Source organism: Alkalihalobacillus trypoxylicola, assembly GCF_001590785.1.
GTDB lineage: Bacteria > Bacillota > Bacilli > Bacillales > Bacillaceae_D > Alkalihalobacillus > Alkalihalobacillus trypoxylicola.
On the sequence record NZ_LTAO01000023.1, the window covers coordinates 265,013 to 380,355 of the forward strand.

The window sequence follows — 115,343 nt, forward strand, 5'->3', positions numbered from 1 at the left end:
CGATTTAAAGTCACGTACGATTTAAAGTCACGTAAAAACAGCAAAATAATTAAAATCGCAATCAAACCACCAAAGAGAGCCTTTTCTACCATGGTAAAAATAGATTCTTCGATAGGGGTYGCTTGGTCTAAGGAAATATCAAYGATAAGCCCTTCCTTTGCTTCAAGCTCCTCATTTACAAGCTCCTTTACTCGATTTACGACATCTACCGTATTATCCTGTGGCCCCTTTACGATTTGAATGGCAATAGCCTCTTCGCCATTTGTTCTCGAAAGCGATTCTACATAACCAATCACTTCTATATCTGCCACACCTGCTAATGTTACAAAAGGAATAGGGTTTTCTTCCGAAGGTGTAACTGGAATAAGCATCTCTTCCAGCTCAGTCAAAGTCATAAACTTCCCATCAACTGCAACTGCCTGCTCACCTTCTTCAAATTCATACAAACCTAGATCTATCTGGAATAAGCATCTCTTCCAGCTCAGTCAAAGTCATAAACTTCCCATCAACTGCAACTGCCTGCTCACCTTCTTCAAATTCATACAAACCTAGAGAAATCGCAAGGTCACTCGCCTCTATCATCTGCTTAACTTCTTCTTCTGTTAATTCGTAGCTSGCTAACGCTTCTGCATCATACCTCAACTCTATCTCTTCTACATGCTGCCCYGAAATCGTCGCAGAGRCAACACCAGGTATCTTTTCAATCTTAGGTAAAAGATCTTCTTCTACCGTATTCGTTAAATCTACAATATCCTCTGCAGTGCTACTAATGCTCAATGCAACGACTGGCATCATATTCATACTAATGGCCGTAATTTGTGGCTCTTGAGCTCCTTCTGGCAAATGAACATTAGATAGAGCTGATTCCAATTGCCTCTTCTTTTCATCCATATCGACCCCATAATCATATTCGACTTGGATACTCGCCATGTTTGAATACGAATTAGAGTAGACCGATTTTACATCCTCTAAGTTCTCTATCGTTTGCTCAAGAGGTATCGAAACGCCCTTCATAACCTCTTCTGGAGTTGCGCCCGGATAAACATCCATGACCATTAAATAGGGAAGCGAAATATCTGGAAGTGTYTCCATTTTCATTCTTGTACTTGAATAAATCCCTGTAACAATGATAATGATAGTTAGTAACCAAACTGCGAGCTTGTTTTTTAGAACAAAATTGACTAAACTTTGCATATTACACCTACCCCTTGTAATCTATATCTAAATCTAATTCCATTACTTCTTGATTTTTTTTACAACTATTAATCAAATCTTCTTCTTTTAAAAATAATTACACATAATATGATGCTAACGAATGCCCACAAACCTAGTATTAATAAATGCTCTATAACCGAAGTACCTTCATTTAAAGCCGTTATTAGTAAGGCAAACCTTGGCTCTGGCAAAAAGTCAAGGATACGATTCAGATTTCCTATCGGAAATAATTGAGTGAAAAAAGAACTCGTTCCAAGTAGCAGCATGACCGGCGATCCTAGTACAGAGGTTTCCATAACTGTTCTAGACAAAAGTCCTAAAATGGTTCCAATACTAATAAAGAAAATCAGGTTGATCCCAGTTCCTAAAACGAAGAACCACCATTGCTCCGGAATCTTGAATCCACTTACAAAAATACAAATCATCACTACTAAAATTGACACGATTACGGATACTAGACTTTTCCCTATAAATATCTCAGAAGTATTAAGAGGTGAAAGCAAAAGACCTCTTAATGTGTTTTTCTCTTTTTCTTCTGCAATCATACCCGCTTGTATAAGCGAACCAACAACCACTAAGCTTAACGTTATCGGAAGAGCAAGCAAGGCGGCATCCTCAATTTCTCCTCTACTAAACATGTAAGCGAAAAAAATGGGTATAATGACAGTTGTCAGCATATAGGAATTTTTCATTAAATCTTTATAGTCTTTTACAAAAATGGTTTGAATTCTTTTCAATGAAATCATTGTACGAGCTCCTTTCCTGTTACCTGTACGAAGAGGTCACCTAAATTAGGTTCATTTGAATGAATCGATAATAACTGACCTTTTTTGATCGCTTCTCCAATCTCATGTAGACCTTCTTCATCTTTATCGACTACTTTTACAATTCCACCCTTTAGCTCTAGCGTAATCGAGCTATCTACCTGTTGTAGCTTTAATTCCTTTGGAGCTCCTAATAATTTAATTTGTCCTTGGTCTAGAAACGCAACCGTATCACATATCTTTTCTGCTTCCTCCATATTATGGGTCGTTAAAAAAATAGTGGTACCTTCATTATTAAGCTTTTTTAGTATTCGATGAATTTGAGTCGTATTAACTGGATCTAATGCTGAAGTAGGTTCATCTAAAAAAAGGAGCTCAGGCTTATGCAAAATAGTTCTTGCTAGTGTAATACGTTGCTTCATTCCTTTCGATAACTTCTTTATTACTTTTTGCTTTTGATCAAGCAATCCAACATCTGTTAAAACCTCATCGATTCTATCAATAGAGACATCATATAACTCACAATATAATTTTAGATTTTCTAAGACGGTCAATCTGTCATATAATCCTGTATTGTCTGTTAACACACCGATTTTTTTCATTTGCGCTGGCTTTTTTAATTCCTCTAATGTTTTACCTAAAATCGTTACATTCCCCGAATAACCAGAAAGCTGAGAAGTTAAAATTTTAATAGTAGTTGTTTTTCCTGAACCACTTGGTCCTAAAAATCCAAAAGTCTTCCCTTTTTCAATCTCAAAGGATACGTCCTTTAATGCCACTTTCCCATCAAACATTTTTTTTAACTGCTCCACTTGAACAGCATAATTCATGTAATCCCCTCCGAATTTTTTTGAATGAATTGGTATTTGTTGACTTCATTCTACCCCGTCATTATTCGGAAAACCTTACTTTACTGTTAAGTGGCTTCAATTTTAACTTAAATGGAGAAATAAGGAGCATCATTTATTTATGATTGTAGCGAATGGCATCTATATTAAGGTGAGAGGAGTATGTTCATTAGACCGAAACTGACAATTTCCGGGGAAATATTAAAATAGTACCATAGTACCCTTACATTCTTAATATTCTTTTTAAATCTGGCAAATTCCCTTTAGATAAAGGAATCGTGCTTCTTTTTTTATCATCTAAGTTTAAGCTATAACTATTTCTCGTCCAGGAAATGACTTCGCGAACCTTTTGTAAGTTGACAATATAAGAACGATGACATCTAAAAAAGCCAAAGGGCTCTAATCTTTCCATTAATTGATTAAGTGTGAGCGTGCATGGAAAGGATTCTCCCTTTACATGAATCTGCGCCATTCCATCTAGACTTTCTATGTAATCAATTTCAGTCGGATCAAACAATATCACCTTATCTTCTACTTTAGCTGGAATTCTTTCAATTTGATGCTGCAAAGAGGATGCTTCTTCAGCCTCCAAACTCTCTTTTGTCTTCTGTGCTTCGTCATTTGCAGATCCTTTATTTTCATCTATTAAGTTCATTTCTTTAAGCCCATCCGAACTAAGTCTGTAAACCACATTCGATAAAATGACGGCACTTTCCATATTACTTGTAACCATTAAAATAGCCATACCAGCTTGACTCATTTCGGTTAACACTCTCTGTAATATTAATTTACTTTCCAAATCAATATTTTGATCAGGCTCTTCTAAAATGACAAGCTTTGGATTATGCACAAAAGCTTTAGCCCAAAGAAGTCTTTTTCTCTCAGATAAATTTAAACTTTTTATTATTTTCTTCTTTACATAAAGAAGATTGAATTTTGTTAAAATAGAATCTATATTAGTGGTAGCTCCATAAACACCTTCAAAGAATTTTAAATAATCATAAGGAGTTAATTTATCATATAATCCCTCAAGTAATAATGAGTATCCAATATCTTTACTCAAGTTTTTTGTGTTAGCTTGGGGCTGCTCAAAATAAATTACCTGTCCTGCTGATGGCGTACCTTCTCTCGTCATCATTTCTATTAAGATACGTCCAAGCTCTCTTTCACATTGAATCGCGACAATCTGCCCCTTTTTTATTTGTAAATCGATGGGAGAAAACCATACTTTATTTCCCTCAATTTTCTCTACACCTTTTAGTTCTAAATAAAGTTCATCCAATTCCATTTTTTACCTCCGACTATTCCATACTAATCATTTCTAGGTTCCATCATATCCTATTTTCTACCACTTCAACTAGCGTTAATTTTTAAGATTACCACAATTGTTCACAAGGTCTTAAAGGTTCGTAATTATTTAATAAGAAAAAGAGGTGTATACTATTAAAAACGAATGATCATACTCATTAAAATTGGAATGTTAATTGGAGTGAACTAGATTGGAAGCGAAAAAAGTATTGCCTATTTTATTTTCAGTTATGTTTCTCGTGATGGTAGGTTTCGGTATTATAATTCCTGTCATCCCTTTTTATGCAGAGCAGCTAGGTGCAACTCCTACTCAGCTAGGATTATTAATGGCGGTCTATTCATTTATGCAGCTTATTTTCGCTCCGATGTGGGGGAAGATATCTGATTCTATTGGTCGAAAACCTATTTTATTAGTAGGTATAAGTGGTCTAGCACTTTCCTTTTTTATGATGGCTTTTGCAACGGAGCTTTGGGTATTATTTGTCGCTCGAATTATCGGGGGATTTTTATCAGCTGCCAATATGCCTACTGTAATGGCTTATGTGGCCGATATTACTTCTGAAGAGAACCGCAGTAAAGGAATGGGGTTAATAGGAGCAGCTGTTGGTCTCGGATTTATTTTTGGCCCTGCAATTGGAGGCATTTTTTCTGAGAACAGCTTGGCTACTCCATTCTTATTAGCTGGATTTTCTTCACTCGTTACTCTAGTTTTAGTAGCAACCGTTTTAAAAGAATCGTTACCAGCCGACAATAAAGAAACAAATACCACCCTTCATAAACGCTCATGGCTTCAACAACTAAAAAGTCCTTTAGGTTATCTATTTCTTCTTCAATGGTTTGTTTCATTATCTTTAGCAGCATTAGAAGCTACATTTGCTTACTATGCTTATGAAACAGCTGGTCTTGAATCAAAGCAGCTTGGATATATCTTTATGATCATGGGCTTTGCAGGAGCATTAGTTCAAGGTGGACTCGTTGGCCAGCTTTGCAAAAAATGGGGGGAAGGAAGAGTCATCCAAATTGGTATCCTAATATCGGCACTAGGTTTTGGGTTAATTTTATTCGTGGATAGCTTTTGGACTGCCGCTTTATTTTTATCCATATTTGGGATAGGAAATGGATTTATTCGCCCTAGTATTTCCTCATTGTTAACAAAAAGGGTGACCTCTGGCTATGGACAAATTACGGGCATGTTATCCTCATTTGATTCATTGGGGAGAATTATCGGTCCACCTTTAGGAGGATTCCTTTTCACCATATTTATACCCCTTCCTTACATTTCAGGGGTTTTCCTATCGTTAATTGCCTTCCTTTTTTATTACCTCTATACTAAGCAGGATAAAAAGATTAATGAAGTGAATGCATCGATTTCTAACTAACCTAAAAAAGAGAGCAAAACTTGCTCTCTTTTCTTGCGTTTTATCGCCCCATTGAAATTAATGTAATAGCATTTTCGTTCTTCTATATTCTTTAGGGTTAACTCCATATTTTTCTTTAAACATATTATTAAAAAATCCGTGATTTTGATATCCTACTTCTGTCATAATCTCAGCTATACTTTTATCACTATGCTTTATAAGATACTCTGCTTGATTAAGACGTTGTTCTTGGACAATTTTTTTGAAACTTTTACCTGTTTTTTGTTTTATCAGTCTACTTAAATAATTAGGATGGAAGGAAAAATATTTGGCCACACTTTCAAGTGAACAGACTTTATACTGTTCTTCTATATATTTCAAAATTTCCATCACTTGATTTTTCCCCTGATAGGCTTGTAAGCCATCCTCATTTCGATAATTGGTCAAAAGTTCAGAGAAGATAATAATCACATACGCATTTATAATTTCATTAGCTGAAACGCTTGGGTCATAGAATTCACAAAGTAAATATTCTACAAGGGTTTTGAGTTTATCCATTTGTAGAGATCTAAATAAAAGGTAACGATTATGTTTACGGTCCTTCGCCATTGCTTGAAGAATGAAATCTGACATTATGTCATTACTTGAAAGCTGACTTAACATAGATGTTGTAAAATAACGTTTATTCATTAGAAAATTGATGACAATATCATCATCATGAACCTCTTTAATGGTATGAGGAACACCTGTATCTAATATACAAACATCTCCCATTTTTAATGGAACCCTCTTATTTTGAATGACGGCTACGCATGAGCCAGAATATACATAGTTCATTTCAATATAATCATGAACATGAATTGGGATATTAGAATATCTAGAATGCTTGACTATTTCTAATTTAGGCTCATGTAAATAAGGAGAATTGACAAAGGGAGGTTTCTTTTCCTTATCAAAGCTAAAATTAACGACTTCTTGTCCCTCAACCTCTGTTTTATCAAACTGACCATATATTGGATTGATATAGTCTGGGTTCTTTTTATACATCCATTCACTGTTTGACATCGTAAACAAACGGCGTTTGAGCTCCTCTATATTCATCTATAATCACCTTCTCTAAAAGTTAAGTTTCGTACATTATAAGTAATAAATCGAAATGTTGATATGGATATAAATCTACTATAATCAAGAAAGATAGCGATTTCAATCTAAAAAATTCACTTATCTAAATATGATAAGTTCCGATGAAGAGGAGTGTGAAGAATGGATTATCAAAAGCTGGCAAAAGAGATAATCATGCATGTTGGAGGAAGTCAGAACATTGAACATGTTACTCATTGCATGACAAGACTTAGATTTGTATTAGACGATGATACGAAAGCAAACACAGAAAAAGTTAAAAATATCTCAGGTGTACTTGGAGTTACTTCTTCTGGTGGCCAATATCAAGTCATTATTGGAACCGCTGTTTCTAAGGCATTCGAGCAAGTCGTCAAGCTTATTGACATTAAAGAAGAGGAAACACAAAAGAGTCATGGACCAGAGACACACAAAAAGTCAAAAGAGCAAACTAGCCTGTTTAATCGCTTCTTTAAATTTATTTCTGGTATTATCTTTCCTGTAATCGGTGTCATGGCAGCAGCAGGTATAACGAAAGGTCTACTTGCAGGATTAAGTTCATTTGGATTAATTTCCACAGAAAGCGGTACATATCAAGTGTTATTTGCAATGGCGGACGGATTCTTTTATTTCCTACCGATTATATTAGGGGTAGCCACTGCTAATAAATTTGGTTCAAATATTTATATAGGCGCAACAATTGGTGCTACCCTTGTCTATCCTGAATTGCTTACTCTTTTTAATGAAGGAGTCAATCTTACTTTCATAGGTATCCCATTAGTTTTAGCAAATTATGCTAATTCTGTTTTTCCAATAATTGCAGCGGTTTCACTAGCTGCTTTGATTGAAAAAAGAATAAAAGATAAAATACCTAGCTCTGTTCAGCTTTTCCTAACACCCTTAGTTACTTTATTACTCACCGTACCCGTAACATTTTTGGTAATTGGACCTGCCATGTTATTTATCAGTGATTTTCTTGCAACGTCTACTCAATACATCTATAATTTAAGCCCAATTATAACAGGTATATTACTTGGTGCGTTCTGGCAACTTATTGTCATATTTGGGTTACACTACGCCTTTATACCGGTACTAATTAATAATATCGCTACTATGGGACAAGACCCTGTAAATGCGATTTTAAATGTGACTGTATTTGCATTAGCAGGTGCTGCATTAGGCTTCGCTTTAAAACAAAAAGATAAAACAAAGCGCTCACTTGGATTCTCGACAGGATTAACGGGATTATTTGGTATTACGGAGCCGATTATTTACGGAATTGCCGTACCTTATCGAAAACCTTTTATTGCCGCATTTATTGGTGGAGGGATCGCCGGAGGAATAACAGCTGCAATGGGCGCCAAAATGTTTGGTTTTGGAGGTAATGCTTTATTTGCGGCTCCATTATTTATTAACCCAGAAGGAATCGATATAAGCTTCACAGCATATATCATTGCATCAAGTATTGCCTTTTTTATACCACTTGTCATCAGTTACCTCATTATGGATCGAAACGCTAAAGTTTAAATAGAGAAAACATTAGAAGGAGTGGACGACCATATGAAAAAAATAAATGAATTGCTGCAACACAAACAAAACAATTATATTTATCCATTTTTATGGATGCATGGAGAATCAAAAGAGAGAATTGAAACGTATGTAAATAAAATAAACGAAAGTGGGATTAAGGCCCTATGTATAGAACCTAGACCTCATCCTGACTTTTTAGGGGAACAATGGTGGCATGATGTGAAAGTAGTATTAAATGCAGCTAAAAAATTGGACATGAAAGTTTGGCTTTTTGATGATGCTCACTTTCCGACTGGCTATGCCAATGGAGCTATTGTGAATGATTTTCCTGATTTACGAAAGAAATTTTTAAAAATAGCTCAAATTGATTATCATGGCCCAAAAAAGAACACAGGGATATTAGTGAAATGGCATGCAGGTGGAGATCGCAATTCTATTATGGCTGTCGGTACCAGTCCACAAAAACAATCCATACAACTTCAACAATCTTCTGACAAAATCATAGGTGTTGTTGCTGCTAAGGTCGTTGATTTTAACAGCATTGACACAAATTCATTAGTCGATATAACCGATCGTTTAGTAGATGGTGTAGTATATTGGGATCTTCCAGAAGGTAGCTGGAGAATTTTCACTCTCATTGAAACGTTTCATGGTGGAGAGGCAGCAACTGAGGGTTACTTAAATCCGATAGACCCCCGCGCAACTCAAGTATTAATTGACACGGTTTATGAATCACATTATGAGCAATTAAAAGAATATTTTGGTACAACCATTGCTGGTTTTTTCACCGATGAACCTAGATTTGGAAATGTGAAAGGACCCCATGCTAAGCTAGGCGAAACGGACATGGTGCTTCCATGGTCAAAAGAGGTATTAAGACAATTAGAAAATTCCCTTGGTCAGAAGGCTATTAAGTGGCTGCCACTGCTAGTATCCAATGGCTCAGAGCGCCAAAGTGAAATCCGCTATACTTATATGAATATTGTTTCTACCTTATACGGGAAAAACTTTACCGATCAATTATCTAATTGGTGCGTAGAGCACGGTGTAGAATATGTCGGACATCTGATAGAGGATAATAATGCTCACGCGCGGTTAGGCTATGGAGCCGGTCACTTCTTCCGTGCTTTAAACGGACAAACGATGTCTGGTATTGATGTAGTCCTACATCAATTACTCCCAGGACTTGATTCTGGCTATTTTAAAACGTTCACATCAACCGGTTGGGATGGGGAATTTTTCCATTATGGTTTAGCAAAAATGGGTGCTTCACTAGGTCATCTTGATCAAAAGAAAAAAGGAAGAACGATGGTGGAGCTTTACGGTGCTTATGGCTGGTCTGAAGGATTGAACCTGATGAAATGGATGACTGATCATATGCTTGTAAGAGGAGTCAATCATTTTGTACCACATTCCTTTAATTTGTCGACCTTTCCGGACATTGACTGCCCTCCTCACTTTTATGCTAATGGAGAGGACCCTCAGTTTCCTTACTTAAAAAAGTTAATGAATTATACTAATCGGGTCGCTCATCTCTTAAGTGATGGAACTCATATAGCGAGTTCTCTCCTTCTTTATCATGCAGAAGCAGAATGGTCCGGGGAGTCTATGCTTTTTCAGAAACCTGCAAAGATGTTAATGACGAATCAGCTCGATTTTGATGTAATATCGATTGACCTTCTAGAGGGCAGTTCCATTCAGGATGAGCAAATCATCATTCATAATGAAACATTTAATCAAATTATTATTCCGTATGCATCGACTCTTCCTTTAAGAGCATTTCATGTATTGACAGCTTTAATGAAAAAAAACATAAACATCATCTTTATTGATGGATTACCGGAGTATTCTAGTGAAGGAGTATCCATCGAAACTTATATTGAAGAGTGGTCTAACTGTAATAATTGTCATGTGACGAACTTAAATCAGCTAGCGACGCTCGTTCGTAGCTTTAAATCACATGAAATCATACTTGATACAGCGGAGCCTTCACTTAGGTATTATCAATACCGCCACGATGATGAGGATGTATTTATGTTTTTTAATGAATCAGCTAATCATACAGTGAAAAATGTCGTGGAATTTAGACGGAAGCGTTACCTGTACCAATACGATGCTTATTGTAATAAAGTCTATCAATTAAATAAAGGTAAACCGACTTCAAAGCTCTCATTAGAATTACAACCGCAAGAATCCACTATCTTTTTATCATCTGATCAACCCATTCATGTTACCTCTTCGATTAAGAAAGATTGGATTGAAATAAATCAGAGAGAAATAGAAGGAACTTGGAATGTTGAATTATTTAAAAACGTAAAAGATAGTCAGCCTGACCAAACGGTCGCATTAGATAAACTCGAGAATATGTCTCATTACTCTAGATTCCCTCGTTTTAGCGGTACATTTAAATACAAATTAGATTTTCATATAGACAAATTAGAAGCTGATCATGCATATTACCTTGATTTAGGAGAAGTATATGAAGTAGCAACGGTTACTATAAATGGACAAGTACTGAATACGAAAATAGCTAAGCCATATACCTTTGATTTAACAAAGCCTTTAAGGTCTGGAAGTAATCATTTAGAGGTTTCAGTGATTAATACTCTAGGAAATCAAGAGCAGGATTTTCTTTCTCAATATAGACTCCTAGAGCCTAGTGGCTTAATAGGTCCAGTAAAATTACGTAGCTATAAAGAAAAGAACCTGATTGAAAATTAATGAAAGGTGGTTGGAGAAATGTCTAAAACAATTAACGGTTTTAATGAACATTTTTTATGGGGAGGTGCAACGGCTGCTAACCAAGTAGAAGGAGCATTCGACGAGGATGGAAAAGGACTATCTACAGCTGATATGGTTCCTTTTATCCCAAAGGAAAAACGTGGTTTAGGCTTTGCAATTGATGTAAACTCTCAATATATCCAAGATGTTTTAGCAGAAAAAACTAACGATATTTATCCAAAACGTTTTGGTATTAATTTTTATCATACTTATAAAGAAGACATTGCATTATTTGCCGAGCTTGGATTCAAGGTGTTTCGTTTATCCATTAACTGGTCGCGTATTTTTCCTAACGGCGATGATGAGCAACCGAATGAAGCAGGCTTACAATTTTATGAAAATGTTTTTAAGGAGCTTAAAAAGTATAATATTGAGCCACTTGTTACATTGTCCCATTATGAAACTCCACTTGGTCTCACATTGAAATACAATGGTTGGTATAACCGGAAAGTCATTCAATACTTTACACGCTATGCCGAAACAGTATTTAATCGTTACAAGGATTACGTGAAATATTGGCTAACTTTTAATGAAATAAATGTGATCACTCATAGCCCTTATACAGGAGGAGGCATTTTAATCGATCAAATCCCAGAAAAAAACAGCGATCAAATTGCCTACCAAGCTGTCCATCATCAATTTGTAGCAAGTGCACTCGCTACTAAGCTAGCTCACGAAATTATTCCTGATGCTAAGGTAGGCTGTATGCTAGCACGCATGCAAACATACCCTGTTACGAATCACCCTGATGATATCATTAAGGCACAAGAACAAAATGATTTAAATCTATTTTTTACTGATGTACATGCTAAAGGGCAATATCCTGATTATATGAATCGTTATTTTGCTGAGAATGACATTATCGTCGAAAAAGCCGATGGTGATGATGAAATCTTAAAAAACCATCCTGTTGATTTCATATCTTTCAGCTACTATATGTCTATTTCAGTTACCACTCATGGTGAAAATGATGAAACAGCGGGTAACCTTGTAAAAGGAGCGGTTAAAAATCAATACCTTGAGTCGTCAGATTGGGGCTGGCAAATTGATCCAAAAGGGTTAAGAGTAACTTTAAGGGATTTTTATAATAGATATGGTAAACCTCTATTTATCGTGGAAAATGGGCTAGGTGCTTATGATCATGTTGAAGAAGATGGATCGATTCATGACCACTATCGAATTGACTATTTAAAAAAGCACATTGAACAAATGAAAGAAGCGGTTAAGGATGGCGTTGATCTTATGGGATACACCGCTTGGGGACCAATCGACCTTGTTAGCTTCTCGACTTCAGAAATGTCAAAACGATACGGCTTCATTTATGTAGATCAGGATGATTACGGAAATGGGACACTTAAGCGCTCTAAGAAGGATTCCTTTTCGTGGTATCAAAACGTCATCGCAACAAATGGAGAAGATTTGTAATAATCATTCTGTTGCCTATCACAATAAACATGTTGGGACAACCCACATGTAATGAGGCATGACGTGGAAAGAATCCATACACAAATACGAACAATGAACCCTCCTTCAAGAAGGAGGGTTCTGTTGCACAGACGAGATTTAGGAGACACAAGGCACGAAGACTCCAATGTTAGTTCGGCAGCACCCCATCGGACGCGGGTCTTGTGGGAGCGAACAGCCAAGTACCTAACATGTTCATACCTATTGTCCTACCCCCTGGTGATATTTAAAGCTTCCTAATAAAGACCACCTTTAGGTAATTTCCTTCTTTGAACGAACGAGTAGTTTTAAAATCGCTAGGAAGAGTATATTCTTCTTCGATTTTATACTGCCCGTTCATTTCTTTAAAGGCACTGTCAATATATCCTTTAAAGACCTTCATATTAAAGGACGCACTATTTGTGGAAGCTACAATGACACCCTGATTTTCCGTAATTTCAATGGCCTCTTTTAAGAGATTTTTATAATCCTTTGATGCGCTGAACGTCATTTTTTTTGAGCGTGCAAAGCTCGGGGGATCAAGGATTACTAAATCAAAAGTCTTTCCTTTTTTTCTTGCATACTTAAAGTACTTAAAAACATCCTCTACAATAATATCCTGAGATTCATAATCTATTTCATTCAAACTAAATTGCTCGATCGTTTTAGCATAACTACGGTTTGCTAAATCGACACTAGTCGTCTTAGAAGCGCCACCCAATGCAGCATAGACAGAAAAAGCTCCAGTATAGGAAAAAGTATTTAATACGTTCTTATCTTTCGAATAGTGCTCACGAATTTTTTGCCGTACCTCTCTTTGATCTAAGAAAATCCCAACCATTGCTCCTTCATTTAAATAGACTGCAAATTGTACGCCGTTTTCTTTGATAAGGAGAGGAAAATTCGCTTTTTCTCCTTTCACAAAGTCATCATCTTCTACGTATTTACCACCGTGCTCAAAACGCTTTTTCTCATAAATTCCTTTATAATCACTGACTGATTCAAGCGCTTCTATAATAGCGTCCTTAAACTGATAAATGCCTTTACTATACCAATTTAGCAAATAATATCCGTCGAAATAATCAATTGTCACTCCTCCGATACCATCTCCCTCGGCATTAAATACACGAAAAGCATTTGTCACTTCACTTTGAAACAGGCTCGCTCTAGCTTCTATTGCTGCTTTCAATTTCCTTTGGAAAAAATCCGTATTGATTTGTTCATTTTCTTTGTCGCTAAGTACCCAGCCATACCCTTTATTTTGCTTCCCATAATAAGCTTTTGCGATAAATTGATGCCGTTCATCTACTAACCTTATAATACTTCCTTCCTCTTTTAGATCATTTAACTGTTCAAATTGTTCTTTATTCAAAAGAGGGTAACCAGCCTTAAGTGGCTTCACGGCTTTGGCTTTTACTTTTAACGTTACTTCATTCGGCATAAACTCTACATCCTCATCATTCATATTCTCAATATTTTTTATTGTACCTTTTTTGAGCTAGAATAACTAGTTTGCCCAATTTGTCGAATCAAGTCTCTATCACTATATTTTTTTAAGTAAGCTCAACAACAGAATTTTTTTTAGTAGTATGGCTCACTTCGGCTCGCTCCTAACAAATTATGTAATCCATAATTATACATAAATAAATTCAGGAGCCCATTTATGCTCTTATAAAGAACAAAAAAAATAAAAGGGGGCAAATCCCCTCTCACTTTTTCAGCCAACAGAAGCTAGTCACGTTTCAGCCCCTTTGAAACTTATCTATTTTTTCTAAAACTATAATTCTTTGGTCATATAAATGCTATTAGCATCCTCTTTATAGTTAGAGAAAGGCTTACAGCTAGAGAAACCAAAGCTTTCATACAGTTTTACGGCTGGTTTAAAAACTTCCATAGAGCCTGTTTCTAAGCTTAATCTTTGATAGCCTCTCTTAGTTGCTTCATCAATGATATGCTGTAGCATCTCTCTAGCTACACCTTTCCTTAAATGATTAGGTGCCGTTTTCATCGACTTCACCTCACCATGAGCTGGTTCAATTTCTTGAAGAGCACCACAGCCCACAATCACTTGATCTTCCCAGGCACTCCAAAAGGTTATTTCTGGCTTCTTTAAAGCTTCTAGGTCAAGTGCGTGCTTACTCTCAGGCGGGGAATGTTTCCTCATACTTTTAATATGATCAAAAATTAATTCTGCTACTTCGTCACTCGATAAATCGTCTACTTTTATAAACATATCGCGATCTCCTCTTTCAAATGATTACTACTTGAATCAATTTCATAATTCTTACCTTATAATGAGAACCGAACGATTAGGTTTTTGATTTTCACTTTAGGTAGATGCTTTCCCAAGGGCTGTCTTCAGCTAACTCCGACTACGCAGAGCTTCGTCAGAGTGGATTTTCAAATGACGCTGATCCTTTGGGAGTCACTACCTACCGTTTCAATCATGAAGTTAATTCGGTTTAAAACATATTTTATAAGAAACGTTCGGTTTTAGAGCAATTATGAAATTCACTCACTTATTATATTCCTATATTTATTTGAAGAGAAAATTTTGTTAGATAACCTTACGATTCATTTTAAAGGTTAGTGACTTCTATTATTTAATGTTTGTCCTATGCTCATGATTTCTTAATATACTGAAGCCTTTTCGGATTATGTTTCACCAACCATAATTCTGCTTCTGGTATGAACCAACTACCGAACTGCTTTAAGAACATGATGATTTTATGAGGATCGTTAATGGGTTCAATCGCATATTCTAAGGCCATTCTCATCTCTTTTTCTCGTTCTGGATTATATTGAGAGAATCGTTTATAAGCAGGATAAAGATCGCGAGTATAACGATTATTTTCTCCTATGAAAAGCGCTGCTCCAGCACGAATCAGTATTTTCATAATCCATTGACAGCAATCTAAAATATCCGCTTCTCCCTCATTGTTTTGTAAATCATCTATAGCTACTTGAATTTGATTTTCTAAAGGAAGCAGGTGTTGGTTAGCTAGATTTTGATCAGCCTTAAATCTCGGAAGTCTAGGTTGTATGTTTTCCCCATAAACACAAAGACTGTACGTTTGAATCATAAAAGAAAGCATATAAGAGCTATGCAGGTCAAACAAAGCTTCTTTTTCTACAATATTACTCTCTATATCTACTATAACAGGATAGTCTTTCATTAATTCTTTCTTAGATAAAGTAAATGGAGTTAAATCCTTTTGTACGTTTTTAGATAAAACAATAATTGTATCTAAATCTGATATACCATCTATACTATTTCCGTTAGCTATTGAGCCCCTAATATAGATACTATGCAGTTCTGAACCGAAGAAGCTTTTGGCTATCTTCACATAATCACGAATCAATGCTTTTTTTCCTATACTTACTTTATTTACACTTGCCTCATTAATTAAATAACCTGAAGAATCTACTCTACAAAATTGACCGAGTTCTTTTATAATGTTAAATCAACGTCCTTTTATATAATTTTCGTATAAAACCATACTTTAACGATTTATAAGTCTAGTCTAACTGGAGTACTTATGTATTCCAAATATTTTTCCTCAAATATTCTAAAATATAAAATTGTAGGCATAAAAAGATTGGGATAAAAAAAGGAAAAACGAATATTCCTAAACTCGCAAACAAACCTTCAGCTGGTTTTAAAAAAGTTTGAGGAGCAACTTTAGCAAATATAACAGCGGCCGAGCATAAGAGCAAAGATTGAATGAACGTTCCAATCCCTAAACCAAGCCATTTATTCTCTTTCCATTTAGCGACCATTAAGCAAACAATCGTCGAAATTAGAAAAGATACGAAAAAGACTGACATTCCTAAAATCTTCAACTCTCTCTACTCCTTCACGAAAATAATACCATTTTAGTTTAGCTCTAACATTGACAAGCAAAGACTTTTCTCCATTAATGCTCTGCGTTTATTAAATGTTGCTCTAAAAAGTGTAAAACCGTTTCATTTATCTGTGCATGTTGTTCCTTTGCAGCTACCTTGCCAGTCATCCCTATCCAAGAAGTAATCGGTGATAATAAAGGAAAATCGGTGAAATCCATATGAAGGGCTCCATCTATAGAAATCATATATTCTTTACCACTAATTTCTTCAATTCTTTCATAAAACTCATCTAAATATTGAGCATCATCTATAAGTATTGGTAATAATTCTTCATCGCTTGTCATGGTTAAAAACGGCTGGTCAACCCCAAGCTGATATGCTTCACCATATGGAAATCCATCCATATTAATCCCTACTTTAAAGCGACTATCGACAGCTAGCGTATGGCTGGCAGCTGCTCCACCGAATGAATGTCCCAAATATCCAAGACGATTCAAATCTAGCTTACCTTCTAATTGCTCCAACCAGCTATGGTCTGCAATACTGCCAGCATTAACTTCTTCTACCCAGTTGGCAACACTTTGTGCATCTTCACTCCACTCTATTACATAAGGATCCATGATCTCTGGTTCTTGACTGAAAGGAGCATCATTTAACCCTGGTATCGAGCCATCAGGAAAAACGGTTCCTAACGAATAATAGGTATGGTCGATACTAATCACGATATATCCATGACTAGCTAACTCATTCATTTGGAATTGACTTTGACTTCTGTTACTACCATAACCGTGTGAAAACAATAAAACAGGAAAGTTTTTGTTTGATTTTAATAAAGGTGCCTTTTCCCATGCAAATGTTTCTTGCTTCACAAAGGACTGTAATAAAAAGCCTGGAATTCCGTTTTCTTTTGAAAAATCCTTCATATATAGCGCTGGATGAGAATGGTAAGGAGCTTTTTGACCATCTTTAACTTCATTAGTTGGATACCACATTTGAACCATTAACCGTCTAGGCGCTTTCTCTGTTACCCATTTTTCCTCTCTATTATGATCTGTTATCTCGAAAGACTGAGTTCCTACTTTATAACTACCTGTAGGCTCATGGAAAGTAGACCAAGGAAATAAATAGCTTGGTAGTAGAAATGCCAATAATAAAAAGCCCGTAAAGGTTATTTTCTGTTTGAGGGTAAATGTACTTTCCCTCCGGTAAAGCCTCCAGCATAGAAGAATTGGTAGTATATAGAGAGGAATCATCGGCCAGCGCCAATCCCCCATAATAAAAATAGCCATAAGTAATACGAATAGAATGATTTGAAAAGAAAAGTGTAACCCCCTCCTTTTCAATGTTAATAATGAACATAATAAAACCAAAAAGAAGGTAATCTCTATTAAATTCATTTTGCAGCACCTCTTCTCTTTGATTATTGTATAAAATTCCCTTTATTTACTCTTTACGTAATGGTTTCTGTAAAGTTTCAAAATGTCTATAAAACTTATGCAAAATAAAAAAATACGTTTATTCTGATTGTGAAAGGGAACAGAAAAATATATTCATTTCATATTTGAGGAGGCAATAATATGACAACCGTATTAGCTGGAATTCAATTGTTACCAAATCAAAAGGAAGATCATACAGGAGGAACCATTAAGCAAGTCTTAGAAATGATTGAAAGCGCTGGTGTCCGTTATGAAGTCGGTGCTCTTGAAACCGTTGTTGAGGGAGATTATGAAACTATCCTAAGCTTAATCAAAGATATTCATGAAAAAGTAGTCGATCTAGGTGTAAATGAATATTCAACCAATATAAAAATTCATTATCGTTCAGAAGGTGTTTCTTTTGAAGATAAATTTTAATCATCGCCAGACATAACAAATCAAGGATTTCACTATAAAAGCTGCTGACTTTATTAAAAGTTAGACAGCTTTTATTTTTCTTTCTCTAAAGTTAGAATATGGCTACTTCCAACCTCTTTCCGTTTTCAATGAGAATCTTACCTCATTATAAAAAATCACAAAAAACTTCGTCGTAAAACCTAACAAAGTAACACCGTTCTTCCTTTGGTCATTTTATACTTACAATCATATCTACCTTACCTTTTTCTTATCACTTTTGATGATGCTTTATATGTTATAGCAGATTATCTTACGTTCATTTTTAGAGACTTTGACCAATTATTCTCGTCTGCTTTAGATATAGTATCTATGCTCAAAAAGTAATCTGGATGATAGTATAACTTTAACCATTTCATTAGGCAGGGGGAAATGAAGCATGAGTTTAAAACAGTTAAACGAGCAAGTAAAAAGAGATTTAGACTATTTAAATTATGATGATCCTACTTGGGTGAAACCCCGACAAAGTGAACAGGGCCATATTTTTGATGTCGTCATTGTTGGTGGGGGGCAAAGTGGTCTTGCGATCGCTTTTGGTCTTTTAAAAGAGCGTATTTCAAACATCCTCATTATAGATGAGAATGATAAGGGACAAGAAGGTCCATGGGAAACCTACGCGAGAATGGTTACATTAAGAACGCCCAAACATATAACCTCTGTTGATCTTGGCATCCCCTCACTTACCTTCCGTGCTTATTGGGAATCACAGTTCGGAGAGAAAAGCTGGAGTGAACTAGATAAGATTTCTCGTGGAGATTGGATGAATTATTTAAAATGGTATCGAGATATTTTATCGCTTCCTGTCCAAAACCAAACAAAGCTTGAATTAATAGAGCCTGTAGGGGACCATTATTTTGCCCTACACACGAAAAATGCTTACAGTAAAGAAACGTTACTTACTAGAAAAGTGGTTCTTGCCACTGGTATCCAAGGTGGTGGAGAATGGCATACACCTCATTTCATCTCAAAATCCCTTCCTAAGCACCTGTATGCTCATACGTCAGAACCTATAGACTTTATGAATCTAAAAAATAAAAAAGTTGCCATTCTTGGAGGCGGTGCTTCTGCTTTTGATAATGCTAACTTTGCTCTTGAACAAGGCGTATCAGAGGCTCACGTTTTTGTACGTAGAGAACAAATGCCAAGGATTAATCCTATTAGAAAAATGGAGAGCTCTGGAATGATTGAACGATTTCAAGCCCTAGCGGATGAAAAAAAATATGAAGCCATTTCCCATTTTTTTAAGCATAATCAGCCGCCTACTAACGATACATTTAACCGAGCAAAAAGCAATAATGGGTTTAAGCTTCACCTCGGCTCACCATGGAAGAAAGTCGAAGAAAGACCGGATGGAATCCATATCAAAACACCAAAAGGAGAGCATCTTTTTGATTTCCTCATCATTAGTACCGGACTCATAACAGACCCTGCTCTTCGACCAGAACTAGCTTTATTAGAACACAATATTAAACGGTGGGGAGATGTGTATGATCCCCCAAATTCCTTGAAGAACCCTATCCTTGATTCTCATCCTTACTTAGATAAAGGTTTTTCTTTCCAGGCGAGAAATAAACATGAACAATTATCAGGATTGTATGCCTTTAATTACTCCGCCCTCATTAGCTGCGGTATTACAGCCTCTGCTTTGTCTGGAATGAGATATGGTGTCCCACGACTAGTATCAGCTATTGCTGATGAATTGTTTTTAGATGATGAAGAAGAAATTCTAACTGAATTTTATCAATATGATGAAGAGGAATTTATAGGACAGTGGAAAGCTGAAGAACTGCAATCATAAAAGCCCTGAAGAGAATCATATACTCTTCAGGGAATTTTTTTAGGTTAAATGGCTAGGCAACCTCGAAACCCTCTAGCCGCATAATAGGAAGAGGCACCATTATGATAAACAAAAACCTGCTCATATCGATTATCACAGAAGAGAGCACCACCTAGCTTTCGAATATTACTTGGAGTTTGAATCCAGCTAGATGTTTTCTGATCAAAGTCACCTAAATTCTGTAACCCTCGATATTGTTCCTCTGTTAGAAGCTTAATACCCATCTCTTTTGCCATATCAACCGCATTATAATCCGGTTTATGATTTTTTCTAGATTCTAATGCTTCATAATCATAACAAACACTTCGCCTTCCCTTAGGACTTTCTGGTGAGCAGTCATAGAACACATATTGATCCTTTTCATGTTCATAATCAATCACATCCGGCTCACCACCTGTCCGCTCCATTTCATGAAGAGACCAAAGCTTTTCAGGGCTCGCTTCAAGTTTTTCTTGTATTGGCTTCCATTTCAATTCGTGATGACGACGACTATTTTTCTCAAAACGCTTCTCTAACACCTTTATGAACTCTTCTTTCTGCTCAACAGTAAGTTGCTTTTCGCCCATTGTTATCTTCCTCCACAATCTTGATGACAACATTTTTTTATTATTGTACAGCACTCTCTAATATGGAAAAGGTAGCGTGCTCACAATCTAACTCTGCTAATATCCCGTATGGTAAAATACATTTTGGTTCAGTATGTCCAAAGTTTACATTAAATAAAATAGGTAAATCAGTTAAACCATATTCTTTCATGACCTTAATAATTTCACTTTTATATTCTTCTGCATATTTATCATCATAAGGTTTGGCAAAAATCATTCCATTAAGCTTTTGGAGAATGCCTTGTGTAGCATAATTTCTTAACCAATACCTGATCATATCAGGTTCAGATTTTACTTCTGCTGTTTCTAAAAAGAGGATACTATTATGCCAATATTCTCCCTTTGGCCATAATTCTGTTCCTTTTGCAAATTCTAGTACTTCAATGCATCCACCTATCAACCGACCTCTCGCTTTCCCAGAGCCTTGCAAAATATGATAACCTGAATTTTGATACATGCGACGCTTTTTTAATTTATTTTTTTCTTCCCAAGCCAAAAATTCGCTCGTCCATTCCTTCGCTGGAGCAATTTCCCCTATCACTTCATTAGTAAATAAAGTACGATTCACCATTTCAATCGTATATGGGTCCATGGCAACATTCTCTGCAAAATCCGTTAAAACCGCAGGACCATAAAAAGAGGATAGACCCGCTTTATGACAAATCAAATGAGAAATCGTCACATCTGAATAGCCCATAAATATTTTCGGATGATTTTCTATTACTTTATAATCGATATAAGGAAGCAATCTTACGCTATCTTCACCACCAATATTCGCAAAAATCCCTTTTATGCTAGAGTCACTAAAGGCTAACATTAAATCCTCTGCTCGTGCTTCGGGATGCTGATATAAATATTCAGAGCCTTTTAAGCTATTCGGCATTGGTACAACCTCTAATTCAAAAATAGATTCTAATCGCTCAACCCCTTGATGATATCTCCAAATAAGGTCTGAATCACCAGCTCCACCCCATGAAGTACTGACAGTTGCTATTTTATCTCCACGATTCAATTTATTAGGTTTAGTCAGCAAAAGCTCTCACTCCATTCTGTTTTAAAATGGTTAGTAAATTAAAACTTGTTAGAACTTGCGTATGCCCTTGCCATTGTTGATGGTGAGAAGGTGATCTGGTAGCGACCAGCTAATTCTTTTTTTAGCTTTTCTGTCATAAATTTACCTTGTCTATTATGTTTGTCCTCCATTTCAACTCCATTTGGAAGTAAAGTATCACGATTCCAATCTATCCATTCACCATATTCTTGGGCCCAGCACATTAATTCTCTTTTTAATGGAGAAGAAATGGTGATATCATCTAGATCGAGATTGCAGCCACATTGCTGGCACCAAATAGGTTCAGCTCCAACGTCTGCTTCTATTTTTAGTAAATAAGTTATTTCCGTATCACAAAAACAATTCACCTATATTCACCTACTCTGCCTTTATTTATTTCGTAACTAAAATCATTCTTAATAGAAATATTTTACACTTAATTAGAAAAAACCTGTAGATAAAAACAGGTTTTTTAGTGGATGATGGTTATTTACTTTCTATTGGAATTTGATTTCCCCAAATAGATACACCTTGATCTGAGGAGGCTGTAAACGTAATATTCCATTCTCTTAGCTCTTGATCCCATTGTTTAAGAACAAAGCCATCATAGATTATTCCATTCATTTCTATTTCGACTATGTTTGGTTTTTTAAAGACCCAAGTACCATTTACGTCCCCTGAGACGAGACCGTTTTTTTCTAATATCATTTCTTTTGATCTCTTAATCTCCGTTGAATTGTCCATTCCGTGATGAATTAGTTGAAAGGAGCCTCTCACATCCCTTTCCTCGAGGGTCTCAAGCGTTTCTCCTGCATAACGAAATGGTGCAATAACAGGCCATCCTGCCGAATTCATCATTAGCCTGTGCACCCTTAATTCATGTCTTTCGCCTTTATTAGGAAATCGTGTATGAAACACAATCCACTTATCTCCTGTAGTTTCATCAAAAAAGACAGAATTATGTCCTGGTGATGCATAACCCCATCCTTGACCTGTTTCCCGATCTCCTGCTTTTTTTTCAAATTTGAAATTTCCCATTAACTTATTTCCAATAGAAGAATTCTCGATATTGCCTAAAAGAACGGCATTTTGCCCTTTTACGTCTAGATAAGGACCTTCTGGATTAGTGGAGCGAAAGACTCTCATATTATAGCCACCATCTACTCCTAACCACCCATAGGTCATGAACAGATAATAGTAGCCATGATCACGGTCATATTTTACGTAAGGACCTTCCCCAGACTTTCCAAAACCTCCTGCAATTTTTGTACCGAAATAGCGATCGATTAAACGACCATCTTCTGTTTCACCATCTTCCCTTGGATAAATCATTTCTCCTGTTTCTTTATCTAGCTCTACAATAAAAATCCCACCTGACCATGAGCCATAAGTCATCCAAAGACGTTCATCTTCGTCATAGAATACATTAGCATCAATGGCATTCGGATATTGTTGGTTATTATAAGAACCATCTCCATTGAACCATTTTTGATTTTCTTCATCTATAAGGTCTTCATCAATCAAAGATTGAATATTTGTATTCGTCCACTTCTTATTGACCTCACTATTTTGGTCAAACGCTTCTTTCTTTGTAAATCCTGAATAAACGATAGTCTGGACATATCGATAAGGTCCTTCTATTTCCTTTGATACGGCATATCCAATAGCCGAACGCATATAAGTTGAAGATGCACTATAATAGAGCATAAAAGCCCCCTTGGTACCATCGTCATTTCGATAATCCTTATTCCAAAAAACTTCAGGAGCCCATACCGCATACCCGCCTTTACTATCTGCATCATTTTCGCCAGCCCATTTAAAAGATTCAGCCAAATTTTCAGATAAATCACCGTAAAGGATATTATCAGGAGTTTTATAGCCATTAGAAAAACGAGACCAGCTTATTAAATCAGGTGAGCGTGCTGCTTCTACATGTGTTCCAAAAACATAATACATGGAATCAACTTTGATGATAGAAGGATCGTGCACAGAAACCTCATTAAATAAAGGCGGATCAATAGGTGCTTCTAACCCTTTTTTTCCATGTAGAGATGATACATTAAGCTTTGCCCATATTAAAGCTGACACGGTTACTCCTGTTACAACGACTCCAATGAGCATTTTTGTCCTTTTTTTCTTCTTCATATATTCCCCCCTCAATGTTAAACGCTTTCACAAAGAGTTATAATTTATTAACAAATTTATTATTAGGTTAATATTACTACGAATAAAAAAGAGAAACAATCTTTCTTTTATACTGGAATCAATTTCATAATGCATATCTTATAATGAGAACCGAATAGTTTGGCTTTTGATTTTCACTTTAGGTAGATGCTTTCCCAAGGGCTTGTCTTCAGCTAACTCTGACTACGCAGAGCTTCGTCAGAGTGGATTTTCAGACTGCGCAGATCCTTTGGGAGTCACTACCTGCCGTTTCAATCATGAAGTTAATTTGCAAAAGTTTAGAACATATTTTATAAGAAACGTTCGGTTTTATTCGTTTATAAAGCAATTATGAAATTCACTCATTGAAAACAAAAAATCTGAACGATTCAATTTCATCGTTCAGATTTACTTCAGTAAGTATGCTATTCGGTTATGCCTTCTCCCCAAGTTGAAGTATGGCCGCCTTTTTCTAATGGACCATTCTTCATGAGTAGATAGGAAATCACTAAAAAAGTAAGAGCAATAGCTAATAAAATGTGAATAAATAGTAATGGATTCTCCACTATATAGGTTAAAAGTGACGCAACATTGCCACCTACCATATACCAAGTTAATAATCCTAACCCAAATATTGTCGCAATCATTAAAGACTTTATAGCTCCAAAATAATGCCATAACGCATTAATAATAAAGCCAATCGAAAAAGCTAGGATAGCCCATATAAAGTCACTCCAAAAGTATAGAAGAATTGATTCATTAGGTAGAAAACTACCCGTATGTATCAAGTTAAGGTAGGTTAAGTCCCTTACATACAAATATTGATTCAAAAAGTGAAGACTATTTAAAAGAATCATCGCTATCGCTATGAATAAAAAGGCATTAATAAAAACACTTAATAAAAACTGTTTTCTTGTACCACCTAAAGCCATAAGATTTTTATACCCCTTAGTAAAAGCTATAAAAGGGTAAATAAAAAGCAATCCATAAACAGGTCCGAAAATAGCATGATTAATTTGAACCGCAACCACATAGCCAATAACTGACGCAACAGCAAAAATAAAAGCTGTAATAATAGCAATTATTGTCATCTGCATCCGAAAGTCTTCAAAAAACAATTGAAATGGCCCCTTAAACGTATTCATTTAGTGAACCTCCTTTTTAACCATTGTTTTTTCAACTAAATAATCTTGTAGTGGTGCTTTCTCAATAGAAACTCCTACATCTCTTGCTCTTTCTAGCCATTCATCACTTAACCTTTCACCTACCATGACCTTTAACTGCTTGCCGAATGGCTGCTTAGAGAGAATGTGCTTATTATCAAGAAATTCCTCGACTTTTCCCTTTTCACCTGTTACAAAGAAGCCCTGTTGCTTTATCTCCTCCATCTCAACATAGTGTTCAATCGTTTGATTATGGACTATGGCAAGCTTTTCACACATCGGTTCTATTTCATCGATGTGATGCGAGGATATTAAAATAAAACGAGGATCCTCTTCATAGGTTTCGAGCAAGGCAGCGTAAAACTGTTTGCGCATATGAGCATCTAATCCATTTGTTGGTTCATCTAATATCGTTACAGGCGCTTTACTAGCTAAACCTAGAACAATTTTTATCATCGTTTGCATTCCTTTGGAAAATTTACGAATTTTCTTTTTTCGAGGAAGGTTAAAAATTTCCACTAATGAATTAGCTAATTCCTGATCCCAATTGGCATTAAAATAGCTTCCAAACCTCAAGGCATCATCGACACTCCATATATCTGAAAAGGGATGATTTTCTTGCATATAGGTGATATACTTCATTCCTTCACTATTGTTATAAGGGTTTAATCCATGGATTTTTAGTTGTCCTGCTGAAATTCTCTCTTGCCCCGATAATAGCTTCATTAAAGTCGTTTTTCCTGATCCATTACGCCCCCATAATCCTATAATAACGGGTTCGTCCTCAAATAAATTTATATTTTGTAGGGCCAAATGTTTTCCATAATAGAATGATACATTCTCAATAGCAATCATTTACTCTTGCTCCTTTCTTATGAATTCTATGATTTCATCTTCACTTAAATGGATTCTCTCCGCTTCCTCTTTTAGAGGTCGAATGAATTGCTTATAAAATAGCTTCTTTCTCTCTTTTAGAAGTACTTCCTTAGCTCCCTTTGCAACGAACATTCCAACCCCTCGTTGCTTATAGACTAGCCCCTCTTGAACCAAGGTAGACAATCCCTTTTGAGCCGTAGCACGATTAATCTGATAAAACTGTGAAATTTCTGTCGTAGAAGGAATTTGATCTCCCTCTTTCAGTTCCTCTGTGACTATATCATCTGCTATCATATCGGCAATTTGTTGAAATATCGGTTTAGTATGATCAAAAACGGCTTTCACTACATACTCCTTCCTCCAGGTTGATAGGTTGATTACTTGTGTAATCAACTATACAATAATCATTCAAATTAGTAAAGAGTTTAATTTGGCTTAAAGTACGATTATATAAGCGAATTCTAAAAATACATAAAATTCCCTCAATAAATCTCCACTATTTCTTTGACATCTCTATAAAAATAAGGTACAGTACCAAATGGGCGAACAATTTTTATCTAATTAATATAAAATATTCGTATTTAGAGGTGTTTAACATGGATAATGTTTTTGATTATGAAGATATACAATTAATTCCTGCTAAATGTATTGTTAACAGTCGGTCAGAATGTGATACGACAATTAAATTAGGCGGGCATTCTTTCAAGCTTCCAGTTGTACCGGCAAATATGCAAACGATTATTGACGAAAAAATTGCGAAATACTTGGCTGAAAATGGCTATTTCTATATAATGCACCGATTTGAACCTGAAACGCGCGCTACCTTTATTCAAGACATGCAATCAAAGGGCTTCATTGCTTCTATTAGTGTGGGGGTAAAGGAAGAAGAATATGATTTTATCGTGAATCTTGCCGAACAAAATTTGGTTCCAGAATTTATTACGATTGACATAGCTCATGGCCACTCTAATGCTGTTATCGATATGATTAAACACATTAAAAGACACTTACCTAAAAGCTTTGTTATCGCGGGTAACGTCGGAACGCCAGAAGCGGTTCGTGAACTTGAAAATGCAGGAGCGGATGCTACTAAGGTTGGAATCGGCCCTGGAAAAGTTTGTATAACAAAAATAAAAACGGGCTTTGGAACGGGAGGTTGGCAGCTAGCTGCTTTACGTTGGTGCGCAAAGGCTGCTAGTAAACCGATCATTGCAGACGGAGGAATTCGCACTCATGGTGATATCGCTAAATCGATTCGATTTGGTGCTTCTATGGTCATGATTGGCTCTCTATTTGCTGGACATGAAGAATCACCAGGTGAGACCATCGAAATGAATGGAAAATTATTTAAGGAATATTTCGGTTCTGCCTCTGAATTCCAAAAAGGCGAAAAGAAGAATGTTGAAGGGAAAAAGATGCTTGTTGACCATAAAGGTTCTCTTCAAGATACCCTTAAGGAAATGGAGCAAGATCTTCAGTCTTCTATCTCCTATGCTGGGGGAAATAAACTAGAATCTATTCGTAATGTAGATTATGTGGTTGTAAAAAATTCAATCTTCAATGGAGATAAAGTATATTAATCATGAGTCCCTCTTTTCATATCGGAAAGAGGGTTTATTCTTTTGGGGAACCCCTACAAATCCGAACAAAAATCATCGGATCTCGTAGCTTCAAATCATTTATCCTACATATAGAAGGGAGGTTCATTCCGTGGATATTTTAAAGAAATTAAACGAGGCGATTCATTATATTGAGGAGCATTTAACAGACGAGATTGATCCACAAGAATTAGTTAAGATATTCTGCTTTTCCGAGCACCATTATAAAAGAATGTTTTCTTTTATCACTGGTTTAACGATAGCAGATTATGTTCGTAAACGCCGTTTAACTTTAGCTGCTTTTGATCTAATAGAAACAGATATGCGAGTATTGGATGTAGCTATCAAATATGGCTATGGCTCAGCTGATTCTTTTTCAAGAGCCTTTCAATCCTTACACAATGTTCCACCTAGTAAGGTTAGAGAGAACACGGTTCCATTAAAAGCCTACCCACGAATGACCTTTCAAATATCTATAAAAGGAGATGTTGAAATGGATTATAAAATCATTAAAAAAGGGAGCTTTACCGTTGTAGGGAAAAGGGAGTATGTTGCTGACAGTGGAGGGGCGTTTGAGCCTAACCTGTGGGAGAGCCTTGAGCAAATTGAGCTTGAACTAAAAAAATTAACCCCAACCGCATTTCCAGGCATTTTGCATGTATCCATATCTTTAGAAAATGGTGGCACAGACTATTATATTGCAGCTGCAACCTCTGATCCTTGTCCAGAAGGAATGTCTGAGCTTCGCATTCCCGCTCAAACTTGGGCTGTCTTTTCAGTAACAGGTCCATTACCTGAAGCTCTTCTCGAAACGTGGGAAAAGGTGTACACCGATTGGTTTCCTACTTCTGATTATGAGCTAGCTAATGCTCCGGAGATGATTGATTCAGAACAAACAGAGATTTGGATACCTATTAAGAAAAATTAACTTCATCGTCAAATTAATCATAAAGAGTTTGGGAAAAGCCAGCAGGCACTGCCCCAAACTCTTTTTCATTTCCAATCAATATTAATGATTAGGAGTAAACCATTCATTCATTCTTCGCTCATCAGGCACTCCCCACTTCTTTAGTAGCTCATTAATCGCTTCCATAAAAGGTTGTGGTCCACAAATATAAAAATCATGGTCATAATGAGCTAATAATGATTGCATCCATTCTAAGTCAATATAGCCTTCTTTATCGTATTGATTGTTTTGTCTATCCTGTTCAGTAGGATTAGAATAACAAACATAGCTACGAATATTAGACGATAATTCTGCCCAAGACTGGATTTCCTCTTTCATTCCATGCACATCTCCATTTTGGGCTGCATGTATAAAGGTGATTTCTGTATTAGTTGAACCTTGTAATAAGCTCTTAACCATACTAATCATAGGAGTTATTCCTACTCCACCACTAATAAACACGGTTGGACGAGAAGGTTCTTTTAGTATAAAATCACCTGCTGGTGCTGTAAGCAATAATGTATCTCCAACGGATGTTTTATTATGTAGATAGGTTGATACAACTCCATTCGGGTTGCCGTCATGAGCATCTTCACGCTTCACACTGATTCGATAGTAATCTTTATCGGGTGCATCAGAAAGGCTGTAATGTCTCATATGTGTATATATTTCTCCATCTATTTCTGCCTTTATAGTAATATATTGACCTGGTTTAAAGGTTGGTAAAGGCTGGCCGTCTTGTGGAGTTAAATAAAAGGATGTAATAACAGAGCTCTCTTTTACTTTTTTTGCTACAACAAAGGGACGAGTATCAATCCATCCACCTACTTGCTGTTCAACCCCCTTGTAAAGCTCTTTCTCCATCTCAATAAATAAATGAGCGATTTCGTTATAAGCAGCACCCCAAGCCTCTATAATTTCTTCTGTAGCTACATCTCCTAAGACATCTTTTACAGCTTCAAGCAATGTTTGTCCTACAATTAGATACTGGTCCGCCTCTACCCCTAATGCTCGATGCTTTTGAGCAATTTTCTTTAACATCGGCCGTATACTTTCTAACTGATCAACATGTGCTCCGATGACATATACGCTTTTTGCTAACGCGCCCTGTTGTATCCCTCTTTTTTGATTACTTTGATTAAATATATTTCCTAAACTAGGTACCTTTAAAAAAAGAAGTGAATAAAAACGCTCTCCTATTTCTTGGCTATAATTTTCTAATACAGGTGCAGTCGTTTTGACAATATTGATCGTCTTCTCAGTTAGCATATAATCACCTTTTCCATTTTATTGGGCTAAATTTTAAAGAAGTATTTAAAATACATCTTTAAAATAGTCGATAAATATGTTAAAAGCAATATATATAATACTACTTTTAAAATTTAGACACATTTAAGTTAACGAGGTGTTCACATGCAATTAACTTCATATACCGACTATTCGCTAAGAGCTTTAATCTATATAGGTGCACTTGAACAGGGAAAAAGAACGTCCATTAAGGAGATTTCCAGATTTTATCAATTGTCCAATAATCATTTGCAGAAAATCATTCATGAGCTAGGGAAAAGAGGTTATATTGAAACAATCCGTGGAAGAAATGGCGGAATCCAAATGAAGATGGATCCAAACGATATTAATGTAGGTCAACTAGTACGAGAAACGGAGGATTTGAATATTGTCGAATGCTTTAATCAAAATCATAACTGTGTCATTAGTTCAGTCTGCAAGCTAAAGAGTGTCCTCTATCAAGCAAACGAAGCTTTTTTACAGGTTCTCGATCAATATACGTTAGCTGATTTAATGATGAACAAAGAGGAGCTTTCTAGACTGTTATTTTCTGAGCGATCATAAAAAAAAACCAAATATACAGGCCTTTTATACCTGTAATCTGGGTTTAATGAACATCCACTTAAGAATTCAATTTTTTCCATAGTATAAAATCTATCCAGCTTGAGGGGAGCCATCTTTTAGCTAAATAAATGAATTTAATATTTTTTCCGATTGGATATCGCAGCTTTGGATTTGATTTTTTACAAATAGTTAGGACTAAGCTTGCCACTTCTTCTGGGTTTGCAGCATTTTCAGAAGAAGCTCTTGCTTGCTCCATCACTTTTTTCTCAAAATCATTAAAGGACTCTGATTGGTTTTCCACTTGCTGCAAGGATTTGTTCCATATTTTCGTTTGATAGGAACCAGGTTCAACTAATGAAACGGCAATTCCCTCTTTTTTCAGTTCCCATCTCATACTCTCACTTAATCCTTCTAATGCAAATTTCGATGAACAATAAGAGGATAAACCAGGTAATCCAATCAAGCCACTCACGCTACTTATATTAATAACTTTAGCTCTCTCAGATTTTTTCAGCAGCTCCAAGAACAGGTTTGTTACAATAAACACCCCTGTTACATTTACATCTAGCTGCGATTTCCACTGTGTTAATGTTAAATCCTTTAGAAACCCCGCCTGGCAATAACCAGCATTATTGATGAGTACATCTACTTTTCCATACTTCTCTTCAACTACTTGAACAGCCTCTTTAATTTGCGTTTCATCCGTTACATCCATTTGCCAGACAAACAAATTAGGTGCTTTATGGTTTTTTTCTGCGTAATGCATTAACTCACTTTGATTCCTAACATCTCTCATTGTCGCGACAACTATATAATTAGCTGCTAAAAGCTTTTGAGCTATCAGTAAACCAAAACCACTATTAGCTCCTGTAACGACGGCAACCTTCATGCTACACTTCCTTAGACCATTTTTTTAAACAGCTTCTTTATCGACTTTTGTAACTGATTTCATTAAATGACGTTCATCAAAATAATAACGAAGTTTTTTTATAAAGTAGCCGACTAAAAAGGCTGATAAAACCGTTCCTTCCCTTATCCCAACTATCTCTCCTAAAAGCATTAACGACGAGAGAAAAGCTATAACTACTAAACTCCAATCAAACATAATTTTCATATTGCCAAACTGGATATTCCATTTCATTGCTAACACTTTGACTATTCCTTCACCTGGATTCATAATAACATCGGCTCCTACCTGCAAATAAATGCCCAATGCCAATATAAAGGAGCCAAAAATAACTGCACCAAGCTGTAATACGTATAAATCTATCGTTATAAAGGAAAAAAGAAACATTCCGAAATCAATAAAAAAACCAAAAATAGGCCCAACTAATAACTGTAGATATTGAACCTTCGGAAACTCTTTACCAACTATTAGAACTTGTAATAATAAAAAGATGACACAAACAATGAGTATCAATGTCCCAAATGAAACAGGAACGGCATAGCTCCATACATAAGGTACACTTGATATTGCTGTCGTTCCAAGACTTGATTTGGTAACAAGAGCAATTCCTAAGCCCATAAAAAAAAGACCTAATATAAAAATTAGATAACGTTGAAATACAGGTAATGAATTCAATCTTCACCTCTCCTTTTCAGGATCAGTCAAAATCTCAAAATAACATATAAAGATTTTTTTGGCCGATACCTATTAAATGATACGACTCTATCATAACAGATTTTATAGGGAAATCAGAAGGAAAAGCTTTACAGTCATCATTTAATGACGTTGCTAGACACAAAAATAAGCTGGTTTAAGTTCATACTGAGCTTAGACCAGCCAATCTACTAAATACTTAACTAGTAAATCATTCGAAAATAACTTCTATATCTCCGTCCTTGGATTGAATGTTTAATGAGTGCTCAGTATCCACTGAAGAAACAGCTTTTGAAGAATAATCATTTCCGTTTATTGTAATATCACCAAAACTAGTTTCAAGCTGATAGCTTAATTCGGATTCCGTATTTTTTAAATCTAGATATACATCTCCAAAGCTAGAATGGATGAACGTTTGCCCCAATAGCTCACCGTCTACTTTTAAATGACCATCAGTTATTCCAAGCTCCGTCTCTTTACTTGAAAAATTCTTTAAAGTCACATTCCCAAAATGATTCTCTAAAGATGTATTAGTAGACTCTATAAAATCCAATTGAGCTTCTCCATCACTCATCTCTATTTTTACATCATCTGTTTTCACTTCAGAAGCGGTCAAATCTCCGAATTGATTTTTTATCATTAATTGATTCGATTGAATATTATTCATCGTCACATCACCGTCATTCGTTAAAATATTTATTTGGTTGGAGGTGATGCCAGCTAACTGTATATCGCCAAATTTATTTGCTAGGTTTATATCATCAAACTCGATATCCTCAGGAACATAAATTTTGATATTGGTTTTATGGATGTTTGCTGAAAAGCTCATTGCAAAATTAAATCGAGAGAACGCTTTATCCTCTATGACTAGAGTATTATTCTCAACAGAATAATTAACCTCTGTATATCTTAATTTATCCATTTCTATTTTAAATTCATCTGAAGGAATGACTTCAATATCTGCATTCGAAAGATCTAACTGAATTCGATTAAAATCATCTAATGTTACTATCTCTTGTAAACGATCTTCTTTACCTACAGCCTGAAATCCATTCGCTGTTGTAATGATAGAAAATTTCGTTCCATTTAAAAGACCAACTAATGCTAGAAGAATTCCTATAAAAATAAGTGCACTAGCAAATACGGTGAAGACTCTTTTGGATCGTTTCATCTACTTTTCCTCCTTGCTTTTCGGTATCATTTTATCAAACAATCTTTTCAGCAATTTCACTAGCCTTGAGTTGGCTGCCTTAGTAAATCGTATAAAAGGGCCATATAAAAGGACTCCTAAACCGATAGCAACTAGACCTACACCTACAAAGAATATAGAGGTTTGCCAATGTTGAAAGATTACCGCAAACCCAGATATGACACTATAAATTCCGCTAATAGGCAAACAGAAGACCAATATGGATAGTGTTAAAATAAAAAGTCCGTACACAAGAATTAAACAAAATGCTAGAGTAACCATAACGATTAACATAGGTAGAGCAATTGGAGCTGCTAAAATAGCTAGTATAATGAGCCACATAGCCGAAAAGCTCTTTTTCGTTGAAACCGTTGGGTGATCCAATTCTTTAACCGCATAATCTGCCAAAATTTGTGATGCTACAAAAGATGGAGAACCTAGCCTCGAAATGACAGCTTCTGAATTTTCATCTCCCGCTTCTAGAAAATACTCATTATAAAAGTCCATTACCTCATTGATATCTTCCTTAGGTAATTTTTTAATTTTAACTTGTAGCTTTTTTAAATATTCTTCTTTACTCACTCTGTTTCCCCCCCATTAAAACGGAATCAATTTTATGTTTAAATTCCACCCACTCTTTATTAAGCTCTTCATATCTTTCAATGCCACTAGCTGTAATTCGGTAATATCTTCGATTTCTACCTTGAAATGGCTGATCGTAAGTAGTTAAAAATTCTTTCTTTTGCAGCCTGCGCAATACCGGATAAAGAGTAGATTCTGATATATCCATCACCTCACGTACTTGTTGGGTAAGTGAATAACCATAAGTATCCTCTTTCACTAAAACCGCTAACACACACGCATCGAGTAAAGAGGAACCTAACTGAAATGACATTAAAACACCTCCGTTCCATCCATATAATACTATACGACATATAATATCATTTTCAACAATATTATATGTGGTATAGTATAGTGTGTCAATATCATTTTTTAGAGCACATCTTAAGGAGTCAGAATCATACGAATGAATGAGGCTTGATGGCTGTTCACTGGGTAGGCATTTCTTAGAGGAAATTTCATTCAAACACAAAGTAGAAGGATCGTTCATGCAAAAAAAAAACAAAAAAATCCTATTATCAGGACTTTTTTGTTACGGAAATTAAAACAGGTATTATCTATTTACTTGCCGCAGGTCTCTCTTGGGCTTTGTCGGCTTCACTTGCATTTTTCCTTGCCTCTTCTCGATCCTCTGCCATCTCTTCTACGCTTTTCACCTTAATGCGTGCAGCACCTGCATACTCTTTCGTAGCAATTAATGGCCCATTTTCCATTCGTTCCTTTGCCGACTTAATGGCTTCTGAAAACTGAGGTAACCATTCCTCTTGAGCAATAAGCATTTCATCGACAAGCTGCCATATTTCTGGCGGATTACAAACAGCTCCTACTAAAGGATCGATCATCATCGCTTGTCGTAATAATTGATCATTCCCTGATATAGCGGCTTCTACTGAAAGTCTTTGTACAGATATACTTGTGTTGCAAACAGCTGCGCAGCCTAATGGAAGCTCTCCGATGTGAGGCATGTTTATGCCATTTCGATCCACATATCCAGGTGCCTCAATAATAGCATCATTAGGCAGATTAGAAATAACTCCATTATTTACAACATTAAAATGACCTCGGTATACCCGCCCCGTCTCTAAGCCTTCAATAATATAAGATCCGTGCTCTTCCCCACGCTTCTCTAGGCTATACTCTAAGGCCGGTTCCTTTAACCAGTTCGGGAAATCTGTTTTAAACCAATTTCTACCTTCTGTACACACTCTCAAATATCCGCCCGTTTCTCCATTAATCCAAGATCCTAAATCAATCCACTCATTGATTTCTTCAGGACGTTTTCTATACCACGGCACATATTCACTTAAATGACCATTAGATTCAGTTGAATAATAGCCAAATCTCTTAAGCATATCGATACGGACCTTTTCTGTTTTTGAAAACTCAGGATGCTGCTCAAACGCTTCTAATACCTTTGGTGTTAAATCCTCGCCCTCATGCTTAACGCTAATGTACCAAGTTTGATGATTAATTCCAGCGCAAATGATATCAACATCTTTCTTCTTCAAGCCAAAAGCCTCTGCAATTTGCCTATGCCCACCTTGAACACCATGACATAATCCAATCGTTTGGACTCCTCCGTAATGATTACATGCCCATGTAATCATAGCCATTGGATTCGCATAATTGAGCAATAGGCAATCAGATGCTGCTACTTCACGAATATCCTTACAAATAGCCAGCATTTCATGAATACCTCTTTGTCCATACATAATCCCTCCAGCACAAAGAGTATCGCCTACACACTGATCAATTCCGTATTTCAATGGAATATCAACATCATATTTAAACGCCTCTAGCCCACCAATCCTCACGACTGAAAAAATATACTTAGCGTTTTCCAAAGCCTCTCTACGATCGGTGGTAGCTTGAATGGTAATCTTTAATCCATTTTCATCGATATCTCGTTGACATAGCTGAGTTACCATCTCTAAATTATCACGATTGATATCAGTAAAAGCGACTTCAATATTTTTAAACTCTGGTACAGCTAACATATCTCGCAATAAGCCTCTTGTAAAACCAATACTTCCAGCACCGATAAACGTTATTTTAAATGACATTTTCTTCAACTCCTTGTTTTAGAAAATTACTATGTAAATAAAGTTTATCAACAACCATATAAAAGCGTTTTCAAATCTATAACTTTTGGGTCATTTTAAAGTAAAAAATCTTAACTTCTTTTTTCGAAAAAGGAACATTATAAATGAACTTCTATTCTACTTCATGATCTTATTCTTTAATTTGATGAACATTACGCTGGCTAAACTTCCTATATTGTAAAGGTGTCGTTTCCGTATATTTCTTGAACAATAAACTAAAATATTGACGACTATTCATCCCAACATAAACAGCAATATCGATAATCGGAATTTCTGTTTCAGATAATAGCATTTTAGCTTTTTCAATTCGTAAGCTAGTCAAATATTCGACCATTGTTAGATTCATCTGCTTTTTAAAAATTCGATGTAAATATCCAGGATGAAGATTAACAGCCTCACCCACATCCTTTATTTTAATATCACAATCATAATTTTGATGTAGAAAATCAATCGCTCTTTTCACATATACATTCGCCTCTTCATTTTGAGGAAGTGCATTCTTCATCATCCTTGCTAACCATACAAATAATTGCGTCATATGGAGCTGAACCATTAATTCTTGCTCTTCTTCCTTACTATCTAATTCAAGAACGAGACTTTTAAGAGTATGATAAATTTCATTTGTATCCTTTAAAACTAAGTATTTAAAAGGAAATCTCAAAAATTCATGTAAGTTCTGAGATTCATTGATTAATTTTCTAAGAGGGGGAAGGAGGTTGTTTTTTTCTACAAAACCAAATTCAATATTTAACATTCTACATGGCTTGTTTGGGTCAATGACTAGCTTATGTGGAACATTAGCGTCTAATAAAATAAAGCTTCCTTGCTTTAAAAGTAACGACTGTTTCTCTACCTTTACTATACATTGGCCTTTCAACACATACATAATTTCAATATCATCATGCCTATGGAAATCCATATAGAAAGATATCCATGTCTTAAAATAAAAAGCGGTCACCTTAGGGTAAAAATCATGTTTTAATAGACTTCCATTTATACTTTTAAAATGACTCATGAAGACCACCCTTCTCTTTATCTCCTCCACTTGTTTTTTTCACATGAAAAACTTCTGTAGACGCTACCATTAATTCAATAATTTGCTCGGACATAAAGGAAGGAGATTCCGGGAAATCCTCTTCTATCCAACGAATAATGAGTCCTGCGATCCCATGGGCTCTATATATGTAAAACCATTTTGGACTTAAATCAACCGAATTTACGTATTCATATTCATATTCCTTTACAAATAATTGCTCTATTGCTTTAGCCATTTGATAACGAAAATCTACACTTAGATGTGGGCTTAGTAAAAGCTTGTAAAGTCTTGCATTCTCCTTAAAATAAGAAAATAATGTAATGTCCTCTGCATGTAAACTTCTCATATTAACTTTTTGACTTGTCATATAAGGTGTTTTTATTTGTTTAATCATTTCATTCAATGTATCTTTTAATACTTCATCTAATAGTTGTTCCATTGATTCAAAATTTGCATAGAAAGTACCTCTATTATAATTGGCTTCTCTAGCTACTTCCGAAACGGTTATTTGTTCAAATGGCTTTTGCTGTAATATTTGAAGAAAGGTTTGTTTTAAAGCAGCTTTTGAACGTTGCACACGCTTATCTAAATAATCATGCTCCATTAATTTCGCCTCCCTCTTTATTATGTGTAAAAGCTACATAATTTGCAATTTTACTGAACACAATAAGCAGGGTTGTTTAGTAATAAACAAAGTCACTAAGGTTGTTTATTGTCAGCTTTCTTTAACATTACTATAGTGAAAGAAAGTATTGATTTTTAAATGAGGAGAGGGATTATCATGACATTTCCAGTATTAGAAGGAAAAGTAGCCATTGTTACAGGTGCTGCAATGGGTATGGGAGAAGCTACGGCTAAGCTTTTTGCAGAAGCAAAAGCAAAAGTAGTAATAGCAGATTTCAATGAAGAAAAAGGTCGTAAAGTAACAGAAGACATTGTAGCAGCAGGAGGTGCAGCCGCTTTTTTCAAGGTTGATATTTCTAATTCTAATGAAGTGAGAGAGATGGTTAGTTTTGCTGTTCAAACTTATGGAAAAATAGATGTAGCCGTAAATAATGCAGCTTTAACTCCTGATGACAAGCCCGCTGCTGAATTTGATGAGGACTATTGGGATCGATTAATTGCTGTAGACCTTAAAGGTACGGCATTATGTATGAAATATGAACTTCAACAATTACAAAAGCAAGGAACAGGCGGTTCAATCATTAATATATCATCAGTAAGTGGCTTTAGACCTCAACCAAACAACATTGCTTATGTTGCCGCAAAGCACGGTGTTGTTGGCATGACAAAGGTGGCTGCAATGGAAAATGGTCCACTTAATATCCGTGTTAATACAGTAGCTCCTGGTGCCATTGATACCCCAATGCTTAGAGGCGCTTTAGAGCAATTTGGATTTTCAGAGGAGGAATATGCACCACAATTAAGCCTACTTAACCGCTTTGGTCAGCCAAGAGAAATTGCCGAAGCTAGCCTTTGGCTTGCATCTGATGCATCTTCCTATATTACAGGAACGACTATCCATGCAGATGCCGGATACACCTCTCGTTAATGATTATAAAAACACATAAATAAAATGATACAGCGAAAAAAACACCCCCTACATCATATTAATAGTATATGATCATTAGGAGGGTGTTTTTAGCCTACAAAAAGAATATCTGTCATAGTTGAGCATAAAATGACCGGATCGTTAATTTGCTCCATTTTATAATAAGAAAGAGGCGGAGAAAATGAATTGGATTCATAACATACAATCAGCGATTGATTATATGGAGGAAAACCTACTAGAGGATATCAAACTAGACAAAGTAGCGGAGCAAGCAAATTCTTCATTATTTCATTTTCAACGAACATTTGCTCTTTTAACGGATTGTTCAGTTAGTGAATATATTCGTCGCAGACGTTTATCATTGGCCGCAGAAGAATTGTCCTCCTCGAAGCAAAAAGTCATCGATATAGCCTTAAAATATGGTTATGACACTCCAGAATCATTTTCTAAAGCTTTTCGCAAACAGCATGGTGTAGCACCATCTGAAGCCATGAGATATAGAGGAAAGCTAAAGTTTTATGATCGCCTCATTATTCAAGTTATTTTGAAGGGAGCAGAGCCAGTGAAATACAATATTGTCGAAAAAGAAAGTTTCAAAGCAGTGGGTATTAAAAAGACGTACTCATTAAAAGGAAATGAAAATTTAGTTGAGATTCCAAAACTTTGGCAAGAGGTTAACCATAACGGCACAGTTAGCCAATTATTCGAGCTTAATAATGGTGGTATAAAAGGGGTTTTAGGAATATGTGATGATTTAAAAGTAGATGAACAGCTGATTGATTATTGGGTAGCCGTGGAATCGACTATGACAGAATCCGATCTGTTCCAATTGATAGATATCCCTGCATCCAAGTGGGTCGTATTTGAAGTGAGTGGACCAATGCCTGAAGCGATGCAAAATACGTGGAAAAAAATATTTTCTGAATGGTTTCCTACTAGCGATTATGAGCATGCCGGAACGCCTGAGATGGAAGTATATCCTGAAGATGGTTCAGACAAAACCAACTTTTATTCAGAAATATGGATTCCGATTAAAAGTAAAAAATAGCACTTGTTAAAAACACTAAAACTACCGGACATTCCATAATTAAGGAATGTCCTTTTAGTAGTAAATAACAAAATGACCTGACTACGCTTCATCTGCGCTTGGTCCATACATACCAGGAACAGCTACATCTAGCATTCTTAAATAGACGATTAACTGTCCACGGTGATGATACCAATGATTGAATAATAACGAACGAACCATTGAATAGCGTGGTCCATTCATAATTGACACACCGTTATTAGTCATCGACCATGTTGCTTGTAAATCATCTTCGTTCCAATTTGCCAATATAGACATTGCTATTTCTTTACTTCTCTCAAACTCAGCCATTAATTCTTGTTTTGAAGCTACTTCGGGCAGTGGTACATCTGGTATTTCATGACTCTCTGCTCTAAATAATTGAGCCAAATTCCCTGGAATAGATGCAATATGTAAGGCTAGCTGTCCAATTGACATCGATTTCACATGAGGCCGCCAACTCCAATGGTTTTCAGGAATTATGGTTAAAATACTTTTTGTCTTTTCAAATTCATCAATTATTTCCTTCACTAATTCTTCATGTACATTCAAATCTATCACCTCTTTTTTATATCATTTTATATCCTACTTCAACACTACATTACTTCTATCTTGCTACAATTGTTGAACACGTTGTAAAAATGTCTGCATGAGTAAAGGTAAAGATATTAAAATGGGTGGATCATCTAGTGAAGGAGGCCTAAGTGTAAGATGATAATGAGGAAGATGATGATTTTCTTTTACAATGATTGGCTCTTTTATACGCGTTCGAAGAGTATTAAATGGCAAAAACACTTGGCTAATAACAGCATGCCAATTTAATGCTGTTACGAGTAAGTGATAGGTGCCAGGCTTTACATTATTAATAACAAAGTCGCCTGTTCCAGAAATTAACGTTCCAAACTCAGGCATCCCTTCTGGAATTGGCTTTTTAAATAAGCCTATAAGAGTTACACCATCAAAAGGCTTCTCAGAACAAATCGTCCCTGTCAATTGTGAATAACCAAAATGAGCTTGGATAGGTTCATTCCAATTAGAAAGTCTTTTGAGCAACTGTAGGTGATGATTGTCACTATGTCCCATTCTTCTAAATGCTCCAGGTGTCATTCCGACTTTTTCTGAAAACCTTGAGGTAAAGGTTCCTAAGCTTTGTTGCCCAATTTCCATTCCAATGTCTCGAATAGTAAATTCAGTTGTTAAAAGTAGCTCCTTTGCTTTTTGAAGCCGTAAAGAGGAGACATAGTATAACGGTGACATACCGGTTTCCTTTTTAAATAGCCTAGAAAAATGATATGGACTATATGAAATATGCTTGGCTAATGCTTCTAATTCTATGGAATTATAGAGGTTTTCTTGTATAAATATAATCGCTTCTTGGACTTCTTTATTGATTTCTGATTTCAATTCAAGTTCCTCCTAAAGAGTAAATATCTAATTTATAAATTACTCTCATCTTCTAACTACGATAACAATCATTGAAATCCTTTAAAAATATACTAATCTTCCATTAAACTCATCATCAAGAAGTTAAAAATCATCTCGGTTGCCCTCAATACTCCGCGCTCGTAGTAAAAAGCTAATGCCTACTCCTGTTAAAGCAGGTGCTCAAGTCACCATCTGTATATCAAGCAATAATGTCAAAACCTCCGCTCATTAATTTGAGCAACTATAAGAGAATGGGAAAGTAAAAATGCCTTTCCAAAAACTTCATTCAGCCCTGGTTATGGAAGCCTAGTTGATAAATTCGGTAACATTTTTCTTATTGATACAGTTGAATAAAAAAATGAACCTAAAATAGCAACTGTCTAAAATGGCTAAATATTCTTCATTTATATTGTAGTAGGAGCTGTTCTGCTGAAATGATCAGCTCTTCTATTAAATAGGTTGGAGAAATGATTTTCAATTGATGCCCAAAGCCTAGAATATATTCCAATGCCTCTTGTTTATCGTTAAATACTAATTGCGCCTTAACTACACCACCTGGTTGTTGCTCCTTGTTTATCAATTGTACAAATTTGGATGTGTAGGTTAGACGACTTAAAATCGATTCATTCACTTCAACTTCAACAGGAAATTGGGGCAAGCTTTCAATAAACCTTTTCTTAGATGCCTCCCAATAAGCTTTTAATTGAAAGTGAGGAGGTCGCTCAAAAACAATATCAAGTACAGTAGCAGACAGGATTCTAGAAATTCTATAATTACGAAACTCTTCCCCTCTCTTAGCTACCAGATACCAGTTATGATTTTGTATCACAAGTCCTAAAGGCATAATGAAGACCTCCTTTTCCTCTCCACTATATCCTTTATAGATTATTCTTAGCTGCTTGCTTTCAAAAACAGCTGTTTGAACGAGCCCAAGGTACGTTAAGCTCTCCTTCGATTCTCTCCATCCCTCTGTGTCCATATATATTCTTTCCCAAATAAATTTGGTCTTGTCACTAGTATGAGTTGGTAAAGAGGATAATATTTTCTCTCTAACCTCAATCGTTTTCTTTGAAGAGACCCCTAAATCATTTAGTACTTTTTCCGATGGAGAGGCAATTAGTGAATATAAATCTTCTTCTTTCACATTCATAAGATTTAATTTATAATCATTTAATATTTCCCAGCCACCATACTTACCTCGCTTTGAGTAAATCGGTATACCGGCCAAACTTAAAGAATCCATATCTCTAAGAATCGTTCTCTGAGAGACATGGAGCTCATCTGCCAGTTCTTTTGTTGTCATTCTTCCTCTATTTTGTAAAAGAATGATCATATCCAATAATCGCTCTGCTCGCATAATATCCCTCAATTAACTATATTTTTAATCATGACATTAGTTGTCATATTATTTTTTTATAATAAGAGTATACTAAAAAGAGGTGATGAAAATGAATACAAACAGAAAAGTAATGTTATTTATTGCGGTCAGTTTAGATGGATATATTGCGACTGAAGAGGACAAGTTAGATTGGCTTTTTGAAGTTGAAGGCGAAGGGGATAATGGTATTTCAGACTTTTATAAAACGATTGATACAGTGATTATGGGTAGAAAGACTTTTAATTGGATTAATAACCCTGCTCATATAGAAGAATTTCCCTATGCCGATAAAAAAAGTTACGTTTTAACACGCTCTCAATTAGAACATTCGGAGAATATAACTTTTATTAACCCTAATATAGTTGATTTTGTAAAAGAATTAAAACAGAGACCCGGAAAAGATATATGGTTACTAGGGGGAGGAGAGTTAGTTACTTCTTTTGCAAAAAAAGGATTAATCGATGAGGTGATTATGACCATTGCTCCAAAGGTTATCGGCCAAGGAATTTCCCTTTTTCAAAAAGGAGATTATTTCATAGATTTACATTTAAAAAATGTCAAAACGTATAATCAATTTGTAGAATTACATTATGTCGTAAATCACGAATAAGGAGATATATTTATAAACACAGTTGCTGGAAGAAGGGATTTCTTTAGGAGATTAACATTCCCCTAATCCCCTTCTTTTCAATGATTCTAATCCTAAAGTTTTTTTCTTATATTAAAGATGAGATGACATGGGAAAATTGGAAATCATATGCTACTTTTTATTTATGGCGAGTCCTTTGCTGAAGATTATCAGTAGAAACAGAAATACATATTTATTGAAATCTCTTTTATCTAACATTACGAAATATACATTGACAATGAAAAATCAACATACAAATTAGGACAGAGTGGATTTCACTGTGTCCTCTTTTTGTCTTCTATTCAATCTATCCTTTTTAGGAGGTAATAATCTTACTAGTTCGCTAAAGCTTAAAGAATAAACCATAGCTAATACAAGTGTAGAAAACAATCCTTTACTTTTTAGATATTAATACGATTTTATTCACACCTCTAATAGGGATTGGGTCGATAAGATAGTAGCAAACTCCTGATGAAGAGTAGCTATCGATAGCCCATGAATGGTCTCAGCATCATAATAAACATTTTGATGGTCAGTCATACCAAATGCAGCTGTTGCATCTTCAATTAAATAAGTCTTGAATCCTAAATTACTACTCATTCGAACAGTTGTTGATACACAATGAGGTGTAGTTAAACCTGTTACGACTAATGAATGGATCTTATTTTGATGTAGAAATGACTCTAATTCAGTGCCTATAAAGCTACTATTAACCTTTTTCGTTATAACGACATCCCCTTTTTTAGGCTCAACTATTTTTTTAATTCTAAAACCATCATGATTGGGTGAAAAAAGAGAGGTTGGAGAATCCGATTGATGCTTAATATAAATAATCATCTGATTTTTCTCTCGCCAACGTTTAAGAATTCTCGCGATATTTCCCTCTGCCTGAGGATTATTTCTAACTCCCCATTTTTGATGATAGAATGCTTCCTGTACATCGATTATAATAAGAGCACTTTCTTCCACAAAATTTCCTCCCAATAAGAATTCATCTATGCTTTTTTGGTTAGCTTCCCATTACAGTTAAGGCAAATCATCTGCAATTTACTCGCACAGCTATGACAATACGTACAATGATGAACACAGCTATAGGCCAAACCTTTTATGGATGAAGAACATTTCAAGCATCGGTTATCTTTGCTCATACAAAGCCCCCCTCTAACATTTGATATTATTTTATAATGCATCAGGACTTCTACACATACTATTTTCACGTAATTAATCCTGTTATACTTTAAAAAAACAGATTATCTAACGAAATACATTAATTATTAAGGTTGTGAAAATAATGGATGAACTTAATCGGAGAATTTTAAATATTTTACAGAGAGATGGTCGAATCTCTATGACAGATTTAGGGAAGAAGGTTTCCTTATCAGTCCCTGCTGTTACAGAAAGAGTTAAAAAATTGGAGGAGCAAGACGTTATTACAAGCTATCGAGCTATTATTAATCCTAATAAAATAAATAAATTAGTACAGGCCTATATTCTAGTAAAAACCCATAGGTGTAAGGCTTTCAGAGAGTTTTGCCTAGAACATCCTACTGTTGTTGAATGCCATCGATTAACAGGAGAATATAGTTATCTTGTTAAAGTGGTTACAGAATCCAACGATTTATTAGAGAGCTTCATTGATTTAACGATGGAATACGGAGAGCCATATACAATGATGAAGCTTTCCTCTCCTATTTCTCATAAAGTGATGTAAAACTTATAAAAAGTAGGTATTTGAATCCATTTCATACTTGCATTAGTGACTCCCAAAGGATGAGCGCCGTTTGAAGATCCACTTTGACGACGCTCTGCGTAGTCGTAGTTAGATGAAAGCAAGCCCTTAGGAAAGCTTCTACCTAAAGTGAAAATTAAAATCCTCTATAGCTCTGTTTCATTAAAAGATAGGAATGATGAAATGGGTTCATTTATAAATAAAAAAGGTGCTTGAGTATAAATATTTTCAAGCACCCATTCGTTTATAAAAGAAGTTCGTTTAACACTAAGCTTTATTCCATTTTCTTAAGGGTTTATAACCGGAATGGTAGATAAAGTTTTTTACAGTGTCTTCACTCAACCCATTCATATTAATATTCTTTTCTAATGCTGTAATATGCATTTTTGCTGTATATTCAAGGGTTTGTAAAGCCATTCTAGCTTCTTTTAAGTTAACATCACACACAATGACACCATGATTTTCTAATAAAAACACATTTGCCTCATTAGCTTTTTCCTTTATAGCATCGGCTAACTCTATACTGCCAGGATTATAAAAAGGTATGCGTGCTACCTTTTCAAGATAATACATCGACTCCACAAAATAATTAGAAGGTAACTCTAAATCAGAGTTTGCAATCAATGTGCTATAAAAGGGTGATGCATGTAAAATCGCATGAATGTCGTCTCGCTCTTCATAAAGGTACTGATGAAAAATATATTCTTTAGAGGGCTTCTTTCCCTCCAAATGCTTTCCTTTGGAACAAAGAGAAAAATCATCGATTTGTAGTTCACCTAAATAGGTTCCGGTCGCCGATACATAAAACTGATCATCTGATAATCTTGCACTTATATTGCCAGCTGTACCCCAAGCCAAATCATTGTCCATCATAAACTTCCCTGTTTCTTTTAATGAGCTTATCAAATCCATTCGATCCATACTATCTACTCCTCCATTAAAATATTTATTTCATCCATTCTACAAAGCTTGTCGTTATAGAAGGAATAAACGTAATGATAAGTAACGCTATTAAAATCGCTATATAAAAAGGAATCATTCCTTTTGTTAAATGGTCAATACGTACTTTTCCAATTTTCGAGACAATAAATAGATTTAATCCTAGTGGTGGAGTAATCATACCAATAGCCAGAGCTACAATCATTACCATACCAAAATGAATAGGATCAATTCCAAGCTCCATCGCTACAGGTGCCAAAATTGGTGCAAGAATAATAATAGATGCATTCGTTTCCATAAAAAGACCAATTACTAATAATAGAATAATAATGAATCCTAAAAAGATTACAGGACTATCGGATATTGAAGTAATGACACTAGCTACTCGATGCGGGACATTTTCAATCGTTAATACCCAACTAAATAAGCCTGCCGTCGCAAGAATAAACATAATAGTCGATGTAGTAATGGATGCTTTACTTAAAATTTCACTTATATTTTTAAGATTAATCGCCTTATAAATAAATATACTTACAATTAAAGCATAAGCAACTGCTATTCCTGCTGCCTCAGTAGCGGTAAATATTCCACTATAAATTCCACCTAGAATGATCATGGGCATAATAAGGGCAGGAGTCGCCTCAACAAACGCTTTCAATATTTCTTTTCCAGATTTCTTCGGTTCACGCTTATAATTTCGTCTTTTGGCTATGATAAATACGGTAATAATTAGACCAATACCTAAAATGATTCCAGGCACTATTCCCGCGATAAATAGGTCACCGATTGATGCCCCCACTGCTGTACCATATAAAATCAAAGGGATACTAGGTGGCATGATGATGCCCAATGTACCAGATACGGCTTGAATACCTCCAGCAAATTCTTTATGATATCCTCTGTTGATCATGGCTGGTATTAGAATAGCTCCTAATGCAGCTGTCGTCGCAATACTTGAGCCTGAAATAGCCGCAAAAAACATGGTCGTAACAACCGTAACAATCGCTAGACCACCAGAGACATGGCCTGTTAAAGCATTAGCTAAATTAATTAACCTTTGTGAAATCCCTCCATATTCCATAATGACTCCAGCTAAAATAAATAAAGGAATCGCTAACAGAGGAAATGAATCTAATGATACAAAGAGTCTTTGAGCAACAACTAATAAAGGCATATCACCAGCCACGATTAAAGCTAATACCGTAGATAAACCAAGCCCCACTGCTACTGGTACACCTAAAATAAAGAATATAAGCAAAGCTACTATTAATACTGTTATCACTTTAAATCACCAACCGTTTCTGCCTCTACTACTCTTTCTTTTTTTAAATCGATTAATACAGCTATTGCATTTAACAGCATGACACTAGAACCTATCGGTACAGCTGCATAAGCAAAAGCCATTGAGTATTGTAGAGTTGGAGTAGATTGGCTCATAACTAATAATGTTAAATGAGTGCCAAAAAAGACTAAAAGGCTGAAAAACGCAACACAAACCCACAAAATAAAATAGGTTAAACGTTTTTTATTTTTTGCACTAATTACATCAAGTAAAAAATCTATGGCAATATGCTGCTGGGCTCTCATAGCAAGTCCAGAGCCCAAAAAAACAATATAAACCATTAAATATCTTGCTATCTCCTCAGTCCAACTTAATGGAACATTAATAACAAATCTCGTTATCACTTGTAAAAATACTAAAATGGCCAGCACTAATAACATACCAGATACAATGTATTTGATACTCGTATTTAAACGGTCTATAAATTTCAAGTATAAATTCACAGATGCTCCCCCCACTATTCTGTTAAATTCGTAATAGCATCATAAAGTTCTTGTCCATATTTATCTGCTAATTCACGGTGAACACTCTGCACAGCCTCTCTAAATGGCTCAAGTTCAACTTCAATCGTTTCAATCCCAGAATCCAACATCATCTGTAAAGCTCTTTCCTCTTCATCGAAAACGATTTCATTTTGGAAAATACGAGCTTCTTCTGCCGCTTCTAAAACGGCTTCTTGTTCAGCCTCAGTTAAGCCTTCAAAGGTTTTATCACTCATTAATAATTGTACATATCCAAATACATGGTCTGTCATTACTAAGTACTTCTGTACTTCCTGTATTCTTGCACTAGCCGTAAATGCAATCGGGTTTTCTTGAGCATCAATAACTCCTGTTTGCAACGAAGAGTATACTTCTCCGAAATTCATTGGAGTAGGATTGGCTCCTAAAGCTTTCCACCCCTCAACAGATGCTTCAATATCAGGTACGCGTATTTTAATACCTCTTAAATCTTCTGGTGATTCAACCGGACGATTGGTTGTTAATTGTCTAGGCCCACGTAACCAAAATTCCAAGCCTCTTACACCTGTTTCTTCTAACATTTCTTCTTGCAGACTTTCTCCTTCACTTCCATATACAAACTTTTCCAAATGTTCTAAATCTTCAAATAAATAAGGAAGCTCTAATATTGAGTATGGCTGGTGAAAGTTCGACATTACTCCTGCTACAAGTGCGAAATCAACAGAGCCAATTTGCATCCCTTCAATTAAATCACGGTCAGCTCCTAAAGTAGAGCTTGGATAAACCTCTACTTTAACAGAGCCATTCGTTTTTTCATGAACCAATTCGGAAAATTTTAATGAACCTTTATGCCAAGCATCAGCTTCATTTTGAATATGGCCTAGCCTTAGAGTTTTCACTTCATCTGTTGAAGCTCCATTTTCACTATTACATGCTATAAGTGAAAAAACGGAAATGAACATTATAAATGTTAGCCATGCTTTTTTATTCAATTTAAGCCCTCCCTTTATTGAAAGGAGACAAGCACCTTGACTGATTGTTCCTCTTTTTTATCAACAATCCTAAAGCCTTTATCTGCCTCGTTGTAATTTAAATAATGTGAAATAACTTTATCTACTGGTATTTCATTTTTCTCAATAATTTCTAACGCTTCTAACGTATCGGGACGATTGTATGTCATACACCCAATAATCTCTTTTTCATTTTGTTGAAGCTGTTCGATATCAATGGTTTGTGGCCCGTGGAACATAGCGACAGTCACTACTTTTCCACCTTTTTTCAATAAATTAAGGGCATCATTGACAATCCCTTTTACACCTGCAGTAATAAAGACTTTGTCAAATGAACCTCCCATTTCTTCTTTACTTTGTTTAATCCAATCTTCATTTTCCATTATATTTAAGGTTTTGGTTGCTCCTAAATCTATAGCAACATCTAGGGAGTATTGTAATACATCAGTTACAAGAGTTGCTGTCACACCACGAGCACGAACCGCTGCAAGAGTTAATAAGCCAATAGGTCCTGCACCTAAAATAGCTACACGATCGGTAGACTTTATATCGGCTTTAAACGCTGCATGCACACCAACCGCTAGTGGCTCGACCAATACTCCCCTTTCGTAGGAAACAGAATCAGGCAAAGAAATAACTTGAGAAGCTGGAGAAACAAAATATTCAGCCATTGTCCCTAACCAATCTCCCATACCAGGTGCGAGGCGTTTATCCGAGTAGTTCACATTTCCTGTCATTTCTCCCTCACTCTCACCAGATCCTATTTGAGGTTCAACAGTAACTCGGTCACCTACTTTTATATCATGAACCTCATTTCCCACTTTTATAACTTCACCAGCAACCTCATGGCCTATAACTACTGGTGGTTTTCTAAAAGGATGTAACCCCTTATAAGTGTGAATATCTGAGCCACATATACCTGCTACAGCTACTTTTATTAACACCTCATCCTTTTTTAATTCGGGGATATCTATCTCCTTTACTTCAATTTTTTCTGCCTCTGTTACATACACTGCTTTCATTATATTGTCTCCTTTAACTCACAAGTAAAATCATTGATATTATTGAAAATAGATTAACTTCGAGTCTATTAAATGTTTTCTCATTAAATCCGTACTGTCTTCTCGATTTCCCTTTAAAGCTTCACAAATATCGACGTGTTCTAAATAGAATTTTCGGACTCTATCCGGGTCTTTTTTCAAATGTCTTAGTGTGATTCGTCTTAAGTGATCTTGATAATTTAAAAGGATTCTTGTAATTTCACTATTTCCAGCAAATTCACTGATAGCTAAGTGAAATTCGTGATCAAGCGTAGCAAAAGCTTTTACATCTTTTCTTTGGGCAACCTTTTTCGTCTCTTCCAAATTTTCTTCTAATTCCTTTACCTGCTCACTTGTTATTTTCCGGTAAATTTCTTGACAATTAAATGTTTCTAAAGCAATTCGTAGATTATAAATATCGTTTATTTTCTCTATTGATAAATCGTTTACAAAAATACCTTGTTTAGAAGATACTGTTACAAATCCTTCTGATTCTAATCTAACTAACGCATTCTTAATAGGTGTTTTACTCATCCCTAATTCTGCTATTAACGTTCTTTCTGATAGGAATCTTCCAGGCTCGTAAAACTCCTCTAGTATTTTATCTTTAATTTTTTCATAGGCAATATCCTTTAATAGCATGTTTTGAATATCCTCTCATGGTTTATTTTGCTTTTGTTCAACCAACTCGGAATATATTCTCAAAGAAATGTAACCCACCAAGCTGTCCACTTTTCAAAGCAATTTCTATCCCATCATACCTTTTATTTTGAGAATAAGCTAAACATAAAGGAGCTCCTGGAGCAACGGATTCTACTACCTCAAGTCCATAGATTTCTAGTTGAGATGTAACAAAGCCAGATGTATCTCCCCCAGAAATAATCAACCTTTCTACCTCACTATGGTCCATCATATACTTTGTCCAGTCTCCGAGCTTTTCGCCAATAAAAATTCCGATATCCTCTTTTTCTATCCCTGCTTGTAATAAATGCTGTCTCGTTTGTTCAATAGCAGCATCTTCTCTACCTTTAGCTGTATAAAGGATTAATTTAGGTTTAACCTTCAGTAACTCTATCATTTGATTCAGATAAGATAACGCTTTCTCATCGTTTGTAAATAATTCATAAGGTATTTTCTCTAGATGAAATCCATCTTTTTCTGCTTGGTCAAGCTGTTGCTTTGTAACCTCTGAAACACTACCTGAAAACCCTAAAACAGATTGAATGTTCTTTTTCTTTAATGGATTGGAAGAATGAAGTGAATAACCCCCTTCTTTTTCCATCTTTTCGCCAAGTACATACTCTATACCAGATGAACCTAAAAGAAATTGCGTATCTTCTGCTTTTTTATCCCAAATGATGTCACCAATCTTGCTCATATGTTTCTCCTCTAAAGCGTCAAATAGCAAAATATCTTCTGAAGTTGCCGTTATTGATTCTTCCAATACCTTTTCTAAATCTAAAATGGTAACCTTACCAACATTTTGCTCAGTTTGCTTTTGCAGATGTTTTACAAGATCTGATTCATCCATTGGAGTGACCGGATGCTTTGACATAACAGGATGCTGATCTAGACGAAAAACTTCTTCACCAAATTTTGCAAAATGATGGCCAAATGCGGTATACCTTCCTAACCTTGGGGCAGCCACTAATAATGGATAATAATCATTTCTAAAATATTCCCTTGCTAAATCAGCTGCGTATCCAATACTGCCCACCTCAGGAGATGAATCAAAGGTTGAACATACTTTGTAGTGAACAAAGTACGGATTCATTTTGTGAAAAAACTCTAATATGGGAGTCAGCTCTTTTTTCATACCTTCTTTTCGTTTAGCTCTAGCTGTACCTGCAATTCCTATACATGGGTATTTATCAAATGCCTTAAGATGTTCTTCATCAGGAACTCGTAAGAAGAGAATAGTCTTGAGTCCGAATTTATGTAACGCTTCCATTGCATCGGTGGAGCCTGTGAAATCGTCACCATAAAAGGCAAGCAATCGTTTACTCATTATGATCCCCCTTTAGAAATCTAACATAGATCTATCACGACGTTTGGTTAAATCCAACTTAGATCTATGTTGGACTTATTTCGAATCTTAACATGCTCATTTTAGAAATGTCAAACTAATTTTTTTGGATTTTTAAAAGAGTATGTATAACTCATCCATTAACACATACTCTTTCTTTTTTTATAATTCCTCTATCATTAAAGCTAACATCTCTTCTGTTACCTTGCCTTCAAATTGATTTCTAACTTTAAAATCTTTGTCGATAATGACTGTTTTAGGTAAATAAACCACTTGATACATTTGACTTGCTTCGTCTTCTAAATCAAATAATATAGGAAAGTTGATTTGCAGCTCTTCTATTGATTCATAAGCACGTTCTTTTGTTATTTCCGTTGTTGTTCTATTTATCCCTATAATGACTACATCTTTCTCTTTGTTATGTTCATACATACTTATTAAATCAGGCATTTCATCGATACATATGTCGCACCATGAAGCCCAAAAGTTAAGGATAATCGTCTTTCCTTTATATTGTTCTAACGATTGCAAATGACCATTCTCATCTTCTAGATGTAAATTAATAGCTTCTTCTCCTATCATCATCCCCTCAGAGGAACTATCAATAGATGTAGCTATAATTACGATACTAGATACTATAGCGAATAATAGAGCGATTAAAGTTATACGACGCTGAAGCACTTTTTTCACCAACCTTCTTAGAACCCATTTCTAATTATTATTTCGAACTTTTAATGGTTTGGTACTTCATAAAAGAATAAAACTTGCCAACCCTACAAAAAAAAGGCCATGAACACCAGACCTCTTCAACTTGTTTATCTTTTTCATTATAGCTTTTAAAAAAACTTAATAATACCGTTTATGGAAATTTGACCCGTTTTTTACCTAATGATTATTTTGTCTTTAAGAAGCTTAGCGAAAAGTATTCATCAAAATAATGTGGCTGTACAAAGCCCAAAAATGGTAATGGCGCATATACAAACAAAACAGGACCCTCCTTCTTTTGATTGAAGAAAGGTCCTGATACTTTGGAGATTTTCTATGAAAGACTATTATTTGTTATGAGATAACTAAATACAACTCTTACCTTAATTGAACATTCATTCCTGCTAAATCTGATTTCCCTTCTTTTGTTGCATAGATATAAATATTATAATATCCTGCTTCTAACCTCTCGCCATTAACGGTTCGATCCCATTCGTAAATCGGATTGTACCCTGAGCTTACATCCGTAAGATGAGCGATGTCACCGATATATTCTAATGGTTCCTGCCCTGCATTAGAATGATAGATAAATATATCTACAATCTCTGCTCCTCCCGGTAATGAGCCACCAATTTCATAAACATCAAGTCCAAGTTGAGTCAAAAATGGATTAGCAACTCGAGGGTAATCTGGCTCCTTCACAAATAATATCGTTGGAACCTCAACTGTTTCATTCCCACCTGATATCGTAATCGTGCCTTCATAATATCCAGGATCTAATTTACTGGCATCGACTTGAACATTCATATTAACCTTCTGAGATTTACCAGGATTAACACGTAAATTATTACTTGTCATCACTTTAATTGCTTTACCACCATTTTCAATTTCAACATCAAAATTATAAGCAATTCTCTCCGATGATAAGTTACGAATCGTAAAGTGCTGTCTCTCAACCTGCTTTCCTTTTTCCTTTAAAAATGTTCCAAAAGAATGACTACCTGGAGTGACCAGTGTATTCGTTTCAAGCGAATTTACGATGCGAATACTACCTGCACCTTGTGTATTATGTGGGTATCTACTATTTGTATCAGGGTTCACTAATGTTTCTGCTGTATTCATTAAAGCTGCTTTTACTCTCTCTACACTCCAGTCAGGATTATCCTGCAAAATAAGCGCAGCTGCACCTGCAGCATGTGGCGATGCCATACTTGTACCCTGCATCGCAGCATAGCCATGTGGGTTTTCTGGATTATGAGTTGGGACCGTACTTCTTATATTAACACCTGGTGCTGAAACATCAGGCTTAATCATCCACGTATCCGTTACAGGACCACGTGATGAGAAGTCTGCCATTGTTTCTCCAACTGTAGAATCATATTCTAGCTGGAAGGTAATTTCATTTAGCCCATTTTCAAGTTCCTCTAACAAATTGGCTCCATCTTCTGCCGTTATTCGGAATGTAGGAATATCCGTACCTGGAACCATAACAATCTCACCTGCTGCATTATTATACATAACCGCAGCAACGGCGCCAGCATCTTTAGCCGCTGTTGCTTTATCTACAAAGGCAATTCCAGCTCCACGACTTATTAAAGCTACTTTACCTTCTACATCTTTTCCGTCAAATTCCTCTGGTGCCCCGAACCCTACATCTACAAATTCATAAGTCTCGCCATCTAATTCTAGTAATTCATCATCACTTGGAGAACCCATTACTTTTGCAGAAGGGTATGAAAAATCTCCTAAAGTATCAAATTCAACATGATAAAGATTATAAGGAAGCTGTGTTGCACCAACAGACAGAGCTTCTCTTGAGGTACCTGGAGAACCTACTGTCCAGTTATTCGGCCCACTATTTCCGTTCGATGTAACAGCAACAACACCTTCAGACATTGCCCAATCCAATGCTATACTTGTTGCAAAATCTGGGTTATTAAGAGAGTTTCCTAACGATAGGTTCATAATATCAGCACCATCTAGAACAGATCGTTCAATAGCAGCTATGACATTATCAGAGCTTCCAGAGCCCCCTGGCCCTAAAACACGGTAAGCAAGTAAGGTTGCATCTGGTGCTACACCTTTTATTAATCCATTCGCTGCAACCGTCCCAGCAACATGGGTACCGTGATTCGTTTCATCTCCTCTAGGATCGTTTGGAGGAGTTTCTTGCGGGTCATCGTCATTATCTACAAAGTCCCATCCTTTATAATCTCCAAAAGCTCCTTCTAAATCAGGGTGTGTATAATCTACACCCGTATCAATAATGGCAACCGTAACACCTTCCCCTGTTAATCCGGTCTCCCATACGAGGTCTGCACCAATATGAGGGGCACTTTCATTCATAAGGGGAGAATAGGCATCTTCTGCAATAAACTCCGGTTCACCGACCGTCGTTGTCGTGTATGTAATATTAGGATAGACAGCCTTAATTCCAGGTACATTTAGTAAGACTGGAACTTCCTCGGCCTTTAATTCCATCGAAAATCCAGAGAATACATGTTCAAATTCATGTAGAAATTGAGCATCATCTATAACATCAGAAATATCGGTTTGAACTTGTTGTCTGGCATTAGATAGATTACTTTGGGTTTGAACTTCTCCTTCTGACTTCGCTTCTATAACTGACGGCTCGGTCAGCTCGACGATAACGGAAGTAATCTCATTCGTGGTAACATCAATTTCACCAATCAAGTCGGCTAAAGGATCAGCATTTGTCGTTTGAAGTGTTCCCTCTGCCCCTACACCATTAGAAAATGGAAAAAAAGAAAAAAACATAAGAAAAGCAATTAACCAAACAGATGTGAATGATTTTCTTAACACAACATCAAACTCCTTTTATTTAAATTTATTTCATAATAGAAAAGTGAGTGAATTTCATAATTGCTCTATTAACGAATAAAACCGAACGTTTCTTAATATAATATTTTTTTAACGTTTGCGAATTAACTTCTTGATTGAAACGGTAGGTAGTGACTCCCAAAGGATCAGCGCAGTCTGAAAATCCACTCTGGCAAGCTCTGCGTAGTCAGAGTTAGCTGAAGACAAGCCCTTGGGAAAGCATCTACCTAAAGTGAAAATCAAAAACCTAATCGTTCAGTTTTCATTATAAGATATGAATTATGAAATTGATTCAAGTATAAATCTATTAAAAAATAGTGAAATGAAAGAGAATACGCAAAACGTTAGAATGTTTAAACTATTCTAATAAATCGTATCCTCTTAATCTAATTCAATAAAAGTAGAAAATTACCTTGAATCGATCGTCTTATTTATTTTTAGTTAATTTTAAGTCTAAAAATATAAACTCTAAAAAAATGCTTCGTAACACTAAAAAGATCTATATCAAAAGTCATAAATCTTTATAATACTTTTTGTTTTATCACATTTTGATTCAAGCACTGTAAATACACGAATTTAAATGAGAAATAGTTGCCGTCTATAAGATGTAAAAATATTAAGCAAAAGAAAAGAAAAAGTTTACAAAATCCCCTAAAACAATGTTTGTTTACTAAACAAACTAAGTGTATAATGTAATTAGCAAGCGTTTACATTTTAATTATTAAAATCAATGTATACGTTTTTAATGAAACTAAGTTTTATCTTTAAATGAAGTTTATATAAGTGAATTGAACACATCACTTATTAGCTTCTTTAAAATACTTTTAAAAATAATGAAAGGTGGAAATATGATGTCACTCATTCAAAACCCGATTTTAACTGGCTTTAATCCAGACCCTAGTATTTGTCGTGCAGGAGAAGATTACTATATTGCCGTTTCAACATTTGAATGGTTTCCAGGAGTTGGAATCTATCATTCTAGAGATTTAAAGAATTGGAAGCTTGTTTCACGCCCACTTAATAGAGTTAGTCAATTAGATATGCGCGGAAACCCAAATTCCGGCGGTATATGGGCTCCTGCTCTCTCTTATTCAGATGGTAAGTTTTGGCTCATTTATACAGACGTCAAAGTAGTCAATGGTCAGTGGAAGGATTGCCATAATTATTTAGTCACTTGTGATAGCATTGATGGTGAGTGGTCCGAGCCCATTCACATGAATAGTTCAGGGTTTGATCCTTCTCTATTCCACCATGACGATGGTAAAAAGTACTTTGTCAATATGGTTTGGGATCATCGAATGGGTAATCATAGTTTTTATGGCATCGTATTACAAGAATATGATCACTCAAAAGAAAAACTAGTTGGAAAAAGAGAAGTCATTTTCAAGGGAACTGATATTAAATTAACAGAAGCTCCCCACCTTTATAAAATAGGTGACTATTATTACTTATTAACCGCAGAAGGCGGAACAGAATTTGAACATCAAGCCACCATAGCTCGTTCAAAGGATATTTGGGGACCTTATGAGGTTCATCCTGAAAATCCATTAATTACATCCTACCCTTCTATTCGTAATCCATTGCAAAAAGCAGGGCATGCTTCTATAGTACAAACTCATACAAATGAATGGTTTCTCGTTCACTTAACTGGTCGCCCTTTACCTAGAGAGGGTCAGCCATTAATCTTACCAAGAGGGTACTGTCCACTTGGTCGAGAAACGGCTATACAGAGATTAGAATGGAAAAATGATTGGCCATATGTTGTTGGTGGAAATCAACCGGCATTGGAGATTGAAGGCCCTAATATTGCGGAGCAACCTTGGGAGGAAGAGCCTGTTCTTGATGATTTTAATGACGAAAAATTAAGTCTACATTATCAATCCTTACGAATTCCTTTAGAAAGAAATACCTTGTCATTGACCGACAATCCGGGTCACCTACGTCTTTACGGGAAAGAGTCGTTAACTTCACATTTTACTCAAGCCTATGTAGCTAGAAGATGGCAGCATTTCCGCTTCCAAGCTGAAACAAAGGTGAAATTCAATCCAGAAAGCTTTCAGCAAGCAGCTGGTGTAGTTAATTACTATAATACTGAAAACTGGACAACCTTACAGGTCACATGGAATGAAGAAAAAGGTAGAATTCTTGATATTATGACATGCGATAACGGTAGCTTTGGTCAGCCTTTAAGAGGTCATGAAATCATCGTTCCAGATTCCGTCGAGTATGTCTATATCAGAGTAAATGTAGAAACTCAACATTATCGCTATTCGTATTCATTCGACGGTCAAAACTGGAACCAAATTGAAATAGATTTTGACTCATACAAGCTATCTGATGATTATATTCGTGGAGGTGGTTTTTTCACAGGCGCCTTCGTTGGAATGCAATGTCAGGACTCAACAGGAGAAAGCCTTCACGCTGATTTCGACTATTTTAGCTATGAAGCCAAATAAACGAACTCTAAAGTGCCGGGACTAAGAAACTCCTAAGTATTGATTTAGTCATTTGTTCGATACCCCAAAACACTCCGGTATGGCGGCGCCGAACTAACTTTTTTAAAAGTGAATTTAGGCATGTCCACTTCATCCCACTGGAGTAAATGTGTCTTGCGTCCGCTAAAAGAACGTATTCTCAGAGGCAATACAGCAAGGCCCTTCTTCTTATAATAAGCAGGAAGGGCTTGTTCATTATTTATTTCAAGTTTTGAGTGTTTAGCTCACTTTCTCTAAAAAAATAGTGGTAATCGCTTCGAACGATGACCTTCTCCACTAATTTTGGTCTCTTTTTTTGCGAAGTACTTTTCGACCTCGTTTTAATCTTTCTGAACAGCCTTAAAAGGACACCCCCCTTTTATAGGCTCACAATTATCACTTATAAAAAACTGCTTCCATTCATGATGATTCGGATCTCCGTAATGACTAATGTCTGGATGTTTAGGGATTTGATCCCACTTCTCTACACGCTCTCTGACTGCTTGGCGCGATTGAATACCCCCTAAATCTGTTCCTTCTAAGCCTTCAAAAATGATTCTTGGTTGAAACCCAATTACCATACTTTGCCCTAAGTCTCTTGTTTTTCTTTGTTTATAGGCTGGTGCATTCGCAAAAGCAAAAATAGACTGTTCATCAAAGCAAAAGCTCCATAAGTAATGGTTCGGATCACTCGGCGTGTGTAATGGCCATCTTTTTTTATCTTGGATATTTAAATATTGCATAACATCCCAAAAGTATTGACGATAATACTCTAAACTTTGTTCTTTTTCTTCTGGCTCTACAAATACAAAAAGCCCTCTTCTTACTAAAGGTCTCTCCTGAGTCAACAGCAAAAATTGCCTCAAGGTTCGTGGCAGCTCACTCCAATCAGCATGTGGCAAAAAGGAATATCGTAGCTCTCCCATCTTTTCAGCTCTTCTCCCAAAAAAACAAGGAAAATCATTCTTTATCACTACTTGTTTGAACTCGTCATAGCTTTTAAAGAACCAGCTCGGTAATGCCCTTTCTTTCATACTTTGTTGATCCAATAATAAGCTTTGCTTCAATCGATTCACCTCTCTCATCACATTATATGAGAGGCTATTAATCTATAGACGACATAATTGAGATAAAAGTGTCTCTCTGTTCTAATTTTGTCCTAAAGAGCATGTACTATTTAATAAGGGGGTATGTGAACATGGACCACTTTTTATCATCTATTATTCTAGGAATTAGTCTAGCTGCTCCAGTTGGTCCCGTTTGCATTGAGCTCGTTCGCAGAGGAATTAATGGTGGGTTTTTTAATGGTTTATCCGTTGGGCTTGGTGCAATGTCTGCCGATTTTATTTTTATGATTTTTATCTTTTTAGGTTTACACCAATTTTTACAGCAAGTATATGTTCAGTTTTTTATGTATGGAATTGGGGCCATTATCTTACTCTATTTAGCACTTCAATCCTTTTTAAATAATCAACAATTGACGACATTGTCAACTCCCTTATCTCATCAACACTCTAAGCTTCGTTACTCTTATGGGGCCGGTCTATTCATTGCCTTATTAAACCCTATTAATATTCTTTTTTGGTTTGCTATTTACGGCTCTATCCTATCGGAACAAATCCATCAACCGCTAACGATCCTTTTCGGAAGTAGCCTATCTATATTTATAGGTATATTCATTTGGAATCTTAACCTTGCCTTCCTAGCACATTTCTTAAGCCACATTATGAAGCCTTCTTACTTCCGTTATATGAACATTTGTGCAGCCGTTATTTTAACTTATTTTTCTGTTCATTTTTTTATCAAAGCTTTTTTACTTATTTAATTGAATCAATTTCATCATACATATCTTATAATGAAAATCGAACGATTTGGTTTTTGATTTTCACTTTAGGTAGATGCTTTCCCAAGGGCTTGTCTTCAGCTAACTCTGACTACGCAGAGCTTCGTCATAGTGGATCTTCAGACTGCGCTCATCCTTTGGGAGTCACTACCTACCGTTACAATCAAGAAGTAAATTAAAAACGTTTAAAACTTATTTTATAAGAAACGTTCGGTTTTATTCGTTTATAAAGCAATAATGAAATTCACTCAATTGTTTGATGACTTAAAAAATCGTAAAAAAAACAATTCTTCTGTCCTCATTGAACGGAAGAATTGCTTATTTACTAAAATGCTGGAATCGCTGTTTCATCATAATTTACTTCTAAAAACTCACGTACAGCTTCACTTGTCATAGCTTCAGCTAGCTTCTGAACGGCTGCTGAATCCGCATTATCCTCTCTTGCTACTAAAGTAATGGCAAACTCATTGTCTGTACCTTCTGTTAGTAATGCATCACTTTTGGGTGTAAGACCTAACGGAGAAGCATAGGCTGGTGTCATGACAACGGCTTCTGCATCATCATACATTCTTGAAAGCATCAATAAATCAACCTCTTCAAAATTATAATTTTTAGGATTATCGATTATATCTGCTTGTGTATAGTACTTCTCTTCTGTTTCAGCTAATGTGATGATTTCATGCTGAGCTAATAGTGCTAATGAGCGATCAATATTAGAAATATCATTCGCAATCGCAATCGTTGACCCTTCAGGCAAGTCTTCCATTGAATCGTAATCTTTAGCATACACGCCATAATTGGCAAAGTATATTGGAACGATAGGTGTTAGCTCTGCATTCTGGTTTTCATTGAAGTCCTCCATATAAGGGACATGTTGAAAAAAGTTGGCATCGACCTCATTTGCTGCTAGTGCAGCATTAGGTTGAACATTATCACCTAATACGACGATTTCTAAATCAATTCCTTCTTCTTCTAACATGGGTTTTACAAGTTCTAAAATCTCCGTCATCGGTGGAATTAACGAAGCCACTTTTAATGTTTCCTCAGCTTGTTCACTTTCGCCATCCGTTACTTGTTCCTGTAAATCCTCATCCTCTTGTCCGCACCCTGCTAACACAAGGAAGGATATAATCAAGATTAATAATTTCTTCATGTTGATTCCCTCCGAATCTTTATCGTTTATCAATGATTCTTGCTATTGTTGTTCCAGTAAATTGAATCAGTTGTACAAGTATAACCATAATAACAATCATATACATCATTAATTCTGTTTCGAATCGTTGGTAGCCATAGCGGATAGCAAAGTCTCCTATTCCCCCACCACCAACTACTCCCATAATCGTTGAATAGGAGATGAAGCTTATAATAGATGTCGTTAATCCAAGAACAAGTCCTGAACGAGCGTCAACATAGAGAAACTTGAAAATAATTTCTCTCACTGATGCTCCCATTGAGATCGCTGCTTCCATCACCCCTTTAGGTACATCTAATAATGATTGTTCTACTAAACGTGAATAATGAGCAATAGCAATAATCGATAATGGAACCGTTGCAGCTGCCGTTCCAATTGCGGTTCCAATCACCAACCTTGTAAATGGGATTAAAAAAACGACCAATAACAAAAAAGGGAAAGAGCGAATAATATTCACTATTAAATTTAGAGCAGAAAATACAAATCGATTTTCTAAAATCTGCCCTTTTCTACAAAGGTATAGTATTGTCCCAACAGGAAGTCCCAACAATACGGCAGCCAATATAGACACAGCGACCATCACAAAGGTTTCTCCGATGGCCCCCAAAATTTGAGCTTCATATTGAATTAAAATTTCAGGCATGACTGCTCTCATCCTTCTTCAGCTGTTTAACAAAATATTGTGGACTGTTATCGATCTGTGGGATACCGACAGGCTGTTGTTCTACCGTCTCATATATTTTTCCATCAGCCATTACTGCGACACGGTTACATACACTTTTAATCACATCCATCTCATGGCTAACAATCACAATCGTCACACCAAGTGTTTGATTGATATTTTTTAAAACGGTCAAAATCTCTGCTGTCGTATTCGGATCTAGCGAGGATGTCGGTTCATCGCATAACAATACTTGTGGATTATTTGCCAACGCCCTAGCAATCGCCACTCGCTGTTTTTGTCCTCCACTCAGTTGCGCAGGATATTTCCCCTTAAATCTTTCAAGACCAACAAAATGAAGACATTCCTCAACTCGAGCTTTTCTCTTGTTTTTAGGGAATCTAGCCAATTCTAAAGAAACAAACACATTTTCATATACGGTTTTATTGGCAACTAAGTGAAAATGCTGAAAAATCATTCCAATCGATTGTCGTACTTGTCGGAGTCCTTTGCTGTTAAGACTCGTTAATTCTTGATTTGTTACCTCTATCTTTCCTTCGTCTGGAACCTCCAATAAGTTCATCATTCGCAGTAAAGTTGATTTGCCAGCTCCACTTGCTCCTATAATTCCAAATACTTCACCTTTATGTATATTCAGTGATACTGATTGGACGGCGACCTCTTTTGAATAGCTTTTACTCACTTGCTTCAATCGAATCATAATAAACCCATCCCCCATTTTAAAAGGACAATCATAACGTCACTCATTATAGCTTAACCCAAATCTGATGTCACTTACGAAAACCTAAAAAAATAAACCGGCGCGAAGTTCATATCTCTTCACGACGGTCCTCATTGATTTATTTTAAAAAAACATACCTGCAATTGAAGCACTCAACAGAGACACTAGCATACCCGCTGCCACTGCTCTTAAACCTATTTTAGCAATTTCACTTCGACGGCTTGGAGCTAGTCCACCTAGACCTCCTAATAAAATAGCCATTGAGCTGAAGTTAGCAAAGCCGCAAAGAGCAAAACTTACAACCAACACGGTCTTATCTGACAGAATATCAATTTGTGGTGCAAATGCCGAATAGGCAACAAATTCATTTAAAACAAGCTTCTGACCGATAAAGCTTCCTGCTGTAACGGCTTCTTCCCAAGGTACACCAACAGCAAAGGCAATAGGTGCAAAAACGAAACCTAAAATTCCTTCCAGGGTAATGCCACCGAAGCCAAACACTCCGCCAATTCCACCTAATATTCCATTAACTAAAGCAATTAAGGCAATAAACGCTAATAACATTGCCCCCACATTTAATGCAAGCTTCAGACCATCTGCAGCCCCTTTTGCTGCTGCATCAATCACATTCACAGCTTTTTCGTCTTCTTCAACCTCTACTTCTTTTTCAGTAGTAGTTGGCTCTTCCGTTTCTGGTAGCATAATTTTGGCCATTACTAATCCACCAGGAGCAGCCATAAAACACGCAGCCAACAAATATTCAAGTGGGACACCTAATAATGAATACCCTACCAATACAGATCCGGCTACGGATGCTAGCCCTCCTGTCATAACGGCAAATAGCTCTGAAATAGTCAAATTCTTTAAGTATGGTTTAATAACTAAAGGGGCTTCTGTTTGACCAACAAAAATATTTGCAGCTGCAGACATTGATTCTGTTTGACTGGTTCCTAATAATTTCGAAAGACCCCCACCAATAATTTTAATAAACCACTGCATAATTCCAAGATGATATAAAACAGAGATTAAAGCCGAAAAGAAAATGATAACGGTTAAAACTTGAAACGCAAAAATCATCCCAAATTGATCGGGCTCACCTAAAGGACCGAACAAAAAGGTTGCTCCCTCTTGAGAGAAATTGATAATATCTTGTATCCTCATCGTTACCCAATTTAATGCCGCTCTTCCCAAATCCCATTCTAAAACGATGAACGCAAAAGTGATTTGGATAGCTAGTCCAACTAATATCGTTCTAAAATTAAGAGATTTTTTCTTTGTAGAAAATAGAAACGCTAATCCTAAAACAACAATGATTCCAAACAAACCCCAAATGATATTCATTTCCTCACCTCTACTTGTGCATATAGACTCTAAGTTAGCATTCCCTTTCTGCTCCAAAGTCAATCATTTACTCGCTTTTGTCAAGGTATTGGCCAATATTCGTACCAAAAACAAACCATAATTCCTAGATTTTAAGGCAGGATTCGAAATTAATCATTGACGAAAAAAATAAATAATGATACATTCATTAAAACGGACCGACGGTCGGTCTAGTTATTTTTTGGAGGAATTATGTGATGAGGATAACTAAGGATTCTGATAATAGAAAAAAAGAGATTATGGATGCTGCCGAGCTTCTTTTTGTCACGAAAGGCTATACCCAAACAACCGTTAACAATATTTTGCAAGAGGTAGGAATTGCAAAAGGAACATTCTATCACCATTTTCAGTCGAAGGAAGAAGTTATGGATGCGATTGTCAATAGGTTTATCAAACAGGCGGTTGATTCAGCTCAAAATATTGCTAACACCCATGACTTAAGTGCACCAGAAAAACTCCTTTATATTTTTATGCCTAATCAAGAAAATCAGCATAAAAAAGAAGTGGCAGAGCAATTCCATACAGTTAACAACGCTGAAATGCATCAAAAAAGCATTGTAGAAACCATCATGCAGCTAACGCCCATTATTACGACCATTATTGAGCAAGGAAATAAGGAAGGTCATTTTTCTACCCCTTTCCCTAAGGAAACTGTAGAATTTTTACTCGTTTCCTCACAATTTTTATTCGATGAAGGCATTTTTGAATGGACACCAGAGGAGCAGATGAATAAGGCAATTGCCTTTTCTCATATTATTGAAACCACTCTTGGTGCAAAAAAAGGAACATTTGATTTTATCAAAGACGTCTTAACTGGCTCGACAGAAAATGATTAAAAACAACTGGGTTTGATTGTATGGCATAAAAGGAGGGATAAGGATGAACTCAATTATTAAGGTTGAAAATCTCGTAAAAAAATATAGAGATTTCATCGCAGTTGACCACGTTACCTTCGAAATAGAAGAAGGAAGCATTTTTGCTTTTCTCGGACCGAATGGTGCGGGAAAAAGCACGACCATTCATACGCTATGTACGATTTTGGATAAGACCTCTGGAACAATCCTTATTCAAGGGAAGGATGTGAGTAAACAGAAGGAGGAAATTCGTCAATTGATAGGGGTTGTTTTTCAAGATTCTACGCTTGACCCCAAAATGACCGTTGAAGAAAACTTAAAAATGCATGGTCATTTTTACGATGTACCACAAAAAGAAATGAGTAAACGGATTGATATGACCCTTGAGCTAGTTGATTTAATTGGTCGAAAAAAAAGCCCCATCCAAAGCCTATCTGGTGGAATGAAGCGTCGGGTTGAAATAGCGAGAAGCTTATTACACGAACCAAAAATTCTTTTCCTAGATGAGCCCACAACTGGTCTCGATCCACAAACCCGCTCAAAAATTTGGAGCTATCTAACCGACCTTCAAAAGAAAAAAAAGCTGACGATTTTCTTTACAACCCATTATATTGAAGAAGCTGAAATCAGCCATAAAGTTGCCATTATGGATAACGGAAGAATTATTGCCTTTGATAGCCCAAAATCGTTAAAAAAACAATATACAAAGGACCAAATATACTTAACAACCATGCAACAGAATAGCTTAGAACGACAATTAAAGCTTCAAGAAATACCTTATCGGAAACTTTCAAATGGTTACTACAAAATAGAGTTTGAGCCGATAAAAGGGTTTCTTAAATGGCTTCAAGAACATTCTAATTTATATAAAGATTTGGAAATTAGAAAAGGAACATTAAATGATGTTTTCTTAGAGATTACTGGGAGAGAAATGAGGGGGTAGAGAAATGAGAGTCGTTATCGCTTTATGGATGAGGAATATTAAGTTATTTTTCCGTAATAAATTACAGCTTATTTTAATTCTTATTATGCCATTTTTCTATTTATATTTATTAAGTACTTTATTTGAAAGTGCCCATATAGCTGAACCCTTTCCTTATGTCTTAACAGGAATCGTTATGATCGTCGTCTTTCAAACTTCTTTAAATATTGCCTTCTCAACCATTGATGATATCGCCTCAGGCTATATGAAAGAGATATTAGTAAGTCCTGTCAAAAGAGTATATATTGCATTAGGTCAAATGCTCGCATCAACTACTGTAGCAACGCTTCAGGGTACTATTATTCTAGTTATTGGCTTTTTGTTCGGAATTCAGTACTCATCTTTTCTGACACCGATTTTGCTATTCCTCTTTCTCATTACAATGGGTTTGACTTTCTCTGCATTCGCATTATTTATAGCGGCTTCTATTAAGAGTGCCCAAACTTTTCAATTAACCTCAATGCTCATAACCGTTCCGATGACTTTCCTTTGCGGGGTATACATACCCATTAGTTTGCTTCCAGGGGGGTTACAGCTTTTAGCACTTTTCAATCCTATGACATATGCCACCTCCTTTTTCAGAATTTTGAGTCAAGAAAAGCTGTTTTACCCTATCGAACAATTACTAAATGAGCAGCTCGCTTACAAAATTAATGAAATAATCGTTACTCCACAATTGAGCCTCATCGTTTTAGTTACCTTCGGGACTGTATTTTCCCTCTTATCCACTATGACTTTTTCACATGTGGATTTTTCAAAGATATATCGGCTGAAGGAAAAAAAGGATGTGTTTCAACAATAAAAGGAGGGGAGGTAATATTCTCATGTGGATAAAACTAATCAAAAATGACCTTAAAAGAAAGAAGATCATTCATATAACCTTATTCATTTTCCTAGTATTATCAGCTTTCTGCATTTCAAATGGCGCAACTATGCTAGTTAAATTATCTCATTCCATTGAAGAATTGTTTGCCAAAGCTGAAGCACCTCACTTTGTACAAATGCATGCAGGTGATATCGATCAAGCTCAAATTGATTCATGGTCTTCCTCTAGCCCATTGGTCAATCTCCAGCAAACGGTAGCAATGATTAATATAGATGGAACCAATTTATCTTTGGCAAAAAAACAAAATCCTGAAAACAATAGTGTCATGGATATAAGCTTCGTTAAGCAAAATGAAAAGATGGATTTTCTTCTAGATGAAAAACATAATCTATTAACGATCTCAAATGGAGAAATAGGTGTTCCTCTATATTATAAATATCGTGATGATTTAAAAATAGGTGACAAGGTATACGTTCAAGAAGAACATTTTTCAATGGAATTTACTATTTCAGCCTTTGTTCAAGATGCTTTAATGAACCCTTCCCTCGTTCACTCTAAAAGGTTTTTAATTAATGAGTTAGACTTTAATGCTTTATACCCTCACGGAGAAATCGAGTACTTAATACAATTTCAACTAGCCGATAAGAAACAATTAACAGATTTTAGCCTACATTATCAAACAGCAGCATTACCGAATAGCGGCCCAGCCATAGATAGCCAAACATTCATGATTCTACATGCACTATCTGACGGAATTGCTGCCTCTGTAATTATTTTATTAAGTTTTTTATTAGTCAGTATTGCCATACTGTGCCTACGCTTAACTATATTCGCCACCATTGAAGAAGATTTTCAGGAAATTGGCGTCATGAAAGCTATCGGTATTCCTCCTTCTTATATCAAAAGGATATTTCTGTCTAAATATATCTTTCTTGCTGCTTTTTCATGCTTATTGGGTTATCTTATTTCTCTCTCTTTAAGTCCTTTTCTTTATACTAAGATGGCTATATTAACCGATGCACCATCAAATCAAATCATCGATATCATCATCCCATTGCTTGCTAGCAGCTTCCTTTTTCTGTTAGTCGTTTCATTTTGTCATTTATCTTTTAATCGCTTTCGAAAAATTAGTGCAACTGAAGCATTAAGAGAGGGTAGCTTAGCTACGAAAACACAGAAAAATAACTGGATTTCTTTAAGGAAAAACCGATTTTTACCAGTAAACTCCTTTCTTGGTATTCAAGATGTTATGATTCGTTTTAAAACCTTTATCCTCTTACTAGGTGTATATATTATTTGCTCGTTTTTAATGGTTGTTCCTTTAAATTTTTTAACGACTATAGAATCTCCAACCTTCATCTCTTATATGGGTATTGGTGATAGTGATATAAGAATTGATCTACAGAATGTTAGAGAAAGCGATCAGCGATTTAATGAAGTGTTGAACTATATAAAAAATGACCCTGCCATTTTAGCATTTAGCCCCCTCATTACCTCTAGATTTCAGGTACTTGACCAAGATGGAAAATGGGGACAAATGCAAGTGGAAACAGGTAACTTAGAGGCTTTTCCTCTCGTTTACCTTGAAGGTCGAGCACCAGCAAAAAACAATGAAATTGCTCTTTCTTATATAAATAGCTCAGAGTTAGATAAAACGGTAGGAGAACAGCTCTTTATTAAAAGAGGCCCATCTGATGATGAAAAACAAGTTACTATAAGTGGGATTTATCAGGATATTACGAATGGAGGCCGCACCGCCAAAGCTGTTTTTGAAGAAAACTCAGAAAATATTCTTTGGTATGTAATAAGTGCCGATATTCATTCAGACTACTCTATTCCAGAAAAAATAGCTGAATACTCTTCTCGTTTTTCACCGGCTAAAGTAACACATTTAGAGAGTTATTTAACACAGACTCTCGGTCAAACAATCAATCAAGTGAAATTAATAACGATTATTTCATATATAACAGGGTTATTTGTTTCAATGCTCATCACCATTTTATTTATAAAGATGCTTCTAGCAAAGGATTTCTCACAAATTAATATCATGAGAAGAATGGGTTTTTCTATTAAGGATATTCAGATTCAGTTCCTCTCTAGAGTCAGTTTTATTATGTTAGCAAGTGTTCTTTTAGGTACGTTACTTTCTAACACATTAGGTCCTCTTGTAATCAATACGATTTGGGGAACATTGGGAGCGTCACAAATAGAATTTGTTATAAATCCCATTTACGCTTATCTCTTAAGCCCTCTTTTCTTAATTGTATCTGTTATGTTCACCACCATGCTCAGCATGTCATCTTTAAAAAATCACCACTTAATGAATGGAAAGTGAGGCAAGATTATGAAAACGATTATCGAAGCGACCAATTTAAGTAAACATTACGGAATGAAAGAAAGGCAATTAGCCTTGAATACTATTAATTTAAAGATAGAAACAGGCGAATTCGTCTCCGTAATGGGGCCATCAGGATCAGGTAAAACAACTTTACTTCACCATTTAAGTGGGATGGAAAAAATCATGAAAGGAAGTGTTAAAATAAACGGGAAAGAGCTATCGACACTTTCTGAAAAGAGACTAGCAGAATTACGACTTCATCAATTAGGCTTTGTTTTTCAACATATCCATCTATTAAAAAATTTAAATCTGTTTGATAATATCCTCTTACCTGCTTATTTAGCTAAAAAGGAAAGTAAAAAACAAATCCATCTCCAAGCACTCGAACTTATGGAAAAAACAGGGATTTCCAAACTAGCTAACCATAATATTACGGAAGCCTCTGGCGGGCAGCTTCAGCGTGTTGCCATTTGTCGAGCTCTCATTAATTCTCCCACTATTTTATTTGGCGACGAACCGACAGGGGCCTTAAACTCTGCCGCAGCTGAAAATATTATGGATATTTTTACAATGATTAATGAAGAAGATACTACCATCGTACTCGTTACACATGACAGTAAAGTAGCAGCTAAAACAGAAAGAGTCCTTTTTATGTTAGATGGAAAAATAGTAGCTGAAAAATATCTTGGAAAATACTCAAGAGGGTCGGGGCATTTAAAGGAACGAGAGGAAGCATTAACCAAATGGCTGAAAACAATAGGCTTTTAAACTTTCCTTTTGCTTTTTCATTTCATATACCTAACGGCTTACCACACATTTCCAACATTACCCTTATTTTTCGTTTTATTTTTTTTGACTTGCTGATTGCTATTTTAAGGATATGCTGATAATATAGAATTGGCTGAATTGGAAAGTTAGTATTCAAAAGTTTTGAGTATTTCCAAGCAGATAATTTTTTGACCACTTCCTTAGAAAGTTAAGGCCATACGGACAGCCGGGTCAAATGCCGATTGGCAACATATCGTTGCCTTATTGATTGAGTTAAAAGCTCAAATTTTATAAGTTGGTTACTTTACAACCAGTGCATATGCATACAACTTGTGAAACGGTCAATAAGAGTGGCAAAATAATTATTTGCTATAAAGACTCTGATCCTAAATGATATATTTTGAATATGAAAAGCTTCCTACTTTGTTTAAGATTTTATTGTAGATGTATATTTAAAGGTTTATAATCTAAATATACTTATGCTTTTTTTGGAATGAATATATTTTAAGCAAGTGTTGCGCGCATACTATGCGTATTGCACTTGCTTTTTTATGTCCAAAGTATAAGAGAGGCTTTGGAAACTTGTAGTTAGTAGGTTTATTCTCTCTAAACCTAATATATAAAGATAGGAGATAGGTAAAATGGGAAAAGCACTTATCATCGGTTGTGGCGGCGTTGCATCTGTTGCCATCCATAAATGTGTTCAGAATCATGAAGTATTTGAAGAAATTTGTATTGCTAGTCGAACGAAATCTAAATGTGATGACCTTAAAGCGAAGCTTGATGGTGGTCCTACCAAAATAACAACTGCACAGGTAGATGCAGACAATGTAGATGAATTAATTGCTTTAATACAAGAAGTAAAACCAGATATTGTGATGAATCTCGCTCTTCCATATCAAGATTTAACGATTATGGATGCATGCCTAGCAACTAAAACGCATTACTTAGATACAGCGAACTATGAGCCGGAGGATACGGCAAAATTTGAATACAAATGGCAATGGGAATATCAAGAAAGATTTAAGGAAGCAGGGATTACAGCCCTTTTAGGAAGCGGCTTTGACCCTGGAGTAACGGGTGTCTTTTCGGCTCATGCTTTAAAGCATCATTTTGATGAAATTGAGTATATTGATATTTTGGATTGTAATGCCGGAGACCATGGCTATCCATTTGCAACAAACTTCAACCCAGAAATTAATATTCGTGAAGTTTCAGCTAACGGTAGATATTGGGAAGAAGGTCAATGGATTGAAACAAAGCCTATGGAGATTAAGCGTGTTTATGATTTTCCAGAAGTAGGCGAAAAGGATATGTACTTACTTTATCATGAGGAGCTTGAATCTCTAGCTAAAAACATTCCAGGTCTAAAACGAATTCGATTCTTTATGACCTTTGGAGAGAGTTACCTTACTCATTTAAAATGTTTAGAAAATGTAGGGATGACTTCCATTGAGCCAATTGAATTTGAAGGAAAAGAAATCGTTCCTCTACAATTCTTAAAAGCCGTTTTACCTGATCCAGCTTCACTTGGACCTCGTACAAAGGGTAAAACAAATATTGGTTGTATTTTTAAAGGTAAAAAAGATGGCAAAGAAAAAACCTATTACGTTTATAATGTTTGCGATCACGAAGCTTGCTATAAAGAGGTTGGTTCACAAGCTGTTTCCTACACGACCGGTGTTCCAGCTATGATCGGTGCGATGCTTGTTATGACAGGAAAATGGAATAAACCAGGAGTTTATAATGTTGAAGAGTTCGATCCAGATCCATTCATGGATGCTCTAAACAAATGGGGATTACCTTGGAAAGAAGATTTAAATCCAGAAATGGTTGACCCTGAAACTAGTAAAGAAAAAGAATCGGAGTACGCTCGTTAAAATGAAATTTGAAGAATTACCGACACCCACTTATGTAGTAGATGAAGGATTAGTCGAGAAAAACCTAAACCTATTAAAAGGTGTTATGGATCGAACCGGCTGCAAAATCATTTTAGCTCAGAAGGCATTTTCTATGTTTCATATGTACCCGCTTATTCGTGAGTATTTAAGCGGAACGACAGCGAGTGGATTATTTGAAGCTAAGCTGGGCTTCGAAGAGATGGGTAAAGAAAATCACGTGTATGCTCCAGCTTATCGTGATGACGAAATGGATGAAATCGTCGAAATTTGCGACCACATCATTTTCAACTCTTTTTCACAGCTCATGAAGTACAAAGAAAAGGTACTTCAAGCAGGGAAAAAAATAGGCCTGCGTATTAACCCTGAGTGCTCCACTCAAGAAGGGCATGCTATATATGACCCTTGCTCACCTGGCTCCCGCTTTGGTGTAAAAAGTGAGCAGTTTCAACCTGAATGGCTAGAAGGGGTTACAGGTCTTCATTTTCATACTTTATGTCAGCAAAATGCTGATGATTTAGCTACTACTTTAGATGCTGTTGTGCAAAAGTTTGGTGAGTGGCTACCTCAAATGGAATGGATTAATTTTGGTGGTGGTCATCATATTACAAGAGAAGATTATGATCTCGATTTGTTAGAGAGCTCTATTAAAAGAATGCAGAATGAATATAACCTTGAGGTATATTTAGAACCTGGCGAAGCCGTTGCTCTCAATGCTGGCTATTTAATTACAACCGTACTTGATACCACTCATAACGGGATAGATATTGCCATACTTGATACTTCAGCATCTTGTCACATGCCTGATGTGTTAGAAATGCCGTACCGTCCCCCTTTGTTTCATTCCGGTGAAGCTGGGGAAAAGCCTTATTTATACCGCCTTGGAGGACAAACTTGTATGGCTGGTGATGTCATAGGAGATTATTCCTTTGATCAGCCACTAAAATTGGGGGATCGCTTAGTTTTTGGTGATATGGCTATCTACTCTATGGTTAAAAACACGACATTTAACGGAATGGCTCTTCCTTCTATTAGTATTAAAAAGAAAAATGGTGACTGCGAAATTGTTCGTGAATTTGGTTATCAGGACTTTAAAATGAGATTAAGCTAGCAAAAAAACGCCTTTGAGATTCATTTCTCAAAGGCGTTTTGGCTAAGGTCTGAAAGCTGTTTAGACAGCTTTTTTCTCATTATTTCTTTGGATTTAAATATATGCTAGTTTTTGTACTTTTTTTTTGCTTAGTTCAAGCGTTTGACTAGTATGAGCATGAACCTCTCTTAAAAGCTCCTCATCATTCATTAAAGATTGTCCATATGAAGGAATCATTTCTTTAATCTTTGGTGACCACTCATCTATATGCTGAGGGAAACATTTCTCTAATACCTCTAACATTACTTGAACAGCTGTTGAAGCTCCAGGAGAAGCACCTAACAATGCAGCAACTGAACCATCGGCTGAGCTTACTACCTCTGTCCCAAATTGTAGAGTACCTTTCCCAGCAGGTGTATCCTTAATAACTTGAACCCGTTGTCCTGCCACTATTATTTCCCAATCTTCCATTTTGGCATCTGGAATAAATTCGCGTAATTCTTCCATTCTTTTTTCATTAGACAATAATACTTGCTGAATTAAGTACTTTGTGAGCGACAGTTCTTTTACACCAGCAGCCAGCATAGTCAAAACGTTTCCTAAGTTTACCGAACGAATTAAATCCATGTTTGAACCCGTTTTTAAAAACTTTGGAGAGAAGCCTGCAAATGGACCAAATAATAATGATTTCTTATTTTGAATATACCTTGTATCAATATGTGGGACGGACATCGGTGGCGCACCGACCTTTGCTTTTCCATATACCTTTGCATGATGCTTTTCAACAATTTCCGGATTATTACACACCATAAATAGACCACTAACAGGGAAGCCACCAATTTGCTTAGATTCTGGAATTCCGGTTTTTTGTAGCAGATGTATACTTCCGCCACCGCCACCAATAAAGACAAATTTTGCAGTGTGGACATCCGTTTGTCCTGAATTTATATTTTGTACCTTTACTTGCCATGAACCATCATTAGCTTTTTTCAAATCCTTAACCGCATGTTGATAATGAACTTGAACACCTTCCTCTTCAAGATGATCAAATAGCATTCTCGTAAGAGCACCAAAATTCACATCTGTACCTGAGTCAATCTTAGTAGCTGCAACAGGTTCATCTAGAGAGCGCCCCTCCATCATAACGGGTATCCACTCTTTTAATGTTTCAGGATCGCTTGAAAATTCCATACCTTCGAAAAGAGGATTTTGCGATAACGCTTCCAATCGCCTTTTTAAAAAATCAACATTATTTGCCCCTTTTACAAAGCTCATATGTGGAATCGGCATAATAAAATCCTGAGGATTTCGGATTAAATTATTTTGTACAAGATAAGACCAAAATTGTAACGAAACTTGAAACTGCTCGTTCACTTTTATAGCTTTTGTAATATCTATTGAACCATCTGGTTTTTCAGATGTATAATTTAACTCACAAAGAGCTGCATGACCCGTTCCTGCATTATTCCACTCATTTGAACTTTCCTCACCTGGGCTTGATAGCTTCTCAAAAACCTTAATATTCCAATCCGGCGCTAGCTCTTTTAATAAAGACCCTAGTGTTGCACTCATGACTCCTGCACCAATTAAAATAATATCTGATTGATTTCGATCGTTACTCATGCTAACCTTCCTTTTTCCCTAATTTACAAAAAAAAATAATAGGTTCATTGTATCATCTATCATGTATGTGTATTCAGAGTTCGTTTAACATGACACCTTTAATCTCTACTATGTCATCATACTCTTATGTGTAAAGAATATCTACCATTTAATAATTGTATTATCTGATAATTATAAACTATTTAAGAGATATAAAAAAGTGAAAATGTTTCCACAGGATAAGAAACCATAAAAAAAGCACAAAAAACGAGTCCGAAGATGAACTCAGACTCGCTTTATAATTTTATTATTCTCCTTTATAAAAAAAGAAATGGCGACAAGCTCTTATTATTAAATAAACGGATTATAAAAACGACTACCATCATAAAAAGTAATCAAAATGGTGAGAATAAATAGCAGAATAAATGCTATGATGGTCAGGTAATCACTTTTTTTAAAGGGGCGTAAGCTATACCAGGTTCTTTTTTTATTTTTTCCAAAACCACGTAGCTCCATCGCATGACTAATCGTGTCTATCTTTTCTAGACTAGATAAAATTAAGGGGATGATAATCGTTGCTGCATTCTTAATCCTCTTTGGCCACTTTTCATTACTCGACATATCTAATCCTCGCGCCTGTTGAGATTGCGCTATATTTCTAAAATCTCTTTGTACATCCGGAATATAACGGAGCGCTAATGCTACACTATAAGATATTCGGTAGCTTATGCCCATTTTATTCATGGATGCCGCAAACTCACTCGGATTGGTAGTCACAATAAATAAGAGAGCCACTGGAATAACGGTTAAATATTTCAAAGTAATGTTCACTTGATAAAAGATTTGCTCCAGTGTCAAATTGTAGCGTCCAAAAAGTTCAAACAAAACCGTATTACTCTCGTAGATGGCCACTCCCTCTTGGGGGGAGAATAAATAAATCGCAATATTATTTAGTAAAAGGAATATTAAGATAAAAATTAAGATAAACGACACTTCTTTTACCTTTACTTTAGATAAAATAAATATATAAATTCCTAATACAAACAGAAAAGCTAAAATTCTAGTATCATACGTAAGCATGGCAGCTGTTGACCATAAAATAAAACATAGAAGCTTTGTGACACCTGTAAGCTGATGAATCGGAGACTTTCTTTCAATATAAGATAACATCTCTACAGCCATTTTTTTCTGACCTCCCTATCATAGGAAATAAAAGAATCGACAAAATGCTGTGGATTTTTTATTTCAGCTCTTTTAGCCAGTTCAAATAAGGAGGTCTCTTTTAAATTAGCTCTTTGTATTATAGTAGGTTCTGTTAAGATAAAGGATGATGCATGGTCACCTATCTTTTTACCCTCTTCAATAACGATTGCTCTAGGTGTATATTCTAGCATCAAATGCATATCGTGAGTAATAATTAAAATCGTTTGTCCTTTTTCATTTAATTCTACTAAAAACTCCATAATATCTGTATAATGCTTCAAATCCTGGCCAGCAGTGGGCTCGTCTAAAATAAGGATGTCTGGCTCTAAGACCAATATCGACGCTATTGTTACTCTTTTTTTCTGACCAAAACTTAAAGCTGAAATGGGCCAATTACGATAAGGATAAAGACCGCAAACTTTCAGCGTTTTTTCTACTCGCTCTTTAATTTCTGACTCTTCTATTCCTCTGTTTTTTAAACCTAAAGCAATTTCGTCAAAAATCATATTTTTTGAAATCATATGATTTGGATTTTGCATGACCATCCCAATCTGCAAAGAACGTTTCTTAATAGAATCGTTTGTAATTTCTTGCCCTGACAAAAGAATCCGTCCTTCATTGACCTTTTCGAACCCACAGATTAGTTTCGTTAATGTTGATTTGCCTGCCCCATTTCGTCCTACAATACTAATCATTTCCCCCTTATCTACCGAAAAGGAAATGTTATCAATGACCGGCCTACCATTTTTATAAGTAAAACAGAGATTTTCTACTTCTAAAACGGGCTCTGCTTCCTTCTTCTCCAACTGAAACGTCATCTTTTTATACCAATCATGTAGTTGCTTTTTACATGATTGAACATCAAAATCGGTCAGTGAAGCAGGCCGCATATTTTCTGTAATCTGGCAACCAGCATATTTAACCGCTTTTAGGTAAAGTGGCTCTCGTATATTACTTTTCTCTAAAATAGAGGTAGTTAGAAGAGTGTCAGGCGAAGCATCTGCTACAATTCGACCATCAGACACCACAATAATGCGATCTACCTCACAATGAAGAACATCCTCCAAACGGTGTTCAATCATAACAATGGTTGTATTAGTTTCTTTATGAATACGGTCAATGAGCTCTATTGCATGCTTACCCGTTGCTGGATCTAAATTCGCTAGTGGTTCATCAAATAGTAATATGTCTACCTGATCAACCATTACTCCACCTAATGAAACCTTTTGTTTTTGACCACCTGAAAGCTCATGAATGGAAGAACGGAGATGCCCATCCATTTCTACCATTTTTGCGACTTCATGAACGATTTCGATCATTTCCTTTTGTTCAGTCCCATCATTCTCTAAAGCAAAAGCAATGTCTTCTCCTACTGTTAGCCCTATAAACTGTCCGTCAGGGTCCTGCAAAACAGTTCCTACCATTTTAGATAGAGTAAAAATATCTAATTCCTTTGCGTCTTTCCCTAATACTTTAAGGCTTCCAGTCACTTCACCTTTGTACGAAAAAGGAACAAGTCCATTTATACACTGACCAATTGTACTTTTTCCAGAGCCTGACGGACCAACTATTAACACTTTCTCACCCTCATATATAGTGATGTTAATTTCATGGAGAGTCGGCTCTACTTGACTATTATATTTAAAGCTAAATTGATTAAATTCAATGACTGGTTTTTTCATGATTATCTCCTATTACACTATTACAGTTCCTTTTGAAGACTGTTATCCTGCTTTCGTGTTTTCGCATACGCTAGCAATAATATCGTTCCAATCACCCCAACCGTAATAATGTTCGATATTCCAGCTACAAAACCTTGGGTAAAGACCTTGTTAGCAGGCTCAGCGTATATGAGTATATCAAGGGTGGGGGCAATAAGAAACCAACCAATCCCTTGCGCAATGATTTGAACAATATTAAAACGAATGACTTTACTTGTATTAAATATACCAGATTCGATACTAAAGAACTTAGCCAATAGTCCAATTAAAAAGCCGACAAACATCGATACAGCGACCCAGCTCCACCAAATAGAACCATAAGTAATCGCATCATTAAGGGCATGACCAATAAGGCCGATTAAGGCTCCAGCAATAGGACCAAACACAACCGCCATAAGCGCTAGAAATGCATAGGCCGTTTGGATAGAGGTATTCGGCACAGGTGATGGGATTGCAACGAATTTAGCTAAAATGATAAATACAGCTGCTCCAATACCTATAGCGACAATCGTTTTAATAGAAAGTAAATTTTTAAACATTTTAACCACTCCTTCTTATTTTTTGAGCTTTTTAAAATCCAGCTTTCGGAATCTTCCGAATATAAATTCTCCAATTTACACCTGTTTCAATATGATACGCTTTAGCAAAAGAACCTTGGTTAAGGGCTACACCTATTTTATCAAGCGAATTAACATAAAGTAATGGCTCTCCCAGATGACTATCTGCAAAAGAACGACCATAAGTCATAATATTTCTATATACTTGGCGAGTATTATTTTCAATTAACACCTCAAAGGAATCTCCATATTTAATATCTAATTCTTTAAAAAGCTCTCTATTTATATTAGTCCATAAATTCCCAAAACGAATATCAAGTATATCAATAGTCCCAATTACCTTATCTTCTTCTAATTTAGCTTCCACTACAGTTAATTCGACTATTGATTCAACATCGACTTTAGGACCGACTTCTTCAAATGATATGACTCCTGTTGAAAGCCTTGCCCCAGTAAATGCATAAACATCTCTTCCATGAAACGTGTAGGATTCACCAGATTGGGGTAGTCGGTTTACTTTTTCATCTATTAATCTTACCTCGACAATTCCTAGCTGCTTTTTAATTTGCGTCAAAGTTCCATTATCGGGGGTTACAATATACTGATTTGTTGCTGTCTTCGCTACAACACTTCGTCTTTCAGAGCCAACTCCAGGATCAACCACTGAAACAAAAACCGTTCCTTCCGGCCAATAAGACACCGTTTGGTAGAGGCGATACGCTCCATCCCAAATATTGTACTGTGGAATGTCGTGGGTTAAATCAAATATTCTTATCGTGGGGTCAACGGACAATGCTACACCATACATCGCACTTACCGCCCCATCACTTATTCCAAAATCAGATTGTAAAACTAAAAATTTGCTCATTCTTTATTCCTCCATTTCATTACCTTTAAATATAAAAAAACACGTCCTTATCCTAAATTAGGATAAGGACGTGTTGTCATCACGTGGTACCACCTTACTTTACTGCTTGCTCACACAAAACAGCCTCATCAAGTACGAGAGTGACATTATGTCCCCTTTATACTGTGGTCTTGATAACGAGGACCAAAACTCGTCGAAGCCTAATAATATTTTACAATACGTTCAGCAAGAAACTCAGAGGCCATTTTTCGGATACTTATTTTTGCTTCTTCTCAGCTACCGAAGCTTTCTGTAAAAAATAGATATATCTTACTTTTTCTCTTCATCATTTTTGAAAAATTTGTATAATTCGCAAGTTAAAAATGATTATATAAGATTTCTTTATGATATACAAGAACTTTTTTTCACTTTTTTCTATTTGAATCAATTTTATAATGAAAACTGAACGATTAGGTTTTTGATTTTCACTTTAGGTAGATGCTTTCCCAAGGGCTTGTCTTCAGCTAACTCTGATTACGCAGAGCTTCGTCAGAGTGGATCTTCAAACGGCGCTGTTCCTTTGGGAGTCACTACCTACCGTTTCAATCAAGAAGTAAATTGCAAACGTTTAAAACATATTTTATAAGAAACGTTCTGTTTTATTCATTTATAGAGCAATTATGAAATTCACTCATCTAAGTTATGATTAGCGATTATTCAAAGAGATTTCTTGTTTTGATTGCTTTCTATTTTTACTTTCTATTTTCATAAAAACCACGTAAGCAAATCTCATAACTAGTAAACTGAGAATACTCCCTGAGAAGAAGGGAGCAACAGCCGGAAATACACTAGACAAGTAGATGATCACTACAGAAGTTAGAACGATATAAAAGGACTGTATCGGATACGAGACGCTAATGATAAAGCTATATTTAAAAATCTCTAAGCCTTTAATATCAAAGTGGACATAGACAGGAATTAGGAAAGCTACGAATAACAAGTAAAAAATAGCTAATGCTATAGATAGATAGAATAATAAACCTCCAACTTGATTATTCATTTCAACAAAGAATATAAGGTTACGGTAAAGGATGTAACCAATCCCTACGATAATCGGCGCCCACAAATTGACTTTTAAAAAGGATTGCTTATAGCTTTTCCAAAAGGTACTCCATATAGGAAAATCTTCTTTTCCCTTTATCCAATGCCTCACTATCGTAAACATTGAAATCGTTGATGGAAAAAAACCCAAAATGACTAGACCTAATAATGAAAAAAAGAGCCATAAAACATTAACATAGGCTAAGCGCATCATCCAAACAGTAAGTTTATAAAGCTTAGAATCTAATGAGAAGATATTCATTTAGCACACACCTCTGTAGGATTAATTTAATAGAAAACAAAGGAGTCTATTAAGACTCCCTTAGTTTTTGACAGCTCCAGCAATACCCTCTATAAAATAGCGTTGCATAATAATAAAGATGAACATGACAGGAAGCAAAGATATCGTTGCCCCTGCTGCCATTCCGGCAAAATCCGTTGCATATGTCCCGACAAAGCTTTGCATCCCAACCGCTAACGTTCGGATTTCTGGACGACTAATTGACAATACAAGAGGAATTAAGAACGAGCTCCAAGTCCAAATAAACTGCATAATCGCTGTCGTTGCTACAATTGGCATACTTAGAGGAAGCATGACCTTCCAAAATACGGTTAAGAACCCCGCACCATCAATTTCTGCAGCCTCTTCAAGCTCTTTCGGTATATTAGCAAAGAAGGAAGCAAACATTAAAATAAAGAGCACATGTGCACCCGATGATTCAGCTACAATCATTCCTAATATCGAATCTTGCAACCCCAAAAAGCTAACGATTTTAAAGAGAGGAATAATCGTATAGCCTTTTGGTATGAACATAATCGCTACTACGATAATAAGGATTACTTTTCGACCAGGAAAGTCTATTCTACCCAATACATAGCCTGTAAGGGCAGACAGCACTATGACAATAATTACCGTTGCAATCGTGAAAATCACGGTATTCACAAAGTAACCTGAAAAGTTAGCGGTCTCCCAAGCTCTATAAAAATTCTCCCATTGTGGGACCTCTGGCAATAAAGTCGTTCCGCTTGTCAGAAACTCTCTATTAGTCTTTAACGAGGAAAAGACCATCCAAATAAATGGGTATATCCATATGATCCCGAAAGCAATTAAAAATATATGGATCATAAGGCGTGCTGATTTTGTTGTAATCATTTGTGAACACCACCCTTTGGTTCAACTTTCATTCTACGCTTCATTAAATTTTTCCCAAATGCAGCAGCTCCAAAAACGGTACTAATAATAAAAGTAAAAATTCCTAATAAAACCCCTGCCGCAGAGGCGTAGCCCATTCTAGTAGTTCCTCCACCAAATTGACTTGTAAAGGCAAAATTGTAAATGAATAAATCTAGCGTTTCTGTTGCAAAATTTGGACCTCCATCTGTAAGTGTTTTGACTAAATCAAAGGCATTTACACCACTTACTAATGAGAGCAGGATAATAACCATCATCATTGGCTTTAATAAAGGCAAGGTAATGTACCATAGCGTCCTCCAGAAACCCGCTCCATCTAACTGGGCGGACTCATACAGGTCATGGGGGATCGACTGAAGACCAGCTAACCAATAAACCATATTAATTCCAAGCCCTTTCCAAGCACCAACGACTATCAGAATCATTAAAGCTAAAGTCCCCTCAGTTAACCAAGTGATAGGTGTTGATATAATATTTAATTGAAGAAGAAGCTGATTCACAAGACCTCTTATCCCAAATAAATTACTCATGATAATTCCGACAATTGCTGTTGTCGTTACTACCGGTAAAAAGTATATGACTCGATAAATGCCCCTCCCTTTTAGCTTCGCATCATTTAAAATAATCGCTAATATTAAAGCAACCCCTACACCAATCACCGTAGTTCCGACAATATAATAAATAGAAACGACTAAAGAGTTCCAAAACCTTGGTGAATTTAATAATTGGATATAGTTACCCAGTCCTACAAAATTATTTAATGGGCCGATTCCCGTCCAGTCATAAAAAGAGTATATGTAGCTCATAACAATTGGATATGCAGAAAAAACAAAAAATACAATAATTTGTGGAGCAAGGAAAATATACGCCCATATTGCCTTTTTCCTTTTTTGCACATTTAATGTACCCTTTTTACTATCTGCCAAATGCATCGAACCGTCCTCTTTATTTAGTTTTGTATTAGACATGTTACACATCCACTCCCTCTATTCAAAAGTGTCCATATAAAAGTCATTTCACTAAGCACATGAATCATTACTCTAATTGTGAAAATGAAGACTATCTGTAAATAAATCACTATAGCCAAAGCTACTGACTATAGTGACGTTATAATTATCGTGAAATGAAATTTACCTTAATTCTTCATACATGTCATTCGTATACGGGACAAACGGCTCCCAATTTGGATAAGTGAAATCATCCTGTGATACTTCATCATTTTCCTCTAATAAATCAAAGAAATGGTCTTTCACGTTATTTTCAATTTGTCCTAAGGCCGCTTCTAGATCGGAAATATTATTAGTTAAATAACCAACAAGTGCCTCTCCAATCCCACTCACCTCTAATCGAGAGGATAAGTCTCGTTGGAATTGGATCGTAGCTGGATTTAATTCACCAGGAATCGGTACAGGTATAGACAATTGTTCTTGTAATTCTCCTATTGCATGATACTGCTCAAACGGAGGAGTACCTTCAACGTTCATTTTCGCCGGGATACCAGCACCTGTATTCACATAAACATCCTCATGGAAATGCTCTACCGCATACTCTAAAAAGAGCTTAATTTCCTCCCAATTTTCTGTATCATTACTCACCTGTATACTACTAGCTTCTGAACTGGCTCGATAATAATAAGGTTCTCCATCCTTTGTTGGCAATGGAGCAACTCCCCAATTATGAAAATCATTTTCTTCCGTTAGCTGCCTACCAACCCAATCACCACTAAATAAAAATGCTGCCCCTCCAATTGAAAATATAGCTTCAGACTCTCCTAAACCAATTTCTACACTTTCTGGAGCCATAATCCCTTGATCTAACATATCTTTCAACCAATAGGTAGCTTCTAATTTACCTTCTGTCATAAGTGAAGGTTCCCCTTCGATAAAGTCATAATTCCATGGAGTTTCTGGACTAATTGCCGTACCCATCATAGAGACCAATTGTTCATTTGCCCAGCCTGGATTATTCCATATTAGAGGATAAATAGCTCCCCCAGAACGCTCAAGAATTTCTTGACCGATTTGTTCAAAATCATCCCAAGTGGTAGGTACATCATCTTCTGTTAACCCTAACTCTTCTAAAACATCCAAATTATAATAAGTCATCATTGCTTTACTTCTAGGTGAAGCTAACGGAAATCCATAGACAACTCCTTCAGAGGTTGTCCCGTTTTCAAAGAATGACCCTTCGTGAAAAAGCTCCCTCACTTCATCTGTAAAAACCTCATCTAAATCTTTTACAGCATCAATACCTACTAATTCCTTTAACTCAACCGTGTTTGTCCACATATCAGGTAAAGTCCCCTCTGATAACGCTGTCCTTAATTGAGTTTCAGCTGTATCACTAGGAGTTTCCTGTCGATCAATTTTTATATGCGGGTATTCTTCTTCAAACTTACTTATAAATTCATCTAGCCCACCCCTAAGCTCTGCATAACGATTCCATAAGGTAAGCGTGACCACATCACCATCTTCTTGAGTGCTACTATCTTCGTTCCCACAAGCCCCTAAAATGGCGGTACATAACAAGCTAACTATTAATAACGTCATCATCTTTTTCATAAGTTCTCTCCTCTCGTTTTGCAAGAAATCTTTCTTAATACCTATGTGAATCAATTTCATCATTCATTACTCATAATGAAAACCGATTGATTTAGTTTTTGATTTTCACTTTAGGTAGATGCTTTCCCAAGGGCTTGCCTTCAGCTAACTCTGACTATACAGAGCGTCGTCAGAGTGGATCTTCAGACTGCGCTGATCCTTCGGGGGTCGCTACCTACCGTTACAATCAATCAACAAGAAATTCAAAAACATTCAATTCACATTTTATAATGAACGTTCGGTTTCATTCACTTATAGAGCAATTATGAAATTCACTCACTTAAAAAACGAAATAACTAAACTTTTTAAAATTTCTGATTGTAAGCGCTTATACAAAAATGTTAAATGAAACTCTCAATAAAAGTCAAGTAAATATTTACTGAATGAAACCGATTAAGATCAGTAAATATAGAAAGACAGTAATTAAAACCCTGATTTCTATCAATTTTTCTGCATAAAAATAATAAAACCTTAATCGATTAGGTAAACATTTACTAAATAATTTTTGTTTTATTGACTATTTCATTCTAATCGTTTACTTTAACTTTAGAAGATACAAACAAAATGACAGGATTAAAGAAGGAGTTGAAAATGGCTACCATAAAAGACATAGCGAGAAGGGTTGGGGTGTCTAATACAACTGTATCAAGGGTCTTAAATTACGACCCCAGCTTATCAGTAGGAGATACAACCAAAAAGGAAATATTCAAAGTTGCAGAAGAGCTTTCTTATACTAAGAAGAGAAAAAAATCTCAATTATTAAAAAAGGTTGCATTCATTCATATTAAAACAGAGCAAGAAGAATTAGATGATGTTTACTATATGGGCATTCGCCACGGTATCGAAGAGCGAGCTGAGCAGCATAACATACAACTTTTAAAGTTTCTAAAGAATGATTATACCAGTATCCCCAACGATATAGATGGAATCATTGTTGTTGGAGATACGTTTGAAGAACAAATAGATTCTCTAAAGGAAATTTCACCTAATATCGTTATTATAGATTCTTATTATACAAGTGATGACTGCGATGCCGTTTTGGTGGATTTCAAAAAGGTATCGAGTCAGATATTAGACTACTTTATTGGAACTGGACATAACCATATTGGTTTTTTGGGTGGATTACAAACATTCCTACATAATAAACCTCCCATTCAAGAAAAGCGTGAAATGTATTATAGAAAATATATGAGTGAGAAGGATTTACTGAATGAGAAGTACATTTTCGTTCAATCCTTCACGGTTAATGCAGGCTACCGCTTAATGAAAAGAGCGATTGCCGAATTAGGGAACGAGCTTCCAACTGCTTTTTATATTAGTAATGATTCTATGGCAATAGGAGCGATTAGAGCGTTACAGGAGGAAAAGATTTCTATACCAGATAGAGTGAGTCTCATCAGTATTAATGACATTAGTGTATCTAAATATATCTTTCCTCCAATTAGCACCGTTAGGATTGAAACAGAGCTTCTAGGTGAATCCGCAGTAGATTTAATAATGGAGCGAATGGTTCATGGACGTAAAATTAGTAAAACCGTCTATGTTGCCACTAAATTAATCATTAGAGATACGACTTTGCAAGAAAATGTAAAGCTAGAAAACCATCAATAAAACCCACCTATAACAAAAAAAGCCGGTAACCATTAGAAAAGGTCGCCGGCTTTTTACGCTTAAGGAAGGTTCAACAGGATTCTATGAACGTTTATTAAACAAAAAGTGAGATGAAGTCCAAGTCCACTCCATCTCCCCTTTGTCATGATACTATTATATCCTTACTATTTCCCAACATATTCAAACCAATCGAAATAAGCGTTGTTTTGACTTTCTTGACCGTTGGAGCTGGCATATAACCCAATTTCTGTTCCAACAAATCCTCCAGCCACATCTGTGCTTAATATTCTTCCATCGACATTTCGTTTTAAAGGCTTATAGTCTTTAGAATCCTCACTATAATAGAAATGATAATTTTGTTCCTCTGCTTCTATTTTCAAATAAAGCTTTTCTTGAGAAATCTTCTCCTCTTGAAGTATGGTTTCCTCTCCAGCTTCGCATTTTGTGAGTCGAATAACGAAATCATCTTTTAACTTTGACAGTAAAAAAGTATAGTGATATTCATTACTTTGAATGACTACCATACCTGCCGATTCAAATTCATTTTTTGGAGAAAACTCTATTACGGTTGATGCAGAAAAATGAATATGCTGCTGTCTTCTTCCGATAAAACTAGGATTCACTTTTTCCGAAATCATTTCAGGTCTAAGCTTTAATGATAGATAGCCTTCTTTGTCTTTTAAACTATAAAAATCCTCTGTAGGAGTTCTCAAAAAATTCCACTCTAAATCTAATTGATCACTATCAAAATGATCGCAGGCACTTGGAGTCACTTTCGATGTCTCCGCTTTAGGAAGTTTAGGAATGGCGTAATGCTCTTCTAGCTTTCCAGTGCCCGGGCTCATAATAGGCCAGCCATCTTCCCAAATGAGTGGAAATAAAAAGGTTTCTCTTCCTAAATTACGATAATATCCACCATAAATTCTCGACGCTAAACCTACAGCCCACCATTCCCCATTTTGAGTTTGAACGATATCACAATGACCGACATTTACCACGGGATAATCTCTACCAAAATGTCGGTGGGTAAGGATTGGATTACTAGGATTACCAGTGTAGTCGCCATTAATCTTTTCACTTCTTGCTACAGATACCGCATGCTGGTGACCAGTTCCTGCCTCTGAAATCAATAAATAGTAATAACCATTTATCTTATAAATGTGCGGACCTTCTGGCCAAATAACATCTCGAAGAGCACCCCTCCATAGACCATAAGATTCACCTACTAATTTAAATGATTGTATGTCTATTTCTTGTAGCCAAATCTCCCAGTTCCCACTATATTTTTCACCTTCAGGTGCCGGTCTTGTACCTGTGTAGTAAGCTTTACCATCATCATCAAAAAAGAGAGAAGGATCAATTCCTGGCGCTTCTAAATAATGAGGATCTGACCACGGCCCTCTTGGATCGGTTGCTGTCACAATAAAGTTCCCTCCATAAGTGACATTGGTCGTAATCATATAAAAAACACCATTATGATGACGGATCGTTGGTGCAAATATTCCTCCAGAATGCTTGGCTCCCTTCAAAGGTAACTGAGAAGGCCGATCAAGGACATGGCCGATTTGCTCCCAATTAACTAAATCCTTACTATGAAAAATAGGCACCCCTGGAAAATAAGCGAAGGTTGAGGTTACTAAATAATAATCATCTTCTACTCTACATATAGAAGGATCAGGGTAAAAGCCTGGTAATATCGGATTTTGGAAAGTCTCTTTCATATTGTTCCCTCCTAGAATTTAATAAGTTCCTGTTACATCAAGTGTTTGATTCTCACTTTCACTTTTATTAAAGGTCGATGAGGAAATCTTTTCTTGAAGCTTTTCATAAAATAAATCCTCATCAAACGGAATGTTAACCCAATCGTCCGTCCATGCTGATAAATGCATTGCATTTGAAATCGTTAATCCATGGATGCCTTCTATCCCTGGAGCTAACAGCTTTGTTCCATTTTGAATCGAATCTACCCAATTTCTCATAATACCGATATGCTGTAAATTCTCACCTGTTGTCGGAATTTCACATTTCCAGCATTCAGGACTTCCAAATCCACCTTTAAAATCACGATTAAATTGAGATTCTGGAACTCGCAAACGCCAAAAAGTTAACTTATCATCTTCCACAACTATTTTTCCTTTGTCCCCAGTAATCTCCAATCTATTCGTTCCAGGTGCTTCTCCTGTAGTTGTAACAAACAATCCAGTTGCACCATTTTCATACTCAACATAGGCTGTCACATCGTCCTCTACTTCTATATTTCTGTATTTACCAAATGACATAAACGAGCGCACCCTTTTTGGCATTCCGCATATCCATTGCCACAAATCAAGCTGATGTGGATCTTGATTGAGGAGAACACCTCCACCTTCACCAGCCCAAGTGGCTCTCCAGCCTCCTGCATCATAATAGCTTTGCGAACGGTACCAATTTGTAATAATCCAGATAGAGCGTTTCAACTCTCCTAATTCACCAGCATCTATTAGCTCCTTTAGCTTCAGATAAATTGGGTTTGTTCTTTGGTTATACATAATGGCAAACACCTTATCGCTTTTCTCAGCTACCGAATTCATTTCACGAACAGCTTTTGTATAAACTCCTGCCGGCTTCTCTATGAGCGTGTGATAACCACTCTTCAAAGCTTCCATAGCATTTTGAGGGTGATCGTAATGTCTTGTAGCAATAATAACAGCGTCAAAATCTTTGGATTGATAGAATTCTTCTTGAGAATCATAACAGGCCACATTTCCCCCCCAATGATCCCTTGCCCACTGAACTCGACTTTTACTGACATCGCAAATAGCAGTTAATTTAGCTTGTGGAACCAAATTCGCTAGCAGGCTCTTGGCATGACCCGTGCCCATATTACCTATCCCGAGTATACCTATTCGAACTTGCTTCATATAAAACTCCCCCTTTATGATTTTATTTCCTTTAAAATGTTTCCCAAAGCTTGAACAGCAACAGCAAAATTCCTTTGATCTCCCTCTGGTAAGTTCACTGCAGGAGAGTTTGGCTCTAAATCTTCGAATCCCTTGAACCCCCATAGGTGTGGTTCTAACGATAGAAAGCCTTCATAGCCATCTTGAGCTAACTCACTTAAAACTTCCTTAAGCTTTCCATCTCCTTCTCCAGCAGGAACCACTTTATGATTTTCATAAAGTGCGTCTTTTACATGGATATAAGAAATCTCTTCCTTTAATAATTCATAAGCGTGAGGGAAAACCTCCACATCACATTGAACAAAATTGGCAAAGTCGAAGATTAACGAAACCCTCTCCGATTGAAGCGCTTTCATAAGTTCTAAACAACGCTCTGGAGTATCCCCAAAAATACCCTTCTCATTTTCATGTAAAAGAATGATTCCTCTTCCTTTTGCAACCTCTAGAAACTGTTTCCAACGACTCACTACCTCATCTTTATAACGATCTGGGTTCTCGTCAGCAGGAATAAAAAAGCTAAACATCCTAATATATTGGCAACCCATGATCGCGGCAATTTCGATCGTATGCTTAAATAAGTCTAAATGGGGCTTAAAATCATCTGTTATCGATATTTTCCCGATAGGAGAACCGATTGCCGACAATTTAAAGCCTCTCCCATCTAATTTTTTCTTAATTTCTTTAACCTCTTCTAGAGAGTATGAAACAAAATTTCTTCCATTTACACCTCTCATCTCAATATGCTTAATACCATGACTTTCTAAAACATCCATTTGAATAGTTAAATCCTCATCAATTTCATCCGCGAAGGCTGACCAAACGAATTGATTCACGATATTATCATCCCTTCCCACTTGGCTTTTTTTATATTTTGTTAGTTAGTATTCTATGTTATCTTAAGCATATAATCATTGATTTTATTGCTCATTATATTGCAAATCTTGCTTTAGTTTTAAAAAGCTTAAAAGGAGGCAAAAAAATGGATACCCCTATACTGCGTCACTTTAGCCCGCATTTCTATCTTAATCATACGAAAACAGAAAAGCCTGTCGATGTCGCCACTCATATCCATGATTGCTATGAATTATTTTATTTTATTTCAGGTGATTTAACTTACTATATAGAGGGTCAAGCCTATCAGCTCTCTCCTCATGATATGATTTTGACGAACTCAAAGGAGCTTCATCGAATCGTATTCAATTCTTCTCACACATACGAAAGGAAATTTATCCATTTCACCTCTGAATATATTTCTGCGTATCAAATCGACGAATACAATATGCTTTCACATATAGAAAATAGAAAATTAGGTCATTTTAATCGCATTCCAGCTTCATTTGTCAAAAATGCAGGTATAGATACTCTTTGGGAAAACATTGAAAAAGCCTCTAGAGAACAATCTCTAGAGACTCCGATTTTAATTAAATCTTATTTTATTCAGCTGCTCATAAAAATAAATAATCAAATCGCCCAATACAATAATAAAGAGGAGCTAAGAAAACATGACGATAAGATTATTGCCATTTTAGAATATATAAATAAAAACCTAGAAGAAAAAATAACATTAGATTTGTTAGAGCAACAATTTTATGTTAATAAGTATTATTTATGCCACATTTTTAAAAAGAGTACTGGGTTTACAGTGATTGAATATATTACGTATAAAAGAATCATGAAAGCTAGCGAATTATTAACCTCTGGATATTCGGCACTTGATGCATCTCATTCAGTAGGATTTCATGATTATTCAGCCTTCTACAAAGCTTTTAAGAAAATAACAGGAGTATCTCCAAAGCAACTAAAAGAACATTAAATGTTTTAAATGTCCCTACCTTCTTTAATAGTCGTTATTACGAAAGAAACGGATAGCTTTGCTAGTACATAGGATAAAACAGCAAACACAATGGCAAAGATTAAAGAAAAAAAGTTATGCTCCTTGCTGAAAATGTCCCATGTATTGTAAAACCAACTAAATAAACGAATATAAAGGACAAAAAACATAAGGATTAACAGCGTTTTGACTGTCTTAAATTTCAACTAGCTCCCTCCGAACTTATAGAATTTTCAGAGTTATTATACTATATTTGAATGGCCCAATCTACATAGACATCAGTCAAAGTATCATTAAGGATACTATAATACAATAAAGTGCCTACTTCTATTTCTTATCCTTTAGTTATATGATTAGTTTAGTAAGAAATCATAATTAAAATAAGCCATTAAATAGGAGCGATAAATATGAGCGATAAATTGAAAATTGGTATTATTCTTGGAAGTACACGTGAAGGAAGAGTAAGTCCTCAAGTTGGTAATTGGGTAAAGGATATTGCCAGTGAGCATAAAGAAGCAGCATTTGAAATTATTGATATTGCAGATTATCATTTACCTTTCTTAGGCACGACTGATGGTAGTGAGCCTGGAATTGCCAAATGGAATGAAAAACTTAACGAAATGGATGGTTTTGTTTTTATCGTTTCTGAATATAATCATAGTATTAGTGGAGCACTTAAAAATGCGATCGATTTCGCAAGAGAAGCTTGGCAAAATAAAGCGGCTGGAATTGTTAGTTATGGTTCCACAGGTGGAGCGCGTGCTGCAGAGCACCTAAGAACGATTATGGGTGAATTAATGATCGCAGATGTTCGCACACATCCTACACTCTCTTTATTTACGGATTTTGAACAATTTACAACCTTCAAACCTGCTGACCTGCACCTTGATAACATCAACCTTATGTTAACTCAAGTAATCAGCTGGTCAACAGCTTTAAAAACCATTAGACAACCATAGTATAAAGTCTGTGCAAAGTCACAGGTTCATAGAGACCGGGACAAAACTTGTTTTAAAATCGGATGCAAACATCAAGAACGAACCATGAAACCCTCCTTGTAAAAAAAGGAGGTTTTTTTTTGAAAGGGTAGATTCCCTGTGAAAGGCGTAAGCTAGCGACACAAAGAATGGAGACTTCAGCGGGAGGAAGCGGCATGCCGAAGTCCACCTTTAAAAAAAGTTCATTCTGCAGCAACCCACCAGACGAAGTGTCCTGGCGGAGCGAACAGCTGGGCACCTAACATGCGAGGTAACATTCGTTCATGAGTATTGTCTCATCCCCTTTCTTCGTATATGGTTGAAAATTGCTTAATAGAGGGTTTTAATATACTCTTTTAAATTTCAAGAACATAAGGTCGCTTAAATAGCATAGAGAATACAGCTAATTACTCACTGTTAGTATTGAGTAATTAGCTGTTTTTTATATGTAAATGGAACCTTTTATATAGATGGACAAATCCAAAAAAGAAATAACTCCCAAGTGCCATGCACAGAATTTTAAATAGGATCCATTTATGACTGAACCTTACTTGAATTACACTTTACAAATTATGATAATCGCCTTTTTAACATTAAATTTCTTATATACACCGTTCCGATAACTAAAAACATTCATATTCTGTGAAACATGAAAGGAGGTCAATCTATGGAAATAGTAACCTTATATAAAAATGAATTAAAGCGTATTGCTTGGCGGTTACAATATAAAGCCAGAGTGCTTAGTAAAAGAGAGTGTCGTTCTATCGAAGATATCACTCCACACTATCACACTTCTAAAGAAGTAGATAATCTCATTTTAATCCAAGAACTGCTTGGAGAAATCCCAACCAATATGGGACGAAGGATTATTAAGGATTTGTTCATTAAAGATTACTCTGAAGCTCAACTAGCGAAAGAGTTAAATATGTCTCAACAGGCGGTGAATAAATGGAAAAGAAAGACGCTCAATTTACTCTCACAGAAAGTGAATTTTTGGACTTATTAGTAAAAGCAAGAAATAAAGATGAAAAATCAATATTAATACTTTTACATTATTTTGAACCGGACATGCGCTCTCATAGTCGCTATATTAAAATGCCCAAGGAAGATGCCTTGCAAAGCATGCGATTAGCGATGATCGAACTTTTTCATCATCCTCCCAAACCAGTGGCAGATATTCACTTTCCGGATTTAAACATTGAAAAGAGAGATTAAAACCTTTGACTTTCAATAGTAAGGTCAACAGTTTCAACAATTGTACTTGAATAGGTGTGGTCACTCTTTAAAAATAGACTCTTTTAACATTTAAAAACGGTTGTAAAAACAAGTTTGATTTTACCTTTTATAATGAGAGCGAATTAAAATAACAGATACAAACGTGGGATCGATTGTATTGTTATCATCCCTTTAATTCCCTCATCTATCCTATTACTAAAATATAATTTTAAAGAAAAGAGGATCACTTATGGCTTGTAATCAAAGTACTAAATCAATTGTATCAATCCCTAAACCTTCGAATTTGCCTAATACACCAAGCGCTTCTCCATTTGAACAAACTACTCGATTTTTTTGTTCGGATAACCCAGAAACGATTAATTCAAGTACCACCACCTTCACAAATGGTTTTGCAACTTTGTGGAGCGATACCGTTTCCGGCAGCTCTAGTGTACGATACAGAGTTTTTGCTTGGCATTATAATTCGACCGTATCACCTATGAAATTCGGTATCACAGTAGGTAATGCTGGTACTTCATCCTATTCTATTCATAATTTGAGAAATGCGATAGAAGTGCGTCCTTTCGGTCAAATTGGAGACTTAGGTAGATGCGCTGCTTCAGCTTTAATCGGAAATACTATGGATTCTATTACGCCAACGGATTCTTCTGCTCCAATAGGTGGCATCGGTGTAGTAAGAGAATGGATAGTCGGTGCTGGACAACTAGTAGGGGGAGTTATCGAATTTACAATAAGCAATACGACTCCGAATGTTGGAATGAATTACAGAGTGCGTACAGTCATGGCAAATAGTTCAACCGCCAACTTACGTTTAAATCAAACTCCCGTTGTCAACTATTTTGTTGGGCAAAATAATAGTATTCACCCTCGTGGCTCATGGGGATTTGCTGGCATTTCTAGTTCGGTAGCATACGAAGCCGCTGCATCCGGACAAAAATGGGAATACCATAGCATTAGTAACAATGCTACTGATAACCTTCAAACGGAGACTAATTCTTACAGAATACAAGGGGCTCCAACCAGTCAAGGACCCGCTTCCAGTAATAAAGGACATTATGGCTTAAAATATAACCTAGCAGTTACTCTCACAAATCGAAGTCAGGTTCAAAAAACGATAAAGATTTATCTGGCTGCGCGAGGTGCTGATTCCTATTTTGGTGCTGTACAATGGAGCGGAGATGGTATAACTTATAAAATTCCTACTTTAGCTCCTGCTAACGCAACAAGCTCTAATCAGAACGCTATTGAGGTTGCAACGGTGACTCTAAATCCAGGAGTAACCATCAATCGAACTATTACTATCTCAAACGCAGGAGGGGCAGCAACTCCCGTTCTAGTTGCATTTCAAACCGTATAGATAGAAATGTTTAAAATAGATAAAAGGGAGCTGTTACATGTGACAGCTCCCTTTGGCTTAATAAGACTTTCTTTAACGTGATAGCTTTTGCTTTTTGAACCACTTTTTATAAGCGAATAAAATAATTGCACAGATAGCTGTTACTGCTAAAAAGGTCCATACAAAAGAGCCAGGGGAATAGATAACACCAAACGCAACCTGTGTTTCTAAATAGGCAATGCTTGTATACTGTTCTGCAATTTCAGGCATATTAGAACTTGGTTCTATGCTACTTATTAAGAATAAACTTACATAGTAAGCAACGTGAATCAATAATGATCCTAAAACTGCTTGAAAAATGATTTTCATTCTTCCTTCTCCTTCTATAATGAATCATAAGCACTCATATATTCCACTCGTTAAAGGTGCTCACCACTTCATTGTCATATACTACCATTATATGGTATGAATTCTTGCTTTTGAAGAAAAATATTATGGTCTTGTCCATAAAAATATGAACTTTACGAACAAATAAATGGTTATGCTATTCACTCACTAGAAAAGACTGATCACCTAATTGAAATAGGTGACCAGCTATGGTTATTAGAGATAGGAGTGTCCTATCACCTACCCATATCTTTAAAATTCCTTTTTTTGATAAATAAACACTGTCACAAAATAAGAAAGGATAAAGATTATTAGATTTAAAACTAAGAATAGTAAAGAAAAAATTAAATCTATATGACCTTCTACAGATAAACCAAACCAGCCTAAGCTAATGATTTGTTGAAACAGCCAACCAGCAAAAATGTAAATGCCGATAGCCGAGAATACACCAATATATAAAATCATATCCGATTTTTCCGTACCATAATAGTACGTTAGTGGATAAGAAACATACCCAATAATGAACGCGATACCCATTCCATTCATTAATGAATTCAGGAGCGCACTCACTTGAATTCCTCCGATAAACTCATTCATCGCAAAGATTAAAAGAAAGGTTATCATCGTTCCCGCTAGTAGCAATAGTAAAAAGAAATAATAGTGACTTTGAACAACATGTCTTCTTTTAATCGGAAACGTCAGTACAAATTTATTCCAGCCTGATGCAGATTCATGCTTCAATGCTTCAAAAGCAGGGGAAATCATAAACATAATCGGAACCCAAGTAGCCATAGAGAGCAGCATATCATTGCTTGACAACAGCATAACTGCTACAAGAAGGACACTAATGAAGAAATAATTTTTTAAGCTCTTATCAACTGTATAATATTGATTAAGCACTAAGCCTCTCATCGTTTTTCTCCTTTCATTAATAAAAGCGTAACATCATCGATGGAAAAGGGTTGAACCTCTAATGGAGGTAGAATGGCTTCACGGTTATTGAAAAGGATTTGAACCTCTCCATTCTCTATTTTTCGGTGTGCCACTACATGATGATGATTGACTATTTTTTTGTACTGCTTCTCCTCACAGGTAGCTATAGCATAGCTATTTAGAAGCTCTTCTTTTTCAACCTTTAATACGATTTCGCCATCCTTTATAAAAACTAGCTGATCAGCAATTTTCTCAATATCTGATGTAATGTGTGAAGACATTAATATACCTTTTTCTTGATTCTCTACAAAAGCCTTTAGTACATCTAAAACCTCTTCTCTACCAGAAGGATCTAAACCAGCAGTGGCTTCATCCAGTATGAGAAGTTTCGCCTCATGAGATAGCGCTACAGCTACCGATAGCTTCATAGACATTCCTCTAGAAAAATCCTGTAGTTTCTTATCATTAGGTAAGTTAAAGAGTTTAATATAGTGGTGAAATGTACGTTGATTCCAACATTTATAAATCCGTTTAAGGACCTTTTCTAATTTCTTAATGGTAATTGCCTTTGGAAGCTTCATATCATCATATACGACTCCAATATCCTCTTTAAGAAGCTGGTTATCTGTATGCATTTCTTGACCAAATACCCTTATTACACCTTGGTCTTTATATAAAGTTCCTAGGACAGCTCCCATCGTTGTAGATTTTCCTGCTCCATTTTGACCTATAAAACCAACAATAGAACCACTAGGAATCGTTAAAGAGACATCTCTCAAGGCAAATTCAGACTTTTTATAGCGTTTACTTAAATGGTTTACTTCTAAAATAGCTGTCATTAACTTTTCCTCCTTTTTTTATTTAAAACTCTTTAGATTGATAGATTTTGATTGATAAAATCCAGGATAGTACATACAGTAAAATACCTACAGGAATCATGAAGCTCTTGAAGCCTTCTGCTATAAGATGGTAAAAGTTAGACAGTGCTTCAAATATATAGTCTACCTGCTTTCCGTTCATAAACTCTAAAACACCAAAGCCTCCTATGATGAGGATAACCGCCATTATAATGACTGTTTGAAAATTAAATTTATAGATTAGAGGCATAACAAGAGCAGAAATGATTAAAATGATTAAATAACTGACCGCCATCATCGAGAAATCAAATGAATAGTCGGTACGGTTCATTACATGATGTCCTATCAAATAAATAATGATGAGAGGCAATGGAAAAAACAAAACAACTAAATACCTGGCACTGACGATTTCTTTCCTTGTATAAGGTAATGAAAGAAAGAGTAATTGAGCTTTATCCTTTTGATCACTATAGAATGCTGTTGCCAAGAATACTAAACCAATAAAAACGACAATAAAATAAGGGTGAAGTCCAGAAAAGATGTAAATTAGGATTAGTATTGGATAAAAAATAAAGCTCATCCTTTGCAAAAATAAATCCTTTTTTATTAAATTAAGCATGTGCTCTCCGCCTTTTCGTAAAATACATGATGTCTTCTAGGCTCGCTTTTTCTATTAAAACCTCTTCTCCAAATAGATTTTCTACATTAAGTACTTGATTCGTTAAGGCTTCAAAGCTAGAATTTGATTTTTCAATCGATAAAAATTCACGTTCTGTATCTTGATCAAGAAGCTCTATATTTCCTCTAACTACAGCAAACTCTTTTTCTATCTGATAAAATTCCTTTGTAAAAACATGTGCTCCTTGGTCAATAAAGGTAATATAATCGGCAATCCGATCCATATCGGTCGTAATATGTGAGGAGAAAAGGATAGATTTATTTTCATCTAGCATTAATTCTCGTAATAATTGTAAAAACTCTCTCCGAAAAGTAGGGTCCAGCCCAGCAGTCGGCTCATCCATTAATAGAAGCTCCGCTTGGTGTGAAAGGGCAAATGCCAAGGACGCCTTCATTTTCATCCCTTTAGAAAATTTGTTGATTGATTGCTTTTGTGGTAATTCAAATTTGTCTAGATAGTATTGGAAATCGGATTCTTCCCATCCTCCATAAGCAGGTGCTATTATTTTTTTTATTTCATGAATCGACATCGATTCGAATAAAATATTTTCATCAAAAACAACACCGATTCTCTCTTTAATCTCTTTTTCGTGCTTTTGAAGGTCTAAACCAAATATAGAAATTTGACCACTATCAGGCTTAATTAAGTTTAATAGCATCTTCAAAATCGTTGTCTTCCCCGATCCATTAGCACCAATAAAACCAGTAACAAAGCCTTTTTTTATCGAAAAGGACATATTTTGTAATTGAAATTCCTTAAAACTCTTACTCACATCATTCATCTGGATAACGTTTTCCATTAGGATTCCTCCTCGTAAAGCAATGACATCATTTCCATTAATTCTTCTAACGAAATATTTAAATCCTTAGCATTCTGAATGGCATCCACTAATTTTTCTTCCACCACTTTTAATTTCCTTTCTTTGAAAATCTCTTGATTTTGTTCGGATACAAATGACCCTTTGCCAACTATTGAATAAATGAAACCAAGCTTTTCTAGTTCCTCATACGCTCTTTTGGTTGTAATCACACTGATTTGTAGCTCTTTTGCTAGTTGCCTCATTGAAGGAAGTGCTGCCCCTTCAACTAAAGAACCTGTTAAAATCTTGTTTTTTATTTGATGACTAATTTGTTCATAAATAGGCTCTTTTGATTGATTTGAAATCATAATATGCATGTAGCATAACCTCGCATTATATTGTATATATACTATATACACAATATACACATATATCAAACATAAATCAACTAGAAAAAAGATTTTCTTCTAAAAATAAGCAGTAATCGCTGCTTGCTCCAACAAAAAAAGCCTGCTGTACCCCGCATTTACAAAGATATAACAAGCTTTCCTCATTATGAACTTTTTATCGTTTTTTTCTTTAGGCGAATCATAATAGCAAGTAATAAAGGGATGAATCCACCAACAATAAAAACAAAAGAAACCCAAGGTAAACCTACTTGATAAATAATGGAGCTTGCATTTGGAGATACGGCTTGTGCAATCGCAAATATGATAAATACAATAGGGAAAATTAACATACGATAGCTTGATAATTTAAATAAATGCTCAAGTAATTTTAACCCGATATAAATCATTAAGCACAATTTAATAAAAGAGGTCATAATCCATTGAATCGCAATAAAAACTTCTATCCTTTGCAAAAAGTCACCTATATATATTTTTTTAACTACAAAGAAATTCGGAAAGTTAATAATAGAGGTGAGCTGTGGACCAATCGTTAAGATCGTAATTAAGACTTTAAACACTAATATAATGCCACCAAAAATAACGCCTACATACATAGCTTTTTTTGCTTTTTCTGATTGATTAACCATTGGGTATATGGTGAGAAGTAAGGAAAGCTCAAGAAATGGTATGGATGTCATTAGTAATGAGCCTTTGAAAACCCTTGGAAATCCCTCTTCTAAAATAGGAGTTAAAAAATCAAAATTGAAATCCTTTACAGATAGAAGGATGGTAATAAATACTATAATAATGACCATTGGAAAGAGTATTTCTGCCGTTCTCGCTAGTACCTCTATTCCATATATCATCGCAATTAAAGCCGGTACTAAAATGAGAAATTGAATCGCATAAATAGGTGTTTCAGGAATGATTTGCGACTTTAGAAAATCACCTACATCTCTTAAAGTTAGGCTAGCTATGTAAAGCGATAATAAGCTAAAAACCAAAATGAAAAGACCACCGATTACTTTTCCAAAAGCACTTTCTAAAAGTAACCCAAATGATTGCTGATTTCCCTTTCTATAAACCTTAGAATAAATAAAAACGAAAATTAAACCAAAACCTATTGCCATTAAAGCAGATAACCAAGCATCCTGCTTGGCTAGTCCCACTAAAGCGGATGGCAAAACAAGTATAGAGCTTCCTAAAACGTATAAAGTAATTAATATCATGAATTGATAAGAAGATATTTGAATAGGCATTCACTTTAGCTCCTTTAATAGGTTAGTGATCAGGAAAAAACAATCCGATAAAATCAAAAGGATCTGGCAAGCTCCCCTTTCTACTTAAAATGAAATGGAGAGATAACGCAAAAATAGTAAAAACAATATAGATGGCCCATTCTTTCAGCTTCAAGCCTTTTCTAATTAAATAAAAAACATCAAAAATCACCATGACAACGATAAGCAAAACGACAAATTTAAGCGGCCATATCACTTTTTCATTCTCCTTTCAGAAAATGATTGATGGATTGAGTCATATTTCCTTTACTTCTAATATTCATATCAACGACAACCTCGACTTCCACTTCCTTAAACTTTTCATTCCAGTTTTTTTCTACACCTTCCCAAAATGGTTTATCTTCAACATGAAACTTTTCACCAAAACCAAAAATATCGATACCGTATTCTTTCGCTTTATTAATCGAAGCATGGATTTCTTCCTTTATTTTTTCACCTGTCTTTTTCTCTAAATCCTCCATAATTTGATCCGATTCAAACGTAATAGGACACGTTGCATGTCCAATTTGCGCATCAGCTTTTATTTGTATTTTGGCATTTAATGGTCTTGGTTTTGTCTCTACAGTAATTTTACTTTGAGTAGCCAAAACCTCTACTCCAATTGTTCCTTTTTCACAAGGAACATCGACAATCGTGCTTTTAATCTCTCCTTTTATAAAGTTATAACCTCTACTTTGTTGATCATTTAAGTAGCCTATTAATTGATCTCCATTAAAAACGGCTAAATCATTGTTTGTTGTTAAAGCTGGTAGTACACTGTGCTGCATACTTTCTATCGTTTCTCCTTTCTTTTGATTTCCCGTTATATATACAGTTGGTAATACCCCCATATTTCCTTTGCTCATAATAGAATTCACTAAGGTATCCACTGTAACTAATGAAGTAGTTCCCCAAGCCTCAAACGACGCTTTTAAAGATTGTTGTATTTCATTAGCTGGTATTTTATCGAGTATCGTTAAGACCTCTAATACATCTTGTGCTCGATGATTCCGAGCAACTAAAAAATAAAAATCTGCTCTAAACTCATGATCACGAATGAGAAAGTCTAAGCTCTCTGCCACACCTTTTTTGGCTAGATCTTCCCCTAAAATAATGACTTTTGTATAGGCTTGATACAACTTTCTTGGCAACTGAGTCGTCAGCTTACGGAATGCTTCAATAATGGTTTTTCCTTCTGCATGATAGACAACAACAGGGCTATAGGCACTTTGCCCTGTTTCTTGAAGAGCAACAGCAGTCGGGTTAATGACCTGCACCGTTACTAAAAAGTTCTCGTCGTCTGTGTAATCAATTCCTAACGCAGCAGATATGGATAATTCATTTAATTCTCTACTGTTCCAGCAGCCTGATAGAGTACAAATGACTAAAAAAAGGATTAAGATTTTTTTGATTTTTTTATTCATCGCTATTTCCGCCCATTTTTTGTGTGTTCGAGTTGGAGCTCGTTCTCATTTTATTATCATGATTCAATAGCTTTGGTCGTTTGTTCATCATCCAAATCGGCAATCTTAAGATACTATCCTTTTGGTCCTGCAAATTAAATGGCGCTATCGGAGACATATAGGGAATTCCAAAAGAGCGTAAGCTACAAAGATGTAGCAAAATAATTAAGCAGCCAACAGCAATTCCATAAAGCCCGAAAGTTGCTGATAAAAGCATCATTGGAAACCTTAGCATTCGAAAGGAAATACTCATGCTGAAGGTTGGAATAACAAAGCTCGAAATCGCTGTAATTGCAACAATAATAACCATCGCTGCAGATACTAAACCTGCTTCAACTGCGGCTAAGCCAACCACTAACGTACCGACAATCGATACTGCCTGTCCGACTGCACGAGGCATCCTTAGTCCAGCCTCCCGTATGATTTCAAAAGCAATTTCCATAATAATCGCTTCTACAAAGGCGGGGAAGGGTACTCCTTCTCGCTGAGAGTACAGACTGACTAATAAGGTAGGAGGAAGCATTTCATGGTGAAAAGTGGTAATAGCTATATATAATGAAGGGGCTAATAAAGATAAAAATAAAGCAACGAGCCTTAAAATTCTTAACAAACTAATATAATCGAATCGCTGATAATAATCTTCAGGAACTTGATAAAACTCTATAAACAAAGCAGGGACAACCAATACAAAAGGCGTCCCATTTACTAGGATAGCAATTCTGCCTTCTAACAATTTACCAGCAACCTTATCAGGTCTTTCAGTATTCAAAATCGTAGGAAAGGGTGTCAATGTTTTATCCTGAATTAATTCTTCAATATATCCACTTTCTAAAATCGAATCGATATCGATCTTTTTTAATCTACGCATTACTTCATCTACTAAATCCTGCTCTGCAATATGATCCAAATAAACAACCGAAACCTCGGTATTGGTCGTAGTGCCTATTTCCATAGAAATAACCCTTAAGTGAATCGAGCGAATTCGTTGCCTGATTAGAGCTGTATTCGTTCGAATGACTTCTGTGAAGGAATCTCTTGGTCCTCTCACTAAAACCTCTGTTTCAGACTCTTGAATAGCGCGCTCCTTAAAGCTTTTTGTATCAATTCCGAGACAGTGATCAAAACCTTCAACGAGTAAGACTGTATAACCATTTAACAGCCTCCCTTGAACCGTTTCGATATTCTCTAAAATTTCTATATAACCAATCGAGATATACTTTTTAATCTGAAGTATATCCTCTAATTGAATATCGTGGCTTACTTTTTCAACGGTTAATGACTTAATAATAAATTCTTCAACGCTATGTGAATCAGCAATTCCTTCAATATAAACAATGGAGCAATCATTTTTGAACAGTGAGGTAGATACTTCCCTAATGATCAAATCACTATCGTTCTTAAAAGTACTTTCTAGTACAGAAATATTTTGTTTATTACTTTTAGATAAAGCTAAAGTAGAGGTTGATTTGGTCTGCTCATCTTTTGGTTTGTTTCTCGATGCTTTGGTCATAGAACGATCCTCTCTTTGGGAAGTATACTTTCCTTATTGTGGAACTAAACAATCATTTATATTCTTGAAAATATAAAATAATCTATAGTGGATATGAGCATGTATAGCATTCCATTTCGTCGTTAATCACATGATGATTAGAACTTATAAGCAAAAAAAAAGCAGCTAGAGTTACTCCCTAGCTACTTACTGTATGTTTTTATTATTTCGAGAAGTTAATGTTCTGTTTTTCATCGTTCCATATAATCGATGATTGTGGGGCTTTGTTTTCAGCTATACGTTTCCCAGCACGAAAAGAGTGAGTGACCATTGCTTGTCTGCGAATTAACTCATATTCATTTTGAGCATCTACTACAATAAAATGAGCCGGCTTCCCTACCTCAATCCCATATTGATTCTCCACATTTAATGCTTTTGCACTATTATGTGTAATTAGATTAACTGATTGAACAATCTCCTCATAGCCTAACAATTGCGAGGCATGGATTCCCATGTGCAGAACCTGCAGCATGTTTCCAGTTCCAAGTGGATACCACGGGTCAAAAATATCATCATGTCCAAAACAAACATTCAAACCGGCACCTAACAATTCTTTGACGCGAGTTAATCCTCTTCTTTTTGGATATGAATCAAATCGACCCTGCAAATGGATATTGACCAGAGGGTTAGAAACAAAGTGAATATTAGACATTTTCAATAAGCGAAATAGTTTAGAAGTATACGCATCATTATAAGAGCCCATTGCTGTCGTGTGACTGGCTGTGGTCAGGTGGCCCATCTCTCTTTCATAAGCTTCCTTCGCAACCACTTCTACAAATCTTGATTGCTCATCATCAATCTCATCACAATGAATATCAATCAACTTATTGTATTTCTCAGCTAAATCAAAGGCAACCTTCATAGAATCGACCCCGTATTCTCGCGTCAACTCAAAATGAGGAATACCTCCTACTACATCGGCCCCCATCTTTAAAGCTTCTTCTAATAATTCGACACCGTTAGGGAAAGACAGAATTCCCTCTTGGGGAAATGCAACGAGCTGCAAATCCACTAATGAAGACATTTCCTCTTTCACTTCCAATAAAGCCTTCAAAGCGGTTAGATTTGGGTCGGTAACATCTACATGAGTTCGTACAAACTGAATTCCTTGAGCTACCTGCCACGTTAATGCCTTTTTAGAACGCTCTTTTACATCTTCATGTGTTAAAAGCGGCTTTCTTTCTGTCCATCTTTGTATTCCTTCGAATAAGGTTCCACTAACATTCCACGATGGCTCTCCTGCCGTTAACGTACTATCTAAATGAATATGAGGCTCAATAAACGGAGGTAATACTAATGAACCTTTTACATCTAAAACTTCTTTGTTGGAGTTCTCTATTTCCTCCTTGGTAATGGTTAAAAATTGTCCCTTTTCGATTTCAATATTCCAAAGCCCTTCTTTATTGTGCAGCTTTGCGTTCAAAATAATCATGATTTATCACCGATTCCTTTTTTTTAGCTTTCTTCTCTGCAATTAAGCTTGAAACTAAATAGACGATTGCCGTACTAATTAATGCATTTAATGGTGCTATTCCAGGAAGCAATTGTGTACATGCGATTCCTGATGCCCATGCTATTATAGCCGGCCAATTCACTACTTTATAAACTCTTTCCTTCATACTACGATATTCTTTAGACTTTATAAAATAATCCATGATAAGGATAGCCCCTATCGATGGAATCGCTATTCCAAGAATATTTAAGAAGCCTACGAAATTGTTATACATCCACATAGCTAATATTGTACCAATTAATCCATTTATGATAACAAACCATTTTTTAGGTAGCTTTGTAATATGAGCAAATCCTAACCCTGATGCATATAAAGCATTATCATTCGTTGTCCATATATTTAGACCTAAAACGATAATAGCCGGAAGCATTAGCCCTTGTAGAAACATGACTTCAGATATCTCTGCTATTCCATATACCATTGCTCCTACTGCTCCGAATAAAAACATGAGCGAGTTTCCTAAAAAGAAAGCGATAGTTGTTGCACTCACTGCCTGTGTTGATGTTTTCGCAAAGCGAGCAAAATCTGGAGTCAAAGTTCCCCCACTAATAAATGAACCGATACAAATGGCAAGAGCTGCTGAGATAGCCATTGTTTGAGTAGGCTCATAGCTCATAAGGCCTTGGATTCCACCTATCTCTCCTACACCCTCTAAAACCGAATATCCTCCTAAAATAGCAATCGCTGGCACAGCTACAAAGCCAAGTATGACGAGTGTTTTAATCCCGAATATCGCTGATATCGTCATCGCTATACCAAATATAAAAATGAGCGCATATACATTCCAGCCCATTACTTCCGCGACAGGTACAGCAAACATAGCAATCCCAACTCCAAACCAGCCTACCTGTGTAAAACCTAGCAAAAAGGAAGGTAGATAGGAGCCTTTTTCTCCAAAAGCAGCCTTTGCTAATAAATGAGTAGAAAATCCAGTTTTAGCAGCAATATGTGCTAGTGCTCCTGTATATAACCCTAGTATCAAATTTCCACCAAGTACAACAAGTAAAAATTGAGAAAAGCTCATACTTATTCCTAACTGCCCACCAGCTAGCATACTGGCTGAAAAAAAAGTAAATCCTAGCATCACTGATAATGTCTTTAAAAAATGATTCCTCTCTGTTTTAGGCACTGCTTGCCATGAATATTCTTGGTCGTTTTTTAACATGATGATCTCCTCCAAGCTTAAGTACCACAAACAGAAAAAAGGCTAATTATCAGTAGATCTGACAATTAGCCTTCAAATTTGCAGAATCATACCTACAAATGTGTGTAATTTCATCACATTCGTAAGCCTGTCCATCCGCAAATGTCCGCTGTCCTTGTCAGCCTCTCTGGACTGATTTAAAGGTACCTTATTTAATTAGCTATATTATTACAGGTGCAAACTTACTTCGTCAAGTATCAATTTTCTAATCGTCACCTACCCCTTATTAGCACTGGTATTAGTAATTTTTTACAGTTGTCTCACCACCTATTCATCATCTGCCAGCTCTTTCTATTTTATATAAAAAATAGAATATCACAGGTCAAAAAACTACATGTAATCGGGTTGTTGCTCAACTATTGTAAGCGCTATATTTATTTTAATGATTTTTACTATTAATTTATTATAGAGGGGGACTATCATGAAAATTTGGAAGGTTTTATTGCTAAGTTCATTAATGCTAATCCTATTTGCTTGCAGTAATGATGCGGACACTACAGCTAGTGAAGAACCAGTCTTAGAAGATGAAACGGATGTAGTTGATGAAGGTTCGGATGAACCAGAGGCAGAAGCAGAAAATTCAAATCCTAATGCAACACCAGAGATGGATTTTGATATGGAAGGCAGAGTAATTAAGGTCGTATCTTGGTACGATGAGGCTATTCCTGATAATAGTCCAGACAATATAGCTCGACTCGAAAACCTTGAAGAATTAAAAGAAAAGCATAATTTCGATATTGAATATATTACGGTTGATTATGGTGAATACCGAGACAGGGCGACCGCCGCGTTTATGGCAAGAGAGCCTCTTGGAGATATTATGAGACTTCCAAGACCATGGATGATTCCTACTTTAACCAAGCAGGATATGTTTGAACCGTTAGATGAATATGTTACAAACGATAATGCATTTGTTTTAGAATATACAAATGATTTTTCCCAATATGATGGAAAGGGCTATGGCTTTAGAATTGGCATCATGGGAGCTGCTTCGGGCATTTTTTACAACCGAACTTTACTCGATGAGCTGGGAATGAAGCCGTTACAAGAGTATATTGAAGAAGACAATTGGAATTGGGAGACCTTTATAGAAGTAGCAAGAGAAGCCAACCAGGATACAGATAACGATGGCAATATTGATACGTTCGGACTGGCTACTAGCAGTATAGTCGTTCAAGCGTTAGCCTCAAATGAAGCTAGTCTCGTTAATGGAAATGAGCAATCTTTAGACGACCCCAAAACGGTGGAAGTTCTAGAATTCATTTCAAAATTAGACACAGAAAATATCGCAAGACCTACCCAAGGAGGAGACTGGACAGAGCCTAAACAGTTCTTTTTAGAAGGAAACACGCTCTTGTATGCAGGAAGTGATTATGAGGCCAATGACTTTAATGAAGGTCTTGCTGAATATGATATCGGCTTCTTACCATTTCCTAAAGGTCCAAGTGCATCAAGCTATCACAGCCATAATACGATCCCTAACTACTATACAATCCCAACAGGGACTGATGACCCTGATAAGTTAGTGTATCTATGGGAAAAAATATATGATATTGAATCGATTTATGATTATCCGAAACAGCCAGATTTGGAAACCTTCTTTTCAAATGAAGACGATATTAACAACGCTCGACTAGCATCTGAAAGCATGCAGATTATCGAACAAATCGACTACTATCCTTCTATGCCCTATTATGAATTTGTAGATGAACTTCGCGAAGGCGTATCAGTCTCAACATTAATCGAATCGTATCAAGCACCTTTCCAATCAGCTATAGACGAAATTTGGAACGATTAAACTTAAAATAAGTTGAAAACCAGCTTTCAAGCTTAAATGGGTTTCAAAGGATTATCCTTTGGGACCTTATTTTTTGCCTTCCTTCATCATTTGTTTTGGTCGATTAATAAAATCGAGACAGATGCTTCTTCTAGACTTATAATTACACTATACTTACACAAACCCCTTTGGTAAGCACAAACGGGAATTTAGATGAGGTATCTATATGTCAAAAAAGAAGATGTTTATCCTTTTATTTGCTTTTATGGTTGTTCTTATAGGCTTTAGGTCTATTTGGTTTTTTAATTCCTTACAAACGGACCAGCCCTTTGCTGAAGATGGGTTACTCGACTTAACTAAAGTGGATATGGATCATCGTGATATTTTCACCTTAAATGGTGAATGGACGTTTTATCCAAATGTTTGGCTGACACCTGAGCTTGCAGAGGATTCAACTACACTACCTGAAGCAGCTGCGATTAAAGTTCCTAGTAACTGGTTCTCTAATGATTCCTTTAATAAGAATATGAAAGATGGCACCTACCGATTAACGATTCAGGTTGATGATGATCAAATTAGAAAATATGGCTTGAAAATACGGAGAATTTATCACGAGTTTGCTCTATATGTGAATGGAGAGTTAGTCGAGCAGAAGGGAAATCCTTATCATACTACTTCTTCTAACGATTCAACACTAGTGCCATCCGTAACCACAGTTATGTCGGACTCAGAAGGTACAATCGACCTCTTACTCGCTGTTTCCGCTAGTGAGGCCATTTATGATGGCGGAATAATCGGGTCTGTTCGATTTGGTACGGAAAAAGCTATTATGAACGATCATACTACAACCTCTTTTCTTCAGCTAATGATGGCGGTTATTATGTTCTTACATAGCGCTTATACCTTGATTTTATTTTTAATCAAATCAAAGAGAAAGGAAATTCTCTATTTCTCGGTCGCAAGCTTTTTTGCTGGTTGTTCAGTCCTTGTTAGCGATGATCGCTTTTTATTAGAGTGGTTCCAGCTTGATATAGAGCTCTTACTAAAGCTTCTCTATTTTTCCTATACAAGCCTCTCTCTCTTTTACTTACTTTTTATGAAAAGCTTTTTTAAGGTTAATCGTTTAAACCCATTGATTTATACATTGACTATCCTCTCTGGAATTTATGCTTTATTTATTCTCATTGCACCGCTTTATCTCGTTAGAGAATGGTCGTTTTTGTTAACTGGAGTTTTATTCTCCTCCTTTTTTACCATCGCTTTTCTTTGCTTGCAGCTCCTTTTAAGAAGAGAGCGAGACTCATTATTTTTATTACTTGCTGCCATTTGTGTTGTATCAAGTGTTTTCTGGGGCGTACTTAAAAGTAACGCAGCCATTATTAGTGAATCTTTTGCTGTAATGTTTGATCCAAATTTTTATCCACTTGATTTCATACTAGCATTTATTTGCTTTTCTACTTTTTGGTTTCTGCAATTTTTCCGTGCCGGTGATCATAATGTTGAACTTGTTCATAAGCTCCATAAAGAGCATGAACGCAAGGATCAGTTTTTAGCGAATACGGCTCATGAGCTGCGTAATCCACTCCATGCAATGCTCAATATGGCACAAGCCGTAAGCGAAGACCATCATAATCAGCTTTCATTAAAGGGAAAGGATGAGCTTAAACTCCTAATGACAGTTGGTAGAAGGATGTCTTATTTACTGAACGACTTAATTGATGTAACAAAAATGGAGCAAATGCCCTTAAAATTAAATCAAGAGTCTCTTGAACTAAAGCCCGTTATCAAATCAGTTATTGATATGCAAACCTTTATGATGCAGGAGAAAAAGGTACCGATCACATTAGAAATTCCTGATTCCTTCCCTCCTGTTTATGCAGACCAAAATCGACTCATTCAAATTTTGTTTAACTTACTACATAATGCAGGGAAATTTACAGATGAGGGCCAGATTGATGTCCTTGTTCAACCCAAAAAAGAGTTTGCTATCATTACGGTTCAGGATACTGGTATTGGCATTAATAAGGAAAGACAGAAACAAATTTTTGAACCTTATGAGCAAGGAAACAACAGCTCTTATGATGAAAGTGGCGGGCTTGGACTCGGTTTAAGTATCTGTAAACAGCTAGTAGAGTTACATGGTGGTACCTTAACCGTTCAATCGACTCCTTTTATAGGTTCCAGCTTTGCTTTTTCTCTTCCTTATGCCAGTGAGCTGCCACAGAAAGATGCTCCTTCTATTTTCTCAGTCGTACAAATGGAAATAGCAGGAACGACTTCTAATATAGAGGAGAAACAAGCATCATCTCTTCTAAAAAGTAAGGCAAAAATATTAGCCATTGATGATGATCCACTTAACTTAAAAGTCCTAAAGAGCATCCTGTCATCGGAGAATTATAAGCTGGAGACAGCTTTAACTCCACAAATAGTCATGGAACGTATCGATGAGGACTGGGATTTAATCATTGCCGATGTCATGATGCCTGCAATGTCAGGATATGAGCTTACGAAAAGAATTCGTCAACAATACACAATATCTGAACGACCCATCTTACTATTAACAGCTCGTAATCAGCCTGAGGATATTTACAACGGGTTCCTCTCTGGGGCCAACGATTATGTCGTTAAGCCCGTTGATTCTCTAGAATTAAAAGTAAGAACCGAAGCGCTTATTCATTTAAAGCATTCGGTGCATGAGAGGTCTCGATTAGAAGCCGCTTGGCTACAAGCTCAAATCCAACCGCATTTTCTATTTAATACGTTAAATACGATTGCCTCCCTTAGTGAAATCGATACAGAGAGAATGTCAAAAATGCTCCAAGCATTTGGTCACTATTTACGAGCCAGCTTTGATGAACGCAACTTAAATCAACTAGTGCCTCTTAAGCATGAAATTGATTTGTTGAAATCCTATCTTCATATTGAGCAAGAACGTTTCGGCAGTCGGTTAATAGTGAAATGGACGCTCGATCCAAACATTACCTGTCAAATTCCACCTTTATCTATTCAGCCGATTGTGGAAAATGCGATTCGACATGGGGTTTTAAAAAGGCGAGAAGGAGGACAAGTTGAAATTACGATCAAAAGAGAAATGACCTCGATTCGTATGACAATTTCTGATAATGGTATGGGTATGACGGCAGAAAAAATTAAAGAGATTTTCTCGCCTAGCCATCACCACCATGGCATTGGGCTCCTTAATACTGATACTCGTTTAAAGCAGTTATACGGAACGGGACTTTTAATCGAAAGCAAACCAAACATAGGTACGAATATCTCTTTTGAAATACCTGATGAAAAGCATTAGTTAAATAAAAACAGGACAAGATGATACATTTTTTTAAAAGAATACCTAAAAAAGAACACCCTATATTTTAGAGGTGTTCTTTCTTCTTTTATATTCAAAAAGAGATTCCCACGTTTAGTGAGGAACCTTTAATCGTATACATTCTCCCTTTATTCAAGTGTAAATGTAAATATCGCATCATTAATTAAACCCGTACCAGCAAGCCCTGGCTTCACCCGTAGGTAGTTCTCTTCATCAATATAACCATGATAAACCGCTGTACCTGTCATTTCGTCCCCTGGTGCAATTTCTCCTTCAACGCCCTCATACTGCTCTGTATATTGGGATTGGTCAGACATACCCGACCCTTCGAGGAAATCGGTATACTCAAATACTCGTGAAGTCTCTTGAGCATCAATAGCTTCGTCTCCAATGTTCTTAATCGTAATTGAAGCAATAATATAGCCATCTAGCTCTGGTTCCTCTCCATCAAGCTCTTCCACCATTTCAACACTATTTAAAGTAAATTCAAAGGAGGAAATATTACTATGCATAATGGCTGTGTCACCTACAACGAGGTCCATCTGATCCTCTCCTGCTTCACCAGATGCTTCTTGCTCTGAATCATCATTCATTGTGTCATCTTCTTCCTCGATTACTTCGTCATTTGGCAGACTTTCACCGTTCTCGCTTCCATTAGAATCACCACAAGCTACTAACAAAAAGGAAACACCTAACAGCGGTGCAAGAAGTTTTGTTGCTACTTTCATATGTATGACATCCTCTCGTAAAATCGTTCCCTTTTGATATAGCCTAATTTCCATTTTTTAAACATTCACTACCGATATAATCCTATGTAATATCAAACACTAAAAATCTAAGAGTAGATTGATAAAATCATTTAATAGACTACTTGTTTTTTTGTAAACATTATTGATAACGCTTACATAATCAATTATAATTCTTTTAACTTATTTATTGAAGGAGGATTTGATGAAACAAGATTACTTAGAAATAATCAATAAAGTCATTGAAAACGGAAGCTTTAAAGATAATTGGAACTCCCTATCTCAATTTGAATTACCTACTTGGTACCAGAAGGCGAAATTTGGTATTTTTATTCATTGGGGAGTCTATTCAGTCCCAGCCTTTGGAAATGAATGGTACTCTCGTAATATGTACATTCAAGGATCAAAAGAGTATGAGCATCATTTAAATACTTATGGTGCCCATCAAGATTTCGGTTATAAAGACTTCATTCCTCAATTTAAAGCAGAACATTTTAATCCGGAGGAATGGTCAAAGCTTTTTAAAGATGCTGGCGCTCGTTATGTAATGCCAGTTGCTGAACATCATGATGGCTTTCAAATGTATAGAAGTAGACTATCATCATTTAATGCATATGAAATGGGACCGAAAAGAGATGTTCTTGGAGAATTAAAAAAGTCTTTAGCCAAACACGATATTGTATTATGTGCATCCTCTCACCGAGTTGAGCATTGGTTTTTTATGGGGCATGGAAAGGAATTTGATAGTGATATTAAAGAGCCGCTAAAGGAAGGCGATTTTTATTGGCCTGCCATGCCAGAACCAAATCATCATGATTTATTTAGTCAACCAGCTCCATCTGAAGATTTTTTAGAGGATTGGCTTATTCGAACATGTGAAATAGTTGACCAATATAAACCGCAAGTTATGTATTTCGATTGGTGGATACAACATAGCGCTGTTAAACCTTACTTAAAAAAGTTTGCTGCCTACTACTATAATCGTGCGAAAGAATGGGATATAGAAGTAGCCATAAATTACAAGCATGATGCTTTCATGTTTGGTACTGCTGTAGTGGATATTGAAAGAGGACAATTCTCCGATCAAAAGCCTTACTTTTGGCAAACGGATACTTCACTTGCCAAAAATTCATGGTGCTACACAGAAAATAATCAATACAAAACAGCAAATGAAATCATTTCAGATTTAGTAGATATTGTCAGTAAAAATGGTTCCTTATTATTAAATGTTGGTCCAAAAGCAGATGGAACGATTGCCGATAAAGAACGTGAGCTTTTACTTGAAATAGGTGCATGGTTAAAAGTAAATGGAGAAGCGATTTATGATACCAAAGTATGGAGAACATCAGGTGAAGGTCCGACTAAAATCAAGGAAGGACAATTTACAGATGGCGAAAGTAAATTTTTTACCGAAAAAGATATCCGTTTCACAGTAAACGGATCCTATCTTTATGCAACAGTATTAAATTATCCCGACAACGGAAGAGTCTGCATCACCTCACTTGGAGAAAAGGACGCTTCTATATTACCTCATTTTCATGGAATCATTAAAGATATTAATCTATTAGGGTTTGATGAAAAACCAACCTGGTACCGTACTGAGGAAGGTTTAGTATTGGAAACGAAGTCCGTACAAAGCGATAAACCAGTTGTAGTAAAAGTATCGATTGATTGAAGCCATTATGATTATTAAGGTGCTTAAATGGTTTAGAATATCTTAAACAAAACCACACCTTTGAAATCATCATTCTTAAAGGTGTGGTTTACGTTTTGTTCACAGGAGTTAAGCTCCATAGGACGATGTGATATCCATTATTACATCGACAGTCGTTATTTAGCCTCTATTTCAAAGATTTCATCATCGAGAATTTTTTCATGGCCTTTAGCTCTATCAATAATATATGGAATAACCTTGAGCTTTGTAACGTGACTATCTAATGCTAAAAATCTGTTATAGTTCTTGCCTCCCATAGAGCGTGCGGAGAATTCCTGTAATTCCACCCCATTTTGGTCCTCCAATTTAAAATTCACATCATTCGTAACATTTTCCATACTATAACTTAGCCTTGTTGAAACAGGAGTTAATACCAAATCCTCCACATTTACGAGCTGGTCATCCTCTATCATAAATTGCTTATCTATTGATACGATTTCCCTATCTTCCATCAGTTTTTCACCTGATGCCGTAAATGAAAAGCTCCATTTTCCTTCTATCACTTTCTTTGAATCAAATCGCTCCAAATTATGAAAAACAATTTTAATTTGTTGATTATCTTCCATTTTTACATTAGGTAGGTCATTAGTCCAAAAATAATTTACATATGAATCTGTTATTTCTTGAGGGCCTCCTCCACCACCAAGAGTAGTTATTTCACTACCATTAAGATATACCTCTATATCTGAAAACCAATTATATTCTAAGTCTTCATCTGATAATTCAGTGTGAAAGGTACTACTAATAAGAAGTTGGCCTTCATCTAATACGACTTCATTTAGTGTGACACTCATTCCATTATCTTCTACTGATTCTCCAATAACCGTTTTATAATCCTTTAAAGAGTATTCTTTTGAGTACACAAATTCCTCAAGTGCACCTCCGATAATGGGTAAATTAGATAAAGCCGCGGCCATTCCAGTTGAAAAAAAGCCTGATGCCAGTATTATTAGACATAACCCACTTACAGCTAGTAAAGAACTTTGTACGGATTCTCTAACCTTTCGTCGTTTCTTTCCTTGAAGCATAGCTATATTTTCCCTTGCCAATAGCTTCTCAACTGGTACCTCAATATCATCTATTGAACGATTAAATTTTTCTTTATTCATAGAAATAATCCTCCTTTAAAATTGGCTTAAGCTCTTTTTGCGCCCTATTTATATGAGATTTTACGGTTCCTTCAGGAAAATTCATAATAGTAGCAATTTCTTTAATGGAAAGATCGTGATAATATCTCAGCAATATAATCGTTTTGTATTTAGGATCCAAAAACTGAAAAGCTTCAGACAAATCCAGAGAATGCGCTATATGATTAATACTTTCATTAGATATGAGCTCTGAAAATATATCCTCTGAATCGGTAGTAAAAGATCGAGAATCCTTCCGAATAAAATCAATAGATTTAAAAACGATTATTTTAATAATCCAGCTTTCAAAACTCTCAGGTTTTTTTAATAACTTCAGAGAAGTGTAAGCTTTATAAATGGTTTCTTGATAGATATCAAGAGCATCTTGTTCATTTCTAACGTATGAATAGGCTGTCCGATACAACTTTGGACGTACAGAGCTTATTAATTGTTCAAACGCCTCATCATTACCTTTCTTTGCTTTTTGTACTAGCTTACTTATATCCATTCAGGTTTTCCCCTCCATTTCATAGTATAGTCGATTGGGAAGGTGAAATCGTTGCATATTTCTTTCTCTTCTCACATTTATAGCTTCTTCTCAGTAAATAAACGATAAAAAAAGTACCTCTAGACACTCTGTCTAAAGGTACTTTTAACATTTTTACTATTTTATAAATGGAGTTACTTCTTTTCCATCCTTAAATACTCGCTTTTCCTTTCGTAAAGCATCCAAATCCTTAATTGGATTCTCTTTCAATAAAAGTAAGTCTGCATAGCATCCTTCAGTAATTCTACCTCTTAATGGTCGTTGACACGCATCAGCAGCGATACTCGTTGAAGCTTGGATGACCGCCATTTTACTCATTCCTGCTGATTCCATAATCGTTAGCTCATCAAAATACTTCGAAAATGGTGTATCCGGTGCCCCGCAGTCTGTTCCTGTTGCAATTTTCACACCTAATCTAACCGCTTGCTCAAGCATCGAAAAATGAGGCTCGATCACTTTCTTTGCCTTCTCTGCACGCCATGATGCAGTCTGTTGACTAGCTGCTAAATTTCTCATAATGACCATTGTTGGCACTAAAAATGTTCCTTGCTGCTTCATTCTTTTCAAAGCTGCTTCGTTAGCAAAAATACCATGCTCTATCGTATCTATTCCTACATCTAAACAATTTTCGATTCCTTTTAACCCTTGTGCATGAGCAGAGGTGAATTTATTTTTTTTCGAAGCCTCTTCTTTTGCTGCACGCAGCTCATCGATTGTGAATTGCTCAGCTCCAGGCTCTTCACCAAATGTATGAATGCCTCCTGTAGCCATTAATTTAATCACATCGACTCCCTGTTTTAATAGTCCACGAGTCGCCTTACGTATTCCTTCTGCTCCGTCAGCCTCCATTCCAATATAATGAACATGCCCACCTGTAATACATAGTGCTGGACCAGAAGAAACGATTGTAGGACCTGGTAAAATTGAAGCATCAATCATATTCCGAACGGATAAAACCGTATTTCCTGGTGATGATAGGTCTCTTACCGTCGTTATTCCATGCTGTAAAGCAATCAACGAGTGACGATAAGCTTGAAGTGCGATATCCTCGGAGGAAGATTTACTAATACGGTCTTGGGGGTTACTAGAACCACTCCATATTAAATGCACATGACTATCGATTAAACCAGGCGTCAAATACTGACCGCTTCCATCAATGACTTCAATTTGATGAGTCGTAGGAATGCTTCCTCTTCCTACTTCTTTAATTTTCCCATCCTCAACCCATACATAAGATTCTGGAACCGCTTCGTTCGAAACGCCATCTATTAATGTCACATTTTTAATGATAAAGCTCATTTACTTAACCTCCCCCGAAAATCTCTTGATGATTTCCTTGATGTGTATAATTCCCTCTACCATATCTGCCTTTCGTATCGACTCATTTGGAGCATGATAATTTGAACCAATCCAACCAATTCCAGTACTAATAATAGGCACTTTTAAAAGGTGACCGATTTCGTACATTGGTCCAGACCCTGGATGAGTCGGAATAAGTAAGGGAGGATTCTCATATACCTCTGCTGCTGTATCTAAAACCATATCAACAAAAGGATCACTAGGATTTGAGCGATAGGCTCTTTGCCCATTAAGCTGATTAATGACAACATCTTCAAAGCCGTTATCATCTAGATGCTTTCGAAGTAATTTACTTATTTTATCAGGGTCTTGACCGGGTACTAAACGGAAATCTACTTTAGCAGCTGCCTTATAAGGGAGTACCGCCTTTGCACCCTCACCACTATATCCACTCGTAATTCCACAAAGATTCACAGTCGGTTCATAGGCTTTATCATAATTAGGATTTGTACCTCTTCGCTCAGATAAAAAAGGTTGCTTCAAGCCGAGTCTAGCTTTTATTTCCTCACCATCAAATGGTAGTGATGCAGCAGTTGCTATTTCCTGCTCTGTAGCTTTAATAATATCATCATAAAACCCTTTAATAAGCACTTGTCCGTTACTATCACGCAAAGTGGTAAGGGCATGAGTTAGCCTCCATGCGGCGTTATCTATAAAGACACCTTGAGAAGAATGTATATCAGATTCACTTGTCTGGACGGAAAGCTCAAAATAAGCCATGCCTTTTAATCCTGCAACTACATTTAAACGCTCATTCTCATCTTTATTTCCAAATTCCCAAACACAAACATCACTAGCGAAATGCTCCTGATATTGCTCCAAGCATGCAGCTAGACTCGGGCTACCAATTTCCTCTTCTCCTTCTATAAGGAACTTTATGCGACATGGTGAATATCCTAGCTCCTCCTTTAACAGCTTAACCGCCGTCAATCTTGCTATAATATCACCCTTGTTGTCACCTATACCTCTACCTATTAATAGCTCTTCCGTTTCCGTTAAACGAAATGGTTCAC

Annotated in this window: 105 protein-coding genes, 1 pseudogene and 1 other annotated feature (1 of these 107 cut by a window edge); of the genes and pseudogenes, 31 read left to right on the forward strand and 75 right to left on the reverse strand. The window is 36.0% G+C overall.

Features of this window, described 5'->3' with window-relative positions:
- The 4 genes and pseudogenes from AZF04_RS20740 to AZF04_RS13845 form a co-directional block, all read right to left on the reverse strand.
- A pseudogene (locus tag AZF04_RS20740) lies at nt 1-1,194 on the reverse strand (efflux RND transporter permease subunit); the annotation flags it as partial.
- A gap of 68 nt (nt 1,195-1,262) precedes the next feature.
- Nucleotides 1,263-1,961: an ABC transporter permease gene (locus AZF04_RS13835; protein WP_061949229.1), complete on the reverse strand. Its 699-nt coding sequence runs from the start codon at nt 1,959-1,961 to the stop codon at nt 1,263-1,265.
- Nucleotides 1,958-2,809, reverse strand: coding sequence for an ABC transporter ATP-binding protein (locus AZF04_RS13840; RefSeq protein ID WP_061949230.1), 852 nt, complete (start codon nt 2,807-2,809; stop codon nt 1,958-1,960). Before AZF04_RS13840 ends, AZF04_RS13835 begins: the two co-directional genes overlap by 4 nt.
- 241 nt (nt 2,810-3,050) lie before the next feature.
- Nucleotides 3,051-4,115 carry a LytTR family transcriptional regulator DNA-binding domain-containing protein gene (locus tag AZF04_RS13845; protein ID WP_061949231.1) on the reverse strand — a complete coding sequence of 355 codons (1,065 nt, stop codon included), beginning with the start codon at nt 4,113-4,115 and terminating at the stop codon, nt 3,051-3,053.
- A 211-nt stretch (nt 4,116-4,326) separates the two neighbouring features.
- Here AZF04_RS13845 and AZF04_RS13850 point away from each other — a divergent pair, with 211 nt between their 5' ends.
- Nucleotides 4,327-5,514 carry an MFS transporter gene (locus AZF04_RS13850; protein ID WP_082795412.1) on the forward strand — a complete coding sequence of 396 codons (1,188 nt, stop codon included), beginning with the start codon at nt 4,327-4,329 and terminating at the stop codon, nt 5,512-5,514.
- A gap of 57 nt (nt 5,515-5,571) precedes the next feature.
- Here the strand turns inward: AZF04_RS13850 and AZF04_RS13855 are convergent, their stop codons facing one another.
- The gene (locus AZF04_RS13855) at nt 5,572-6,594 is read right to left on the reverse strand and encodes an AraC family transcriptional regulator (protein ID WP_045478444.1); all 1,023 of its coding nucleotides are present in this window, start codon (nt 6,592-6,594) and stop codon (nt 5,572-5,574) included.
- 162 nt (nt 6,595-6,756) lie between these two features.
- On the opposite strand from AZF04_RS13855, the gene AZF04_RS13860 reads away from it, so the two are divergent.
- Genes AZF04_RS13860 through AZF04_RS13870 form a run of 3 tightly spaced genes read left to right on the forward strand, consistent with a single transcriptional unit; the run spans nt 6,757 to nt 12,348 of the window.
- Complete coding sequence (locus tag AZF04_RS13860) at nt 6,757-8,139, forward strand: PTS transporter subunit EIIC (protein ID WP_061949232.1); 1,383 nt, start codon at nt 6,757-6,759, stop codon at nt 8,137-8,139.
- A gap of 33 nt (nt 8,140-8,172) precedes the next feature.
- Nucleotides 8,173-10,863: a glycosylhydrolase-like jelly roll fold domain-containing protein gene (locus AZF04_RS13865; protein ID WP_061949233.1), complete on the forward strand. Its 2,691-nt coding sequence runs from the start codon at nt 8,173-8,175 to the stop codon at nt 10,861-10,863.
- An 18-nt stretch (nt 10,864-10,881) separates the two neighbouring features.
- On the forward strand, nt 10,882-12,348 hold the full coding sequence (locus AZF04_RS13870; RefSeq protein WP_061949234.1) for a glycoside hydrolase family 1 protein: 1,467 nt from the start codon (nt 10,882-10,884) through the stop codon (nt 12,346-12,348).
- A 265-nt stretch (nt 12,349-12,613) separates the two neighbouring features.
- Here the strand turns inward: AZF04_RS13870 and AZF04_RS13875 are convergent, their stop codons facing one another.
- From AZF04_RS13875 to AZF04_RS13895, 5 genes are all read right to left on the reverse strand, one after another.
- The gene (locus AZF04_RS13875) at nt 12,614-13,807 is read right to left on the reverse strand and encodes a class I SAM-dependent rRNA methyltransferase (protein WP_061949235.1); all 1,194 of its coding nucleotides are present in this window, start codon (nt 13,805-13,807) and stop codon (nt 12,614-12,616) included.
- A gap of 336 nt (nt 13,808-14,143) precedes the next feature.
- The gene (locus AZF04_RS13880) at nt 14,144-14,599 is read right to left on the reverse strand and encodes a GNAT family N-acetyltransferase (RefSeq protein WP_061949236.1); all 456 of its coding nucleotides are present in this window, start codon (nt 14,597-14,599) and stop codon (nt 14,144-14,146) included.
- 388 nt (nt 14,600-14,987) lie between these two features.
- Nucleotides 14,988-15,728: a hypothetical protein gene (locus AZF04_RS13885; protein ID WP_061949237.1), complete on the reverse strand. Its 741-nt coding sequence runs from the start codon at nt 15,726-15,728 to the stop codon at nt 14,988-14,990.
- A 175-nt stretch (nt 15,729-15,903) separates the two neighbouring features.
- Complete coding sequence (locus tag AZF04_RS13890; protein WP_061949238.1) at nt 15,904-16,209, reverse strand: hypothetical protein; 306 nt, start codon at nt 16,207-16,209, stop codon at nt 15,904-15,906.
- 74 nt (nt 16,210-16,283) lie between these two features.
- The gene (locus AZF04_RS13895; RefSeq protein ID WP_061949239.1) at nt 16,284-17,609 is read right to left on the reverse strand and encodes an alpha/beta hydrolase family protein; all 1,326 of its coding nucleotides are present in this window, start codon (nt 17,607-17,609) and stop codon (nt 16,284-16,286) included.
- A 180-nt stretch (nt 17,610-17,789) separates the two neighbouring features.
- Here AZF04_RS13895 and AZF04_RS13900 point away from each other — a divergent pair, with 180 nt between their 5' ends.
- Together AZF04_RS13900 and AZF04_RS13905 are read left to right on the forward strand one after the other, a co-directional pair.
- Complete coding sequence (locus tag AZF04_RS13900; RefSeq protein ID WP_045478460.1) at nt 17,790-18,065, forward strand: thiamine-binding protein; 276 nt, start codon at nt 17,790-17,792, stop codon at nt 18,063-18,065.
- Nucleotides 18,066-18,480: 415 nt separating this feature from the next.
- Nucleotides 18,481-19,899 (forward strand): NAD(P)-binding domain-containing protein, encoded by a 1,419-nt coding sequence (locus AZF04_RS13905; RefSeq protein WP_061949240.1) that lies wholly within the window; start codon nt 18,481-18,483, stop codon nt 19,897-19,899.
- Between the two features lie 44 nt (nt 19,900-19,943).
- Here AZF04_RS13905 and AZF04_RS13910 read toward each other — a convergent pair whose 3' ends face one another.
- The 7 genes from AZF04_RS13910 to AZF04_RS13940 all read right to left on the reverse strand — a co-directional run bounded on the left by AZF04_RS13910 (nt 19,944) and on the right by AZF04_RS13940 (nt 26,141).
- A complete protein-coding gene (locus tag AZF04_RS13910; protein WP_061949241.1) occupies nt 19,944-20,504 on the reverse strand; it encodes a DUF4256 domain-containing protein in 561 nt (186 codons plus the stop codon).
- 40 nt (nt 20,505-20,544) lie between these two features.
- On the reverse strand, nt 20,545-21,576 hold the full coding sequence (locus AZF04_RS13915) for a S66 family peptidase (RefSeq protein WP_061949242.1): 1,032 nt from the start codon (nt 21,574-21,576) through the stop codon (nt 20,545-20,547).
- Between the two features lie 38 nt (nt 21,577-21,614).
- Complete coding sequence (locus AZF04_RS13920; RefSeq protein ID WP_061949243.1) at nt 21,615-21,962, reverse strand: hypothetical protein; 348 nt, start codon at nt 21,960-21,962, stop codon at nt 21,615-21,617.
- A gap of 118 nt (nt 21,963-22,080) precedes the next feature.
- Entirely contained in the window at nt 22,081-23,739 is a 1,659-nt protein-coding gene (locus AZF04_RS13925; protein WP_061949244.1) for a glycoside hydrolase family 43 protein, read from the reverse strand.
- 443 nt (nt 23,740-24,182) lie between these two features.
- Entirely contained in the window at nt 24,183-24,902 is a 720-nt protein-coding gene (locus AZF04_RS13930; protein WP_061949245.1) for a hypothetical protein, read from the reverse strand.
- Nucleotides 24,903-25,775 carry an ATP-binding cassette domain-containing protein gene (locus AZF04_RS13935; protein ID WP_061949246.1) on the reverse strand — a complete coding sequence of 291 codons (873 nt, stop codon included), beginning with the start codon at nt 25,773-25,775 and terminating at the stop codon, nt 24,903-24,905. It abuts the gene before it with no gap.
- Entirely contained in the window at nt 25,776-26,141 is a 366-nt protein-coding gene (locus tag AZF04_RS13940) for a GntR family transcriptional regulator (RefSeq protein ID WP_061949247.1), read from the reverse strand.
- Between the two features lie 251 nt (nt 26,142-26,392).
- On the opposite strand from AZF04_RS13940, the gene guaC reads away from it, so the two are divergent.
- Nucleotides 26,393-27,376, forward strand: coding sequence for a GMP reductase (guaC, locus tag AZF04_RS13945; protein WP_061949248.1), 984 nt, complete (start codon nt 26,393-26,395; stop codon nt 27,374-27,376).
- Between the two features lie 130 nt (nt 27,377-27,506).
- The gene (locus AZF04_RS13950) at nt 27,507-28,322 is read left to right on the forward strand and encodes an AraC family transcriptional regulator (protein ID WP_061949249.1); all 816 of its coding nucleotides are present in this window, start codon (nt 27,507-27,509) and stop codon (nt 28,320-28,322) included.
- An 81-nt stretch (nt 28,323-28,403) separates the two neighbouring features.
- On the opposite strand, the gene hmpA is transcribed toward AZF04_RS13950, so the two are convergent.
- Nucleotides 28,404-29,609, reverse strand: coding sequence for an NO-inducible flavohemoprotein (hmpA, locus tag AZF04_RS13955; RefSeq protein WP_061949250.1), 1,206 nt, complete (start codon nt 29,607-29,609; stop codon nt 28,404-28,406).
- Between the two features lie 144 nt (nt 29,610-29,753).
- Between hmpA and AZF04_RS13960 the strand changes: the two genes are divergently transcribed.
- Nucleotides 29,754-30,191: an Rrf2 family transcriptional regulator gene (locus AZF04_RS13960; protein WP_061949251.1), complete on the forward strand. Its 438-nt coding sequence runs from the start codon at nt 29,754-29,756 to the stop codon at nt 30,189-30,191.
- 58 nt (nt 30,192-30,249) lie between these two features.
- On the opposite strand, the gene AZF04_RS13965 is transcribed toward AZF04_RS13960, so the two are convergent.
- The 8 genes from AZF04_RS13965 to AZF04_RS14000 form a co-directional block, all read right to left on the reverse strand.
- The gene (locus tag AZF04_RS13965; RefSeq protein ID WP_061949252.1) at nt 30,250-31,080 is read right to left on the reverse strand and encodes an SDR family NAD(P)-dependent oxidoreductase; all 831 of its coding nucleotides are present in this window, start codon (nt 31,078-31,080) and stop codon (nt 30,250-30,252) included.
- A gap of 24 nt (nt 31,081-31,104) precedes the next feature.
- The gene (locus tag AZF04_RS13970; RefSeq protein ID WP_174522663.1) at nt 31,105-31,773 is read right to left on the reverse strand and encodes a YczE/YyaS/YitT family protein; all 669 of its coding nucleotides are present in this window, start codon (nt 31,771-31,773) and stop codon (nt 31,105-31,107) included.
- 229 nt (nt 31,774-32,002) lie between these two features.
- Entirely contained in the window at nt 32,003-32,962 is a 960-nt protein-coding gene (locus AZF04_RS13975) for a DUF4097 family beta strand repeat-containing protein (protein ID WP_061949253.1), read from the reverse strand.
- Nucleotides 32,963-33,562, reverse strand: a complete 600-nt coding sequence (locus AZF04_RS13980) for a DUF1700 domain-containing protein (protein ID WP_061949254.1) — start codon at nt 33,560-33,562, stop codon at nt 32,963-32,965.
- On the reverse strand, nt 33,555-33,875 hold the full coding sequence (locus AZF04_RS13985; protein ID WP_061949255.1) for a PadR family transcriptional regulator: 321 nt from the start codon (nt 33,873-33,875) through the stop codon (nt 33,555-33,557). The genes AZF04_RS13980 and AZF04_RS13985 overlap by 8 nt, the downstream gene beginning before the upstream one ends.
- Before the next feature lie 283 nt (nt 33,876-34,158).
- Nucleotides 34,159-35,664 carry an alpha-glucosidase/alpha-galactosidase gene (melA, locus tag AZF04_RS13990; protein ID WP_061949256.1) on the reverse strand — a complete coding sequence of 502 codons (1,506 nt, stop codon included), beginning with the start codon at nt 35,662-35,664 and terminating at the stop codon, nt 34,159-34,161.
- A 169-nt stretch (nt 35,665-35,833) separates the two neighbouring features.
- Complete coding sequence (locus tag AZF04_RS13995) at nt 35,834-36,718, reverse strand: AraC family transcriptional regulator (protein ID WP_061949257.1); 885 nt, start codon at nt 36,716-36,718, stop codon at nt 35,834-35,836.
- Complete coding sequence (locus AZF04_RS14000) at nt 36,705-37,343, reverse strand: TetR/AcrR family transcriptional regulator (RefSeq protein WP_061949258.1); 639 nt, start codon at nt 37,341-37,343, stop codon at nt 36,705-36,707. Before AZF04_RS14000 ends, AZF04_RS13995 begins: the two co-directional genes overlap by 14 nt.
- Nucleotides 37,344-37,520: 177 nt before the next feature.
- Between AZF04_RS14000 and AZF04_RS14005 the strand changes: the two genes are divergently transcribed.
- Both AZF04_RS14005 and AZF04_RS14010 read left to right on the forward strand, forming a co-directional pair.
- Nucleotides 37,521-38,291, forward strand: coding sequence for an SDR family NAD(P)-dependent oxidoreductase (locus tag AZF04_RS14005; RefSeq protein ID WP_061949259.1), 771 nt, complete (start codon nt 37,521-37,523; stop codon nt 38,289-38,291).
- A gap of 181 nt (nt 38,292-38,472) precedes the next feature.
- On the forward strand, nt 38,473-39,339 hold the full coding sequence (locus AZF04_RS14010) for an AraC family transcriptional regulator (protein ID WP_061949260.1): 867 nt from the start codon (nt 38,473-38,475) through the stop codon (nt 39,337-39,339).
- A gap of 81 nt (nt 39,340-39,420) precedes the next feature.
- On the opposite strand, the gene AZF04_RS14015 is transcribed toward AZF04_RS14010, so the two are convergent.
- From AZF04_RS14015 to AZF04_RS14025, 3 genes are all read right to left on the reverse strand, one after another.
- The gene (locus AZF04_RS14015) at nt 39,421-39,909 is read right to left on the reverse strand and encodes a DinB family protein (protein WP_061949261.1); all 489 of its coding nucleotides are present in this window, start codon (nt 39,907-39,909) and stop codon (nt 39,421-39,423) included.
- A 63-nt stretch (nt 39,910-39,972) separates the two neighbouring features.
- Entirely contained in the window at nt 39,973-40,761 is a 789-nt protein-coding gene (locus tag AZF04_RS14020; protein ID WP_061949262.1) for a helix-turn-helix domain-containing protein, read from the reverse strand.
- A 421-nt stretch (nt 40,762-41,182) separates the two neighbouring features.
- Nucleotides 41,183-42,139, reverse strand: coding sequence for a helix-turn-helix transcriptional regulator (locus tag AZF04_RS14025; protein WP_061949263.1), 957 nt, complete (start codon nt 42,137-42,139; stop codon nt 41,183-41,185).
- Nucleotides 42,140-42,230: 91 nt separating this feature from the next.
- Here AZF04_RS14025 and AZF04_RS14030 point away from each other — a divergent pair, with 91 nt between their 5' ends.
- Nucleotides 42,231-42,770: a dihydrofolate reductase family protein gene (locus AZF04_RS14030; protein ID WP_061949264.1), complete on the forward strand. Its 540-nt coding sequence runs from the start codon at nt 42,231-42,233 to the stop codon at nt 42,768-42,770.
- A 441-nt stretch (nt 42,771-43,211) separates the two neighbouring features.
- Here AZF04_RS14030 and AZF04_RS14035 read toward each other — a convergent pair whose 3' ends face one another.
- Both AZF04_RS14035 and AZF04_RS21005 read right to left on the reverse strand, forming a co-directional pair.
- Nucleotides 43,212-43,757, reverse strand: a complete 546-nt coding sequence (locus AZF04_RS14035; protein ID WP_061949265.1) for a cysteine hydrolase family protein — start codon at nt 43,755-43,757, stop codon at nt 43,212-43,214.
- Between the two features lie 26 nt (nt 43,758-43,783).
- Nucleotides 43,784-43,978 (reverse strand): DUF1272 domain-containing protein, encoded by a 195-nt coding sequence (locus AZF04_RS21005; protein ID WP_327020397.1) that lies wholly within the window; start codon nt 43,976-43,978, stop codon nt 43,784-43,786.
- A gap of 101 nt (nt 43,979-44,079) precedes the next feature.
- Here AZF04_RS21005 and AZF04_RS14040 point away from each other — a divergent pair, with 101 nt between their 5' ends.
- Nucleotides 44,080-44,499: an Lrp/AsnC family transcriptional regulator gene (locus tag AZF04_RS14040; protein ID WP_061949266.1), complete on the forward strand. Its 420-nt coding sequence runs from the start codon at nt 44,080-44,082 to the stop codon at nt 44,497-44,499.
- A gap of 285 nt (nt 44,500-44,784) precedes the next feature.
- Here the strand turns inward: AZF04_RS14040 and AZF04_RS14045 are convergent, their stop codons facing one another.
- The 9 genes from AZF04_RS14045 to AZF04_RS14085 form a co-directional block, all read right to left on the reverse strand.
- Nucleotides 44,785-45,438 (reverse strand): class II aldolase/adducin family protein, encoded by a 654-nt coding sequence (locus AZF04_RS14045; RefSeq protein WP_061949267.1) that lies wholly within the window; start codon nt 45,436-45,438, stop codon nt 44,785-44,787.
- Between the two features lie 25 nt (nt 45,439-45,463).
- The gene (locus AZF04_RS14050) at nt 45,464-46,738 is read right to left on the reverse strand and encodes a TRAP transporter large permease (RefSeq protein ID WP_061949268.1); all 1,275 of its coding nucleotides are present in this window, start codon (nt 46,736-46,738) and stop codon (nt 45,464-45,466) included.
- Nucleotides 46,735-47,241, reverse strand: a complete 507-nt coding sequence (locus AZF04_RS14055) for a TRAP transporter small permease (RefSeq protein WP_061949269.1) — start codon at nt 47,239-47,241, stop codon at nt 46,735-46,737. Before AZF04_RS14055 ends, AZF04_RS14050 begins: the two co-directional genes overlap by 4 nt.
- Before the next feature lie 14 nt (nt 47,242-47,255).
- Nucleotides 47,256-48,251: a TRAP transporter substrate-binding protein gene (locus tag AZF04_RS14060; RefSeq protein ID WP_235599993.1), complete on the reverse strand. Its 996-nt coding sequence runs from the start codon at nt 48,249-48,251 to the stop codon at nt 47,256-47,258.
- Nucleotides 48,252-48,265: 14 nt separating this feature from the next.
- Nucleotides 48,266-49,291 (reverse strand): zinc-dependent alcohol dehydrogenase, encoded by a 1,026-nt coding sequence (locus tag AZF04_RS14065; protein ID WP_061949270.1) that lies wholly within the window; start codon nt 49,289-49,291, stop codon nt 48,266-48,268.
- Nucleotides 49,292-49,330: 39 nt separating this feature from the next.
- A complete protein-coding gene (locus AZF04_RS14070; RefSeq protein WP_061949271.1) occupies nt 49,331-49,951 on the reverse strand; it encodes a GntR family transcriptional regulator in 621 nt (206 codons plus the stop codon).
- 37 nt (nt 49,952-49,988) lie between these two features.
- The gene (locus AZF04_RS14075; protein WP_061949272.1) at nt 49,989-51,317 is read right to left on the reverse strand and encodes a four-carbon acid sugar kinase family protein; all 1,329 of its coding nucleotides are present in this window, start codon (nt 51,315-51,317) and stop codon (nt 49,989-49,991) included.
- A 180-nt stretch (nt 51,318-51,497) separates the two neighbouring features.
- Nucleotides 51,498-52,016: a TlpA disulfide reductase family protein gene (locus AZF04_RS14080; RefSeq protein WP_153017265.1), complete on the reverse strand. Its 519-nt coding sequence runs from the start codon at nt 52,014-52,016 to the stop codon at nt 51,498-51,500.
- Nucleotides 52,017-52,418: 402 nt separating this feature from the next.
- Nucleotides 52,419-54,818 carry a S8 family serine peptidase gene (locus tag AZF04_RS14085; protein WP_061949465.1) on the reverse strand — a complete coding sequence of 800 codons (2,400 nt, stop codon included), beginning with the start codon at nt 54,816-54,818 and terminating at the stop codon, nt 52,419-52,421.
- Between the two features lie 914 nt (nt 54,819-55,732).
- On the opposite strand from AZF04_RS14085, the gene AZF04_RS14090 reads away from it, so the two are divergent.
- Nucleotides 55,733-57,337, forward strand: a complete 1,605-nt coding sequence (locus tag AZF04_RS14090) for a glycoside hydrolase family 43 protein (protein WP_061949274.1) — start codon at nt 55,733-55,735, stop codon at nt 57,335-57,337.
- 359 nt (nt 57,338-57,696) lie between these two features.
- Here AZF04_RS14090 and AZF04_RS14095 read toward each other — a convergent pair whose 3' ends face one another.
- Nucleotides 57,697-58,422, reverse strand: coding sequence for a YqcI/YcgG family protein (locus AZF04_RS14095; RefSeq protein ID WP_061949275.1), 726 nt, complete (start codon nt 58,420-58,422; stop codon nt 57,697-57,699).
- 131 nt (nt 58,423-58,553) lie between these two features.
- On the opposite strand from AZF04_RS14095, the gene AZF04_RS14100 reads away from it, so the two are divergent.
- Nucleotides 58,554-59,180, forward strand: coding sequence for a LysE family translocator (locus AZF04_RS14100; protein ID WP_061949276.1), 627 nt, complete (start codon nt 58,554-58,556; stop codon nt 59,178-59,180).
- A 343-nt stretch (nt 59,181-59,523) separates the two neighbouring features.
- Here the strand turns inward: AZF04_RS14100 and AZF04_RS14105 are convergent, their stop codons facing one another.
- The 4 genes from AZF04_RS14105 to AZF04_RS14120 form a co-directional block, all read right to left on the reverse strand.
- Nucleotides 59,524-60,351 carry a MetQ/NlpA family ABC transporter substrate-binding protein gene (locus AZF04_RS14105; protein WP_061949277.1) on the reverse strand — a complete coding sequence of 276 codons (828 nt, stop codon included), beginning with the start codon at nt 60,349-60,351 and terminating at the stop codon, nt 59,524-59,526.
- A 19-nt stretch (nt 60,352-60,370) separates the two neighbouring features.
- Complete coding sequence (locus tag AZF04_RS14110) at nt 60,371-61,033, reverse strand: methionine ABC transporter permease (protein ID WP_061949278.1); 663 nt, start codon at nt 61,031-61,033, stop codon at nt 60,371-60,373.
- Nucleotides 61,026-61,772, reverse strand: a complete 747-nt coding sequence (locus AZF04_RS14115) for a methionine ABC transporter ATP-binding protein (protein ID WP_061949279.1) — start codon at nt 61,770-61,772, stop codon at nt 61,026-61,028. Before AZF04_RS14115 ends, AZF04_RS14110 begins: the two co-directional genes overlap by 8 nt.
- Before the next feature lie 144 nt (nt 61,773-61,916).
- On the reverse strand, nt 61,917-63,134 hold the full coding sequence (locus AZF04_RS14120; RefSeq protein WP_061949280.1) for a NupC/NupG family nucleoside CNT transporter: 1,218 nt from the start codon (nt 63,132-63,134) through the stop codon (nt 61,917-61,919).
- Between the two features lie 236 nt (nt 63,135-63,370).
- Between AZF04_RS14120 and AZF04_RS14125 the strand changes: the two genes are divergently transcribed.
- From AZF04_RS14125 to nspC, 7 genes are all read left to right on the forward strand, one after another.
- Entirely contained in the window at nt 63,371-64,009 is a 639-nt protein-coding gene (locus tag AZF04_RS14125; RefSeq protein WP_061949281.1) for a TetR/AcrR family transcriptional regulator, read from the forward strand.
- A 43-nt stretch (nt 64,010-64,052) separates the two neighbouring features.
- On the forward strand, nt 64,053-64,970 hold the full coding sequence (locus tag AZF04_RS14130; RefSeq protein ID WP_061949282.1) for an ABC transporter ATP-binding protein: 918 nt from the start codon (nt 64,053-64,055) through the stop codon (nt 64,968-64,970).
- 4 nt (nt 64,971-64,974) lie between these two features.
- A complete protein-coding gene (locus AZF04_RS14135) occupies nt 64,975-65,811 on the forward strand; it encodes an ABC transporter permease (RefSeq protein WP_045478581.1) in 837 nt (278 codons plus the stop codon).
- A 22-nt stretch (nt 65,812-65,833) separates the two neighbouring features.
- Complete coding sequence (locus tag AZF04_RS14140; protein WP_061949283.1) at nt 65,834-68,170, forward strand: FtsX-like permease family protein; 2,337 nt, start codon at nt 65,834-65,836, stop codon at nt 68,168-68,170.
- A gap of 9 nt (nt 68,171-68,179) precedes the next feature.
- A complete protein-coding gene (locus AZF04_RS14145) occupies nt 68,180-68,941 on the forward strand; it encodes an ABC transporter ATP-binding protein (RefSeq protein ID WP_061949284.1) in 762 nt (253 codons plus the stop codon).
- A gap of 641 nt (nt 68,942-69,582) precedes the next feature.
- Nucleotides 69,583-70,821 carry a saccharopine dehydrogenase family protein gene (locus tag AZF04_RS14150; RefSeq protein WP_061949285.1) on the forward strand — a complete coding sequence of 413 codons (1,239 nt, stop codon included), beginning with the start codon at nt 69,583-69,585 and terminating at the stop codon, nt 70,819-70,821.
- A gap of 1 nt (nt 70,822) precedes the next feature.
- On the forward strand, nt 70,823-71,950 hold the full coding sequence (nspC, locus tag AZF04_RS14155) for a carboxynorspermidine decarboxylase (protein ID WP_061949286.1): 1,128 nt from the start codon (nt 70,823-70,825) through the stop codon (nt 71,948-71,950).
- Between the two features lie 93 nt (nt 71,951-72,043).
- Here the strand turns inward: nspC and AZF04_RS14160 are convergent, their stop codons facing one another.
- From AZF04_RS14160 to AZF04_RS14200, 9 genes are all read right to left on the reverse strand, one after another.
- Nucleotides 72,044-73,552, reverse strand: coding sequence for a malate:quinone oxidoreductase (locus tag AZF04_RS14160; protein WP_045478595.1), 1,509 nt, complete (start codon nt 73,550-73,552; stop codon nt 72,044-72,046).
- Between the two features lie 330 nt (nt 73,553-73,882).
- On the reverse strand, nt 73,883-74,713 hold the full coding sequence (locus AZF04_RS14165) for an energy-coupling factor transporter transmembrane component T family protein (protein WP_061949287.1): 831 nt from the start codon (nt 74,711-74,713) through the stop codon (nt 73,883-73,885).
- Nucleotides 74,704-76,416, reverse strand: coding sequence for an ABC transporter ATP-binding protein (locus tag AZF04_RS14170; RefSeq protein WP_082795381.1), 1,713 nt, complete (start codon nt 76,414-76,416; stop codon nt 74,704-74,706). The genes AZF04_RS14165 and AZF04_RS14170 overlap by 10 nt, the downstream gene beginning before the upstream one ends.
- 20 nt (nt 76,417-76,436) lie before the next feature.
- Complete coding sequence (locus AZF04_RS14175) at nt 76,437-76,994, reverse strand: ECF-type riboflavin transporter substrate-binding protein (RefSeq protein ID WP_061949288.1); 558 nt, start codon at nt 76,992-76,994, stop codon at nt 76,437-76,439.
- Between the two features lie 31 nt (nt 76,995-77,025).
- The gene (locus AZF04_RS14180) at nt 77,026-77,880 is read right to left on the reverse strand and encodes an SAM hydrolase/SAM-dependent halogenase family protein (RefSeq protein WP_061949289.1); all 855 of its coding nucleotides are present in this window, start codon (nt 77,878-77,880) and stop codon (nt 77,026-77,028) included.
- 61 nt (nt 77,881-77,941) lie between these two features.
- Nucleotides 77,942-78,215: a binding site (T-box leader), on the reverse strand.
- Between the two features lie 350 nt (nt 78,216-78,565).
- Nucleotides 78,566-79,222 (reverse strand): YesL family protein, encoded by a 657-nt coding sequence (locus AZF04_RS14185; RefSeq protein WP_061949290.1) that lies wholly within the window; start codon nt 79,220-79,222, stop codon nt 78,566-78,568.
- A 60-nt stretch (nt 79,223-79,282) separates the two neighbouring features.
- The gene (locus AZF04_RS14190) at nt 79,283-80,113 is read right to left on the reverse strand and encodes a carbohydrate ABC transporter permease (protein ID WP_061949291.1); all 831 of its coding nucleotides are present in this window, start codon (nt 80,111-80,113) and stop codon (nt 79,283-79,285) included.
- Complete coding sequence (locus AZF04_RS14195) at nt 80,110-81,120, reverse strand: carbohydrate ABC transporter permease (protein WP_161485268.1); 1,011 nt, start codon at nt 81,118-81,120, stop codon at nt 80,110-80,112. Before AZF04_RS14195 ends, AZF04_RS14190 begins: the two co-directional genes overlap by 4 nt.
- Before the next feature lie 162 nt (nt 81,121-81,282).
- Nucleotides 81,283-82,713, reverse strand: coding sequence for an ABC transporter substrate-binding protein (locus AZF04_RS14200; protein WP_061949293.1), 1,431 nt, complete (start codon nt 82,711-82,713; stop codon nt 81,283-81,285).
- A gap of 630 nt (nt 82,714-83,343) precedes the next feature.
- Here AZF04_RS14200 and AZF04_RS14205 point away from each other — a divergent pair.
- Nucleotides 83,344-84,363, forward strand: a complete 1,020-nt coding sequence (locus AZF04_RS14205; protein WP_061949294.1) for a LacI family DNA-binding transcriptional regulator — start codon at nt 83,344-83,346, stop codon at nt 84,361-84,363.
- Nucleotides 84,364-84,527: 164 nt separating this feature from the next.
- Here AZF04_RS14205 and AZF04_RS14210 read toward each other — a convergent pair whose 3' ends face one another.
- The 3 genes from AZF04_RS14210 to AZF04_RS14220 are packed head-to-tail and all read right to left on the reverse strand — an operon-like array spanning nt 84,528 to nt 88,135.
- Complete coding sequence (locus AZF04_RS14210) at nt 84,528-86,084, reverse strand: glycoside hydrolase family 43 protein (protein ID WP_061949295.1); 1,557 nt, start codon at nt 86,082-86,084, stop codon at nt 84,528-84,530.
- Nucleotides 86,085-86,102: 18 nt separating this feature from the next.
- Entirely contained in the window at nt 86,103-87,263 is a 1,161-nt protein-coding gene (locus tag AZF04_RS14215; RefSeq protein ID WP_061949296.1) for a Gfo/Idh/MocA family protein, read from the reverse strand.
- A gap of 14 nt (nt 87,264-87,277) precedes the next feature.
- Entirely contained in the window at nt 87,278-88,135 is an 858-nt protein-coding gene (locus AZF04_RS14220; RefSeq protein ID WP_061949297.1) for a sugar phosphate isomerase/epimerase family protein, read from the reverse strand.
- A 146-nt stretch (nt 88,136-88,281) separates the two neighbouring features.
- Between AZF04_RS14220 and AZF04_RS14225 the strand changes: the two genes are divergently transcribed.
- Entirely contained in the window at nt 88,282-89,115 is an 834-nt protein-coding gene (locus tag AZF04_RS14225) for an AraC family transcriptional regulator (protein ID WP_045478641.1), read from the forward strand.
- A 5-nt stretch (nt 89,116-89,120) separates the two neighbouring features.
- Here the strand turns inward: AZF04_RS14225 and AZF04_RS14230 are convergent, their stop codons facing one another.
- Complete coding sequence (locus AZF04_RS14230) at nt 89,121-89,339, reverse strand: hypothetical protein (protein WP_061949298.1); 219 nt, start codon at nt 89,337-89,339, stop codon at nt 89,121-89,123.
- Nucleotides 89,340-89,540: 201 nt separating this feature from the next.
- Between AZF04_RS14230 and AZF04_RS14235 the strand changes: the two genes are divergently transcribed.
- From AZF04_RS14235 to AZF04_RS14250, 4 genes are all read left to right on the forward strand, one after another.
- Nucleotides 89,541-90,092 carry an NADPH-dependent FMN reductase gene (locus tag AZF04_RS14235; RefSeq protein ID WP_061949299.1) on the forward strand — a complete coding sequence of 184 codons (552 nt, stop codon included), beginning with the start codon at nt 89,541-89,543 and terminating at the stop codon, nt 90,090-90,092.
- Between the two features lie 685 nt (nt 90,093-90,777).
- Nucleotides 90,778-91,116 (forward strand): sigma-70 RNA polymerase sigma factor region 4 domain-containing protein, encoded by a 339-nt coding sequence (locus AZF04_RS14240; RefSeq protein ID WP_061949300.1) that lies wholly within the window; start codon nt 90,778-90,780, stop codon nt 91,114-91,116.
- Nucleotides 91,104-91,325 (forward strand): hypothetical protein, encoded by a 222-nt coding sequence (locus tag AZF04_RS14245; protein WP_064504148.1) that lies wholly within the window; start codon nt 91,104-91,106, stop codon nt 91,323-91,325. Before AZF04_RS14240 ends, AZF04_RS14245 begins: the two co-directional genes overlap by 13 nt.
- 250 nt (nt 91,326-91,575) lie before the next feature.
- Entirely contained in the window at nt 91,576-92,703 is a 1,128-nt protein-coding gene (locus AZF04_RS14250) for a hypothetical protein (protein WP_061949301.1), read from the forward strand.
- A 72-nt stretch (nt 92,704-92,775) separates the two neighbouring features.
- On the opposite strand, the gene AZF04_RS14255 is transcribed toward AZF04_RS14250, so the two are convergent.
- From AZF04_RS14255 to codB, 12 genes are all read right to left on the reverse strand, one after another.
- Nucleotides 92,776-93,051, reverse strand: a complete 276-nt coding sequence (locus AZF04_RS14255; protein ID WP_061949302.1) for a hypothetical protein — start codon at nt 93,049-93,051, stop codon at nt 92,776-92,778.
- Nucleotides 93,052-93,321: 270 nt separating this feature from the next.
- Nucleotides 93,322-93,981 (reverse strand): ABC-2 transporter permease, encoded by a 660-nt coding sequence (locus tag AZF04_RS14260; RefSeq protein ID WP_061949303.1) that lies wholly within the window; start codon nt 93,979-93,981, stop codon nt 93,322-93,324.
- Nucleotides 93,978-94,841 carry an ABC transporter ATP-binding protein gene (locus tag AZF04_RS14265; RefSeq protein ID WP_061949304.1) on the reverse strand — a complete coding sequence of 288 codons (864 nt, stop codon included), beginning with the start codon at nt 94,839-94,841 and terminating at the stop codon, nt 93,978-93,980. Before AZF04_RS14265 ends, AZF04_RS14260 begins: the two co-directional genes overlap by 4 nt.
- 22 nt (nt 94,842-94,863) lie before the next feature.
- Nucleotides 94,864-95,478: an ABC-2 transporter permease gene (locus AZF04_RS14270; protein WP_061949305.1), complete on the reverse strand. Its 615-nt coding sequence runs from the start codon at nt 95,476-95,478 to the stop codon at nt 94,864-94,866.
- Nucleotides 95,471-96,337, reverse strand: a complete 867-nt coding sequence (locus AZF04_RS14275; protein WP_061949306.1) for an ABC transporter ATP-binding protein — start codon at nt 96,335-96,337, stop codon at nt 95,471-95,473. Before AZF04_RS14275 ends, AZF04_RS14270 begins: the two co-directional genes overlap by 8 nt.
- The gene (locus AZF04_RS14280) at nt 96,337-96,714 is read right to left on the reverse strand and encodes a GntR family transcriptional regulator (RefSeq protein ID WP_061949307.1); all 378 of its coding nucleotides are present in this window, start codon (nt 96,712-96,714) and stop codon (nt 96,337-96,339) included. The genes AZF04_RS14275 and AZF04_RS14280 overlap by 1 nt, the downstream gene beginning before the upstream one ends.
- Nucleotides 96,715-96,890: 176 nt before the next feature.
- Nucleotides 96,891-97,985, reverse strand: coding sequence for a GerAB/ArcD/ProY family transporter (locus AZF04_RS14285; RefSeq protein ID WP_061949308.1), 1,095 nt, complete (start codon nt 97,983-97,985; stop codon nt 96,891-96,893).
- Nucleotides 97,986-98,007: 22 nt separating this feature from the next.
- Nucleotides 98,008-98,220, reverse strand: a complete 213-nt coding sequence (locus AZF04_RS14290) for a hypothetical protein (RefSeq protein WP_061949309.1) — start codon at nt 98,218-98,220, stop codon at nt 98,008-98,010.
- 4 nt (nt 98,221-98,224) lie between these two features.
- Nucleotides 98,225-99,427 carry a Ger(x)C family spore germination protein gene (locus AZF04_RS14295; protein ID WP_061949310.1) on the reverse strand — a complete coding sequence of 401 codons (1,203 nt, stop codon included), beginning with the start codon at nt 99,425-99,427 and terminating at the stop codon, nt 98,225-98,227.
- Nucleotides 99,420-100,976: a spore germination protein gene (locus AZF04_RS14300; RefSeq protein WP_061949311.1), complete on the reverse strand. Its 1,557-nt coding sequence runs from the start codon at nt 100,974-100,976 to the stop codon at nt 99,420-99,422. Before AZF04_RS14300 ends, AZF04_RS14295 begins: the two co-directional genes overlap by 8 nt.
- Before the next feature lie 202 nt (nt 100,977-101,178).
- Complete coding sequence (gene codA, locus AZF04_RS14305; protein WP_061949312.1) at nt 101,179-102,447, reverse strand: cytosine deaminase; 1,269 nt, start codon at nt 102,445-102,447, stop codon at nt 101,179-101,181.
- The gene (codB, locus tag AZF04_RS14310) at nt 102,416-103,693 is read right to left on the reverse strand and encodes a cytosine permease (RefSeq protein WP_061949313.1); all 1,278 of its coding nucleotides are present in this window, start codon (nt 103,691-103,693) and stop codon (nt 102,416-102,418) included. Before codB ends, codA begins: the two co-directional genes overlap by 32 nt.
- 460 nt (nt 103,694-104,153) lie before the next feature.
- Between codB and AZF04_RS14315 the strand changes: the two genes are divergently transcribed.
- Nucleotides 104,154-105,530 (forward strand): ABC transporter substrate-binding protein, encoded by a 1,377-nt coding sequence (locus tag AZF04_RS14315; RefSeq protein WP_061949314.1) that lies wholly within the window; start codon nt 104,154-104,156, stop codon nt 105,528-105,530.
- Between the two features lie 205 nt (nt 105,531-105,735).
- The gene (locus tag AZF04_RS14320; protein ID WP_061949315.1) at nt 105,736-108,816 is read left to right on the forward strand and encodes an ATP-binding protein; all 3,081 of its coding nucleotides are present in this window, start codon (nt 105,736-105,738) and stop codon (nt 108,814-108,816) included.
- Nucleotides 108,817-108,965: 149 nt separating this feature from the next.
- Here the strand turns inward: AZF04_RS14320 and AZF04_RS14325 are convergent, their stop codons facing one another.
- The gene (locus tag AZF04_RS14325; RefSeq protein WP_061949316.1) at nt 108,966-109,565 is read right to left on the reverse strand and encodes a DUF4352 domain-containing protein; all 600 of its coding nucleotides are present in this window, start codon (nt 109,563-109,565) and stop codon (nt 108,966-108,968) included.
- Between the two features lie 223 nt (nt 109,566-109,788).
- Here AZF04_RS14325 and AZF04_RS14330 point away from each other — a divergent pair, with 223 nt between their 5' ends.
- The gene (locus tag AZF04_RS14330; protein WP_235599994.1) at nt 109,789-111,258 is read left to right on the forward strand and encodes an alpha-L-fucosidase; all 1,470 of its coding nucleotides are present in this window, start codon (nt 109,789-109,791) and stop codon (nt 111,256-111,258) included.
- A 155-nt stretch (nt 111,259-111,413) separates the two neighbouring features.
- On the opposite strand, the gene AZF04_RS14335 is transcribed toward AZF04_RS14330, so the two are convergent.
- The 4 genes from AZF04_RS14335 to AZF04_RS14350 all read right to left on the reverse strand — a co-directional run.
- Complete coding sequence (locus AZF04_RS14335; RefSeq protein ID WP_061949318.1) at nt 111,414-112,406, reverse strand: DUF4179 domain-containing protein; 993 nt, start codon at nt 112,404-112,406, stop codon at nt 111,414-111,416.
- Nucleotides 112,399-112,932, reverse strand: a complete 534-nt coding sequence (locus tag AZF04_RS14340; RefSeq protein WP_061949319.1) for a sigma-70 family RNA polymerase sigma factor — start codon at nt 112,930-112,932, stop codon at nt 112,399-112,401. Before AZF04_RS14340 ends, AZF04_RS14335 begins: the two co-directional genes overlap by 8 nt.
- Nucleotides 112,933-113,088: 156 nt before the next feature.
- A complete protein-coding gene (locus AZF04_RS14345) occupies nt 113,089-114,270 on the reverse strand; it encodes a metal-dependent hydrolase family protein (RefSeq protein ID WP_061949320.1) in 1,182 nt (393 codons plus the stop codon).
- A protein-coding gene (locus AZF04_RS14350; protein ID WP_061949321.1) for a M20/M25/M40 family metallo-hydrolase crosses the window boundary here: on the reverse strand, nt 114,271-115,343 show its 3' portion. It continues 307 nt past the right edge of the window; only the last 1,073 of its 1,380 coding nucleotides appear in the window; its start codon lies off the right edge, out of view; it ends in the stop codon at nt 114,271-114,273. It abuts the gene before it with no gap.

Excerpts from the sequence above, each read along its gene's own strand:
- AZF04_RS13835 (WP_061949229.1), bottom strand. The coding sequence starts at position 1,961 with ATGATTTCATTGAAAAGAATTCAAACCATTTTTGTAAAAGACTATAAA.
- AZF04_RS13840 (WP_061949230.1), bottom strand. The coding sequence starts at position 2,809 with ATGAATTATGCTGTTCAAGTGGAGCAGTTAAAAAAAATGTTTGATGGG.
- AZF04_RS13845 (WP_061949231.1), bottom strand. The coding sequence starts at position 4,115 with ATGGAATTGGATGAACTTTATTTAGAACTAAAAGGTGTAGAGAAAATT.
- AZF04_RS13855 (WP_045478444.1), bottom strand. The coding sequence starts at position 6,594 with ATGAATATAGAGGAGCTCAAACGCCGTTTGTTTACGATGTCAAACAGT.
- AZF04_RS13860 (WP_061949232.1), top strand. The coding sequence starts at position 6,757 with ATGGATTATCAAAAGCTGGCAAAAGAGATAATCATGCATGTTGGAGGA.
- AZF04_RS13865 (WP_061949233.1), top strand. The coding sequence starts at position 8,173 with ATGAAAAAAATAAATGAATTGCTGCAACACAAACAAAACAATTATATT.
- AZF04_RS13870 (WP_061949234.1), top strand. The coding sequence starts at position 10,882 with ATGTCTAAAACAATTAACGGTTTTAATGAACATTTTTTATGGGGAGGT.
- AZF04_RS13875 (WP_061949235.1), bottom strand. The coding sequence starts at position 13,807 with ATGCCGAATGAAGTAACGTTAAAAGTAAAAGCCAAAGCCGTGAAGCCA.
- AZF04_RS13880 (WP_061949236.1), bottom strand. The coding sequence starts at position 14,599 with ATGTTTATAAAAGTAGACGATTTATCGAGTGACGAAGTAGCAGAATTA.
- AZF04_RS13895 (WP_061949239.1), bottom strand. The coding sequence starts at position 17,609 with ATGAATTTAATAGAGATTACCTTCTTTTTGGTTTTATTATGTTCATTA.
- AZF04_RS13900 (WP_045478460.1), top strand. The coding sequence starts at position 17,790 with ATGACAACCGTATTAGCTGGAATTCAATTGTTACCAAATCAAAAGGAA.
- AZF04_RS13905 (WP_061949240.1), top strand. The coding sequence starts at position 18,481 with ATGAGTTTAAAACAGTTAAACGAGCAAGTAAAAAGAGATTTAGACTAT.
- AZF04_RS13910 (WP_061949241.1), bottom strand. The coding sequence starts at position 20,504 with ATGGGCGAAAAGCAACTTACTGTTGAGCAGAAAGAAGAGTTCATAAAG.
- AZF04_RS13925 (WP_061949244.1), bottom strand. The coding sequence starts at position 23,739 with ATGAAGAAGAAAAAAAGGACAAAAATGCTCATTGGAGTCGTTGTAACA.
- AZF04_RS13930 (WP_061949245.1), bottom strand. The coding sequence starts at position 24,902 with ATGAATACGTTTAAGGGGCCATTTCAATTGTTTTTTGAAGACTTTCGG.
- AZF04_RS13935 (WP_061949246.1), bottom strand. The coding sequence starts at position 25,775 with ATGATTGCTATTGAGAATGTATCATTCTATTATGGAAAACATTTGGCC.
- guaC (WP_061949248.1), top strand. The coding sequence starts at position 26,393 with ATGGATAATGTTTTTGATTATGAAGATATACAATTAATTCCTGCTAAA.
- hmpA (WP_061949250.1), bottom strand. The coding sequence starts at position 29,609 with ATGCTAACTGAGAAGACGATCAATATTGTCAAAACGACTGCACCTGTA.
- AZF04_RS13960 (WP_061949251.1), top strand. The coding sequence starts at position 29,754 with ATGCAATTAACTTCATATACCGACTATTCGCTAAGAGCTTTAATCTAT.
- AZF04_RS13965 (WP_061949252.1), bottom strand. The coding sequence starts at position 31,080 with ATGAAGGTTGCCGTCGTTACAGGAGCTAATAGTGGTTTTGGTTTACTG.
- AZF04_RS13975 (WP_061949253.1), bottom strand. The coding sequence starts at position 32,962 with ATGAAACGATCCAAAAGAGTCTTCACCGTATTTGCTAGTGCACTTATT.
- AZF04_RS13985 (WP_061949255.1), bottom strand. The coding sequence starts at position 33,875 with ATGTCATTTCAGTTAGGTTCCTCTTTACTCGATGCGTGTGTGTTAGCG.
- melA (WP_061949256.1), bottom strand. The coding sequence starts at position 35,664 with ATGTCATTTAAAATAACGTTTATCGGTGCTGGAAGTATTGGTTTTACA.
- AZF04_RS13995 (WP_061949257.1), bottom strand. The coding sequence starts at position 36,718 with ATGAGTCATTTTAAAAGTATAAATGGAAGTCTATTAAAACATGATTTT.
- AZF04_RS14000 (WP_061949258.1), bottom strand. The coding sequence starts at position 37,343 with ATGGAGCATGATTATTTAGATAAGCGTGTGCAACGTTCAAAAGCTGCT.
- AZF04_RS14005 (WP_061949259.1), top strand. The coding sequence starts at position 37,521 with ATGACATTTCCAGTATTAGAAGGAAAAGTAGCCATTGTTACAGGTGCT.
- AZF04_RS14010 (WP_061949260.1), top strand. The coding sequence starts at position 38,473 with ATGAATTGGATTCATAACATACAATCAGCGATTGATTATATGGAGGAA.
- AZF04_RS14025 (WP_061949263.1), bottom strand. The coding sequence starts at position 42,139 with ATGCGAGCAGAGCGATTATTGGATATGATCATTCTTTTACAAAATAGA.
- AZF04_RS14030 (WP_061949264.1), top strand. The coding sequence starts at position 42,231 with ATGAATACAAACAGAAAAGTAATGTTATTTATTGCGGTCAGTTTAGAT.
- AZF04_RS21005 (WP_327020397.1), bottom strand. The coding sequence starts at position 43,978 with ATGCATTATAAAATAATATCAAATGTTAGAGGGGGGCTTTGTATGAGC.
- AZF04_RS14040 (WP_061949266.1), top strand. The coding sequence starts at position 44,080 with ATGGATGAACTTAATCGGAGAATTTTAAATATTTTACAGAGAGATGGT.
- AZF04_RS14045 (WP_061949267.1), bottom strand. The coding sequence starts at position 45,438 with ATGGATCGAATGGATTTGATAAGCTCATTAAAAGAAACAGGGAAGTTT.
- AZF04_RS14065 (WP_061949270.1), bottom strand. The coding sequence starts at position 49,291 with ATGAAAGCAGTGTATGTAACAGAGGCAGAAAAAATTGAAGTAAAGGAG.
- AZF04_RS14070 (WP_061949271.1), bottom strand. The coding sequence starts at position 49,951 with ATGCTATTAAAGGATATTGCCTATGAAAAAATTAAAGATAAAATACTA.
- AZF04_RS14075 (WP_061949272.1), bottom strand. The coding sequence starts at position 51,317 with ATGAGTAAACGATTGCTTGCCTTTTATGGTGACGATTTCACAGGCTCC.
- AZF04_RS14085 (WP_061949465.1), bottom strand. The coding sequence starts at position 54,818 with ATGTTTTTTTCTTTTTTTCCATTTTCTAATGGTGTAGGGGCAGAGGGA.
- AZF04_RS14090 (WP_061949274.1), top strand. The coding sequence starts at position 55,733 with ATGTCACTCATTCAAAACCCGATTTTAACTGGCTTTAATCCAGACCCT.
- AZF04_RS14100 (WP_061949276.1), top strand. The coding sequence starts at position 58,554 with ATGGACCACTTTTTATCATCTATTATTCTAGGAATTAGTCTAGCTGCT.
- AZF04_RS14105 (WP_061949277.1), bottom strand. The coding sequence starts at position 60,351 with ATGAAGAAATTATTAATCTTGATTATATCCTTCCTTGTGTTAGCAGGG.
- AZF04_RS14110 (WP_061949278.1), bottom strand. The coding sequence starts at position 61,033 with ATGCCTGAAATTTTAATTCAATATGAAGCTCAAATTTTGGGGGCCATC.
- AZF04_RS14115 (WP_061949279.1), bottom strand. The coding sequence starts at position 61,772 with ATGATTCGATTGAAGCAAGTGAGTAAAAGCTATTCAAAAGAGGTCGCC.
- AZF04_RS14120 (WP_061949280.1), bottom strand. The coding sequence starts at position 63,134 with ATGAATATCATTTGGGGTTTGTTTGGAATCATTGTTGTTTTAGGATTA.
- AZF04_RS14125 (WP_061949281.1), top strand. The coding sequence starts at position 63,371 with ATGAGGATAACTAAGGATTCTGATAATAGAAAAAAAGAGATTATGGAT.
- AZF04_RS14130 (WP_061949282.1), top strand. The coding sequence starts at position 64,053 with ATGAACTCAATTATTAAGGTTGAAAATCTCGTAAAAAAATATAGAGAT.
- AZF04_RS14135 (WP_045478581.1), top strand. The coding sequence starts at position 64,975 with ATGAGAGTCGTTATCGCTTTATGGATGAGGAATATTAAGTTATTTTTC.
- AZF04_RS14140 (WP_061949283.1), top strand. The coding sequence starts at position 65,834 with ATGTGGATAAAACTAATCAAAAATGACCTTAAAAGAAAGAAGATCATT.
- AZF04_RS14145 (WP_061949284.1), top strand. The coding sequence starts at position 68,180 with ATGAAAACGATTATCGAAGCGACCAATTTAAGTAAACATTACGGAATG.
- AZF04_RS14150 (WP_061949285.1), top strand. The coding sequence starts at position 69,583 with ATGGGAAAAGCACTTATCATCGGTTGTGGCGGCGTTGCATCTGTTGCC.
- nspC (WP_061949286.1), top strand. The coding sequence starts at position 70,823 with ATGAAATTTGAAGAATTACCGACACCCACTTATGTAGTAGATGAAGGA.
- AZF04_RS14160 (WP_045478595.1), bottom strand. The coding sequence starts at position 73,552 with ATGAGTAACGATCGAAATCAATCAGATATTATTTTAATTGGTGCAGGA.
- AZF04_RS14165 (WP_061949287.1), bottom strand. The coding sequence starts at position 74,713 with ATGGCTGTAGAGATGTTATCTTATATTGAAAGAAAGTCTCCGATTCAT.
- AZF04_RS14170 (WP_082795381.1), bottom strand. The coding sequence starts at position 76,416 with ATGAAAAAACCAGTCATTGAATTTAATCAATTTAGCTTTAAATATAAT.
- AZF04_RS14175 (WP_061949288.1), bottom strand. The coding sequence starts at position 76,994 with ATGTTTAAAAATTTACTTTCTATTAAAACGATTGTCGCTATAGGTATT.
- AZF04_RS14180 (WP_061949289.1), bottom strand. The coding sequence starts at position 77,880 with ATGAGCAAATTTTTAGTTTTACAATCTGATTTTGGAATAAGTGATGGG.
- AZF04_RS14185 (WP_061949290.1), bottom strand. The coding sequence starts at position 79,222 with ATGAATATCTTCTCATTAGATTCTAAGCTTTATAAACTTACTGTTTGG.
- AZF04_RS14190 (WP_061949291.1), bottom strand. The coding sequence starts at position 80,113 with ATGATTACAACAAAATCAGCACGCCTTATGATCCATATATTTTTAATT.
- AZF04_RS14195 (WP_161485268.1), bottom strand. The coding sequence starts at position 81,120 with ATGTCTAATACAAAACTAAATAAAGAGGACGGTTCGATGCATTTGGCA.
- AZF04_RS14200 (WP_061949293.1), bottom strand. The coding sequence starts at position 82,713 with ATGAAAAAGATGATGACGTTATTAATAGTTAGCTTGTTATGTACCGCC.
- AZF04_RS14205 (WP_061949294.1), top strand. The coding sequence starts at position 83,344 with ATGGCTACCATAAAAGACATAGCGAGAAGGGTTGGGGTGTCTAATACA.
- AZF04_RS14210 (WP_061949295.1), bottom strand. The coding sequence starts at position 86,084 with ATGAAAGAGACTTTCCAAAATCCGATATTACCAGGCTTTTACCCTGAT.
- AZF04_RS14215 (WP_061949296.1), bottom strand. The coding sequence starts at position 87,263 with ATGAAGCAAGTTCGAATAGGTATACTCGGGATAGGTAATATGGGCACG.
- AZF04_RS14225 (WP_045478641.1), top strand. The coding sequence starts at position 88,282 with ATGGATACCCCTATACTGCGTCACTTTAGCCCGCATTTCTATCTTAAT.
- AZF04_RS14235 (WP_061949299.1), top strand. The coding sequence starts at position 89,541 with ATGAGCGATAAATTGAAAATTGGTATTATTCTTGGAAGTACACGTGAA.
- AZF04_RS14240 (WP_061949300.1), top strand. The coding sequence starts at position 90,778 with ATGGAAATAGTAACCTTATATAAAAATGAATTAAAGCGTATTGCTTGG.
- AZF04_RS14250 (WP_061949301.1), top strand. The coding sequence starts at position 91,576 with ATGGCTTGTAATCAAAGTACTAAATCAATTGTATCAATCCCTAAACCT.
- AZF04_RS14255 (WP_061949302.1), bottom strand. The coding sequence starts at position 93,051 with ATGAAAATCATTTTTCAAGCAGTTTTAGGATCATTATTGATTCACGTT.
- AZF04_RS14260 (WP_061949303.1), bottom strand. The coding sequence starts at position 93,981 with ATGAGAGGCTTAGTGCTTAATCAATATTATACAGTTGATAAGAGCTTA.
- AZF04_RS14265 (WP_061949304.1), bottom strand. The coding sequence starts at position 94,841 with ATGACAGCTATTTTAGAAGTAAACCATTTAAGTAAACGCTATAAAAAG.
- AZF04_RS14270 (WP_061949305.1), bottom strand. The coding sequence starts at position 95,478 with ATGCTTAATTTAATAAAAAAGGATTTATTTTTGCAAAGGATGAGCTTT.
- AZF04_RS14275 (WP_061949306.1), bottom strand. The coding sequence starts at position 96,337 with ATGGAAAACGTTATCCAGATGAATGATGTGAGTAAGAGTTTTAAGGAA.
- AZF04_RS14280 (WP_061949307.1), bottom strand. The coding sequence starts at position 96,714 with ATGCATATTATGATTTCAAATCAATCAAAAGAGCCTATTTATGAACAA.
- AZF04_RS14285 (WP_061949308.1), bottom strand. The coding sequence starts at position 97,985 with ATGCCTATTCAAATATCTTCTTATCAATTCATGATATTAATTACTTTA.
- AZF04_RS14295 (WP_061949310.1), bottom strand. The coding sequence starts at position 99,427 with ATGAATAAAAAAATCAAAAAAATCTTAATCCTTTTTTTAGTCATTTGT.
- AZF04_RS14300 (WP_061949311.1), bottom strand. The coding sequence starts at position 100,976 with ATGACCAAAGCATCGAGAAACAAACCAAAAGATGAGCAGACCAAATCA.
- codA (WP_061949312.1), bottom strand. The coding sequence starts at position 102,447 with ATGATTATTTTGAACGCAAAGCTGCACAATAAAGAAGGGCTTTGGAAT.
- codB (WP_061949313.1), bottom strand. The coding sequence starts at position 103,693 with ATGTTAAAAAACGACCAAGAATATTCATGGCAAGCAGTGCCTAAAACA.
- AZF04_RS14315 (WP_061949314.1), top strand. The coding sequence starts at position 104,154 with ATGAAAATTTGGAAGGTTTTATTGCTAAGTTCATTAATGCTAATCCTA.
- AZF04_RS14320 (WP_061949315.1), top strand. The coding sequence starts at position 105,736 with ATGTCAAAAAAGAAGATGTTTATCCTTTTATTTGCTTTTATGGTTGTT.
- AZF04_RS14325 (WP_061949316.1), bottom strand. The coding sequence starts at position 109,565 with ATGAAAGTAGCAACAAAACTTCTTGCACCGCTGTTAGGTGTTTCCTTT.
- AZF04_RS14330 (WP_235599994.1), top strand. The coding sequence starts at position 109,789 with ATGAAACAAGATTACTTAGAAATAATCAATAAAGTCATTGAAAACGGA.
- AZF04_RS14335 (WP_061949318.1), bottom strand. The coding sequence starts at position 112,406 with ATGAATAAAGAAAAATTTAATCGTTCAATAGATGATATTGAGGTACCA.
- AZF04_RS14340 (WP_061949319.1), bottom strand. The coding sequence starts at position 112,932 with ATGGATATAAGTAAGCTAGTACAAAAAGCAAAGAAAGGTAATGATGAG.
- AZF04_RS14345 (WP_061949320.1), bottom strand. The coding sequence starts at position 114,270 with ATGAGCTTTATCATTAAAAATGTGACATTAATAGATGGCGTTTCGAAC.